The 81,965-nt window shown below is 59.2% G+C and carries 69 protein-coding genes and 1 tRNA gene; 17 read left to right on the top strand and 53 right to left on the bottom strand.

All coding sequences use genetic code 11. From position 1 onward, the window contains the following. Positions 1-81: 81 nt before the first annotated feature. The 8 genes from pdxJ to lptF all read right to left on the bottom strand — a co-directional run bounded on the left by pdxJ (position 82) and on the right by lptF (position 8,484). Positions 82-822, bottom strand: a complete 741-nt coding sequence (gene pdxJ, locus PMI31_RS20620; protein WP_008020293.1) for a pyridoxine 5'-phosphate synthase — start codon at positions 820-822, stop codon at positions 82-84. Positions 823-873: 51 nt separating this feature from the next. Beyond that, positions 874-1,557 carry a DNA repair protein RecO gene (gene recO, locus PMI31_RS20615; RefSeq protein ID WP_008020291.1) on the bottom strand — a complete coding sequence of 228 codons (684 nt, stop codon included), beginning with the start codon at positions 1,555-1,557 and terminating at the stop codon, positions 874-876. Positions 1,558-1,722: 165 nt separating this feature from the next. Beyond that, a complete protein-coding gene (gene era, locus PMI31_RS20610) occupies positions 1,723-2,625 on the bottom strand; it encodes a GTPase Era (protein WP_008020290.1) in 903 nt (300 codons plus the stop codon). Further along, positions 2,618-3,307 carry a ribonuclease III gene (rnc, locus tag PMI31_RS20605; RefSeq protein WP_007973960.1) on the bottom strand — a complete coding sequence of 230 codons (690 nt, stop codon included), beginning with the start codon at positions 3,305-3,307 and terminating at the stop codon, positions 2,618-2,620. The genes era and rnc overlap by 8 nt, the downstream gene beginning before the upstream one ends. Positions 3,308-3,480: 173 nt before the next feature. After that, positions 3,481-4,335 carry a signal peptidase I gene (lepB, locus tag PMI31_RS20600; protein WP_007973961.1) on the bottom strand — a complete coding sequence of 285 codons (855 nt, stop codon included), beginning with the start codon at positions 4,333-4,335 and terminating at the stop codon, positions 3,481-3,483. A gap of 5 nt (positions 4,336-4,340) precedes the next feature. Next, positions 4,341-6,140, bottom strand: a complete 1,800-nt coding sequence (gene lepA, locus PMI31_RS20595; protein WP_008020289.1) for a translation elongation factor 4 — start codon at positions 6,138-6,140, stop codon at positions 4,341-4,343. A 171-nt stretch (positions 6,141-6,311) separates the two neighbouring features. Continuing rightward, positions 6,312-7,373, bottom strand: a complete 1,062-nt coding sequence (lptG, locus tag PMI31_RS20590; RefSeq protein WP_008020288.1) for an LPS export ABC transporter permease LptG — start codon at positions 7,371-7,373, stop codon at positions 6,312-6,314. Continuing rightward, positions 7,366-8,484, bottom strand: coding sequence for an LPS export ABC transporter permease LptF (lptF, locus tag PMI31_RS20585; protein ID WP_008020286.1), 1,119 nt, complete (start codon positions 8,482-8,484; stop codon positions 7,366-7,368). The genes lptG and lptF overlap by 8 nt, the downstream gene beginning before the upstream one ends. Before the next feature lie 406 nt (positions 8,485-8,890). Between lptF and PMI31_RS20580 the strand changes: the two genes are divergently transcribed. The 3 genes from PMI31_RS20580 to PMI31_RS20570 are packed head-to-tail and all read left to right on the top strand — an operon-like array spanning position 8,891 to position 11,280. Beyond that, on the top strand, positions 8,891-10,381 hold the full coding sequence (locus PMI31_RS20580) for a leucyl aminopeptidase (protein ID WP_008020285.1): 1,491 nt from the start codon (positions 8,891-8,893) through the stop codon (positions 10,379-10,381). Positions 10,382-10,441: 60 nt separating this feature from the next. Then, complete coding sequence (locus tag PMI31_RS20575) at positions 10,442-10,870, top strand: DNA polymerase III subunit chi (RefSeq protein ID WP_008020283.1); 429 nt, start codon at positions 10,442-10,444, stop codon at positions 10,868-10,870. Between the two features lie 8 nt (positions 10,871-10,878). Beyond that, positions 10,879-11,280, top strand: a complete 402-nt coding sequence (locus PMI31_RS20570; protein ID WP_008020282.1) for a hypothetical protein — start codon at positions 10,879-10,881, stop codon at positions 11,278-11,280. 141 nt (positions 11,281-11,421) lie between these two features. Here the strand turns inward: PMI31_RS20570 and PMI31_RS20565 are convergent, their stop codons facing one another. Beyond that, positions 11,422-12,189, bottom strand: a complete 768-nt coding sequence (locus tag PMI31_RS20565; RefSeq protein WP_008020279.1) for a sulfite exporter TauE/SafE family protein — start codon at positions 12,187-12,189, stop codon at positions 11,422-11,424. Between the two features lie 147 nt (positions 12,190-12,336). Here PMI31_RS20565 and xseA point away from each other — a divergent pair, with 147 nt between their 5' ends. Beyond that, a complete protein-coding gene (gene xseA, locus PMI31_RS20560) occupies positions 12,337-13,716 on the top strand; it encodes an exodeoxyribonuclease VII large subunit (protein WP_043302526.1) in 1,380 nt (459 codons plus the stop codon). 3 nt (positions 13,717-13,719) lie between these two features. Next, complete coding sequence (locus PMI31_RS20555) at positions 13,720-14,541, top strand: M23 family metallopeptidase (protein ID WP_008020277.1); 822 nt, start codon at positions 13,720-13,722, stop codon at positions 14,539-14,541. Positions 14,542-14,633: 92 nt separating this feature from the next. Here PMI31_RS20555 and PMI31_RS20550 read toward each other — a convergent pair whose 3' ends face one another. Next, positions 14,634-14,894: a hypothetical protein gene (locus PMI31_RS20550; RefSeq protein WP_008020275.1), complete on the bottom strand. Its 261-nt coding sequence runs from the start codon at positions 14,892-14,894 to the stop codon at positions 14,634-14,636. 166 nt (positions 14,895-15,060) lie between these two features. Between PMI31_RS20550 and leuA the strand changes: the two genes are divergently transcribed. Next, positions 15,061-16,740, top strand: coding sequence for a 2-isopropylmalate synthase (gene leuA / locus PMI31_RS20545; RefSeq protein ID WP_008020273.1), 1,680 nt, complete (start codon positions 15,061-15,063; stop codon positions 16,738-16,740). Between the two features lie 201 nt (positions 16,741-16,941). On the opposite strand, the gene PMI31_RS20540 is transcribed toward leuA, so the two are convergent. The 21 genes from PMI31_RS20540 to trmJ all read right to left on the bottom strand — a co-directional run bounded on the left by PMI31_RS20540 (position 16,942) and on the right by trmJ (position 35,978). Next, a complete protein-coding gene (locus PMI31_RS20540; RefSeq protein WP_008020272.1) occupies positions 16,942-17,733 on the bottom strand; it encodes an amidohydrolase in 792 nt (263 codons plus the stop codon). After that, positions 17,721-18,869: a pyridoxal phosphate-dependent aminotransferase gene (locus PMI31_RS20535; RefSeq protein ID WP_008020271.1), complete on the bottom strand. Its 1,149-nt coding sequence runs from the start codon at positions 18,867-18,869 to the stop codon at positions 17,721-17,723. Before PMI31_RS20535 ends, PMI31_RS20540 begins: the two co-directional genes overlap by 13 nt. Positions 18,870-19,092: 223 nt before the next feature. Beyond that, a complete protein-coding gene (der, locus tag PMI31_RS20530; RefSeq protein ID WP_008020269.1) occupies positions 19,093-20,565 on the bottom strand; it encodes a ribosome biogenesis GTPase Der in 1,473 nt (490 codons plus the stop codon). A 229-nt stretch (positions 20,566-20,794) separates the two neighbouring features. After that, positions 20,795-21,946: an outer membrane protein assembly factor BamB gene (gene bamB / locus PMI31_RS20525; protein ID WP_043302525.1), complete on the bottom strand. Its 1,152-nt coding sequence runs from the start codon at positions 21,944-21,946 to the stop codon at positions 20,795-20,797. Beyond that, positions 21,939-22,580, bottom strand: coding sequence for a tetratricopeptide repeat protein (locus tag PMI31_RS20520; protein WP_008020266.1), 642 nt, complete (start codon positions 22,578-22,580; stop codon positions 21,939-21,941). Before PMI31_RS20520 ends, bamB begins: the two co-directional genes overlap by 8 nt. Positions 22,581-22,621: 41 nt before the next feature. Then, positions 22,622-23,911: a histidine--tRNA ligase gene (gene hisS / locus PMI31_RS20515; RefSeq protein WP_008020265.1), complete on the bottom strand. Its 1,290-nt coding sequence runs from the start codon at positions 23,909-23,911 to the stop codon at positions 22,622-22,624. Between the two features lie 22 nt (positions 23,912-23,933). Then, a complete protein-coding gene (gene ispG / locus PMI31_RS20510; protein ID WP_003185136.1) occupies positions 23,934-25,043 on the bottom strand; it encodes a flavodoxin-dependent (E)-4-hydroxy-3-methylbut-2-enyl-diphosphate synthase in 1,110 nt (369 codons plus the stop codon). 3 nt (positions 25,044-25,046) lie between these two features. Further along, positions 25,047-26,087 carry a RodZ domain-containing protein gene (locus tag PMI31_RS20505; protein WP_008020264.1) on the bottom strand — a complete coding sequence of 347 codons (1,041 nt, stop codon included), beginning with the start codon at positions 26,085-26,087 and terminating at the stop codon, positions 25,047-25,049. Beyond that, positions 26,087-26,845, bottom strand: coding sequence for a type IV pilus biogenesis/stability protein PilW (gene pilW, locus PMI31_RS20500; protein WP_008020262.1), 759 nt, complete (start codon positions 26,843-26,845; stop codon positions 26,087-26,089). The genes PMI31_RS20505 and pilW overlap by 1 nt, the downstream gene beginning before the upstream one ends. A gap of 12 nt (positions 26,846-26,857) precedes the next feature. After that, positions 26,858-28,006, bottom strand: a complete 1,149-nt coding sequence (gene rlmN / locus PMI31_RS20495) for a 23S rRNA (adenine(2503)-C(2))-methyltransferase RlmN (RefSeq protein WP_008020261.1) — start codon at positions 28,004-28,006, stop codon at positions 26,858-26,860. A 28-nt stretch (positions 28,007-28,034) separates the two neighbouring features. Next, on the bottom strand, positions 28,035-28,460 hold the full coding sequence (gene ndk / locus PMI31_RS20490; RefSeq protein WP_007903599.1) for a nucleoside-diphosphate kinase: 426 nt from the start codon (positions 28,458-28,460) through the stop codon (positions 28,035-28,037). Positions 28,461-28,552: 92 nt separating this feature from the next. Next, positions 28,553-28,753, bottom strand: coding sequence for a Fe-S cluster assembly protein IscX (gene iscX, locus PMI31_RS20485; RefSeq protein WP_008020259.1), 201 nt, complete (start codon positions 28,751-28,753; stop codon positions 28,553-28,555). A 14-nt stretch (positions 28,754-28,767) separates the two neighbouring features. Further along, complete coding sequence (gene fdx, locus PMI31_RS20480) at positions 28,768-29,109, bottom strand: ISC system 2Fe-2S type ferredoxin (RefSeq protein ID WP_008020258.1); 342 nt, start codon at positions 29,107-29,109, stop codon at positions 28,768-28,770. A gap of 2 nt (positions 29,110-29,111) precedes the next feature. Beyond that, the gene (gene hscA, locus PMI31_RS20475; protein WP_008020257.1) at positions 29,112-30,974 is read right to left on the bottom strand and encodes a Fe-S protein assembly chaperone HscA; all 1,863 of its coding nucleotides are present in this window, start codon (positions 30,972-30,974) and stop codon (positions 29,112-29,114) included. A 50-nt stretch (positions 30,975-31,024) separates the two neighbouring features. Beyond that, positions 31,025-31,546, bottom strand: a complete 522-nt coding sequence (gene hscB, locus PMI31_RS20470; RefSeq protein ID WP_008020255.1) for a co-chaperone HscB — start codon at positions 31,544-31,546, stop codon at positions 31,025-31,027. 8 nt (positions 31,547-31,554) lie between these two features. Next, entirely contained in the window at positions 31,555-31,878 is a 324-nt protein-coding gene (gene iscA / locus PMI31_RS20465) for an iron-sulfur cluster assembly protein IscA (protein ID WP_003227904.1), read from the bottom strand. Positions 31,879-31,912: 34 nt separating this feature from the next. Further along, positions 31,913-32,299 (bottom strand): Fe-S cluster assembly scaffold IscU, encoded by a 387-nt coding sequence (gene iscU / locus PMI31_RS20460; RefSeq protein WP_007982746.1) that lies wholly within the window; start codon positions 32,297-32,299, stop codon positions 31,913-31,915. A 101-nt stretch (positions 32,300-32,400) separates the two neighbouring features. Continuing rightward, positions 32,401-33,615, bottom strand: coding sequence for an IscS subfamily cysteine desulfurase (locus PMI31_RS20455; RefSeq protein WP_008020254.1), 1,215 nt, complete (start codon positions 33,613-33,615; stop codon positions 32,401-32,403). Positions 33,616-33,665: 50 nt separating this feature from the next. Next, positions 33,666-34,157 carry a Fe-S cluster assembly transcriptional regulator IscR gene (gene iscR, locus PMI31_RS20450; protein WP_007982741.1) on the bottom strand — a complete coding sequence of 164 codons (492 nt, stop codon included), beginning with the start codon at positions 34,155-34,157 and terminating at the stop codon, positions 33,666-33,668. 271 nt (positions 34,158-34,428) lie between these two features. Next, positions 34,429-35,205: a serine O-acetyltransferase gene (cysE, locus tag PMI31_RS20445; RefSeq protein ID WP_008020252.1), complete on the bottom strand. Its 777-nt coding sequence runs from the start codon at positions 35,203-35,205 to the stop codon at positions 34,429-34,431. Between the two features lie 2 nt (positions 35,206-35,207). Next, complete coding sequence (gene trmJ, locus PMI31_RS20440; protein WP_008020251.1) at positions 35,208-35,978, bottom strand: tRNA (cytosine(32)/uridine(32)-2'-O)-methyltransferase TrmJ; 771 nt, start codon at positions 35,976-35,978, stop codon at positions 35,208-35,210. Positions 35,979-36,124: 146 nt separating this feature from the next. Between trmJ and suhB the strand changes: the two genes are divergently transcribed. Beyond that, positions 36,125-36,943 (top strand): type III secretion system regulator SuhB, encoded by an 819-nt coding sequence (suhB, locus tag PMI31_RS20435; protein ID WP_007982736.1) that lies wholly within the window; start codon positions 36,125-36,127, stop codon positions 36,941-36,943. A gap of 260 nt (positions 36,944-37,203) precedes the next feature. Here suhB and PMI31_RS20430 read toward each other — a convergent pair whose 3' ends face one another. The 6 genes from PMI31_RS20430 to queA form a co-directional block, all read right to left on the bottom strand. After that, positions 37,204-37,752, bottom strand: a complete 549-nt coding sequence (locus PMI31_RS20430; protein WP_008020249.1) for a glycine zipper 2TM domain-containing protein — start codon at positions 37,750-37,752, stop codon at positions 37,204-37,206. Between the two features lie 134 nt (positions 37,753-37,886). Beyond that, a complete protein-coding gene (gene secF / locus PMI31_RS20425) occupies positions 37,887-38,801 on the bottom strand; it encodes a protein translocase subunit SecF (RefSeq protein WP_008020247.1) in 915 nt (304 codons plus the stop codon). 9 nt (positions 38,802-38,810) lie between these two features. Further along, on the bottom strand, positions 38,811-40,679 hold the full coding sequence (gene secD, locus PMI31_RS20420) for a protein translocase subunit SecD (protein ID WP_008020246.1): 1,869 nt from the start codon (positions 40,677-40,679) through the stop codon (positions 38,811-38,813). Between the two features lie 64 nt (positions 40,680-40,743). After that, positions 40,744-41,079: a preprotein translocase subunit YajC gene (gene yajC / locus PMI31_RS20415; protein WP_007956696.1), complete on the bottom strand. Its 336-nt coding sequence runs from the start codon at positions 41,077-41,079 to the stop codon at positions 40,744-40,746. Positions 41,080-41,122: 43 nt separating this feature from the next. Next, positions 41,123-42,238, bottom strand: a complete 1,116-nt coding sequence (gene tgt / locus PMI31_RS20410; protein WP_162130437.1) for a tRNA guanosine(34) transglycosylase Tgt — start codon at positions 42,236-42,238, stop codon at positions 41,123-41,125. Between the two features lie 14 nt (positions 42,239-42,252). Further along, positions 42,253-43,302 carry a tRNA preQ1(34) S-adenosylmethionine ribosyltransferase-isomerase QueA gene (gene queA / locus PMI31_RS20405; RefSeq protein ID WP_008020244.1) on the bottom strand — a complete coding sequence of 350 codons (1,050 nt, stop codon included), beginning with the start codon at positions 43,300-43,302 and terminating at the stop codon, positions 42,253-42,255. 107 nt (positions 43,303-43,409) lie between these two features. Here queA and PMI31_RS20400 point away from each other — a divergent pair. Further along, positions 43,410-43,494 (top strand) — tRNA-Leu (locus PMI31_RS20400). 153 nt (positions 43,495-43,647) lie between these two features. Next, complete coding sequence (locus PMI31_RS20395) at positions 43,648-43,977, top strand: hypothetical protein (protein WP_008020243.1); 330 nt, start codon at positions 43,648-43,650, stop codon at positions 43,975-43,977. Between the two features lie 475 nt (positions 43,978-44,452). Here the strand turns inward: PMI31_RS20395 and PMI31_RS30190 are convergent, their stop codons facing one another. Continuing rightward, complete coding sequence (locus PMI31_RS30190) at positions 44,453-51,979, bottom strand: CHC2 zinc finger domain-containing protein (RefSeq protein WP_008020242.1); 7,527 nt, start codon at positions 51,977-51,979, stop codon at positions 44,453-44,455. A gap of 1,176 nt (positions 51,980-53,155) precedes the next feature. On the opposite strand from PMI31_RS30190, the gene PMI31_RS20375 reads away from it, so the two are divergent. The 6 genes from PMI31_RS20375 to PMI31_RS20350 all read left to right on the top strand — a co-directional run bounded on the left by PMI31_RS20375 (position 53,156) and on the right by PMI31_RS20350 (position 59,598). Further along, a complete protein-coding gene (locus PMI31_RS20375; protein ID WP_043302520.1) occupies positions 53,156-53,533 on the top strand; it encodes a hypothetical protein in 378 nt (125 codons plus the stop codon). Then, positions 53,534-53,875, top strand: coding sequence for a hypothetical protein (locus PMI31_RS20370; protein ID WP_008020240.1), 342 nt, complete (start codon positions 53,534-53,536; stop codon positions 53,873-53,875). A 596-nt stretch (positions 53,876-54,471) separates the two neighbouring features. After that, on the top strand, positions 54,472-54,948 hold the full coding sequence (locus PMI31_RS20365) for a formate dehydrogenase subunit gamma (protein WP_008020238.1): 477 nt from the start codon (positions 54,472-54,474) through the stop codon (positions 54,946-54,948). Next, the gene (locus tag PMI31_RS20360; protein ID WP_008020236.1) at positions 54,948-56,507 is read left to right on the top strand and encodes a formate dehydrogenase beta subunit; all 1,560 of its coding nucleotides are present in this window, start codon (positions 54,948-54,950) and stop codon (positions 56,505-56,507) included. Before PMI31_RS20365 ends, PMI31_RS20360 begins: the two co-directional genes overlap by 1 nt. Continuing rightward, entirely contained in the window at positions 56,504-59,380 is a 2,877-nt protein-coding gene (gene fdhF / locus PMI31_RS20355) for a formate dehydrogenase subunit alpha (RefSeq protein ID WP_008020235.1), read from the top strand. The genes PMI31_RS20360 and fdhF overlap by 4 nt, the downstream gene beginning before the upstream one ends. Continuing rightward, complete coding sequence (locus PMI31_RS20350; protein WP_008020234.1) at positions 59,377-59,598, top strand: formate dehydrogenase subunit delta; 222 nt, start codon at positions 59,377-59,379, stop codon at positions 59,596-59,598. The genes fdhF and PMI31_RS20350 overlap by 4 nt, the downstream gene beginning before the upstream one ends. A 100-nt stretch (positions 59,599-59,698) precedes the next feature. On the opposite strand, the gene PMI31_RS20345 is transcribed toward PMI31_RS20350, so the two are convergent. From PMI31_RS20345 to PMI31_RS20310, 8 genes are all read right to left on the bottom strand, one after another. Then, on the bottom strand, positions 59,699-60,040 hold the full coding sequence (locus tag PMI31_RS20345) for a potassium channel family protein (RefSeq protein WP_008020233.1): 342 nt from the start codon (positions 60,038-60,040) through the stop codon (positions 59,699-59,701). Positions 60,041-60,362: 322 nt separating this feature from the next. Then, positions 60,363-62,006: a fatty acid--CoA ligase gene (locus PMI31_RS20340; protein ID WP_008020232.1), complete on the bottom strand. Its 1,644-nt coding sequence runs from the start codon at positions 62,004-62,006 to the stop codon at positions 60,363-60,365. Positions 62,007-62,030: 24 nt separating this feature from the next. Next, positions 62,031-63,809, bottom strand: a complete 1,779-nt coding sequence (locus tag PMI31_RS20335) for an acyl-CoA dehydrogenase C-terminal domain-containing protein (protein WP_008020231.1) — start codon at positions 63,807-63,809, stop codon at positions 62,031-62,033. Positions 63,810-63,815: 6 nt separating this feature from the next. Continuing rightward, on the bottom strand, positions 63,816-66,335 hold the full coding sequence (locus tag PMI31_RS20330; RefSeq protein ID WP_008020229.1) for an efflux RND transporter permease subunit: 2,520 nt from the start codon (positions 66,333-66,335) through the stop codon (positions 63,816-63,818). Between the two features lie 16 nt (positions 66,336-66,351). Further along, on the bottom strand, positions 66,352-67,443 hold the full coding sequence (locus tag PMI31_RS20325) for a WD40/YVTN/BNR-like repeat-containing protein (RefSeq protein ID WP_008020228.1): 1,092 nt from the start codon (positions 67,441-67,443) through the stop codon (positions 66,352-66,354). A 194-nt stretch (positions 67,444-67,637) separates the two neighbouring features. Further along, positions 67,638-68,996: a DUF1329 domain-containing protein gene (locus tag PMI31_RS20320; protein WP_008020226.1), complete on the bottom strand. Its 1,359-nt coding sequence runs from the start codon at positions 68,994-68,996 to the stop codon at positions 67,638-67,640. 41 nt (positions 68,997-69,037) lie between these two features. After that, a complete protein-coding gene (locus PMI31_RS20315; RefSeq protein ID WP_008020223.1) occupies positions 69,038-71,041 on the bottom strand; it encodes a DUF1302 domain-containing protein in 2,004 nt (667 codons plus the stop codon). A 124-nt stretch (positions 71,042-71,165) separates the two neighbouring features. Next, complete coding sequence (locus tag PMI31_RS20310) at positions 71,166-71,732, bottom strand: RBBP9/YdeN family alpha/beta hydrolase (RefSeq protein ID WP_008020220.1); 567 nt, start codon at positions 71,730-71,732, stop codon at positions 71,166-71,168. Positions 71,733-72,088: 356 nt separating this feature from the next. On the opposite strand from PMI31_RS20310, the gene PMI31_RS20305 reads away from it, so the two are divergent. Continuing rightward, positions 72,089-73,123 (top strand): AraC family transcriptional regulator, encoded by a 1,035-nt coding sequence (locus PMI31_RS20305; RefSeq protein WP_008020218.1) that lies wholly within the window; start codon positions 72,089-72,091, stop codon positions 73,121-73,123. Between the two features lie 139 nt (positions 73,124-73,262). On the opposite strand, the gene PMI31_RS20300 is transcribed toward PMI31_RS20305, so the two are convergent. The 7 genes from PMI31_RS20300 to PMI31_RS20270 form a co-directional block, all read right to left on the bottom strand. Then, complete coding sequence (locus tag PMI31_RS20300; RefSeq protein ID WP_008020215.1) at positions 73,263-74,273, bottom strand: YeiH family protein; 1,011 nt, start codon at positions 74,271-74,273, stop codon at positions 73,263-73,265. Next, on the bottom strand, positions 74,270-74,596 hold the full coding sequence (locus tag PMI31_RS20295) for a Rieske (2Fe-2S) protein (RefSeq protein ID WP_008020213.1): 327 nt from the start codon (positions 74,594-74,596) through the stop codon (positions 74,270-74,272). Before PMI31_RS20295 ends, PMI31_RS20300 begins: the two co-directional genes overlap by 4 nt. Continuing rightward, positions 74,593-75,255, bottom strand: coding sequence for a DsbA family oxidoreductase (locus PMI31_RS20290; protein WP_008020212.1), 663 nt, complete (start codon positions 75,253-75,255; stop codon positions 74,593-74,595). The genes PMI31_RS20295 and PMI31_RS20290 overlap by 4 nt, the downstream gene beginning before the upstream one ends. Continuing rightward, positions 75,252-76,583 carry an MFS transporter gene (locus tag PMI31_RS20285; RefSeq protein ID WP_008020211.1) on the bottom strand — a complete coding sequence of 444 codons (1,332 nt, stop codon included), beginning with the start codon at positions 76,581-76,583 and terminating at the stop codon, positions 75,252-75,254. The genes PMI31_RS20290 and PMI31_RS20285 overlap by 4 nt, the downstream gene beginning before the upstream one ends. Before the next feature lie 91 nt (positions 76,584-76,674). Further along, positions 76,675-77,727 carry a 3-keto-5-aminohexanoate cleavage protein gene (locus PMI31_RS20280; protein ID WP_008020210.1) on the bottom strand — a complete coding sequence of 351 codons (1,053 nt, stop codon included), beginning with the start codon at positions 77,725-77,727 and terminating at the stop codon, positions 76,675-76,677. Positions 77,728-77,814: 87 nt separating this feature from the next. Then, positions 77,815-78,663: a TauD/TfdA dioxygenase family protein gene (locus tag PMI31_RS20275; RefSeq protein WP_008020209.1), complete on the bottom strand. Its 849-nt coding sequence runs from the start codon at positions 78,661-78,663 to the stop codon at positions 77,815-77,817. 13 nt (positions 78,664-78,676) lie between these two features. Beyond that, positions 78,677-79,657, bottom strand: a complete 981-nt coding sequence (locus PMI31_RS20270; protein ID WP_008020208.1) for a quinone oxidoreductase family protein — start codon at positions 79,655-79,657, stop codon at positions 78,677-78,679. Positions 79,658-79,912: 255 nt separating this feature from the next. Here PMI31_RS20270 and PMI31_RS20265 point away from each other — a divergent pair, with 255 nt between their 5' ends. Then, on the top strand, positions 79,913-81,835 hold the full coding sequence (locus tag PMI31_RS20265) for an alkaline phosphatase D family protein (RefSeq protein ID WP_008020207.1): 1,923 nt from the start codon (positions 79,913-79,915) through the stop codon (positions 81,833-81,835). Positions 81,836-81,965: the final 130 nt, after the last annotated feature.

Here is an 81,965-nt window from a genome sequence, read left to right as displayed (position 1 = left end):
TGCTCGCGATGGTCGTCAACGATAACGCGAAAAACCTGATGCCCCGCGGCGCCCTCAGGTTTTTCGCGAGCAAGCTCGCTCCTACCGGGCAGCCGCCAGAATCAGCGCCTTCATCTCCGAAACAGCCGACTTGAAGCCAACGAACAACGCATGAGCCACCAGCGCATGCCCGATGTTCAGTTCGTTGATGCCCTTGATCGCCGCCACAGCTTCGACGTTGTGATAGTGCAGGCCATGGCCGGCATTGACGATCAGGCCCTGGGCCAGGCCGAAGGCCACGCCATCGGCGACACGCTTGAGCTCTTCAGCGACTTCGGCCGGCGTCTGGGCATCGGCATAACGCCCGGTGTGCAGTTCGATGGCTGGTGCGCCGACCCGGCGCGAGGCTTCGATCTGGCGCTCATCGGCATCGATGAACAGCGACACTTCGGAGCCGATCTTCGACAGGCGCTCGACCGCCGCCTTGATCCGCGCTTCCTGCCCCGCCACGTCCAGGCCGCCTTCGGTGGTCAGCTCCTGACGGGTTTCCGGCACCAGGCAAATGTGCGCCGGGCGGATGCGTTCGGCGAACTGCATCATTTCTTCGGTGACGCCCATTTCGAAGTTCATGCGGGTTTGCAGCACGTCCTTGAGCAGCAGAACATCGCGCTCCTGAATGTGCCGACGGTCTTCGCGCAGGTGCACGGTGATGCCATCAGCGCCCGCCTCTTCCGCGTCCAGTGCTGCCTTGACCGGGTCCGGGTAACGGGTGCCCCGGGCCTGACGCAGGGTGGCAACGTGGTCGATGTTCACGCCAAGAAGAATACGGGTGCTGGTGGTCACGGAAGCGCTCCAGAAGAAGAGAAAGTTCGGTGCACAGCATACATGGGGAATTTACGGTTTTCGAAACAACTCTCGGGAAACCAGCGGGCGACCGCCCAGATGAACGGCCAATGCCTGACGCATCAAACGCTTGGCAGCAGAAAGCGCGCCAGGTGCGGACCAGTCGGCTTCGGCCATTGCCAACAGTTCGGCGCCGTTGAACAGCCCCGGTTGCAGCAGGTAGACCCGCTCCAGCCCCGCATCCACTTGCAAGCGGTAGAGACCATCCGGGGCGATGGGTTGATCGTGAATATCGCTGGTCAGGGAAAAACCGTAACCCAGATCATCGAGCAGGCGCCATTCAAAGGAACGCAGCAACGGCTCCAGCGCACGGCCTTCGGCCAACGCGAGCAAGGTCGCGGCGTAGTGATCGAACACGGCGGGGTGCGGGTCTTCGGCGGGCAGCAGGCGAATCAGCAACTCATTGAGGTAAAGGCCACTGAACAGTGCCTCTCCGTTAAGCCAGGTGGAAACGCCAGCACTTTCCATGCGCCCGACATTCTTCAGCTCGCCACGCCCGCGAAACTCTACTTCCAGCGGCACGAACGGCCGCGCCAGCGTCCCGGCCTTGCCCCGTGCACTGCGCAACACCGCCCGCAGCCGACCTTGCGGCGTGAGGAAATCCACCAAGGCGCTGTTTTCGCGGTAGGCGCGGGAGTGCAGGACGTAGGCGGGTTGGGCGATGGGCTGGGACATGGAGCTCTCAATGACGGATCGCGACTTTACTAACAACCCAAAACCACTGTGGGAGCGGGCTTGCCCGCGATGACGGACTTACATTCAACCTCTCTGCTGAATGTTACATCCTCATCGCGGGCAAGCCCGCTCCCACAGTTTTCTACGGTGTAGCGTAGACCTGGTTTACAGGTCGCCATAACCCAACGAACGCAGAGCACGCTCGTCATCGGACCAGCCGCCCTTAACCTTGACCCAGAGGTTGAGCATGATCTTGGAGTCGAACAACAGCTCCATGTCCTTGCGCGCCTCGGTGCCGATGCGCTTGATGCGCTCGCCCTTGTCGCCAATGATGATTTTCTTCTGGCCATCGCGTTCGACGAGGATCAAGGCATGGATGTGCAGGGTCTTGCCCTGCTGCTTGAACTCTTCGATTTCAACGGTGATCTGGTACGGCAGCTCGGCGCCCATCTGACGCATGATTTTCTCGCGCACCAGCTCGGCGGCGAGGAAACGGCTGCTGCGATCGGTGATCTGGTCTTCCGGGAAGAAGTGATCGTTTTCCGGCAGGTGCTCGGCAATCACCCGCTCCAGCGCATCGAGGTTGTGCCCGTGCTGCGCGGAAATTGGCATGATCTGCGCATTCGGCAGCTGCTCCTGCAACCAGGACAGGTGCGGCATCAGCTCGGCCTTGTCTTCGATGCGGTCGGTCTTGTTCAGCGCGACGATCAGCGGGCCGGTCACGTACTGGACGCGCTCGAGCACCATCTGGTCTTCGTCGGTCCACTTGGTGCGGTCGACCACGAAGATCACCACGTCGACGTCTTTCAACGCCGCCGAAGCGGTCTTGTTCATGTAGCGGTTCAGGGCCTTTTCGCCACCCTTGTGCATACCGGGGGTGTCGACGTAGATGGCCTGCACATCGCCCTCGGTCTTGATACCGAGCATGTTATGGCGAGTGGTTTGCGGCTTACGCGAGGTGATCGCCAGCTTCTGACCCAGGATGTGGTTCAGCAGCGTGGACTTGCCCACGTTCGGACGGCCGACGATGGCAACATAGCCACAGCGCGTTGCGTTTGTATCAGTCATTGCCATTCTCCACACCCAGGGCAATCAGTGCTGCGGCGGCCGCTACCTGTTCGGCAATACGACGGCTCACACCCTGACCTCGGCTTTTTTCATTCAGTAAGATGATTTCGCATTCGACGAAGAACGTCCGGCAATGCGGTTCACCCTGGATATCCACCACTTCGTAACGCGGCAGCTCGCAACCCCGGGACTGCAGGAACTCCTGCAGGCGGGTCTTTGGATCCTTGTTGGTGTCGACCAGCGTCAGGCCTTCGAACTCTCCGGCCAGCCAGGCGAGCACACGCTCGCGGGCCACTTCCATGCCGGCATCGAGGTAGATCGCACCGATCAGCGCTTCCAGGGCATCGGCCAGAATCGATTCGCGACGAAAGCCGCCGCTTTTCAATTCGCCCGAGCCCAGGCGCAGGTATTCGCCAAGATCGAAACCACGGGCCAGTACGGCCAGGGTCTCACCTTTCACCAGACGCGCACGCAAACGCGACAACTGGCCTTCGCGGGCCAGCGGGAAACGCTCGAACAACGCCTCGCCGGCGACGAAGTTGAGGATGGCGTCACCGAGGAATTCCAGGCGTTCGTTGTTACGCCCGGCAAAACTGCGGTGAGTCAGGGCCAGGACCATCAGTTCCTGATCCTTGAAGGTGTAGCCGAGCTGACGCTCTAGACGGCTTAAGGAGACGCTCACGGTTTACCCACGCTGAGTTCGTGGCTCGATTGCACTGCCATCGCCGTGAGGCGGCGCAGGCTTGGGACAATTAACGCTGTGTTCAAAAATAACGTCCTGAATATCATTGGCTTCATGCTTTCTGTCGGTTCCAGAAATGCATTCGGCGCTGTGTTCAACAGCGCCGTGTTTGATTACTTGATCAGGCCAACCCGCGAGAAATTCGGCAGGTGACTGAGTTTGGGTTCCGGCCAGCTCATCCAGACCGCGAAGGCCTTGCCGACAATATTCTTGTCGGGAACCATGCCCAGCAGATCCTTGGGAATGCTCGGATCATCCCAGTAGCGACTGTCGTTCGAGTTGTCGCGGTTGTCGCCCATCATGAAGTAATGCCCGGCCGGCACGGTCCACGAATGGTCCGGCATTGCGCGGTAGCGACTCATTTCCTTGCGGATCATGTGCTCGGCCGCACCGAGTTTTTCCTTGTAGAGCTCAGCGCTGCCCAGCGTGCCCGGCTCGGAGCCGACCAGCTGTTCGGCAATCGATTGACCGTTGACGAACAGACGCTTGTCGGCGGTGTAACGAACCGTGTCGCCCGGCAAACCAACCACACGCTTGATGTAGTTGACGTTCGGATCGCTCGGGTAACGGAACACCATGACATCGCCGCGCTGCGGATCACCGACTTCGATGACCTTCTTGTCGATCACCGGCAAGCGGATCCCGTAAGAAAATTTGCTCACCAGAATGAAGTCGCCGACATCCAGGGTTGGTTTCATCGAACCGGAAGGAATCTGGAACGGCTCCACCAGGAACGAACGCAGCACCAGCACGATGAACAACACCGGGAAGAACGACTTGCCGTATTCAACCAGCAGCGGCTCTTTGTTCAGTTTCTCGACCACGACCATGTCAGGCTGGCTGACGCTGCCCTGATAGGAGGCGATGGCCGCACGCCGACGCGGGGCCAGGATCAACAGATCGAGCAACGCCAACAGGCCGCAGACAAACACGGCGATGACCAGCAACAGCGGGAAATTTAGTGACATAGGACCTAACTATCCAACCTGAGCACTGCAAGGAAGGCTTCCTGTGGAATTTCCACGTTGCCGACTTGCTTCATGCGTTTTTTACCGGCCTTTTGCTTTTCCAGCAGCTTTTTCTTACGGCTGACGTCACCGCCGTAGCATTTGGCCAATACGTTCTTTCTGAGCGCCTTGACGGTTGTCCGCGCCACAATCTGCCCGCCAATGGCGGCCTGGATTGCCACGTCGAACATCTGCCGCGGAATCAGATCCTTCATCTTCTCGGTCAACTGGCGACCTTTGTAGTGCGAATTGTCACGGTGCACGATCAGCGCCAGGGCGTCGACCTTGTCACCGTTGATCAGCACGTCCAGTTTCACCAGGCTGGCCGATTGGTAACGATCGAAATGGTAGTCCAGAGAAGCATAGCCGCGACTGGTGGATTTCAGGCGGTCGAAGAAGTCCAGAACCACTTCGTTCATCGGCAGGTCGTAGGTCACTTGTACCTGGGAGCCGAGGAACAGCATGTCGACCTGTACACCACGTTTTTCGATGCACAGGGTAATGACGTTACCCAGGTGCTCTTGCGGCACAAGAATATTGGCGCGCACAATCGGCTCGCGCATGTCTTCGATGGCAGACAGGTCTGGCAGCTTGGACGGGTTATCGACGTAGATCGTCTCGCCGGTCTTGAGCAGCAGCTCGAAGATTACCGTCGGCGCCGTGGTGATCAGGTCCAGGTTGTATTCGCGCTCGAGGCGCTCCTGGATGATTTCCATGTGCAGCATGCCGAGGAAGCCGCAACGGAAGCCGAAACCCAGTGCGTCGGAGCTTTCCGGTGTGTATTGCAGCGACGAATCGTTGAGGGTGAGCTTTTGCAGCGCCTCGCGGAAGTCTTCGAAGTCGTCGGAGCTGACCGGGAACAGGCCGGCGTAAACCTGCGGCTGGATGCGCTTGAACCCTGGCAGCACGTCGACGTCCGGCGTCGAGCTCAAGGTCAGGGTGTCGCCCACTGGCGCGCCGTGAATGTCCTTGATGCTGGCGATGATGAAGCCCACTTCACCGGCCTTCAGGTCAGCGGTAGGGGTATGTTTCGGGTTGAATACACCGACGCTGTCCACCAGGTGGATCTTGCCGGTGGACTTGACCAGGATCTTGTCACCCTTCTTCACGCGGCCGTGGCGAACGCGAACCAGGGAGACAACGCCCAGGTAGTTGTCGAACCAGGAGTCGATGATCAACGCTTGCAGCGGATCTTCGATGTTGCCGGTCGGCGCCGGAATGGTGGTCACCAGGCGCTCGAGCACTTCATCGACGCCCAGGCCGGTCTTGGCAGAGCAAGTGACCGCGTCGGTGGCATCGATGCCGATGATTTTTTCGATTTCTTCCTTGACGCGCTCCGGATCAGCCTGTGGCAGGTCGATCTTGTTCAGCACCGGCATCACTTCCAGGCCCTGTTCGATCGCCGTGTAGCAGTTGGCAACCGACTGCGCTTCAACACCTTGACCGGCATCGACCACCAGCAGCGCGCCTTCACAGGCAGCCAGCGAACGGCTCACCTCATAGGTGAAGTCAACGTGGCCGGGGGTATCAATGAAGTTCAGCTGGTAGTTGATACCATCTTTGGCTTTGTAATACAGGGTGACGCTGTGCGCCTTGATGGTGATCCCGCGTTCACGCTCAAGGTCCATGGAGTCCAGGACCTGGGCTTCCATTTCGCGCTCGGCCAGGCCGCCACACATCTGGATGAAGCGATCGGCCAGCGTCGACTTGCCATGGTCAATGTGGGCGATGATGGAGAAATTGCGGATATGACTCAAATCACTCACGGATCAACACTCAAAAAGGCTGCAGGCATAGCCCGCCGAAAAATAGCCGGGAATTGTACCTGATCCACGGCGCAAGCGTCACGTTCGCAGGTCAGACGGCACTTACAAAAACGCCCCGGTCTTGCGACAAGGGCGTTTTTTATCGTCAAAACGGTCGGAAAATGCCCGCCATCAGCCTGCTCGACGTAACAGCCAGAGCCCCGCCACCGCGCAAACACCCGCCGGCACCAGCACCGAAAGCAAAGGCGGGAAGCCAAACACCTGGCTCGAAGGCCCCAGCAGATCCTGAACGATGCGGAAGGTGAAGCCCACCAGCACGCCGGTGAACACGCGATGGCCCAGGGTCACCGAACGCAGCGGGCCGAAGATGAAGGAAATCGCCATCAACACCAGGGCGGCAGTCACCAGCGGCTGCAACACCTTGACCCAAAATGCCAGCCAATAGCGGCTGTTGTTCAACCCCTGGTCCGCCAGGTAGTGGATATAACCCCACAGACCGCTGATCGACAATGACTCTGGCACCATGACCACCGTGCTCAGCAATTGCGGACTCAAGGCCACGGCCCAACGCTCGACCGGGGTCGACACCACTTCAGTGCTGCGCTCGTGGAACAGCGTGGTCGTGACGTCCGTCAACTGCCAGTGATCCGTGTCGAACTCGGCACGCTTGGCGAAGCTCGCCGAGAGCATGTGCCGCTCGTTATCGAAACGATAGCGGGTCACACCGTACAGGATGCCGTTGGGCTGTACCGAGTTGACGTGAATGAACTCATCGCCCTGGCGGTGCCACAGGCCGTGCTTGGCGCTTTGCGCATCGCCACTGCCCTGGGCCAGCGACCGATTGGCTTGCGCGGCGGTCTCGGCAGGCGGAGCGATGTACTCCCCAACCAGCACCCCGGCGAGCATCAATACCAGCATCGGCTTCATGACCGCCCAGACGATCCGACCGGTCGACACACCGGCCGCGCGCATGATGGTCAGCTCACTGTTGCTGGCCAGGCTGCCCAGACCGATCAGGCAGCCGATCAGCGCAGCCATTGGCAGCATTTCGTACATCCGGCGTGGCGCAGTCAGCGTCACATAACTCAGAACGTCGACCAGGGTGTAGGTATCAGTGACCTCACTCATCTCATCGATGAAGGCAAACAGTGTCGCCAGACCGAGAATGATCCCGAGCACTGCCAGAATCGCTATCAACACACTGCTACCAATGTAGCGATCGAGCTTAACCACGGGCCACCTCCAGCGCGCTGCGGCGACTCGCCCGCTTCAAGCGCAAGGGTTCCCAATAGAGCAAGCCCAGGCCAATGGCGAGGAAAATCCCGTGCACCCACCACAAGCCCAGCGCCGCGGGGATCTTGCCCTTGTCGAGGGCGCCGCGGGCGGCGATCAGAATGGTCAGGTAAGCCATATAAAGAAGAATCGCCGGCAGTAATTTGAGGAATCGGCCCTGACGCGGATTGACCCGCGACAGCGGCACTGCCATCAGGGTCACGATGAACACCAGCAACGGCAGCGATATCCGCCATTGCAATTCGGCGCGCAGGCGAATGTCTTCACTGCCGATCAAACTACCGGTCGGCATCGCATCGCGGTCGGTAACTTCGTCACTGACGTCGGGTTTTGGCAGCAACACACCGTACTCGTCGTACTTGATCGCCCGGTAGTCGGCCTGACCCGGGCTACCGTCATAGCGATAACCGTTATCCAGGATCAGGTAGCGGTTGCCGTCCGGACGAATTTCCTGACGCCCCTTTTCCGCCACCAGCACAGAAATTCCGCGATCCTTGTTGTTGGAGCTGATGTTCTTTTGCGAGATGAACACACCGCCCAGATTGACGCGGTCATCCGACATGCGTTCGGTGTAGGTGACCCGGGTACCGTCACGCAGGGCCTGGAAGCGCCCTGGCTCCAGGGTATCGAATTCGGTCAGGGCATCCTGCTTGTTCAGCAGCAACTGAAACTGGTTGGCCCCTTGTGGCGCCAGGCTCAGGCTCAACCACGCCACGATCAGTGCGACCAGGGTGGCGGGAAACATTGTCATCCAGACCAGCCGTTGCTGGCTCATGCCGGTGGCCGAGAGTACGGTCATTTCGCTTTCGAGATACAGGCGTCCGTAGGACAACAGGATCCCGAGAAACAGCCCCAGCGGCAGGATCAGCTGGAGGAAGCCCGGCAGACGAAAGCCCATGATCAGGAACAGCGACCCTGGATCAAGCAGGCCAGAGGCCGCCTGGGCGAGGTATTTGATGAAGCGACCGCTCATGATGATGACCAGCAGCACGGCACTGACGGCGCTCAAGGTCAACAGGACTTCGCGGGATAGATAACGGAAGACGATCAAACCAGACACTCCAGGGTTGTCAGGCTAAGGCGGCCAAACAAGCAAACGTATCGGACAGCCCGCAAGACAGGGCCGCCGAAAAAAGATGGCGCATTATCCTGTGATTGGGTGCGCCTGTCACTGCGCAATGCATTGGGACAACTGTAGGAGCGAGCTTGCTCGCGATGGTCGTCAACGATAACGCGGGAAGCCTGAAACCCCGCGGCGGTCTCGAGTTCTTCGCGAGCATTCGAGCGTCGACCGGCTGCTCCTACAATCGTACGCCTGAGGGTTGTCAGGCGCCGCTGGCGAGGTTCAAACTGCGGCCTTCGTCGCCGATCGGTATTGGCGCCTTCTATTTTATAAGCAAGCGACGCAGACCACTGTCGGGCGCTTGCGTGCTAACCATCAATTCAGGGACCCGGACATGGAACTGGTTGTAAAAAGCGTCAACCCGGAAACGTTGAAGACCGCCACGCTGGTGGTTTCCGTTGGCGAAGGTCGCAAGCTCGGTGCGGTTGCCAGACAACTCGACGAATTGAGCGGCGGCGCGATCAGCGCAGTGCTCAAGCGCGGCGATCTGGCCGGCAAGGTTGGCCAGAGCCTGTTGCTGCACAGCCTGCCGAACCTCAAGGCCGAGCGCGTGCTGCTGGTGGGCGTTGGCAAGGATGAGGAACTGGGTGACCGCCCGTTCCGCAAAATCATCGCCGGCATCCTCAACACCCTGAAAGGCCTGGGCGGCAGCGATGCGGTGCTGGCCCTGGATGAACTGGTCGTCAAAGGCCGCGACAGCTATGGCAAGACCCGCCTGCTGGCCGAGACCCTGGTGGACGGCGAGTACACCTTCGATCAGTTCAAGAGCCAGAAAGCCGAACCCCGCGCCCTGAAGAAAATCACCCTGCTGACCATCAAGGCGGCTCAGGCTGAAGTGCAGCGCGCCGTGACCCACGCCACCGCCATCGCCAACGGCATGGCCTTTACCCGCAACCTGGGCAACCTGCCGCCAAACATCTGCCACCCGACCTTCCTCGGTGAGCAGGCGAAAGACCTGGGCAAAGCGTTCAAGGACCTGAAAGTCGAAGTCCTCGACGAGAAGAAGATCAAGGCGCTGGGCATGGGCTCGTTCTACGCCGTGGGCCAGGGCAGCGCCCAGCCACCGCGCCTGATCGTCATGCAATACAACGGCGGCAAGAAATCCGAGAAGCCGTATGCGCTTGTCGGCAAAGGCATCACCTTCGACACCGGCGGCATCAGCCTCAAGCCGGGCGCCGGCATGGATGAAATGAAGTACGACATGGGCGGCGCCGCCAGCGTGTTCGGCACCCTGCGTGCCGTGCTGGAACTGAAGCTGCCGATCAACCTGGTGTGCATCCTGGCCTGTGCCGAGAACATGCCGAGCGGCAACGCTTCGCGCCCAGGCGACATCGTCACCACCATGAGTGGCCAGACCGTGGAAATCCTCAACACCGACGCCGAAGGCCGTCTGGTGCTGTGCGACGCCCTGACCTACTCCGAGCGCTTCAAGCCGCAAGCGGTCATCGACATCGCCACCCTGACCGGCGCCTGCGTGGTCGCCCTGGGATCCCACACGTCGGGCCTGCTGGGCAACAACGATGAACTGATCGGCCAACTGCTGAGCGCCGGCAAGGCTGCCGACGACCGAGCCTGGCAACTGCCGTTGTTCGATGAGTACCAGGAACAGCTGGACAGCCCGTTCGCCGACATCGCCAACATTGGCGGCCCGAAAGCCGGCACCATCACCGCGGCCTGCTTCCTGTCGCGCTTCACCAAGAACCTGAACTGGGCGCACCTGGACATCGCCGGCACGGCCTGGACCAGCGGCGGCAAGGACAAGGGCGCCACTGGCCGTCCGGTTCCCCTGTTGACCCAATACCTGCTGGACCGCGCCAAAGCCTGAAACTGATGAGCCTGGACGGCGTCGCCTTGCGGTGGCGCCGTTCAAGGCTCAGGAACCGCAATGACCAAAGTCGACTTCTATATCCTGCCCAGCGCCGATCCTTCGGCACGCCTGGATTTCGCCTGCAAGCTCACCGAAAAAGCCTGGCGCATGGGTCACCGTGTCTACCTGCATTGCAGCGACGCTGCCCAGCGCGACGATCTCGACGCACGCCTCTGGACGTTCAAGGGTGAAAGCTTTGTGCCCCATGGCCCCGCCGAAAGCGAACCGGATGGCTTGATTGTCCTGGGCCTGGGTGACGATTGCGGTCAGCACCAGGATTTGCTGGTCAACCTCGACCTGAAAGTCCCGGCCTTCGCCCAGCGTTTCGCCCGCGTGGCGGAAGTGGTGGTGGAAGACCCGACGATTCGCCAGGCCGCGCGGGAGAGTTTCCGTTTCTACCGCGAACAGGGCTATCCTCTGCAAGATCACCGTTTACAGCGACTCTGAGCCTTCCAATGGACACTCCAAAACCGCTGCAACAGTCCGCGCACCTGCTGGACGACCTTGAGTCGATCCGCCAATTGCTCGGCGATGACAACCTGCAACCGCCCCTGCTGACCGACACGGTCGAGGATGGCGACCAGGAACAGATTCCCATGTTGTTCGACGCCGTGAGCGAGCCTTCGCCGCCCGTGGTACCGACACCCCCTGCCCCCATCGTTGAACCTGCCCGCGCGACAGCGCCTGTCGCCAGCAAGAACCCGGATGACTTGTTGCACCTGGACAGCGAACTGCGCGCCGCCGCGCAGTTGATCATGCAAGACGTGATCGACGATTTCGCCCCGCACATCGAGACCGAAATCAAACGCCGCCTCAGTGCACGGCTGGAGCGATTGTTGAGCCAGTACAACGACTGAGAAGCCGGTTTGCAGCTTCTTTTCTGTGTAGGAGCGAGCTCGCTCGCGATGGACTCGAAGACGCCGCGTTTAACCGGCAACCCGCGTTATCGTTAACGACCATCGCGAGCGAGCTCGCTCCTACAAAGAGCAACAGACAGTTCAAGTGCTCAAGTAGCGCCCGATCAATGCGATCCCGCTCGCCAGCACCAACCACGTCACCAGCCGCACAAAGGCCTCGCGGGACAAGCGCATGGTCAGCCGCCGACCGAACCACAGCCCCAGCACCATGGCCGGCAACAGACAAACCGCCAGCACCAGCAACGGCAGATCGGCATACACACCGGCGATTGCAAACAAGCTCAAACGCACCACCGTACTGCAACTGATCAACGCACTCTGGGTGGCCCGGGCCGCCTCCTTGGGCAAACGGCTGTTCAGGTAGATCGCATAGAGAAAGCCGCCGCTGCCAAACAAGGCGCCAAACATTCCGCCCACTGTCCCCATCGGCAACGCCCACACCGCGGACAACTGCGTCGGCCGGGTTTTGACCCACAGGCTGTAGATCGCATAGGCGCTGATAAACAGCCCCATCAACAGCAGCAACAGGTCGGACTTGAGGCTCAGCAGGAAAATCACCCCCAGCGTGCACCCCACCGCCATGCAGGGCAGTAACCGCAACAGCTCCGGCCTCGCCACATCGCGCCGTGACGGCAGCAGATTGCCGAAGGCCGCGACAAAATCGAGCAACACCAGCAACGGCACGATCTTCGACAGCGGCATGAACAGAATCAGAATCGGCCCCGCCACCAGCGCGGTGCCGAAGCCGGCGATGCCGAACACGATGTAGGCCAGGGCGATGCCCGCACCGATTACCAGCCAGTCCAGCGGACCCAAGGGCCATTGGTTCAACAGTTCAAACACGCTCATCCACCTTCCTTCCCTGAATACACCCTCCCCCCGTGGGAGTGAGCCTGCTCGCGAATGCTAAGCATCAGTCGATGCAGGTACTGAATGTTAAACCGTATTCGCGTGCAGGCTCGCTCCCACAATGGAATTACCTTTAAACTGCGCCCCATGATTAAAGATCCCTTTGCAAGACTCGGCCTGGACCGCGAAGTCCTGACCGTCAGCCAGCTCAACGGCCGTGCGCGGGTGTTGCTCGAAGACGTGTTCAGCAACATCTGGGTCGAAGGCGAAATCTCCAACCTCGCCCGCCCGGCTTCCGGCCATGTGTACTTCACCCTCAAGGACAGCGGCGCCCAGGTCCGTTGTGCGCTGTTTCGGCAGAACGCGGCACGGGTTCGCCAGGCATTGAAGGACGGGCTCGCGGTCAAGGTGCGCGGCAAAGTCTCGCTGTTCGAAGGGCGCGGCGATTATCAACTGATCCTCGACACCGTGGAGCCGGCCGGCGACGGCGCGCTGCGCCTGGCCTTCGATGCCTTGAAGGAAAAACTCAGCGCCGAAGGTCTGTTCAGTGCCGAGCGCAAGGTCCCGCTGCCGGCGCACCCGCAACGCATCGGTATCATCAGTTCGCCCACCGGGGCAGTGATCCGCGACATCATCAGCGTATTCCGCCGTCGCGCCCCCCAGGTGCAGTTGACGCTGATCCCCACTGCCGTACAAGGCCGCGAAGCCACCGCACAGATTGTCCGTGCCCTGAAACTGGCGGATGCCCGCGGCTTCGACGCGTTGATCCTGGCCCGCGGCGGCGGCTCACTGGAAGACCTCTGGTGCTTCAACGAAGAAGCCGTGGCCCGCGCCGTAGATGCTTGCGTGACGCCGATCGTCAGCGCCGTCGGCCATGAAACCGACGTGTCAATCAGCGACTTTGTGGCCGACGTTCGCGCGCCTACCCCTTCCGCTGCCGCCGAATTGCTGGCACCGGATTCCAGCGACCTGGTGCGCCGGGTCGAGAGCCTGCATCGCCGGTTGGTGATGCGCATGCGTGACCGCTTGATGCGCGATCGACTACGCCTGGAAGGCATTTCCCGGCGCCTGCGGCATCCCGGCGAGCGCCTGCGTCAGCAAGCGCAACGCCTGGATGACCTGGACATGCGCATGCGCCGCGCCTTCGAGCGCAGCCTCAACACCCGTCGCGAACGCTTGATCCGCCTGGAAACCCGTTTGGCCGCACAACATCCGGGCCGGCAACTGGCAATGCTGCGCCAGCGCCTCGACAGCCTGGCCGAACGCCTGCCCCGCGCCATCCGCGAAGGGCTGAAGAACCGTCGCCTGCAACTGCAAAGCCAGATGCAGACACTGCATGTGGTCAGCCCGCTGGCGACCCTCGGCCGTGGTTACAGCATTCTGTTGGACGAGCGCGGCAACGCGATCCGTAGTGCCGCACAAACCCATACTGGCCAGCGCCTGAAGGCCAAACTGGGCGAAGGCGAACTGCAAGTGCGGGTCGAAGACAATCACCTGACGCCTGTCACCCTATCTTTACTGGATTGATCCATGCCGCGCTTCCTCGCTCCATTGCTGTTGCTGTGCCTGACCGTCAACGCCCACGCCGACAGCTACATCACCCGCCTGCTGAACAAACCGGTGCCGGGCGGCGTTGCGGTGGTGGACCTGGGCACGTCTGCCCAGGCACCAAAAGCCACTTATCAAGGCAAACCGGTCCTGGTCGTAAAGGAACAGAACAACTGGCTGGCCATCGTCGGTGTGCCGCTGACGGTCAAGCCGGGGGCTCAATCGGTCAGCAGCGGCGGTCGTAATCTGGATTTCATGGTTGGCAACAAGAAATACCCGGAACAGCGCATCACGCTGAAGAACACCCAGCAGGTCAATCCAGACCCGGAAAATCTCAAGCGTATCGAGCGTGAACTGGCCGAGCAGATTGCCGCTTACCGCACGTTCAGCCCCAATACCCCGAGTAACCTGCTGCTGGACAAACCGGTGAACGGGCCACTGTCGAGCAAATTCGGCGTGCGTCGCTTTTTCAACGGCGAAGAACGCAACCCCCACGCTGGCCTGGACTTCGCCGTGCCGGCCGGCACACCGATCAAGACCCCGGCTGCCGGCAAGGTGATCCTGATCGGCAACTACTTCTTCAACGGCAACACAGTGTTCGTCGACCACGGCCAGGGCTTCATCAGCATGTTTTGCCACATGTCGAAAATCGACGTGAAGATGGGGCAGCCACTGGCTCGGGGTGCTGTGGTCGGGAAAGTCGGTGCAACCGGCCGCGCCACCGGACCGCATATGCACTGGAACATCAGTCTGAATGATGCGCGGGTGGATCCGGCCATCTTTATTGGTGCATTCCAGCCTTGAGTCTTTGGTGAGACTGAAGGCCTCATCGCGGGCAAGTCGAATCGTCGCACCGCCGCTCCCACAGTGTCCGGCGGTGTCCACAACATTTGTGTTCACAGCAAAAAACCTGTGGGAGCGGGCTTGCCCGCGAAGGCGGCATTGCAGTCACCAGAAAGCCTAAGGCTGCCCCCAACCTCGCACTCCCGAAATCCTGCTTTACTCAATTGCGCACCACTCAAACCTCGCGCAAAAAACAAGATCATCGCAACCATTTGAAGCAATAAAATCTCGATAAACACTCGCTCACGAGTATTTCTCTCAATTTTTTTCGACTGCTTGCCAACCTTCACCCCCGCGGTTAGGGTTGAAGGCATGAAAACCTCTCACACCCACATTCAGCTCCGCCAGCACTGCAGCCTGTGCCTCGTCAGCGCACGACTGCCGGGCTGAATCGTGGTGCCTCGTCCCAAGCGTTACTCCAAGAACTTTTGATCCACCGGCAGGCCGCCTTCTTTCGGCCCACACAATAAGGATTTCCTGATGAGCATGCTCAAAGACCCGTCTTCGAAATACCGCGCGTTCCCGACCATCGACATTCCGGATCGCACCTGGCCATCGAAAACCATCACCGCCGCGCCGATCTGGTGCAGTTCCGACCTGCGCGACGGCAACCAGTCGCTGATCGAACCGATGGACGCCGTCAAGAAGCTGCGCTTCTGGAAAACCCTCGTGCAGGTAGGCGTGAAGGAAATCGAAGCGTCGTTCCCGGCCGCCTCGCAAACCGACTTCGACTTCGTTCGCACCCTGATCGAAGGCAACCACATCCCGGACGACACCACCATTCAGGTGCTGACCCAGGGCCGTGAAGACCTGATCGCGCGCACCTTCGAATCCCTGCGCGGCGCGAAGAAAGCCATCGTTCACCTGTACAACGCGACTTCCCCTTCCTTCCGCCGCATTGTCTTCAACCAGGACAAAGACGGGGTCAAGGCCATCGCCGTGAGCGCGGCCAAGCTGTTCGTCAAATATGCCGCGATGCAGCCTGAAACCGAGTGGACCTTCGAGTACTCGCCGGAAACCTTCAGTGCCACCGAGCTTGAGTTCGCCAAGGAAGTCTGCGACGCGGTGATCGAAGTCTGGAACCCGACGCCCGAGCACAAGATGATCCTCAACCTGCCGGCCACGGTGGAATGCGCGACCCCGAACATCTATGCCGACCAGATCGAATGGTTTGGCCGTCACATCAACCGTCGTGACAGCGTGATCATCAGCCTGCACACCCACAACGACCGTGGCACCGGCGTTGCCGCCACCGAGCTGGGCCTGATGGCCGGCGCCGACCGCGTCGAAGGTTGCCTGTTCGGCAACGGCGAGCGTACCGGTAACGTCGATCTGGTGACCGTCGCCCTGAACATGTACACCCAAGGCCTTGACCCTCAGCTGGACTTCTCCGACATCGATGGCGTGCGCAAGGTCGTCGAAGAGTGCAACCAGATCCAGGTGCACCCGCGTCACCCGTACGTTGGCGATCTGGTACACACCGCATTCTCCGGCTCCCACCAGGACGCGATCCGCAAGGGCTTCGCCCAGCAGAAATCTGATGCCCTGTGGGAAGTACCGTACCTGCCAATCGACCCGGCCGACATCGGCCGCAGCTACGAGGCGGTCATCCGCGTCAACAGCCAGTCGGGCAAGGGTGGTATCGCCTACCTCCTGGAACAGGAATATGGCATCAGCCTGCCGCGTCGCATGCAGATCGAGTTCAGCCAGGTCGTACAGCGTGAAACCGACCGCCTGGGCCTGGAAATGACCGCCCAGCAAATCCACGCATTGCTGCACAGCGAGTACTTGCAGGCCAACACCCCGTACGCGCTGGTCAGCCATCGCCTGCAGGAAGAAAACGGCCACAGCTCCGTTGAAGTGGAAGTGGCCAGCAAAGGCCAGGGCGAGACCAACCTGCACTGGCGCGGCAAGGGCAACGGCGCCCTGGAAGCGCTCGTGGCCGGCCTGCCGGTACCGGTGGAAATCATGGACTACAACGAGCACGCCATCGGCGCGGGCACCAATGCCAAGGCCGCGGCCTACATTGAACTGCGCGTGAACGGCGAACGTGCGGTGCATGGCGTCGGCATCGACGAAAACATCACTACCGCCAGCTTCAAGGCCCTGTTCAGCGCACTGAACCGTTCGCTGAGCCAGCCGGAAGCGAAAGCGGCGTAAGCCACCGCTGAAATACAAAAGGCCCCGGGGTGTGAACCTCGGGGCCTTTTTTTGCCTGCTTGTTTTTTATTGTCTGAACCGGCCCCTTCGCGGGCAAGCCCGCTCCCACAGTTGACCGTTGCGAACACAAGTTTTGTGTACACCCACATACCCTGTGGGAGCGGGCTTGCCCGCGAAGAGGTCCTGTCAGGCGCCGAAAAACTAGGTGAACTCGAAGGTATCGGCATCCAGGTTCGCCGGAAACCGCTGCCGATACGCCGCCAGCTCCACCGCATCCAAAGTCACCTTGAACACCCCATCCGCCTCGCCAACACTGAGCAACGTTTCACCCTGGAAATCCAGCACCTGGCTGTCACCTGTATAGGCAAAACCTTTGCCATCGGTCCCGATACGGTTCACCGCCGCCACGTAGCACAGGTTCTCGATCGCTCGCGCAGGCAGCAAGCGATTCCAGTGCTGGCGCCGGGCGCCGGGCCAATTGGCGGTGTACAGCAGCAGGTCTGTGTCCTGAGCGTCACGACTCCACACCGGGAAGCGCAAGTCGTAGCAAATCAGCGGCCGCACGCGCCAGCCCTTGAGTTCGAACTGCACCTGGCGCTCGCCGGGGGTGTAGTGGTGATGCTCACCGGCCATGCGGAACAGGTGACGCTTGTCGTAATGCAACACCTCGCCATCCGGGCGCGCCCACAGCAGGCGATTGCGATGACTGCCGTCGGCTGCCTGGATGATCACGCTGCCGGTAATCACCGCATCAAGCTTTGCCGCCTGAGCACGCAGCCACTTGCTGGTCGGCCCGTTTTCCGCTTCCGCGAGGGTCTCGGACTCCATGGAAAAACCGGTAGTGAACATCTCCGGCAGAATGATCAGGTCAGCGCCGCGAGCCTGTTCCAGCAATGGCTCGAAATGCTCCAGGTTGGCTTGGCGGTCGTGCCAGGCCAGCGTGGTCTGAATCAGCGCAACGGTCAGTTTCGGCAATGCACTCAGATCACGCATAGCTTTTCCGCTGCTTCACGCAGGGTCTCCTCACGCTTGGCAAAGCACAGCCGCACCAGGCGCTGGCCCTCTGGCGGCGTCTGGTAGAACACCGAAATCGGGATGCTGGCCACGCCATGCTCGCGAGTCATCCACAGGGCCATCTCGACGTCATTGAGGTCCGGGCGGATCTGCGAGTAATCGACCAACTGGAAATAGGTGCCGGTCACCCGGGTGAAACTGAAACGCGACGGCGCAAGCAGATCGCAGAACAGATCACGCTTGGCCTGATAGAAACCCGGCAGCTCTTCGACGTGTTCCGGGTGTTCGGCCATGAAGTCAGCCAACGCATATTGCAGCGGCGTCACACCACAGAAATTGACGTACTGGTGCACCTTGCGCAATTCCGCCGTCAGGGCCGGTGGTGCGATCACGTAGCCGGTTTTCCAGCCGGTGACGTGGTAGGTCTTGCCGAACGAGCTGACCACAAATGCACGCTGGTACAGCTCTTCATGGGCCAGCACGCTGACGTGGGGCACGCCGTCATAAACCAGGTGCTCGTAGACTTCGTCGCTGATCAAATAGATATCGCGATCACGGATCAACGCCGCCAACTGGTCGAGTTCGGCACGGCTGATCAACGCACCACTAGGGTTGTGCGGGCTGTTGAGAATGATCATCCGCGTGCGTGGGCTCATTGCCTTGGCAAGCTTCTCGAAGTCGATACTGAAATCGTTCAGCCCCAGTTGCACGTGCACGCAACGACCGCCGGCCAGCTCTACCGAGGGCTCGTAGCTGTCATAGGCCGGGTCAAACACGATGACTTCGTCGCCGCTGTGGATAACCGCCTGAATGGCACAGAAAATCGCTTCGGTCGCGCCAGGGGTGACCGTCACTTCAGTATCCACATCCACTTGCGCGCCATAGCTGCGGGCGATCTTCAGCGCAATCTGCTGACGCAACACCGGCAGCCCGGTCATTGGCGAATATTGATTATGGCCGTTGGCGATATGCCGGCCGACCGCATCGCACAGGGCCTGCGGGGCCGCGAAATCGGGAAAGCCCTGGGACAGATTGAGCGCGCCGGTCTGTGCCGCGAGCTGAGACATCTGGGTGAAAATAGTGATGCCGACATTCGGCAGCTTGCTGGTGATCATCGGTGGTTCCCTGCTCTACACCCGGCTCTACGGCGGCGCGGGGGAGTCCGAGGATAGCCCAAACGGCAGGCATGAAAAAGGGCGCTAACAGCGCCCTTTGTTCAACTCCGCCCCTGTGGGAGCGTGGCTTGCCCGCGATGAACGATAACACGGTGCACCTGATACACCGCGGCGCTGCCATCGCGGGCAAGCCCGCTCCCACAGGAGCCGGGAAAGCCTTGAATCAGCGTTTGTCGCGACGCTTCTTGTCGGCCTTCTTGTGGTGCGACATCAAACGACGCTTCTTGTTGACCTGGCGGTCGGTGAGCGTGTTCTTGTTTCCTTCGTACGGGTTCTCACCGCCCTTGAACTCGATGCGGATCGGCGTACCGACCAGCTTCAGGACACGGCGATAGGTGTTTTCCAGGTAACGCACGTAGGACTTCGGCACCTTCTCGATCTGGTTGCCGTGGATCACGATGATCGGCGGGTTCGCGCCACCGAGGTGGGCATAACGCAGCTTGATCCGGCGGCTGTTGACCATCGGCGGCTGGTGCTCGCTGACCGCGTCTTCCAGGATCTGGGTCAGTCGGCTGGTCGGCCAACGGGTAACCGCAGACTTGAACGAGTTCTGTACCGACGCGTAGAGGTTGCCCACGCCAGTGCCGTGCAGGGCCGAGATGAAGTGGATGTCGGCGAAGTCGACGAAAAACAGACGACGCTGCAACTCGACCTTCACGAAGTCGCGCTCGCTCGGCGTCATGCCGTCCCACTTGTTGATCGCGATGACCAACGCACGACCGGCTTCAAGGGCAAAGCCCAGCAGGTTGAGATCGTGATCCACCACGCCTTCGCGGGCGTCCATCACGAAGATCACCACGTTGGCGTCTTTGATCGCTTGCAGGGTTTTGACCACGGAGAACTTTTCGACTTCTTCGTGGATCTTGCCGCGCTTGCGCACACCGGCGGTGTCGATCAGCGTGTACTTCTCGTCGTTGCGCTCGAACGGGATGTAGATACTGTCGCGGGTGGTGCCGGGTTGGTCGTAGACGATTACCCGGTCTTCACCAAGCATGCGGTTGACCAGCGTCGACTTGCCGACGTTCGGACGGCCGATGATCGCGATCTTGATCCCGTCTTTTTCGCTTGGGCCAGGAATGCGCTTGGCTTCCTCGCCTTCGGCGACGATCTCTTCCTCTTCGCCTTCCTGCGGCTCGTCATCGTCTCGCGGGAATTCACTCAGTGCCGCTTCCAGCAACTGGGTGATACCACGGCCGTGGGCGCCGGCGATCGGGATCGCATGGCCCATGCCCAACGGAGCGAATTCGGCGCGGGCCATTTCCGGGTCGATGTTGTCGACCTTGTTGGCCACCACGTGAGAGCGCTTGTTACGTTTGCGCAAATGCTCGGCGATCATCTGGTCGGCGGCGGTGAAACCGGCCTTGGCATCTACCAGGAACAGAACGACATCCGCTTCTTCGATGGCCAGCAGCGACTGCTCGGCCATCTTTTCGTCCATACCATGCTCGTCACCGGAGATACCGCCGGTGTCGATCAGAATGTAGGAACGCCCTTGCCACTTGGCCTCACCGTACTGGCGATCACGGGTCAGACCGGACAAGTCGCCAACGATGGCGTCACGAGTCCTGGTCAGGCGGTTGAACAAGGTGGACTTGCCGACGTTGGGTCGGCCCACCAGGGCGATTACGGGAACCATGCGGCTCTCCACTTCGTTATTTCAGAAAATACAAAAGCCGCTGCGAGGCAGCGGCTGGTGCTCGGGGCAACACTGTAGGAGCAGCCGGTCGACGCTCGATTGCTCGCGAAAAACGCAAAAACACCGCGTTTATTCAGACAGCAAACGTATTCGTTGACGTCCATCGCGAGCAAGCTCGCTCCTACAAGTGAAGCAGCCTGGGGGATTAACCCCAAGCATAGTCAAACCTTTACTTAATGGTCAGGGCTTCCAGTTTGCCGCTGTTGCCATACACATAAATCGTGTCACCCACCACCAGCGGACGGGCACGCAGGCCGTCGCTGTCGATGCGCTCGCGGCCGACGAAACGACCGTCCACCTGACTCAGCAGGTGCAGGTAACCTTCCAGGTCACCGACTGCAACGTAGCTGGAGAACACTTCCGGGGCCGACAGTTGACGACGGACCAGCGAATCGTTGCTCCACAAGGCTGTGGTGGAACGCTCGTCGACGCCTTCAACGGTACCCGAAGACAGGCTCACATAAACGGTGCCAAAACCCTGGGCGACACCGGCGTAGCTGGAGGCATCACGCTGCCAGAGCTGACGGCCGCTTTGCAGGTCCAGAGCGGCAACGCGCCCCTGATAGCTGGCGACGTACAGCGTCTCACCCGACAGCAGCAAGCCACCGTCGATATCGACCACGCGCTCCAGCTCCGAGCGACCTTGCGGGATCGCTACGCGCTGTTCCCACACCGGTACGCCGTTGGAGATATCCACGGCAACCACTTTACCGGTCGACAGGCCAGCCACCGCCAGGCGGTTGGTCACGATCGGCGCACTGGTGCCACGCAGGGTCAGGACCGCAGGGGTGCTGTCATAGATCCAGCGACGATTGCCGGTGGAAGCATCCAGGCCGATCAGGCGATCGTCCTGAGTCTGCACCACCACAACGTCACCGTTGTTGGCTGGCGGTGCCAGTACTTCGCTGGACACGCGAGCGCGCCACTTTTCTTCACCATTGATGGCGTCCAGGGCAACGATTTCACCCTTGAGCGTACCGATGGTGACCAGACCGTAAGCTACGCCAACGGCGCCGGAGACAGGCAGCTCAAGATCTTTCTTCCATTTGACGTCGCCTGTGTTGCGGTCCATCGCCATCAACACGCCAGTGACGTCGGCGGCATAGATGGTATCGCCATCGATGGCCGGAACCAGCATGTTGTAGGTTTCGCCCTGACCGTCACCGATCGAACGACTCCACTGCTTGTGCAGAACCACTTCTTCCTTGAAGTCGACCAGTTCGGCCGGCGGCAGTTCTTTTTTGCTGTTGCTGCTGCAACCCGCGGCCATCAAGGCCAGAGCCAGCAATGCTGCATGTTTCCAACGAATCACGTCACGCATCCCCTTTGGCCAGGTCGTCCAGCTTGATTTGCAGGCCACCGACCGCCGCTTCATCCGACAGCGCCGCCTTGGCTTTTTGATACGCCGCGCTCGCCTCATCAATACGACCCAACTGCACCAGCAGGTCGCCCTTGAGCTCTTCGCGAGTGGCCAGGAATGCCTTGTCGGCATCGCCTTCAAGCAGCTTCAGTGCTTCGTCGGCCTTGTTCTGCGCACCGAGTACCTGGGCCAGACGCTGACGGGCGATTTCGCCCAGCGCCGGGTTGGCCGGCTTGTCGACGATGGCTTTCAGCTCGCTGGCCGCGTCGTCCAGCTTGCCGCTGTCAACCGCCACTTTGGCGACGAACAGGCTGCCGTACTGCGCATAGGCGCTGCCGCCGAACTCGCTGTTGAGCTTGCCGGCCAGGTCCGAAACACGGGCCGCATCAGGTTTGCCGTCAGGCGTCAGCGTGGTTTCGAGCAATTGCTGATAGAGAATCGAGGCGCCTTGCGACTGATTGCTCTGATACTTGTGGAACGCCTGCCAGCCGAACACGATGACCAGCGCAAACAGGCCGCCAGTAACCAGGGGCTTACCGTTGCGTGACCACCATTCCTTCAATTCCGCCACATGTTCGTCTTCGGTACTCGACACCCCAATACTCCTTAATCGCTAATTCGGCTGCTTAGACAGCTTCAACCCTGCACGACGCAGGTGGCCAGGTGTGCTGCAAGCGCATCCCAGGCAATGCTTTGTTGTTCGCCCTGGCCACGCAGGGGTTTGAAACCTACCACTTGCTGGGCCATTTCGTCGTCACCGAGGATCAGCGCATACAGTGCCCCGCTCTTGTCGGCTTTCTTGAACTGGCTTTTGAAACTGCCGGCACCGGCATTCACTTGCAGGCGCAGGTTGGGCAACTGATCACGAACGCGCTCCGCCAGGGTCAGGCCGGCGAGTTCGGCGGCTTCACCGAAGGCACAGAGGTAAACGTCGACCTGACGGGAGATCTCTTCCGGGATCTGCTCCAGGGTTTCCAGCAACAGCACCAGGCGTTCGATGCCCATGGCAAAACCAACGCCGGCGGTCGGCTTGCCGCCCATCTGCTCCACCAGACCGTCATAACGGCCGCCAGCGCAGACGGTGCCCTGGGCGCCGAGTTTGTCGGTGACCCATTCGAAAACGGTCTTGCTGTAGTAATCCAGCCCGCGAACCAGCTTCGGGTTGATCACGTAAGGAATGCCGGCGGCGTCCAGGCGAGCCTTGAGGCCCTCGAAATGCACGCGGGATTCTTCGTCGAGGTAGTCGGCCATTTTCGGCGCATCGACAAGAATCGCTTGAGTGTCAGCGTTCTTGGTATCGAGAACGCGCAGCGGGTTGGTCTTCAGGCGACGCTGGCTGTCTTCGTCCAGCTTGTCCATGTGTCCCGACAGGAACTCGACCAGCGCTTCGCGATAACGGCCACGGGACTCGCTGGTGCCCAGGCTGTTGAGCTCGAGTTTTACCGCATCGCGAATGCCCAGTTCGCCCCACAGGCGCCAGGTCAATACGATCAGTTCGGCGTCGATGTCCGGACCGTCGAGGTTGAACACTTCGACACCGATCTGGTGGAACTGGCGATAACGGCCTTTCTGCGGACGCTCGTGGCGGAACATCGGGCCGATGTACCAGAGTTTCTGCACCTGGCCACCGCCGGTGATGCCGTGCTCCAGCACCGCGCGCACACAGGCCGCCGTGCCTTCGGGGCGCAGGGTCAGGGAGTCGCCGTTGCGATCGTCGAAGGTGTACATCTCTTTTTCGACGATGTCGGTCACTTCACCGATGGAGCGCTTGAACAGTTCGGTGAACTCGACGATCGGCATGCGAATCTGCTTGTAACCGTAGTTATCCAGCAGGCGCGAAACGGTGCTCTCGAAATGACGCCAAAGGGGAGTCTGTTCGGGCAGGATGTCGTTCATGCCACGAATGGCTTGCAGAGACTTGCTCACTTAAATTCCTTAATTCGTTCGATCAGCCACGCGCAATGACGGCAGCGTCAGCTTCGACCTTTTCGGCCGCTTTCTGGCGGATCAAGCGTTCAAGCTCATCCACCAGATTGTCATTCGTCAGTTTCTGCGACGGCTTGCCGTCGATGTAAATCAGGTTCGGCGTGCCACCGGTCAAGCCGATGTGGGCTTCCTTGGCTTCACCCGGGCCGTTGACCACGCAACCGATCACCGCGACATCCAGCGGCACCAGCAAATCTTCGAGGCGCCCTTCCAGCTCGTTCATGGTCTTGACCACATCGAAGTTCTGCCGCGAGCAGCTCGGGCAGGCGATGAAGTTGATGCCACGGGAACGCAGGTGCAGGGATTTGAGAATGTCGTAGCCGACTTTCACTTCCTCGACCGGGTCGGCCGCCAACGAGATGCGGATAGTATCGCCAATCCCTTCGGCGAGCAGCATACCGAGGCCCACGGCAGATTTCACCGTGCCGGAACGCAAACCACCGGCTTCAGTGATGCCCAGGTGCAGCGGCTGGACGATTTCCTTGGCCAGCAGGCGATACGCTTCGACGGCCATGAACACGTCGGACGCTTTCACGCTGACCTTGAAGTCCTGGAAGTTCAGGCGTTCGAGGTGCTCGACGTGACGCAAAGCCGACTCGACCAGCGCCGCCGGGGTCGGCTCGCCGTATTTCTTTTGCAGGTCTTTTTCCAGGGAACCGGCGTTCACGCCGATACGGATCGGGATCCCGCGGTCACGGGCGGCATCGACCACGGCGCGCACCCGGTCTTCGCGGCCGATGTTGCCCGGGTTGATCCGCAGGCAATCAACACCCAGTTCGGCTACGCGCAACGCGATCCGGTAGTCGAAGTGGATGTCGGCAACCAGGGGCACTTTGACCAGCTGCTTGATCTTGCCGAAGGCTTCGGCGGCGTCCATGTCCGGTACGGACACCCGCACGATATCGACGCCGGCCGCTTCAAGGCGGTTGATTTGCGCGACAGTGGCCGCGACATCGTTGGTGTCGCTGTTGGTCATGCTCTGCACAGCGATAGGCGCATCGCCGCCAACAGGCACGTTACCGACCCAGATCTTGCGAGATTCGCGACGTTTGATTGGAGATTCGCCGTGCATGACTTATTGACCCAACTTCAGGCGAGCAGTCTCGCCACTGGTGAACGGAGCGACATCAACCGGCTGGCCGTTGTAGCTGACCTGAGCGCCGCGGGCAAAGCCCAGACGCACGGCAAACGGTGGTTTGCCATTGACTGCCAGGCTGTCGCCTTTGCGTTTGAGACCGCTGAACAGCACCTTGCCGTTACCGTCGGTCACTTGTGTCCAGCAATCGGCGGTGAACTGCAGCTGAACCTGGCCTTGACCGGCTACCGGCGCGGTTACCGCTGGAGCAGGAGCCGGAGCGGCAGGAGCTACCGGTGCAGTCACCACCGGGGCCAGGATGGCAGGAGCAGCCGGGGCCGGAGTTGCCGGGGTCACTGGTGCTGCGACGACTGGTGCTGAATTGTGAGCGGGTGCGGCGGCTGTGGCTGGCGCTGCCGGGGTGGCTGGCGCAGTCGCCTGAGCCTCCACCGGTGCTTCAGCCGGAGCGTCGGCCTGTGGCAGCGCGAGGGCGGTTCCGCCTTCGGTCTGGCCTTCCGCGACGGCCTGGTCTTCCGGCTCGTCCAGCGGATGAATCTGTGTCGTACCGTCGGCGCCTTCGACTTCAACGTGCTCCGGTGCCAGACCAACCAGATCCTTGGTGCGCATCGAGGTCTGGTCCTGCCACCAGACAAAACCGCCACCGATCACCGCGATCAGCAACAGCAGGCTGACAATTCGCAAAATGGTGTGGGAAACCCGGACCGGTTCTTCGATACGACCCAGACTGTGAACACTGCTGCCCTGGGAATCGGTACCGGTGGATTGATCGAACTGCTGGACCAGAACCGCCTGGTCCATGCCGAGCAACTTGGCGTAGGCACGAATGTAACCACGGGCGAAGGTATGCCCAGGCAGCTTGTCGAAAGCGCCGGCTTCCAGATTGCTCAGGGAAGTGGTGGTGAGGTTGAGCTTGAGGGCCACTTCGGCCAGCGACCAGCCATTGCTTTCGCGAGCCTGGCGCAAAGTCTCACCGGGGTTAACGCGATTCGCTGCTACAACTTCGGGATGCGCCGCTTTCATCATTGCTCCGACAGGTATTGCTGATATTCCGGTGTACCGGGATAGAGTCGTTTTAGTTGCAGGCCTTTACTGGCGGCCTTGTCGCGATCTTCAAACACTTTTGCCAGCCGAACGCCGAGCAATAGACTACGTGCATTTTGCTCGGCAAGCAGGCTAAAACGATCGTAGTAGTCACGCGCGGGCACATAATGCCTGTCTTCGTAAGACAACTCAGCCATTTCCAGCAATGCGCGAGGTTGTTGGCGGTTCAGGCGCAGGGCTTTTTCCAGTTGCTGCCGCGCCAGCTCACGCTCTCCCAGCATTGAAGCGGTCATGCCGAGGTTTTCGAATACCCGTGAACGCTCAGGATACAGGGTATCGGCGGCGGCTTGTTCAAAGCGCTCGTAGGCTTCCTTGTAACGCTTCTGCTCGAACAGAAAACTGCCGTAATTATTGAGGAATCGTGCATCGGCGGGACGGGAAGACAGTGCCTTGCGAAAATGCTCGTCGGCCAGTTCCGGCTCCATTTCCGCCTGGAACACCAGCCCCAGCGCCGCGTTGGCATCAGGGTCGGCGCCATCCAGTTCCAGGGCCTTTTTCAGCGGGACCTTGGCGCGCTCGGTCATACCTTGTTGCAAATACCCGATACCAAGTTGCACATAGGCCTCACGCGCTTCATCACGGCCCTTGCTGGTCTTCATCGGGTTGTAGTCGCCCGAAAGCACACAGCCAGCACACAGGCTGGCCAACAGCAAAAGCAGCGCAAAGCGCAGGGACATAGAGATCCTCTCTTAGTTGTTGTTCGCAGCGCCCGAAGCAACATCGCTGTCGGCGCTCAACTCACGCACGGCGATATAACGTTCGCTGCGACGGGTGCGATCCAGCACCTGCCCTACCAATTGACCACAGGCCGCGTCGATGTCTTCACCACGGGTGGTGCGGACGGTGACGTTGAAACCGGCATGATGGAGCTGATCCTGGAAACGACGAATGGCGTTGTTGCTCGGACGCTCGTACCCGGAATGCGGGAACGGGTTGAACGGGATCAGGTTGATCTTGCACGGGATGTTCTTGAGCAACTCGATCATTTCCACGGCGTGCTCAACCTTGTCATTGACGTCCTTGAGCAAGGTGTACTCGATGGTCAGCACACGCTTTTCGCCCAGGGACGACATGTAGCGCTGGCACGACTCAAGCAGCATCTTAAGCGGATACTTCTTGTTGATCGGCACCAATTGGTTACGCAATGCGTCATTCGGTGCGTGCAGGGACAACGCCAGGGAGACGTCGATGTGCTTGGAGAGCTCATCGATCATCGGCACCACGCCGGAGGTCGACAGGGTCACACGGCGCTTGGAAATGCCGTAGCCCAGGTCGTCCATCATCAGATGCATGGCCGCGACGACGTTGTCGAAGTTCAGCAGCGGCTCACCCATGCCCATCATCACCACGTTGGTGATGGCACGGTCGACGGTTGCCGGGACGCTGCCAAAGGATTTGTTGGCAATCCACACCTGACCGATGACTTCGGCGGCGGTGAGGTTGCTGTTGAAGCCTTGCTTGCCGGTGGAGCAGAAACTGCAATCCAGGGCACAGCCTGCCTGGGACGAAACGCACAAGGTGCCGCGCTTGCCCTGGGGAATGTACACGGTCTCGACGCAGCTGCCGGACGCCACGCGCACCACCCACTTGCGGGTGCCGTCGCTGGAGATGTCCTCGCTGACCACTTCCGGACCACGGACTTCAGCAACAGCCTTGAGCTTTTCGCGCAAGGCCTTGCTGACGTTCGTCATGGCATCGAAATCATCGACACCAAAGTGGTGAATCCATTTCATTACCTGACCGGCACGGAAACGCTTCTCCCCGATTGAGTCGAAGAATTTTTCCATTTCCAGCTGAGTCAGACCCAGCAGGTTAGTTTTTACAGTCGATGTAGTCATGGATTCACCTTCACTCTTAAGCCAATGCTTAGCGAGTGGTTACTTCAGTAGCTGCGAAGAAGTACGAGATTTCGCGAGCGGCAGCGGCTTCGGAGTCCGAACCGTGTACGGCGTTGGCATCGATGGAGTCAGCGAAGTCAGCGCGGATGGTGCCGGCAGCAGCTTCTTTAGGGTTGGTAGCGCCCATCAGCTCACGGTTCAGAGCGATAGCGTTTTCGCCTTCCAGAACCTGAACGACAACCGGACCGGAGATCATGAAAGCAACCAGGTCGTTGAAGAAACCACGAGCGCTGTGCTCAGCGTAGAAGCCTTCGGCTTCGGCTTTGGACAGTTGCTTCAGTTTCGAAGCTACAACGCGCAGGCCTGCTTTTTCGAAACGGGTGGTGATCTCGCCGATCACGTTTTTAGCAACGGCGTCAGGCTTGATGATGGAGAAAGTACGTTGAACAGCCATGGTGTAACTCCAGAAACGGTAATTTACGAAAAATTAAACCCGCGAATTATACGCGGGTTCTTTGGTATTGCCTAACTGCGTACGGTGCAGACTCAGTCTGCTTCTTCGATCCAGGCGGCCTGAATGGCTTCAAGCACCTTCTCGCCACCGCGGTTCGGATCATCACTGAACTCCGGCAATGCCAGCACCCACTGGTGCAGATCGACGAAGTTCACGTAACGCGGGTCCACATCCGGCTTTGACTCAGCCAACTGGATCGCGATTTCCAGCACATCAACCCATTTCAGGCTCATGAAAGCTCCTTGAATCAGTGCGGCGCTTCGGCTGCATGGTTGAGCGAGTATTTCGGAATTTCAACGGTCAGGTCTTCAGTCCCGACCTTGGCCTGACAGCCCAGGCGCGACTGGGCTTCCAGCCCCCAGGCCTTGTCAAGATAGTCTTCTTCCAGCTCATCGGCCTCCTCCAGCGAGTCGAAACCCTCGCGGATGATGCAGTGACAAGTGGTGCACGCACAGACGCCACCACAGGCACTTTCCATCTCGATATGGTGCTCATGAGCCAGCTCGAGGATGGACACACCCGTCTCAGCCTCCACAACCATGCCTTCGGGGCAGAACTTCTCGTGTGGCAGAAAAATGACCTGCGGCATCGTTATTCCTCAATCTCATTCAGGTTGCGCCCCGCCAGCGCGGCTTTCACCGTCGAGTCCAGGCGGCGGGCAGCAAAGGCGTCGGTCACTTGCGACAGACGCTTGGTCTGCTGCTCGATGGCGTAACCATCGGTACCTTTCATCAGTTCGGTCAATTCCTGCACCTGCAGCTCGATGACCATGCGCTCATCGGCGTCGAGCAGACGCTCGCCATCAGCCACCAGAGCAGCCTGCACTGCTTCGATCAGGCGCTGGGCGTCGACCTGCTGTTCGCGCAACACTCGGGCAACCTTGTCGTCATTGGCGTGCTGGAACGAGTCCTTGAGCATTTTGGCGATTTCGCCGTCGGTCAGGCCGTAGGATGGCTTTACCTGAATGCTGGCTTCGACGCCCGAACCCAGTTCGCGGGCCGAAACACTCAGCAGACCGTCGGCATCGACCTGGAAGGTCACGCGAATCTTCGCCGCGCCGGCCACCATCGCCGGAATACCGCGCAATTCGAAGCGCGCCAGGGAGCGGCAGTCGCTGATCAGCTCACGCTCGCCCTGCAATACGTGGATGGCCATGGCCGACTGGCCATCTTTATAAGTGGTGAAGTCCTGGGCGCGGGCAACGGGGATGGTGGTATTGCGCGGAATCACCTTCTCCATCAGGCCGCCCATGGTCTCCAGACCCAGGGACAGCGGAATCACGTCCAGCAACAGCAGTTCGCTGCCGTCACGCTTGTTGCCGGCCAGGGTATCGGCCTGGATCGCAGCACCAATGGCCACCACTTGATCCGGGTCGATTTCAGTCAGCGGCTGGCGACCGAAGGCTTCGGCGACGGCTTCGCGAACGCGAGGAACGCGAGTCGAACCTCCGACCATGACCACGGCGTGCACGTCTTCCAGCTCGATAGCGGAATCACGCACCGCACGACGGCAGGCTTTCAGGCTGCGGGCGACCATCGGCTCGATCAGCGCATTGAAGGCTTCACGGGTCAGCTCGGCTTTCCAGGTGCCATAAGCGACTTCAACCGACGCGGCATTGGTCAGGGCTTCCTTGGCGGCACAGGCGGTTTGCAGCAAGTTGCGCTGCACGCCTGGATCGAGGTCGGCGGACAAGCCGGCGCCCTCGATAATCCAGCCAGCGATCGCGTGATCGAAGTCATCGCCGCCCAGGGCGCTGTCGCCGCCGGTGGCCAGGACTTCGAACACACCGCCGGTCAGTCGCAGAATCGAAATATCGAAGGTGCCGCCGCCCAGGTCATAAATGGCGACCAGGCCTTCGGCGTGCTGGTCCAGACCATAAGCCACCGCCGCCGCAGTCGGCTCGTTGAGCAAACGCAGCACATTCAGGCCGGCCAGTTTGGCCGCATCCTTGGTGGCTTGACGCTGAGCGTCGTCGAAATAGGCCGGAACGGTGATTACCGCGCCTACCAGCTCACCACCGAGGGTGGCTTCGGCACGCTGACGCAGAACCTTGAGAATATCGGCAGAGACTTCGACCGGGCTTTTCGGGCCCTGGATCGTGTCGATGAACGGCATGTGCGACTCGCCATCGACAAAGCGGTATGGCAACTGATCACCAAGCTGCTTGACGTCGGACAGACCACGCCCCATCAAGCGCTTGACCGACAGCACTGTGTTCAAGGGATCGGTGGCGGCAGCCAGCTTGGCGGATTCGCCCACCTCGACGCGATCGGCGTGGTAGCGCACGGCAGACGGCAGGATGACCCGCCCTTCTGCGTCAGCCAGAGGTTCGGAAAGACCACTGCGCAACGCAGCGACCAGCGAATTGGTAGTGCCCAAGTCGATCCCCACAGCCAGGCGACGCTGGTGCGGTTGAGGACTTTGGCCGGGTTCGGCGATCTGCAGTAGGGCCATCGTTTCAGGACTTATCTGTATATCAGGCGTGCGACCGGAGCGGCACTGGGTTAATCGTCGAGGCGCTCTTCTAACTGGCGCACTTCGTGGGTGAGCTTGTCGAGAAACTGCATGCGTCGCATCAGGCGTTCGGCCTGCTCACGTTGCGCTGCATCATTCCAACAGGCTGCGAAACTGTCGTTCAGTTTTTCCTGGGCAACTTTCAGGCGGCGCTTGAACACGGCAACACCTGCCAGATCGGCACTGTCTTGCAGGTCTTCGAGCTCTTCGCGCAACTCCATCTGCTGCAGAAGAAACTCCGGATCATGCACCGTGACCTCCAGCGGCAGCTCGCCACCATTCAAGGCGAGCAGGTAGCGCGCGCGCTTGGGCGGACTCTTGAGCGTCTGGTAGGCCTCGTTGAGGCTCGCCGATTGCTCCAGGGCCAACCGTTGTTCGCGTTCGGAAGCGTCGGCAAAGCGGTCCGGATGAACGCCGCGCGCCAGCTCGCGATAGCGCGTAGCCAGCTGATCGAGGTCCAGGTTAAAACTCGGTTGCAGCTCGAATAAAGCGAAATGACAAGGAGTACCCACGACAAGCCTCAGATGTTGAAGCTTTCGCCGCAGCCACATTCACCGCGTACGTTGGGGTTGTTGAACTTGAAGCCTTCGTTCAACCCTTCCTTGACGAAATCGAGCTCGGTGCCGTCCAGGTAGGCCAGGCTTTTCGGGTCGATGATCACTTTTTCGCCGTGACTTTCGAACACCTGGTCCTCTGCAACCACCTCGTCGACAAACTCCAGCACGTAGGCAAGGCCGGAACAGCCTGTGGTGCGAACACCCAGACGAATCCCTTCACCTTTGCCGCGCCCGTCGAGGGAGCGCCGCACGTGTCGAGCAGCCGCTTCTGTCATGCTGATAGCCATCGGTGACTCCTTACTCGTCGCCAAATCTTGAAAGTCAGATCAAGCCTTTCTTCTGCTTGTAGTCGCGAACAGCCGCCTTGATGGCGTCTTCAGCGAGTACCGAGCAGTGAATTTTCACTGGCGGCAAGGCCAGTTCTTCAGCCAGCTGGGTGTTCTTGATGGTTTCTGCTTCGTCCAGGGTCTTGCCCTTCATCCACTCGGTGGCGAGGGAGCTGGAAGCGATAGCCGAACCGCAGCCGTAGGTCTTGAACTTGGCATCTTCGATGATGCCGGCGTCGTTGACCTTGATCTGCAGGCGCATCACGTCGCCGCACGCCGGAGCGCCGACCATGCCGGTGCCGACATCAGGGTCTTCCGCGTCCATCTTGCCGACGTTGCGCGGGTTTTCGTAGTGGTCGATGACCTTTTCGCTGTAAGACATGATTCTCAATCCTCACTCATCAGGGCCGCTCTTGAGGCCCTGCAGTTACGCTGCGTCTATCGCCGCGTTGCTACAGGACCTGTATCCGGCGGCTTCTATAGTTAGTGTGCCGCCCACTCGATCTTCGAGATATCGACACCGTCTTTGTACATGTCCCACAGCGGCGACAGAGCTCGCAGTTTGATAACGGCCTCACAGACTTTCTGTGCGGCGTAGTCGATTTCTTCTTCGGTGGTGAAGCGGCCGAAGGTGAAACGGATCGAACTGTGGGCCAGTTCGTCGTTGCGGCCCAGGGCGCGCAATACGTACGAAGGCTCAAGCGATGCCGAGGTGCAGGCCGAACCGGACGATACCGCCAGATCCTTGAGCGCCATGATCAGCGACTCGCCTTCAACGTAGTTGAAGCTCAGGTTCAGGTTGTGCGGAACGCGGGCAGTCATGCTGCCGTTGACGTACAGCTCTTCCAGGTGCTCGACCTGCTTGAAGAAACGCTCGCTCAATGCCTTGATGCGCGCGTTCTCGGCAGCCATGTCTTCCTTGGCTACGCGGAAGGCTTCACCCATGCCGACGATCTGGTGGGTCGCCAGGGTGCCGGAACGCATGCCGCGCTCGTGACCGCCGCCGTGCATGGTCGCTTCGATGCGCACGCGTGGCTTGCGGCTCACGTACAGCGCGCCAATGCCTTTAGGGCCGTAAGTCTTGTGAGCCGAGAACGACATCAGGTCAACTTTCAGCTTCTGCAGGTCGATGTCCACCTTGCCGGTGGACTGAGCGGCGTCAACGTGGAACAGGATGCCCCTGGCGCGGGTCAGCTCGCCGATGGCCGCGATGTCGTTGACGGTGCCGATTTCGTTGTTCACGTGCATGACCGAAACCAGGATGGTGTCGTCACGCAGTTCAGCTTCGACCATCTCTGGAGTGACCAGACCATCGGTGCGAGGCTCGATGTAGGTCACTTCGAAACCTTCACGCTCCAGTTGGCGCATGGTGTCGAGGACAGCCTTGTGCTCAATCTTGGTGGTGATCAGGTGCTTGCCCTTGGTGGCATAGAAATGCGCCGCACCCTTGATTGCCAGGTTGTCGGATTCGGTGGCACCGGAGGTCCAGACGATTTCACGCGGGTCGGCGTTGACCAGGTCGGCGACCTGACGACGGGCGTTTTCGACGGACTCTTCGGCTTTCCAGCCGAACACGTGGGAACGGGACGCCGGGTTACCGAAGTTTCCGTCGACCAGCAGGCATTCACTCATTTTTTGCGCAACACGCGGATCAACCGGGGTGGTCGCAGAGTAATCAAGGTAAATCGGCAATTTCATGGACTATCTCCTAAATCAGGCTGGCTGGCGTGCCGCTAGCTCTTTGGCTGTCATTCGACGGCGGACGCTTCAATCTTGTCCAGGCGTGGCACCTTGCTGTTGCAACGGCGCTGGTCCTGACGCTGGGCTACTTCTTGCACCTCACGGCGAGTCACAAGGTCAGCCAAGCTGATACCGCTCAGAAATTCGTGAATCTGCAGGCTCAGGTCGCACCACAAGTGGTGAGTCAGGCAAGTGTCGCCGGAATGGCAATCACCCTGCCCCTGGCATTTGGTGGCATCGACCGATTCGTTCACCGCATCGATCACCTGGGCGACCTGGATGCCCTGCATGTCGCGGGACAATTGGTAACCACCGCCCGGACCACGCACGCTGGACACCAGGTTGCTGCGGCGCAGCTTGGCGAAAAGCTGTTCGAGGTAGGACAGGGAGATGCCTTGGCGCTCGGAGATATCGGCCAGGGACACGGGCCCGTGCTGCGCGTGCAACGCCAGGTCAAGCATGGCGGTCACGGCGTATCGGCCTTTTGTAGTCAGTCGCATGGACAATTACCACGGAGTTCGGAATGAGGCGAGTATGCAATTCCCGAGTATTTAAGTCAACTATAAGACCTAGTACTTTAGTCAGGTTTACCCGCAAAACAGCGGCGGCATCATAGCAAAGGCTGGACAGTTACAGCCAGCAGTACTGTAGGAGCGAGCATGCTCGCGATGGTCGTCAACGATAACGCTGGGCACCTGGCACCCCGCGGTGTTCTCAGGTCCATCGCGAGCAGGCTCGCTCCTACAGAGAGGGGAGCATGCTCGTAAAACGTCAGCTCGCCTGACTCTGATCCTTGTCCTTCACACAGGCAAAATCTTCTTCGCGCAGTTCAGGCAGATCTTTCGCACAGTAATTACTGCCCAGATCCTTCAACGCCCCGCACATCCCCTCCAGGCGACCATCGACCGCCTGCAGATGATCGAGCAATTGATTGATGGCACGCGCCACCGGGTCAGGCATGTCTTCGCTGACACCATAGGCATCAAAACCGATCTTCTCTGCCATGGCCTTGCGCTTGGCGTCCTGCTCTTCGTCGGATTTGACGATGATTCGCCCTGGAATCCCGACCACCGTGGCTCCCGGCGGTACCGCCTTGGTCACCACGGCATTGGAACCGACCTTGGCCCCAGCGCCAACGGTGAACGGGCCGAGCACCTTGGCACCCGCGCCAACCACCACACCATCTTCCAGGGTCGGGTGACGCTTGCCCTTGTTCCAGCTCGTGCCGCCCAGAGTCACACCCTGATAGATGGTAACGTCGTCGCCAATCTCGGCGGTTTCACCAATGACGATGCCCATGCCATGGTCGATGAAGAAACGACGACCGACCTTGGCGCCCGGATGAATTTCGATCCCGGTCAACCAGCGACCGAAGTTCGACACCAGCCGCGCCAGCCATTTCAGCTCCGCGCGCCACAGGGCCGCCGACAAACGGTGAATCCAGATGGCGTGCATGCCCGGGTAGCACGTCAGGACTTCAAAAGCGTTACGCGCCGCCGGGTCTCGATGGAATACGCTCTGGATATCTTCACGCAAACGCTCAAACATCATTAATCCTTCCGCTTTAGAAGTTCACCACGGGCCGCTTTCTGGGTTTCCGTGAGGATGCCACGCAAAATGTTCATTTCCGCCCTGCTGACCGAGCTGCGTCCGTACAACCGGCGCAGGCGCGCCATCAAGTGCCGTGGCTTTTCCGGATCGAGGAATTCGATGGCCACCAGGGTCTGCTCCAGGTGCTCATAGAATCGCTCCAGCTCATCCATGGTCGCCAGCTCGGCGCTTTTGACCGAGGCCACTTCTTCCTTTTCGACCTTGCTTGGCTGACCTTGCGCGGCCAGCCAGGACATGCGCACTTCATAGCTCAACACCTGCACCGCCGCCCCCAGGTTCAGCGAGCTGAACTCAGGGTCGGATGGGATGTGCACGTGATAGTGACATCGCTGCAGCTCTTCGTTGGTCAGGCCGGAATCTTCACGACCGAACACCAGGGCGATTTCCGCCCCCTGCCCGGCTTCCTCGACCACTTTCGCGCCGCATTCGCGGGGGTCGAGCAGCGGCCAGGGAATACGCCGGTCGCGGGCGCTGGTGCCGAGCACCAGGTTGCAGCCGACCAGGGCATCTTCCAAAGTGGCGACGACTTGCGCGTTTTCAAGGATGTCACCGGCACCTGAAGCACGGGCATCGGCCTCGTGGTGCGGGAACAGACGAGGTTCGACCAGCACCAGCCGCGACAGCCCCATGTTCTTCATGGCGCGCGCAGTCCCGCCGATATTGCCCGGATGGCTGGTATTGACCAGGACGACACGAATGTTTTGCAGCAAGGGAGGCGCTCTCGAACACGATAATCGGGAGCGGAATCTTACAGCCGAACCTACCGTTAAGCCACGAAAGCGAACGTCGTCCTTCTCCTGTAGAAACTTTCTGATAGAATGCCCGGCTTTCTTTAACAACCTTAGGTGACACATCCATGCAGCCCATGCTGAATATCGCGCTGCGCGCCGCCCGCAGCGCCAGTGAATTGATCTTCCGCTCCATCGAGCGCCTGGATACCATCAAGGTCGACGAAAAAGACGCCAAGGATTACGTATCCGAGGTGGATCGCGCCGCTGAACAGAAAATCATCGACGCCCTGCGCAAGGCTTACCCGAACCACTCGATCATGGGTGAAGAAACCGGCATGCACGCCGGCACCGGCATCGAAGGCGAAGAGTACCTGTGGATCATCGATCCGCTGGACGGCACCACCAACTTCCTGCGCGGCATTCCTCACTTCGCTGTCAGCATCGCCTGCAAATACCGTGGCCGCCTGGAACACGCCGTTGTTCTGGACCCGGTTCGCCAGGAAGAATTCACCGCCAGCCGTGGTCGCGGCGCTCAACTGAACGGTCGTCGCCTGCGCGTCAGCGGTCGCACCAGCCTCGACGGCGCCCTGCTGGGTACCGGCTTCCCGTTCCGTGACGACCAGATGGACAACCTCGACAACTACCTGGGCATGTTCCGCGCCCTGGTTGGCCAGACTGCCGGCATCCGCCGCGCAGGTTCCGCGAGCCTGGACCTGGCCTACGTGGCCGCCGGCCGTTTCGACGCGTTCTGGGAGTCGGGCCTGTCCGAGTGGGACATGGCCGCAGGCGCCCTGCTGATCCAGGAAGCAGGCGGCCTGGTGAGCGACTTCACCGGCGGTCACGACTTCCTCGAGAAAGGCCACGTGGTTGCTGGCAACACCAAATGCTTCAAGGCAGTGCTAACGGCGATCCAGCCGCACCTGCCGGCCTCGCTGAAGCGCTAAGCTTCCAGTGACAGAAAAGCACCCTTCGGGGTGCTTTTTTTATGAGTGAAATTTGTCCCCAGAAAGCACCGAAAAACCCTGTAGGAGCGAGCTTGCTCGCGATGGTCGCTAACGATAACGCGTGCCTTCTGGGTTAACGCGGTGCCCTGGCGTTTTTCGCGAGCAAGCTCGCTCCTACAGTGGGTTTGCGGAGACTCATAAATCCCGGGCACAAAAAAGCACCCCGAAGGGTGCTTCTTTTGAATCTCAAACCTGCGTACTTAGCGATTCCGCTCGTTCTCCGACAGGATCAGCTTGCCCTCTTTATCCACAGGGATCTGGTTACCCGGATCACGATCCATGCGCACATTGCCTTCCTTGCCGTCCAGCGAATACCGCACGTCGTAACCGACGACCTTGTCACTAATGTCATTCACCGTATTACAACGGGTCTGGGTCGTGGTGTAGGTATCACGCTCTTGCATGCCTTCCTGCACCTTGTTGCCGGCGTAGCCACCGCCAACAGCACCCGCGACCGTGGCGATCTTCTTGCCGGTACCGCCACCGATCTGGTTACCCAGTAATCCACCCGCCAATGCACCGACCACCGTACCGGCGATCTGATGTTGATCTTTCACCGGCGCCTGCCGGGTGACCGTTACATCCTTGCACACTTCACGTGGAGTCTTGATTTGCGTCTTGACCGGCTCAACGGCGAGTACTTGCGCGTACTCTGGGCCGCTTTTAACCAGGCTGTAGGTGGCCACAGCACCCCCGGCAGTCACACCGACAGCACCCAGTACAGCACCAACCAGCATCGACTTGTTCACATGAACCTCCTGACCATCACATACGGGATAAACCCGCGCTTCTCCCAGCCTTGGAGCATAAAAAAAGGCGCGAGTTCAACTCGCGCCTTTTTCGGACTACATCGCTGGAAGACTGCTCCGGACTAGAGAGCCCTTCAAGGACGGTCGTCGACTTCCTTCTCGGTATTGGCAGGAGGAATCAGATCCTCGGTGCTCAGGTTCAGCCAGATCAACACCACGTTAGCGATGTAGATCGACGAGTAAGTACCCGCCATGACACCGACGAACAGGGCAATCGAGAAGCCGAACAGGTTGTCGCCGCCAAAGAACAGCAGGGCCGCGATCGCCAGCAAGGTGGAGATCGAGGTCGCCATGGTCCGCAGCAGGGTTTGCGTGGTCGAGATGTTGATGTTCTCGATCAGGCTGGCCTTGCGCAGCACACGGAAATTCTCGCGAACCCGGTCGAATACCACGATGGTGTCGTTGAGCGAGTAACCGATGATCGCCAGCACCGCCGCCAGAACCGTCAGGTCGAAGGTGATCTGGAAGAACGACAGGATACCGATGGTCACGATCACGTCGTGGATCAGGGACACGATCGCACCGACCGCAAACTTCCACTGAAAGCGGAAAGCCAGATAGATCAGGATGCCGCCCAGCGCCATCAGCATGCCGAGGCCGCCCTGGTCGCGCAGCTCTTCACCCACCTGCGGGCCGACGAACTCGACTCGCTTGACCGTCGCCGGGTTCTCGCCGCCGACCTTTTGCAGGGCTTCGGCCACCTGGTGACCCAGCTGCGGGTCTTCGCCAGGCATGCGCACCAGCAGATCAGTGGTCGCACCGAAGTTCTGCACGATGGCTTCGTGATAGCCCGCGGTCACCAGCTGCTCACGCACCTTGGTGACATCGGCCGGACGCTCGTAGGTCAGCTCGATGAGCGTACCGCCGGTGAAGTCCAGGCCCCAGTTCATGCCCTTGTGGAAGACACTGAATATTGCCAGTGCGGTAAGGAACAATGTGACGCCGAACGCAAAGTTGCGGACGCCCATGAAGTTGATTGTACGTAACATGGCAGCCCCTTAAATCCACAACTTCTTGAAGTCACGACCGCCGAAGATCAGGTTGACCATCGCGCGGGTCACCATGATGGCCGTGAACATCGAGGTAAAGATCCCGAGGGACATGGTCACTGCGAAGCCCTTGACCGGACCTGTGCCCATGGCAAACAGGATGCCGCCCACCAGCAAGGTGGTCAGGTTGGCGTCGAGAATCGCAGTGAACGCCCGGCCGAAGCCTTCGTTGATTGCACGCTGCACGGTCATGCCGGCGGCGATCTCTTCACGGATCCGCGAGAAAATCAGCACGTTGGCGTCGACCGCCATACCCATGGTCAACACGATACCGGCGATACCCGGCAGGGTCAGCGTTGCACCCAGCAGCGACATCAGGGCCAGCAGCATCACCATGTTCACCGCCAGTGCGACGGTGGCGATGAGGCCGAAGAAGCGGTAGATGGCCATGATGAACAGCGAGACGAACAGCATGCCCCACAACGATGCATCGATACCTTTGGTGATGTTGTCGGCACCCAGGCTCGGGCCGATGGTGCGCTCTTCAGCGAAGTACATCGGCGCCGCCAGACCACCGGCACGCAGCAGCAGCGCCAGCTCGGACGATTCGCCCTGGCCGTTCAGGCCGGTGATACGGAACTGAGCACCCAGCGGCGACTGGATGGTCGCCAGGCTGATGATCTTCTTCTCTTCCTTGAACGACTGCACCGCCACGTCTTTCTCGACGCCGTCGACCACTTGCTTGGTGTAAGTGGTGACCGGACGCTGCTCGATGAAGATCACCGCCATGCTGCGACCGACGTTCGAACGGGTCGCACGGCTCATCAGCTCGCCGCCGTGACCGTCCAGACGGATGTTCACTTCCGGTGTACCGTGCTCGCCGAAACCAGCCTTGGCGTCAGTTACCTGGTCACCCGTGATGATCAGGCCACGCTCGATCAGCGCAGGAGGACGCTTGCCTTCACGGAACTCGAACTCCTCGGAAGTGGCCTTCGAAGCGCCAGGCTCAGCAGCCAGACGGAACTCCAGGTTGGCCGTCTTGCCGAGGATACGCTTGGCTTCGGCGGTGTCTTGCACGCCCGGCAGCTCAACCACGATGCGGTTGGCGCCCTGACGCTGAACGATCGGTTCGGCAACACCCAGCTCGTTGACGCGGTTACGTACCGTGGTCAAGTTCTGCTTGATGGAGTATTCGCGGATTTCCGCCAGCTTGGCCGGGGTCATCGCCAGACGCAGCACCGCCTGACCATTCAGGTCGGCCGGAACAATGTCGAAATCGTTGAAGTTCTTGCGGATGATGCTACGAGCCTGTTCGCGGGTCGCTTCATCGGAGAAGCCCAGCTGGATGGCACCGTTGAGCTGCGGCAGGCTGCGATAGCGCAGCTTCTCTTTACGCAGCAGGCTCTTGACGTCGCCTTCGTAGACTTTCAGGCGTGCATCGAGGGCTTTTTCCATGTCCACTTCCAGCAGGAAGTGCACACCACCGGACAAGTCCAGACCCAGTTTCATCGGGTGCGCAGCGAGGTTGCGCAGCCATTGCGGGGTGGTTTGTGCCAGGTTCAGTGCGACGACGTAGTCATCACCCAACGCCTTGCGTACAACATCCTTGGCCGGCAGCTGATCTTCAGCCTTAGTCAGGCGAATCAGGCCGCCCTTGCCGTTGGCGGCCAGGGTGGCAGCCTTGACGTTGATTCCGGATTCCTTGAGCGCAGTGCTTACACGATCCAGATCAGCCTGATTGACCAGCAGCGCAGTGCTTGCACCGCTGACCTGAATGGCCGGGTCATCAGGGTAAAGATTGGGAGCGGAATAAATCAGACCGACCGCCAGCACCGCCAGGATCAGAATGTATTTCCACAGAGGATATTTGTTCAGCATCACGCCGCCCGTTTATGACGCGGGGCGCCTTGCGCGCCCCGTCGATTGAATATGAAGTTGAAACTTAGATCGCTTTGAGCGTGCCTTTTGGCAGCGTGGCGGCGATGGCGCCTTTCTGGAATTTCATTTCGACAGTGTCGGAAACTTCCAGAACGACGAAATCGTCGGCCACTTTAGTGATCTTGCCGGCGATGCCGCCGGTGGTCACAACTTCGTCGCCCTTTTGCAGGCTGCTCAGCAGGTTTTTCTGCTCTTTGGCGCGCTTGGCCTGTGGACGCCAGATCATCAGGTAGAAGATGACCAGGAAGCCGACCAGGAAAATCCACTCAAAGCCGCCGCCCATAGGGGCTGCAGCAGGTGCTGCAGCGTCTGCCATGGCATTAGAGATAAAAAAGCTCATTTAGCACTCCAGTTGCAAATGTTGAATCTTGGGGTCAGAAAACTCAGTCCAAAGGCGGCACGGGAAGCCCGCGTTTGGCGTAGAAGGCATCGACAAAGGCGGCCAATGTACCCTGTTGAATAGCCTCGCGCAAACCAGCCATAAGCACTTGATAATGGCGCAAGTTATGGATGGTATTGAGCATGCTTCCCAGCATTTCGCCGCACTTGTCCAGGTGATGCAGGTAAGCGCGGGAGAAGTTCTGGCAGGTATAGCAATCGCAGGTCGGATCGAGCGGCGAATCATCATGGCGATGGAACGCGTTTCGGATCTTGATCACGCCTGTGTCAATGAACAGATGCCCGTTGCGGGCATTACGGGTTGGCATCACGCAATCGAACATGTCCACACCGCGGCGCACACCCTCAACCAGATCTTCCGGTTTGCCAACGCCCATAAGGTAACGAGGTTTGTCAGCCGGCATCTGGCCCGGCAGGTAATCCAGCACCTTGATCATTTCATGCTTGGGCTCGCCCACCGACAGACCGCCGATGGCCAGGCCGTCAAAACCGATCTTGTCCAGGCCTTCCAGGGAGCGCATGCGCAAGTCCTGGTGCATACCGCCCTGAACGATACCGAACAGCGCCGCCGTGTTGTCGGCATGGGCGTTTTTCGAGCGCTGAGCCCAACGCAGGGACAACTCCATGGACACGCGGGCAACGTCTTCGTCGGCCGGGTACGGCGTGCATTCGTCGAAAATCATCACGATGTCGGAACCCAGGTCACGCTGGACCTGCATCGATTCTTCCGGCCCCATGAACACCTTGGCGCCGTCGACCGGGGAGGCGAAGGTCACGCCCTCCTCCTTGATCTTGCGCATGGCGCCCAGGCTGAACACCTGGAAACCACCGGAGTCGGTCAGGATCGGGCCTTTCCACTTCATGAAATCGTGCAGGTCGCCGTGCTTCTTGATCACTTCCGTGCCCGGACGCAGCCACAAGTGGAAGGTGTTACCCAGAATGATTTCAGCGCCAGTGGCCTCGATATCCCGTGGCAGCATGCCCTTGACCGTGCCGTAGGTGCCCACCGGCATGAAGGCCGGGGTCTCGACGGTACCGCGCGGGAAGGTCAGGCGACCACGACGAGCCTTGCCATCGGTGGCAAGCAGCTCAAACGACATACGACATTGGCGACTCATTCTTTGTCCTCAGGGCCACGTGGTGCGGGGTTACGGGTGATAAACATCGCATCACCGTAGCTGAAAAAGCGGTATTCGTTGTCGACGGCGGCCTTATAGGCGGCCATGGTCTCGGGATAACCGGCGAACGCCGAGACCAGCATCAACAACGTGGATTCAGGCAAATGGAAATTGGTGACCAGGGCATCGACCACATGAAACGGCCGGCCCGGGTAGATAAAGATGTCGGTATCGCCGCTGAACGGCTTGAGCACGCCATCGCGGGCAGCGCTTTCCAGGGAACGCACGCTGGTGGTCCCCACGGCCACCACCCGACCGCCGCGCGCGCGACAGGCGGCAACCGCATCCACCACGTCCTGGCCGACTTCCAGCCATTCGCTGTGCATATGGTGGTCTTCAATCTTCTCCACGCGCACCGGCTGGAAAGTGCCGGCGCCAACGTGCAGGGTCACGAACGCCGTCTCGACGCCCTTGGCGGCAATCGCCTCCATCAGCACCTGATCGAAATGCAGCCCCGCCGTCGGCGCCGCCACCGCACCCAAACGCTCGGCGTAGACAGTCTGGTAACGCTCGCGGTCCGCGCCTTCATCCGGGCGGTCTATATAAGGAGGCAACGGCATGTGCCCGACGCGGTCGAGCAGCGGCAACACCTCTTCGGCAAACCCAAGCTCGAACAACGCATCATGACGCGCCAGCATCTCGGCCTCGCCACCGCCGTCGATCAGGATCTTCGACCCCGGTTTCGGCGACTTGCTGGAACGCACATGGGCCAGCACGCGATGACTGTCCAGCACCCGCTCCACCAGGATTTCCAGCTTGCCGCCGGAAGCCTTCTGGCCAAACAGCCGCGCCGGAATCACCCGGGTATTGTTGAACACCATCAAGTCGCCCGGGCGCAAATGCTCAAGCAAATCAGTGAATTGACGGTGTGCCAGGGCGCCGCTGACCCCATCCAGGGTCAACAGGCGACTACCGCGACGCTCGGCCAAAGGATGGCGGGCGATCAGCGAATCAGGAAGCTCGAAGGTAAAGTCAGCAACGCGCATGATGGGGTTCGTCTAGCAGGGCCGGGAAGTCTAGCCGAAATATCAAAAATTCTCTATGTACCTGATTGACCGACGGTTATCTCATCTCTATACTTCGCGGCCATTGAGCCCTGATGGCGGAATTGGTAGACGCGGCGGATTCAAAATCCGTTTTCGAAAGGAGTGGGAGTTCGAGTCTCCCTCGGGGCACCAAAATTAAGAAAGGTCTTGCTTTGCAAGGCCTTTTTTTTCGCCTGCGAAAAAGTGGCAGACACCCCACCGACCTGTGGGAGCCAGCCTGCTGGCGACGCTTTTTTTCATTTTTTACACCCTCGGTCAGTCAGACACTCATCAAGGACTCCCCCCATGGAACAGCACCTGGAAACCGTCGCCCTCTTCTCCCTGAAACTGGCTTATGAGTCGGAAGGTTCGAGTCCGATTTTGCGGGATGATTTGGTGATGGGGGATTATCAGCGGGATGTGTTTGAGTTGTTGGTGCGCAAGGAGGATGTCGCGGCTATCAAGGGCAAAGTGGCTGAATGCGTAGGGTTGGCGCTTGAGGCGATCGGTGGGACAGGTAAGCCACTGGGTCGAGAGCTGGATAGGTTGTCAGTTGATTTCAGCGCTGCGCTGACGTTGGAGCAGCTTGATACTCCGCTCGTTGCGCTCAAGGATTATTTGAAAGATATTCAATGAATGACGGCGCTGACCTAAAAAGCGGGAACGCCCGTAGGCGGACTAAAGTTGGTCGCCATGATCATCAATAGTAAATCCGCCCCTTTCCGAGCGAGTCGCAGCCAGACTCTACCCCCGCAACCTCGCGAGGGGCAACAGCGAAGGTGAAAAAACCGCGAACAACGAAATGCTGAAAGCAGCCAAGCAACTGACTGCACGGATGAGCATGTGAGAAGGCAAGTATTCACTCTCACCGCCCTAAAATCGGAACTTGATACCTTCGAAACTCAAGTCTCAAACGTTCGACAGGAGGGGGGATGCTCTATCCAGACTCGACGTACCACGGTTCGATCCGTTTCATTCAAACCTCGCTCATTCCGATCTAGCATCTGCCGCACGTGAAATTTCATTAGCGGATCTGCTCGCGGCCCAACCCAAAACAGCCCGCGCTCGCGGGCTGTTTATATATTCGATTGCAAGGTCTCCCTACATGCACTTAATCTTCGGGGGTCTTCCATGGGTGGACAGCGATTGATGGAAGTTCCTGATGCTCCGTCAACGTTAAACTCACATCAATCCAGTCATAAAAAGCAGGCGCGGCGAATAGCCCAAGAGAGCCTTTTGGTGCGTTCGGTTGCATATCACCATTGTTATGATGGGCCTTTGCGCGAGACAAAAGCGGATTAGCATCGGGAAACTTCCGCCACAGGTCACCAAGATTTGTCTCATCAAGCGTGTCTTTGGATCGCCCAACCGTCTTCCAGAATTCACCCTCGTCTTGCGGACGTTTTTTGCTTTTTTCTTTTGAAGTAAGAACGTTTTCGGGTAGAGAGATGGAAAGTGCTTTAAGTAAATTCGATTGCGTACGTTCCCAGTCAATGGACTCGACCAAAGGCAAATAAGCTACAAGCTGAAGTGGAGACGGCATCGTCTGAGCACGAGGTTTACCTTCAAGCATATTATGCGGATCCACGTCTGCAATCACCAATGCTTGATCATTTTTACTTAAAGCATCATCTCTATTGTTGTAATAAATCCCCTTAGACCATCCGTGATAAGGAGTTATCTTGGCAAGATAGCCCATTGTAGTCTCTTCAGACTTCCAACTTCCCTGCCCGATAAAACAGCTCCCCCCTACCAGCGTTTTACCATCTATACTATTGCAGAATACCGTTGTTGTACCCGCAGCCAAAAATCCGGACTGTCCAGCGAACCAATAGTCGGCAGAACGCGATGTGGCTGCAGGTACCGCGAGAATTGATCTTCGTGCCTCAGCCCCATTACCAGTGATAGAGAGCTTCTCGGACAATGCCTTAAGATCGCTAAAAACCTCATCAATTTCCGCTGGCCGGCCAAATCTACGCCACATTGCCTTAAGATCCTCCCCCATTTGAATGTAATTAGCCGGACTAGAGACCAAGAAAGCCTCAGAGCATATTAATTCCAAAAGATATTTGAGAGGGAGCTTTGCCTCTGTGAAAAGATGAGTAATAACATCGGCCGATGGTTCGAATCCGATAACACTTTCTAGTTTACTTGCGAGTTCCCCAGGATTAAACAAGGGCTTCAAAGGTAATGCAGAGGGTCGAAAAAACTCTTCTAATGCGATAGAACGATATTTTTTATTTCTCGAGAATTCCAGAACATGCCCCCGCTGTAACGCATCATAATCTTTACCGGAACCCAATTTTTTCTTCTGCAGGGAAGCAAGAAATACTTTCGACGCTGACTTAGGCAACGGCCAAAGCAAAGTCAGTGGAGCAGACAAGTGATTTTCATCAGCCCTATCACATATATTCATGTACGTCCCAGCCAAAACCGAAACACCTTTATTTATGATATACGTTTTCAACCACTCAACTGTTTCACGTCTTACGGAGTATTCAGGAAGAACAAGTAAGTCCACCCCGAAATTTTGACATGTATCCACGACACGCTTCAGAATCGAGCGACGGCGGTGTTCTGACCAACTAGGCAGAAATTCTAATTTTGTCCACATATGTGCGGTATCGTGCCTTTCTGCGGCATTTAGCAATCGCCCATATTTCGAGTCAGCATTAACCTTTAGATTCAAGGAAATACCCTCATTGACCTTTGAACCAAAAGGCCAATGTGTCGGGCAAGCCTCAACGAAAGGGTGCTGATACGTCAAATCAAAGTCAGCCTGAAGCAATGCAATACGAACCAGCCCTCTGGGTTTGCAAGCTTCACCGCGCCGAGTCCACTGCTCTGCCTGCTGTTTTCTGAATGCATTAGCGTCGCGGCCCAAATCGTGCTCAACCACGGTTCCCACTGGAATATCAGCATTGCTGGAAGGTGAATGTTGAAACTCTGATAAGGCATCTTCAACCAAACCACCTACTGCACCTTCCTCATCACCATGAACACTACTAGTTGACATGGAAGCTCGTGGCAAGGAAAAAGCAGACGGCGAATTGATCCCGACAGACCCAATTATGGAATCTGCATGAAACTCATAATTCTCCTCCCTTATCGCTGGTACCGAGCCACTTCCATTTTCTTCCTCTACCACTTCAACCTGGAGAGAAGTATCAATACCTGGCTTAATAATAGCGATCGAAGCAAATGGCTCACCAAGCGCGGAGACAGATAAAAGCTTGCCACTCTCGCGATCAAAAATTTCTGACCAAACTCGCAAAAATCGCCCATCGTGAGTTATTTCTTCAATATGCTTAGAGAACCGGGGAAACTGGGAAATCATCCACGGAGTGACATCCCTGACTCCGTTTCTTGAATCGGTGAAGCGCTTTGTCTGAGGGTTGTAACCATAAGACTTCTCAATTACTGTTATTGACTCAAAACCAAGCTCTTCATCTATCCTTCTAACCAGCAACACAACAGACTCTAATAGCTCCAGACTGAGCAACCCCAAACAATGATCACTCAACATTTCAAATGGCCACTCGAGAAAGGAGTCGGTCTCACTATCATGATAGTCAATTGAAGCTAGTGCCTTAGCAATTACCCCTAATTGCTCATATAGGGAGTCAGATAGTCGTTCTAAATTATCTTGAACCAATCGATGCCCAAGGTGTTGTACTAACCTACGACATTGTTCAATCAATAAGACCCTGCTGTTTGATTGGATAGCATTGTCAGAGGCTGCTTTTTCCTCCAAGGAATGAGGCGGAGCTGAAGGAATACCCCAAGCCTCTGGAAAATCAAAATTCTCATATCGTTCAAATGCCCCATGGCTTCGTAGAGAAGCGATCAGCCCTTCAAAAGCTACGTTAATACCTGTGCTGATAACACCTGCACGCAGTGCCTTCCATGATGGAATTTCAGAGACCGAGGATTCGGTTGAAACAGAAAACAGCCGTTTAGAAAAACACAGTAAACCAAAGAGATCACGCCTTACACCGGCACTCCCTTCATCACTTATTGCAAGCACTTGACTAACTGATAGAGGTAAGCGCCCTAGAACCTTATTTGCTAACAACACCAGAAATGACGCGGCATCACTGCATTTCCAACTCTCGCGGAATGCCAGGTACATGCCTGCCGACTCAGCTTCCGAGGCGAGGACATAAAGAATGGGATCTAGAGAATCCTCTACTTGCTCTGGAAATGTTTCTAACAAGCGAAGAGAGCGATTGACAGTGGCAGGCAATAAACCATCATCACTTCTTCTTTTGCTTATTTGGGAGTCAGCATACGCTCCTCGAAGTTTACGAAGTTGCGCCCGGAGAACGTATCGAGCAGGATTTGTTAGTGCTACAGCGTCGAGTGTAACATCCGATTCAGCATCGCCAAATTTGGAGACATCGTCATAAAGTCCCAAATAATCTGAAATCGCAACGCCGACCCTCCAAAGACTTGCTTCATAGATAGGCACTTCAGCCGTCCGCAAAGCTCTTCCACCATCACGTACAAAAGCTCTGTTACCGAGCTCATCTCGTGATACTCCCTCTGCGATTAGGTAATACATCTGCTTATTTAGATCAGTTGCAATGTAGGGCCACGCAGGAACAAGTTCTTTGCCCTCATTATTCTCAGAATAGGAAACGACCACTTTTGCAACTGATCTGAACAATTTCGCAGCAAGCTTCAAAGTCTCGGTGGACACGTTGATGTTTACTGGTAAGACCCGCTCTCGCAGATTAATATAATCGTCCGCTGGCAAATCGCTCCGAAGCCGAATCAGAGAGCCTGTTAGTGGTACAGACGTCCACTCAGCATTCAGTAACCGGACAATGCTACCATTATCTGCACCGATAAAGGCCGGAGTGGCATCCATAGCAGAAAAATCGAGAGCTTCGATTGCATCTACTAATACCGTTCCATCTTCGCTTACAATGCTTCCTAGACATGACAAAAGACGGTTCGTTTTAATACCTGGCAGCGGTGGAAGTATTAGCCGATTCACAACATTAGTTGATGTGGTGTTCCATATGAGGTGATTACGTCGACTTAAGCACACTGGCAGTTGCTCTTTCGGAACAATGCTAACAATGGTTTGCAAGGCAATATTTATCGCCGCCGCTTGATTTCCATCATTTAAAAACGTTGAGCGAATATCGTCTCCCGGTAGTAATGCAATAAACACATCGGCGGCAAAACCTGAAATTGTGCCCTTCCGCACATGATCTTCAGTTGGGGCGACAAAAGGAGTTAGTGGATCTTCTGTGGATTGGTCTGCATCTGAAAGCAATGCTACTGCTTCATGCATCCACTCAAATGGTTGCCAGACTTGTACCAGCTTAGAACGTTCTACGTGTAGATGTGCTTCTGAGCTTTTATGCATTCCCAGAAGCCGCGCTGCTTTCCAGCGTACAAGCTCCAAACGCACATCCAGTTGATGCTGAGGGCCTGGTGTTGAATTAAACACATAAGCTTCGAATGCTGTGCTTAAAACTAGATCAGCAAGCCATGCTATACGACGTCGTCTTAGTGCGTTCTCTTCAGCGGAAAGTTCAGCAATATCGCGAGTCTGCTTGTCAATTAAATGCTCGAGGCCTTCGAGCGCAAACAAAACAGGTGATTCCCACTCATTTTCCTCAGGTCGAAGGCTCCAAGCTGCGTCGTGCACGCAGTTATCCCAAGTTTCTAGATATTGTGACAAAACCTCAGCAGCCTCAATACTCCCAAGATGCTCTACAGCAATTGAGTACCAAATTAATCTCGCAGCCTTGGGAAGCTCTGATGCACGAAGGTCTGGCGCCTGAAACGCAGTTTTAACAGTTTGCAAAAGTGTTGATTTAGATGCCTTGTATAGTTCTACGTTATGCAGTAACTGCAAAGCTGACTGACGATCAGTTGCTGGTGCCGCAGACCAAAAATCCCAACCTGACTCACCATCACCGACTAATGGCGGCTCCCATGCTGGCCCATAGGCAGCTAGAGCTCTTCCTTGATTAATATATGAAGCAAAGTCCTCGGCGCTCATCGCCGGAATTTCGTCAGCCTTCGCGAGGAGCGTCAGTTCAAGCTTACGGGCACATCGATCGACAGCCTCCCTCAAGTTAGCCAAAGTCTCCGGATCATCTGCGAGTAGCACGATATCATCCACATATCGAGCATAACCAACACGCTTGGAATCAACATTCAGCGCGGACATGAAGCGATAAGCTTCTTCATCGACTGGAAACAAAGCTACTGAACCAATCCAGGCAGATAATACGGGACCCTGTGGAATCCCCATTAAAGGATTAGTCTCTTCACTAAGCCCCGTATCAGGCCTTGCGTAATTTACACCAAATAGATGCTCGTCAAGCCGATCAAGAACAAAAGCTGCTTTCGCAGCGGCATTTGGGTTTTGCGTATCAAATTGAAGTAGCCCTGCGAACTCTGGAGTATTATCAGAGACCGATGATATTGCAGATTGAAGCGGTGCTAGCAATCGATCGCGAACGACATATCGCCGAAGCCGATCATAATACCGTTTTACATCTAACCTTATTGAGTAAACATATCCAATATCCGTGGCCTGCTTGGTTAAGGAGGCCATAAAATCACGCCAACACTCAGCGTACGGCCGATACATTCCCTGATCTGTAGCAGGCTGACGCCCTTCAAGTACATCCATGTCGATCTGATAGGCGAAACTGAGAGTCTGCGAAGTTATTGCCTCGCCATTTCCGTCACCTTTGATATCGAAGCCCGTAGTAACTGTTCTGCGACTCTCTCGATAGTAGCGTACCGCAGGTATTCTTCTGCTAAACGGGAAATCAGTAAAACCTTCATGATCCCATCGCTCAGTAAGAATCTCGTTCAGTAAATATTGTTGAACAATCAAGTCCTCAGGGAGAGGCATAATCTTCAACCTGAACTCTGAACCACCAAAAGAGCGAGGCACCCAGACCGCGTTGTAGGGACCGATCGGCCCACTGGCTCGTATGCTTTTCAAGCGATCCGTCAACAATGTATTGAACGCTGTCGCGGCAATATCTAAGCGTTCCCATCGCGGTTCGTCACACGGAAGTTCACCTCGTCTCGACCCCATGTATGCAAGTATGCGAGAGTGGTTAAGACGTGCGCCTGCATTGTTTAGAAAATCTTCAGAATACGACTTATGAATTTCAGAGGCAGACTCACTAATGAAGCTGAGCCACTCCGCGAAGGCAGAGATACTATTTGATGAGTCAGTGTCTGAAAGCGACCGCTGAAGATACTCTTTGGAATCAGATCCTATCGATTTTTCGATCTGACTAAACGCTTGACTGAAGGCCCTAAATCTACGAGTTCGCGGCGCCGCACCCCATACATTTTCATCTAAAATATCCTCAGCAGTAGCACTAAAGGAATATGCAAGAATGGAAAGCTGGGGCGGATAAATTGCGCTCTGTAATAAATTTTTCGCCGACTCAACGGAGCAAAGTTCAAGATAGTCGTTTGGATCTTTTCTGCTTTCACTACTGACGCCAATATCTTTAAGCTGGAGATCCGTCGGCCATAGGAAGGCACACTCAACTGGAGCATTCATAAGCTTCAAGCACGCATCTGCTGCGCCCCGCAAGCCGGCCTCATCCCTATCGAAACTAACAACAACTGTTAAACTCGTAGCCTTTGGCAGGGACTCACTTAAAGATTGAAGAAGCCTGACCTGAGGCTCGCTAATTGAGCTTCCCATGATTGCGACAGCAGGAAACCCGAGACTTTCAAACCGAAGTGCATCAAGAAATCCCTCACACAAATAAACTACAACGTTCTTATTACCTTTCTTCGCCTCACTTCTCACAAGCTTGAATGCGAAGTCTGCTCGATATAGCACGGTTGACTTAGGAAATTCACGCGTGAATTGGTACTTCGGCACTGTTGATCCAGCAGCAACTCTCGAAGCCCGGCCCGCCAATCCTAGCAACTGACCTTTTTCATCATGAATTGGAAATATTACTCGATCTGCTATAAAAAAGTCACTATACCTATTTATTGACTCACTACCGGAATTCAACGGCAGGTGCATCTCTGCAGTTACTCCTGGAATCAACTTCCGGATGAGAAACGCATCCTCTAAGTCGCCAGTGTATTCGCGCCTGACAGATCGGTTGGTTTCTGCCTCAAGCGCTCGGGATAAAAAATTACGTGGTGCGTACACAAAACCGGCGCGCTTTATAACAGTAGCATCGAGTCGACGCTCATTGATCCAAGCATCTAGTGCAGCTTGATCTGTTCCCTTTTTGTATAAATTGTATCCAAACTGAAGCGCTGGAAGATCAACAGTAGGGGCAGTGCTATTTTTTTCAATTAATTTATTTCGCCCCCCACTACGGACAATCGACGTACTAGGGGAAAGCCATTCGACTGCATCTTTGAAACCAAGATTCAGCTTTTCCTTAACTAGATCAATGGCATCCCCATGCGCTCCGCAAGAAAAGCAATAGAAATGCTGCCTACCGCTATCTCGTCTAGCATCTATTAACAGAGAGGGGGTTTTATCATCATGAAAAGGGCATAGAGCTTTGAATTGATTCACAGCCGTTTTCTTAAGCGTCATGCCTAGACGATTGGCTATATCTTCAATAGCGACATTCTGAAGCAGTTTTTCGTAGTCAATCCTAGGCAATTTCTCTTCCCTTCTTAAAATTATCCACAGCAAAGTATGTAATGAAGCTATCGAACTTTGATATACCTACACAGGAGAATCCTCCCGCTTCCAGCGTAGTGCTCTTGACGTCTTATCTCATCGTTCTTCACCACGTCGTTTTCGGCGTGTGTAGGAATAAATCGGAAGAAGATACCGCCTGCTCTCGGCGCCGCACCACAACGTAGCTCCCGAGCTTCTCCTTTGCAATCAAACACACATTAGCAGCATGGCTCATCTTGAAATCACCTGAATCATCTCAACCCGGTCGCTTCCACACTCGAAAAAGAGGGTATGAAGTCGAAACCTGTGGTTCATCTAACCCTCAATCGACCCTAACGAGAAATCCGCCAGGGCTTTGCTTGAGGTAATTCAGTGTTACACAATTGAGCTTTGTTACGCGGGTAGTGAGCACACTCACAAAACCGTGTTACGAATATTTTTCTCAATAAATTCAGGTAGTTAAGACTATACGTCACACCAATTACACCTGTTACACCGTTTTCTTAGAGAATGCAGAACACCCCCACTCCCCCTTCTATAGAGCACCTTCAGCGAACGATGCTTCTCCGTCGGCTCTAAAACGACATGGTATGTTCGAGCCCTAAAAAAAGCTGGGGCCCCTGACTCATGCATACGGACACGGGGTCGGAAACCCGCGGGATTTTGTTAGCGGACAAGTGCCCAGCTTAGTGAACAGGTGAACCGGGTGAACACACAGTTCACCAGTGCAATTGCACAAGATGTTGAGAGGTCGCCGGGGACCCTGAGCATTTCTGAAGGACACGGGGCATAAAACCCGCGTGATCTTGGGAGCAGCTGACTTTTTCGCATTGGTTGACAGGTTGACGACTGAAGGCGTGCGGAATCATCAACACAAAAGGCCATCGTTACCAATGCGGTAACGATGGCCTTTTTTCAACGATATCCTTTCGATTTCAATGACTGAAATTCAATAAGCTTGGGGTCCTGCCGCTAACAAGATCCCGCGGGTTTCCGACCCCGTACATTTGGAGGAGCGCCAGGGTCCCCCGGAGCTTGCGATGCATTTCGTATGCACTGAGGCCGCCAGCGAAGCGAAAATAGACAAACTCATTGTAGAATCCCTCAATCCTCGGTTGATCTCCGAGCCTTTGCCTCCTCTTAAAAGAATCTGAAATGGTCGATATTTCCGAGCAAGAATTGATACGGCGTCTTGAGCTGATGGACGAGGAAACGCTGATTTTTATATCCAAATACTCCCAAGATCGACGAAAGCTTGCTAAGACATCCACCCTGATAAGCACGGCGATAGCCACGATTGCCGGTTTTACACTATCTGTCAGTTCTGTTTTCCCAGGCTCAAACACAATATTAGTCGGCGTCATCTCCACCGTGTTAGGAGCCGTCGTTGCAGGTCTAGGTCTGTGGGAAAGACAACGAGAGGAGATGCGCCTGATCAGCCGAGCGCTGAAGGAGTCAGAAGGAGCAAAGAACCCGAATGCAGAGAGAAAAAGGGAGCTCATCGAGAAGTTCCTTAAGGCGGAGGGTCTTTGAATGATTGGCCCAAACACCTTCATTTACATCGCTCTGATTGCAGGCGTGCTGTTTACGATTTATAGCTTGTGTCTGATGAGATCACTTCCGCTGCTGGCAGAGCTTTTCTCGCTGATGCTCTCAGCCGCGGCGGCTTATTCGGGCGTTGAGCTTTGCTATGCCGTGTTAGAAGGAAGCAAAAAGCTTGGAGATTTCCAAGACCAAAAATTGACTATCGTACTTGGCTCTGTCGCCGTCTTCTGGGTTGCTCTATTGACTGCGATAAATTTGGTCAAAGGAGTGGCAGGACGTGCTGAAATTCAGAAAAAAATGTCCGTCGTACCTCAGCAAGAAAATGCATGACGTTCGGAGTCAGAGGACACCTAGCATCCACAAGCCTGTATCCCTACACGTATCCCTATAAGTATAATCCGGCTACAAGACACGGTTTATATGGCGCACACGAGTCTCCCTCGGCACCAAAATTAGGAAAGGTCTTGCTTAGCAAGGCCTTTTTTTCGCCTATAGAAAAACCACTCCGCCCCTGTGTAGGAGTTGCCGAAGGCTGCGATCTTTTGATCTTGCCCTTCCGCGCCGCCCAAACCGGCGGGAAATTTCACAAGGATTGCCAACGGCAGTCCGTCTCAGGCGAAAGTCCACAACGGCCCTGAAGCAACACCACCTCCCGCCTCGCTCATCTAGACTTAATGGATAGTCGTAGACAGAACCAAACACGTCGCTCTGGTGCAGAGAAATCAAAGGCGGCGTGGCAATCTGGCTTTTATGCCCTTACCGATGTGCGGCGAAGACCGCGCCGGGCACAACAAGATGCCCGCCCAGGGTGCCCTGGCCAACGGCCTGAAAATGCCACGATTCCGTGACGTGGTGTGAGTGCCGCAGCCGACACTTTCGGACAACCGACGACCTTCTGGTGTGTCCGTGACCGTGAGGAATGCTGTATGCCTGATGTTGAGTTGCACCTGCCTGTGGTCAACAGCCTGCTGGAGCGCCATAAGGGCTCTGCGGGTGCGCTGTTGCCCATTCTTCATGATATTCAGGAGCGCATCGGTTACATCCCCGATGTCGCCGTCCCCGAGATTGCTCATGCCCTCAATCTGAGTCAGGCGGAGGTTCGCGGGGTGATCAGTTTTTACCATGACTTCCGTACCGCGCCACCGGCCAGGCATATCCTGCGGCTGTGTCGGGCTGAGTCCTGTCAGAGTCGAGGCGCCGAGCAGTTGGCGGCGCAGTTGCGCGATCGTCTGCAACTGGACGACCACGGCAGCAGCGCCGATGGCAGCATCAGTTTGCGTCCGGTGTATTGCCTCGGTGCTTGCGCCTGTTCGCCCGCTCTGGAGCTGGATGGCCGGGTGCATGCGCGGCTCAGTGCCGAGCGTCTGGATGCCTTGCTCGACGCTTGCCGGGAGGACGCGTGATGCCGACTCTCTATCTGCCCTGTGATTCTATTGCCCGTGCCGTGGGTGCCGATGAGGTATCCGTGGCCCTGATCACTCAGGCCCAGGCACTTAATCTGCCGCTGGAGCTACAGCGCACCAGTTCGCGCGGCCTGTACTGGCTGGAACCGCTGCTGGAAGTGGACAGCCCGCAAGGCCGTATCGGCTTCGGCCCGCTGACCGCTGCCGATGTGCCGTCCGTGCTCGATGCGTTGCAAGCCGAGCCGTCCAGCCATCCACTGGCCTTGGGCCTGGTGGAAGAATTGCCTTATCTGAAGACTCAACAACGCCTGCTGTTTGCCCGCGCCGGCATTACCCGGCCGCTGTCGCTGGAGGATTACCGGGCCCATGGCGGTTTCGAAGGTTTGACCCGCGCCATCGCGGTGGGCGGCGAGCAGACCGCGACAGAAGTGTTCGATTCGGGCCTGCGTGGCCGTGGCGGCGCGGCCTTCCCGGCCGGGATCAAGTGGCGCACGGTGCGCGGCACTCAGGCTGCGCAGAAGTACATTGTGTGCAACGCCGACGAAGGCGACTCTGGCACCTTCGCCGACCGCATGTTGATGGAAGGCGACCCTTTCCTGCTGATCGAAGGCATGGCCATTGCCGGTCTCTGCTGCGGCGCCACCTACGGCTACATCTATGTGCGCTCGGAATACCCGGATGCCGTGGCCACCCTGCGTCAGGCGTTGAACATCGCCCGTGATGCTGGTTATCTGGGCGCCAATGTCAGTGGTAGCGGTCAGGCTTTCGATATGGAAGTGCGAGTCGGTGCCGGCGCGTACATCTGCGGCGAAGAAACCGCACTGCTGGACTCTCTGGAAGGCAAACGCGGGATCGTCCGCGCCAAGCCGCCGATCCCTGCTCTACAAGGCCTTTTCGGCCTTCCGACGCTGGTGCACAACGTGCTGACCCTGGCCTCGGTGCCGCTGATTCTGGCCAAGGGCGCACAGTTCTATCGCGACTACGGCATGGGCCGCTCCCTGGGCACCATGCCCTTCCAATTGGCGGGCAATATCCGTCACGGCGGGCTTGTGGAACGGGCCTTTGGCCTGACCCTGCGGGAACTGGTGGAAGGCTACGGCGGCGGTACCGCCAGTGGTCGGCCGCTGAAGGCCGCACAAGTCGGCGGCCCGCTCGGCGCCTGGGTGCCACCTTCGCAATTCGATACGCCGCTGGATTACGAGGCCTTCGCCGCCATCGGCGCGATGCTCGGTCACGGTGGTGTGGTAGTGGCTGACGACAGCCTGGACATGGCCCGCATGGCGCGCTTCGCCATGCAGTTCTGCGCCGAGGAATCCTGTGGCAAATGCACCCCCTGCCGCATCGGCTCGACCCGGGGCGTGGAGGTGATCGACCGGCTGCTCGCTGCGCCCGACCAGAATGGTCGCGATGAGCAGGTGATCATCCTCAAGGACCTGTGCGACACCCTGCAATACGGTTCGCTGTGCGCGCTGGGCGGCATGGTCTCTTTCCCGGTAGCCAGCGCCCTCAAGCACTTCCCCGCCGACTTCGGTCTGCAAGCCTCGGAGGCCGAGCAATGATCACTGTATTCGATCCGAAAACCGATATCGATCTGGGTACCCCGGCCCGCGAAAGCCAGGTGCAAGTCACCCTGAACATCGACGGCCGCAGCATCAGCGTGCCCGAAGGCACTTCGGTGATGCGCGCTGCCGCGCTGCTGGGCACCACCATTCCCAAACTCTGTGCCACCGACAGCCTGGAAGCCTTCGGCTCCTGCCGCATGTGCCTGGTGGAGATCGACGGCATGCGCGGTTATCCCGCGTCCTGCACCACGCCGGTCACTGAAGGCATGACCGTGCACACACAGACGCCGAAGCTCGCGACCCTACGGCGCAACGTCATGGAGCTGTACATCTCCGATCACCCGCTGGACTGCCTGACCTGCTCGGCCAACGGCAACTGCGAGCTGCAAACCGTCGCCGGTCAGGTTGGCCTGCGGGAAGTGCGTTATGGCTATGAAGGCGAGAACCATCTGGAGGACGTGAAAGACACCTCCAACCCCTACTTCGATTACGACCCGAGCAAGTGCATCGTCTGCAACCGCTGCGTGCGCGCCTGCGAAGAAACCCAGGGCACCTTTGCCCTGACCATTACCGGGCGCGGTTTCGAATCCCGGGTCGCGGCCGCCGGTGGCGAGAACTTCCTCGACTCGGAATGCGTGTCCTGCGGTGCCTGTGTGCAAGCCTGCCCCACCGCGACGCTGATGGAAAAAAACGTGGTCGAAATGGGTCAGCCCGAACGCAGCGTGATCACCACCTGCGCCTATTGCGGCGTGGGCTGCTCGTTCCGCGCCGAGATGAAAGGCAACCAGTTGGTGCGCATGGTTCCGGACAAGAACGGCCAGGCCAACCACGGCCACTCCTGCGTCAAGGGGCGCTTTGCCTGGGGCTACGCCACCCACCCGGATCGCATCACCAAGCCGATGATCCGCAAAAACATCAGCGACCCTTGGCAGGAAGTCAGCTGGGATGAAGCGGTGACCTACGCCGCCAGTGAATTCCGCCGGCTGCAGCAAAAATATGGCCGCGACTCCATCGGTGGCATCACCTCCAGCCGCTGCACCAACGAAGAAACCTATCTGGTGCAGAAACTGGTGCGTGCGGCCTTCGGCAACAACAACGTCGACACCTGTGCGCGGGTCTGCCACTCGCCCACCGGTTATGGCCTGAAGCAAACCCTGGGCGAGTCCGCCGGCACCCAGAGTTTCGACTCAGTGATGCAGGCCGACGTGGTCCTGGTGATGGGCGCCAACCCCAGCGATGCCCACCCGGTGTTCGCCTCGCAACTCAAGCGCCGCCTGCGTGAAGGCGCGCGGCTGATCGTCATCGACCCACGGCGTATCGATCTGGTGGACACGGTGCACGCCCGCGCCGAATATCACTTGGCTCTGCGCCCTGGTACTAACGTCGCCATGCTCAATGCCTTGGCCCACGTGATCATCACTGAAGGCCTGCAAAACCAGGCCTTTATCGACGCCCGTTGCGAGGGCGGCGATTTCGCCCGCTGGAGCGAGTTCGTCAGCCGTGCGGAAAACTCGCCGGAAGCGATTGGCCCGATCTGCGGTGTGCCCGCTGCCGACATCCGTGCCGCCGCTCGCCTGTACGCCACCGGTGGCAATGCGGCGATCTACTACGGCCTGGGCGTCACCGAACACAGCCAGGGCAGCACTTCGGTCATGGGCATCGCCAACCTGGCCATGGCCACCGGCAACATCGGCCGCGAAGGCGTGGGCGTGAACCCGCTGCGGGGGCAGAACAACGTGCAGGGCTCTTGCGACATGGGCTCCTTCCCCCACGAGTTGCCCGGCTACCGGCACATTTCCAACGAAGTGGTACGGACGCAGTTCGAACAGGCGTGGAACGTCACCCTGCAACCCGACCCGGGCCTGCGCATTCCCAACATGTTCGAGTCTGCGCTGGCCGGCAGCTTCAAGGGCCTGTACTGCCAGGGCGAAGACATCGCCCAGAGCGACCCGAATACCCAGCACGTCACCGCGGCCCTGTCGGCCATGGAATGCGTGGTGGTGCAGGACATTTTCCTCAACGAAACCGCCAAGTTTGCCCACGTGTTCCTGCCGGGCGCTTCGTTCCTGGAAAAGGACGGCACCTTCACCAACGCCGAGCGGCGCATCTCGCGGGTGCGCAAGGTCATGGAACCGCTGGGCGGCAAGGCCGACTGGGAAGGCACGGTGGCCCTGGCCAACGCCCTGGGCTACCCGATGAACTACAAACATCCGTCGGAAATCATGGATGAAATCGCCAGCCTGACGCCGACCTTCACCAACGTCAGCTACGCCGCACTGGATAGCCACGGCAGCCTGCAATGGCCGTGCAACGCCGAGGCACCGGACGGCACGCCGACCATGCACATCGAGGAATTCGTGCGCGGCAAGGGGCGCTTCATGCTCACCGGCTACGTGCCCACCGAGGAGAAGGTCAACAGTCGCTATCCGCTGCTGCTGACCACCGGGCGCATCCTCAGCCAGTACAACGTCGGCGCCCAGACCCGGCGTACCGACAACGTTGCCTGGCATGACGAAGACCGGCTGGAAATCCACCCGACCGACGCCGAGAGCCGTGGCATCAACGAAGGTGACTGGGTCGGCATCGGCAGCCGCGCCGGGCAGACCGTACTGCGTGCGCGGATTACCGAACGGGTCGCCCCGGGCGTGGTGTACACCACCTTCCACTTCCCTGAGTCGGGCGCCAACGTGATCACCACCGACAACTCCGACTGGGCCACCAACTGTCCGGAGTACAAGGTCACGGCCGTGGAAGTCAGCCGCGTCTACCACCCTTCGGAATGGCAAAAACGCTTCCAGGAATTCACCGAGGAACAACACCGCCTGCTCAAGGATCGCGCCCGTGGCGCTAAAGCGGAGGTACGCCGATGAGTACTGCCAACCTGATCAAGATGGCCAACCAGATCGCCCAGTACTTTACCAGCGAACCGGACCAGCAACAGGCCGTGCTCGGGGTGCGCAATCACATGCAAATGTACTGGACGCCCGGTATGCGCAAGGAGCTGCTGGCCTGGCAGACAGAGCACCAGGGGGCGGACTTGCACCCCTTGGCGCAGGCGGCAGTGACTGGGGCGGGTTGGGAGGCTTAAAAAACTGTAGGAGCGAGCTTGCTCGCGATGGACTCAAGAACACCGCGCTTATCCTGGATTTGCGCGTTATCGTTGACGACCATCGCGAGCAAGCTCGCTCCTACACGTCTTTGCGTGACGCGGTAACGGTCACTTCAATCGCCCGGACACTGATCGCCGCGAATGTCGCGGTCAGCAGTACGCCGTTGAAGCCCAGCAGCACTGCCAGCACTCGCGAGGCGCCGAGTTTGGGCACGAGTTCGCCGTAGCCGATGGTCAGGCCCGTCACGAAGGCGAAGTAGACACCGTCATCCGGGCTCCACCCTTCCAGATGGGCGATGATCAGGCCGAACACTACGATCACCAGCAGCAGTATCGAGAAGATCGGCCACACCACTTTGAAATAGAACCAGACCGCTTTGTAGAACTCTTTGCGGACGTTTGCTGCTCGGGTGAAGTTCATGTCGTGGGCTTCCTGGGGTTTGCCTGACCGGCAATTGGATGCACGGCGATTCAATACCCCGTTCAGCTTGGCACAAGCGCTGAAAACTGCGACCAACGGGGCGATAGCGCTGGCGGTGCAGGACTATGACAAAGACGACACCACCCGGACTATCCACAAACCGCCAACACCGATGCAATGCTGTTGGACTCCCTGTAGGAGCGAGCTCGCTCGCGATGGCCGTCAACGATAACGCGTGTTAACTGGTTAAACGCGGTGCCCTTGAGTCCATCGCGAGCGAGCTCGCTCCTACAGTGTTCGTGTCAGTTCAGGTCAGTTCGTGTCAGTTCGCTTCAGTTTCCCGAATCAGTTTCTTGTTGATCTTGCCGACGCTGGTCTTGGGGATTTCGGCGACGAACTTGAACTGCTTGGGGATCGCCCATTTGTTGATGCGGCCACCGTCGACGTAGGCTTGCAGGTGCGCCTCCAGGATCTTGCGATCCAGGTATTGCCCCGGCTCGCTGACGACCATGGCCATGGGCCGTTCGCCCCATTGTTCATCGACAATACCCACCACCGCGACGGACATGACGCCCGGGTGTTCGCTGATCAGGCTTTCCAGTTCCAGGGAGCTGATCCACTCGCCACCGGTCTTGATCACGTCCTTGATCCGATCCTTGATTTCCACGCCGCCCTGCTTGTCGATCGAGGCCATGTCGCCGGTGTGCAGCCAGCCGTTGTGCCACAGCTCCGCACCTTTGTCCGGGGCTTTCAGGTAGCCCTGGGTCAGCCACGGCGCGCGCACAACGATCTCACCCAGGGACTCGCCGTCGTGGGCCACGTCATTGCCGTCGGCGTCGATGATTTTCAGGTCGACCATCGGCACCGGCGTGCCGGTCTTGATGCGGATTGGCAGTTGGGCTTCGGCGGATAGCTGCAGGTCTTCGTCGCGCAGGTAAGTCAGGCACAGCAACGGGCAGGTTTCGGACATCCCGTAGCCGGCGTGCACCACCATGCCTTTGGCGCTGGCTTCGCTGGCGATGCCGAGGGTCAGCGCGCTGCCGCCGAGGAGCATTTTCCAGCCGTCGAAACGGGTCCCCTTGCCTTCCTCACAGTTGAGGATCATCTGCAGGATGGTCGGCACGCAGTGGGAGAACGTCACCTTCTCTTCGCGGTAGAGCCGCACCAGGCTGTTGGGTTCGTAGCGGCCCGGATACACCTGCTTGATGCCCATCAGGGTCGCGACATACGGCACGCCCCACGCATGCACGTGGAACATCGGCGTGATGGGCATGTACACATCGTCGGAACGCAGCAGAGGCTGGCCCTGATAGACGCCCAGGGTGCCGACGGCGTTCAGGGTGTGCAGGACCAGTTGCCGATGGCTGAAGTACACGCCTTTCGGGTCGCCAGTGGTGCCGGTGGTGTAGAACAGCGTGGCGACCGAGTTCTCGTCGAAGTCGGGGAAGTCATACTGGTCCGGCGCCAGGGACAGCAGGTGCTCGTATTCGCCCAGCACCGGCAGCGTGGTGCTCGGCGCCGTGTCGTCCGTGAGCTGGAGGAAGCCCTTGACGGTGGTGAGCCGGTCCTGAATCTGCTCGACCAGGGGCAGGAAGTCATCGTGCACCAGCACCAGGTCATCCTCGGCGTGGTTCATGGTGAACAGCACCTGCTCTGGCGACAGGCGAATGTTCACCGTGTGCAGCACCGCGCCGATCATCGGCACCGCGAAGAAGCATTCCAGGTAACGGTGGCTGTCCCAGTCGAGCAGGGCCACCGTGTCACCGGCCTTGACCCCGGCCGCCGTCAGCGCATTGGCCAGTCGGCGGATGCGCTGGTTGAGTGTCTGGTAGCTGTAGCGCAGCTTGTCGGCGTAGACGATTTCCCGGCCCGGCTCGTAGCGCACGCCGGACAGCAGCAATTGCTTGATCAGCAACGGATAGGCATAGGCGCCGTCGGCGGGTGGGATTATTTTTGTCGCCATCATGATTAAGGTTCCTTGTCCTTACGATCAGAACTGATCGGCCTGCAACTCATAGAGGCAGTCGCTGCCGGCCTTGGCCGATGCGCTCAATGAGTGGATACGCGGCAGCAACCGGGCAAAGTAGAAGCGCGCGGTGGCCAGTTTGCTGGTATGGAAATCATCCTCGACGTCCGAACTCATGACGGCCTTGGCCATGCGCGCCCACATGTAGGCATACGCGGTGTAGCCAAACACGTGCAGGTACTCGACCGAGGCCGCGCCGATTTCATTCGGGTTGTTCTGGGCCCGGTCCAGCAGCCACGCGGTCAGCTCGTCGAGGGTATCCACGGCGGCATTCAACGGTTTGGTGAACTCGGCGAGGTCAGCGCAGGCATTGGCGGTAAAGTTGCGGATCTCCGAAGCGAACAGGCGATAGAGCGCCCCGCCGCTGCCGACAATCTTGCGCCCGGCCAGGTCCAGGGACTGGATGCCGTTGGTGCCTTCGTAGATCTGGGTGATGCGCACGTCGCGCACCAGTTGCTCCTGGCCCCATTCGCGGATGTAACCGTGACCGCCGAAGATCTGCTGGCCGTGGATGGTGGTTTCCAGGCCCATGTCGGTGAGGAAGGCCTTCGCCACCGGGGTCAGCAGCGATACCAGATCCTGCGCGCGCTGGCGTGTCGGTGCGTCTTCGCTGTACTTGGCGATGTCCAGTTGCAGGGCCACGTAGCTGGAGAACGCACGGCCACCTTCGTTCAAGGCTTTCATGGTCAACAGCATGCGGCGCACGTCCGGATGCACGATGATCGGGTCGGCGGCCTTGTCCTTGCATTGCGCACCGGTCGGCGCACGGCTTTGCAGACGGTCGCGGGCGTAGGCGACGGCGTTCTGGTACGAACGCTCACCCTGCGCCAGACCCTGGATGCTCACGCCCAGTCGCTCGTAGTTCATCATGGTGAACATCGCCGCCAGGCCTTTGTTCGGTGCGTCGACGATCCAGCCCGTGGCGCCATCGAAGTTCATCACGCAGGTGGCCGAGGCCTTGATGCCCATCTTGTGTTCGATGGAACCGCAGGACAGCGCATTGTTTTCACCCAGCGAACCGTCGGCATTGACCAGCACCTTGGGCACCAGGAACAGCGAGATGCCTTTGGGTCCCGCCGGTGCATCCGGCAGGCGCGCCAGTACCAGATGGATGATGTTCTCGGTCAGGTCGTGGTCGCCACCGGTGATGAAAATCTTGCTGCCGGTGACCTTGTAGCTACCGTCGGCCTGTGGCTCGGCGCGGGTGCGAATCAGGCCCAGGTCGGTGCCGGCATGGGCTTCGGTCAGGCACATCGAACCGGTCCAGGTGCCAGCGTACATGTTCGGCAGATAGCGTTGCTTGAGTTCTTCGCTGGCGTGAGCCTTGATCGACAGGCACGCGCCGGCGGTCAGCATCGGGTACAGGCCGAACGACAGGCTGGCCGAGTTGACCATCTCTTCGACCTGCGCGGAAATGGCCTTGGGCATGCCCATGCCACCGTACTGCGGATCACCGCCAACCCCGACCCAGCCGCCCTCGGCGAAGGCTTGATAGGCCTGGGCAAAACCGTCCGGGGCAGTGACCGAGCCATTGCTCCAGGTGCAGCCCTGCTCGTCGGTGGCGCGGTTCAAGGGCGCGATCACTTCGCCGCTGATCTTGCCGGCCTCTTCGAGGATGGCGGCGGCGGTTTCTTCATCGATCACATCGGCCAGGCCAGGCAAACTGGCCCAGAGCCGGGACACCTGGAAAACCTCGTTGAGTACGAAGCGCATGTCGCGCAGGGGAGCTTTGTAATCAGACATCTTGGTTTACTCGGAAGTGGTCACGGCAAGAGGCATGCCGGGACGTTCAGTGGATTCAGGGTTTTCGACGGCCGCCACGGAACCGGGCTGGGGTGCCCGTTCGCGCAACAGAAACCAGGACAGGGCCGGAATCAGGATCAGCGCGCCGAGCATGTTCCACAGGAACATGAAGGTCAGCAGGATGCCCATGTCGGCCTGGAACTTGATCGGCGACCAGACCCAGCACACCACGCCGGCCGCGAGGGTGATGCCCACCAGCCCGACCACCCGGCCGGTGAAGGACACGGCGTTGCGGTAGGCCTGGGACAGCGGCAGGCCCTGGCGCTGGAAGTGCAGTTGCACGCTGAGCAGATACAAGGCGTAGTCCACGCCGATGCCCACGCCAAGGGCGATCACCGGCAGGGTCGCGACTTTCACGCCAATGCCCATGGCCACCATCAAGGCTTCGCAGAGGATCGAGGTCAGCACCAGCGGCAACAGCGCCACCAGCGTGGCACGCCAGCTGCGGAAGGTGATCAGGCAGAACAGCGTCACCGCCGCGTACACGTACAGCAGCATGGTGTGGTTGGCTTCGCGCACGACGATGTTGGTCGCCGCCTCGATCCCGGCACTGCCGGCGGCGAGCAGGAACTGGCGATCGTCGCTGCTGTTTTCCCTGGCGAACTTGTCGGCAATCGCCACCACTGCATCGAGGGTTTCGGCCTTGTGATCCTTGAGGAACGCGATCACCGGCATTAGCGAGCACTCGGTGTTGAACAGTTCCGGCGAGTTCACCGAGGCTTGCTGCGCGGCGTAGTTCAGCACATCCTGGTTACGCTGGATGCTGTTGAGCTTGGGGTTGCCTTCGTAGGTGCCGGCGGTGATCTGCCGCACCGCGTTGACCAGCGAAGCCGTGGCCTGCACGCCTGGGTACTGTTGCAGCTCCCACGCCAGGCGGTCGGCGAGCACCAGGGTCTTGTAGTTCAGGCAGCCTTCCGGCGCCGTCTTGATCATCACCGCGAACAGGTCGCTGGACAGCGCGTAATGCTGGGTGATGTAGGCGTTGTCGCGGTTGTAGCGCGAGTCGGCGCGCAGCTCCGGCGCACCGCTTTCCAGGTCGCCGATCTTCAGGTTCAGGCTGACCATGTAACCGCCGACGCCCATCAACACCGCGACCAGAACCGCACCCGTGGCCCACTTGGCGGTGGTGAAGCGGTCGAGCAGATCCCAGAGTTTGCCGAAGCCCTTGTGGTGCTCGGCGCGAGTGTCGATTTTCAGCGCACGCTCGGCGGCCTTGGCGCCGACGCCGACATAGGACAGCGCCACCGGCATCAGCAACAGCGAGGTGAAGATCAGCACCGCGACGCCGATGCTGGCGGTGATCGCCAGATCCTGGATCACCGGGATATCGATCAGCATCAGCACCGCAAAGCCCACGGCATCGGCCAGCAACGCGGTGACGCCGGCAATGAACAGACGGCGGAAGGTGTAGCGTGCGGCGATCAGCTTGTGGGTGCCACGAGCGATGTCCTGCATGATGCCGTTCATCTTTTGCGCCGCGTGGGATACGCCGATGGCGAAGATCAGGAACGGCACCAGCACCGAGTACGGATCGATGGCGTAACCGAGCCAGGCGACGATGCCCAGTTGCCAGATCACCGCGATCAGCGAGCAGCCGACCACCAGCAGGGTACTGCGCACGCAACGGGTGTAGGCGTAAATGATCACCAGCGAAGTGATGACCGCCAGACCGAAGAACATCATCACCTGAATCAGGCCGTCGATCAGGTCGCCCATCAATTTGGCGAAGCCGATCACCCGCACCTTGTACTGACCGCTGCCTTCTACCCCGGATTTACGCGCAGCGCTGTCGCCCGCATATTCGATCTTGTCGCGCAATTGCTCTTCGAGCATCTGCGAGAACGCGTGGTAATTGATGCGCTGTCCGCCGGCGGCAGCTTTGTCCAGCAGCGGCACGATCAGCATGGTCGACTTGAAATCGCTGGCCACCAGGCTGCCGACAATGCCGGCGCGGGAGATGTTCTGACGCAATTGTTCGATTTGTTCAGGTTGCCCGGAATAGGTATCGGGCATCACCGGGCCACCCTGGAATCCGTCCTCGGTGACTTCGGTCCAGCGCACCGCCGGGCTCCACAGCGACTTCATCCAGGCGCGGTCGACACCTTCGGTGAGGAATAGCTGATCGTTGACCTGCTTGAGCACGTCGAGGTATTCGGGATCGAAAATATCGCCCTTCGTGTTCTCGACCACCACCCTCACCGAGTTACCCAAGCCGCGCAGGGAGGCGCGGTTTTCCAGGAAGTTCTGGATGTACGGCTGGCTCTGCGGAATCATTTTTTCGAAGCTGGGGCGCAGCTCCAGGCGAGTCACGGCCATAAAGCCCAGCACCACGGTGACCAGCGCCATCAGTAGCATGAACAGCGGGCGATAGTTGAACACCAGCCGTTCCAGCAGGTTGCCGGAGCGACGATCGAAATCACGCACATCGCGGATCACCGGCATGGCGTCTTGTTTGATATTGCCCATGTCTGGGTTCTCGCTCTTAGGGTTCGAGGGCTGGGTCGGCGGACAGCGTCCGGGTACCACGGCTGCCGGCCAGCACCAAGGCGCCATCGGCGGACTGGGTGGCGCCGGCGACCGGTGTCGGTGCCGGCCGCTGCACCAGATGCAACTGCGCGCCCGTCCCCTGGCTGACCAGCATCTGCCCGCCCTGGGTGAACAAGCGATAATTGCCACGGGCATCGATCAGGCCCGCGGTGATGCTGACGTGCAGGCCAGTGTCCAGTGCGGTCCAGCTCTGGCCGCCGTCGGTGCTGCGCAGCACGTTGCCGCGCAGGCCGTAGACCAGCACTTCGCCAGGCTTGCCGAGCACGCCGAAGAAGCTGCCTTGATAAGGCGTCGGCACGGCGACGAAGCGTTGGTTGTTGTCATCCCATTTGAGCAACAGGCCTTGCTCGCCGGCGATGTACAAACCGTCACCGGTGGAGGCGATGGCGTTGAGGTGAAAGCCCTGCGGGTTGTCGGTGCGATCCTGGAACGGGGTCCAGGTCTGGCCGCCGTCTTCGGTGCGCAAGATCAGGTTGAACACACCGACCACATATCCCAGCTTTTCGTTGGCGAACCAGACGTCGAGCAACGGTTTGTCCGCGCCCTGCTCGGCCAGCCTCTGGCCTTCGGCGACCAGCAGCGGCCATTGCTCATTGCCCGGTTCGGCGCTGGCCAGCGCCGTGTAATGCTTGACCAGCAAGGAACCAATCTGGCGACCGTCGAGCTGCTTTTGCCAGGTCGCACCGGCGTCGCTGCTGTGCAGCACCACACCGTCATTACCCACCGCCCAGCCCTGGGTGGTGGTCGGAAAATTCACCGCGGTCAGATCGGCGCTGACCGGTACGGCGGCCTGCTGCCAATGGTTTCCCGAATCATCGGAAAACAGAATATGGCCACGCTGGCCGACGGCGATCACGCGCCCACCGGCGCGGGCCATGCCGGACAACGGGCTGTTGATCGCCAAGGCGCTGACCCTGGCGGGCAGGTCCAGCACGTCGACGTATTCGGCTGCGTGGGTGACGCTCTGCGACAGGCAAAGCACAACGCCGAACGCCAGCTGCAACATATTATTTTTATACGAACACATACTGCGTCCTCTTCGGAAAACCACGCCGGGACACACATCGGTGTACCTGACGTTCAAACCTTGCGCCGAGCCGGTCATGCCGTTGTAGGAGCGAGCCTGCTCGCGATGGACGTTAACGATTACGCGTACTTTCTGGATGCCCGCGTCGCCCTCTGGTCCATCGCGAGCTAGCTCGCTCCTACAGCGCGGTTGGCTTAGCGAATGCCGCTGCCGGCCAGGGATTCCGACGACCACTGCGCCTTGGAGAGCGGCTCGATGTACTTGATGCCGCCATACGGGCCGACTACGCCGTTGATGTTGTACGAACCACCGACCAGGTCGTAGATCATGAAGGGCGTCGAATCCGGCACCTGCTTGTCGTAGCTCTGGCTCAGGAAGGCGAAGGAGCCGCGATAGAGCTCGCCACGGGCGTCATATTGATCCGAGGCCAGAGCGGTCCAGCTGTCTTCATCAAGGTAGAAGCGGCGCTTGGCGTAGATGTGACGGGCACCGGCCTTGAGGTTGCCTTCGACGACCCAGACGCGGTGTTTTTCCCAACGCACGAAGTCCGGTGCCAGGTGGTTAGCGGTGGTCAGCGACTTCGGATCCTGAACATAGGTCAGCTTGTAGGTGTTGTAGGGCACGATCATTTCCTGCTTGCCCACCAGCTTCCAGTCGTAGCGGTCCAGCGCACCGTTGAACACGAACACGTCATCGTAGGTGCCCGCGCCCGCGGTGCCAGGGTTAGGCGTGTCGTACGCCAGGTTCGGCGCCAGTTTCACCCGACGCTGGCCCGGCAGGTATTGCCAGGCGCGACGTGGCTGCTGCAACGGGTTGGCGGCGTCCTTGAGCATCACCGCTTCGCCGGCCCGGCGCGCAGGGCCGGTGTACGCCAGCTTCATCTGGTAGTACACGTCGGCGCTGCTGATCGGCTGCGCGAGGTTTTCGTAGATCGGATAGGAAATGAACGCCTGCCCGGTGGTGGCCAGGCTCGGCACACCGGCAGAGTCGACGTTCCACGAGTCGTACTTGGAGTTGATGCTCACGCCCTGGTAACGCAGCAGGAAGTTCCACATCGCTTCGTTGCCCGATTGTGGAATCGGGAACGGCACGCCCGGCAGGACGTTGTCGATGGCCAGGCCACCTTCCAGGGACTTGGCGCCGCTGGCGTTCTTCACGCCGTTATCCAGAATGGCCTGGGGCAGCGAAACGGTACGGTGGGTCGGGTACACGTCGACATGGAAGGTCGGGAAGCGCTTGGCCAGTTCAACGGTGGTGGCAGTGAGCTGGCTCTTGTACTGATCGACGTTCTTGCCGTCGATCACCAGCAACGGTTTCTCGCTGGCAAACGGATCCGGGCGCATGCTGTCACCGGATTTGAAACTGGCCGGCGGTGTGGTCAGGCCACCGTTGTAGGCAGGGATGGAACCATCAGCGTTGCCGGCTTTTTCAGCGCCCACCAGGGTCAGGCTGGTGCCCAGTTTGGCAGCTTCCTGGGTTGAAACAGCGGCCTGTGCCTGGGCGGCAAGGACCATGGCCAGCGAAACGGCCAACACGGTTTGTGCGAATTTCATCTTGTTATTCTCCTGCTTGCGTTGAGCAAATCAGTGGTGCATCAAAAGGTTGTTTTCATCGTCAGGTACACGGCGCCACGGTCCTCGGTCGTGGCACCACCTCCGGAGAAGGACGAGTAGCCTCCGGCGAAACAGGCATAGTTTTCGTTGCCGCTGAAGGCGTTCGGAGTAGAGCCGTCACCGCCGTTCGGGCCGGTACTCACACCGCTGACGTTGCACTTTTCGGTTTTGCCGAAGGAGTCCACGTACTTCAGGTCGACAAAGTATTTGTTGTACACAACGGCACCGACGCCCACGGCATAGTTGCCGGTGTCCTTGGCGCCGCCACCGGAGACCGGCGACACACCGGCGATACCCACGTTGACCGACATCGGCGCGTTGAGGTCGACACCGGGGAACACCTGGTACCAGGTCGGTGTGAAGTTGACCGCGATGCCCCAGTTGTCCCGGGTCGGCGCGTCGACGCCGCGATAGCTGTCCTTGCCTTTGTAGAGCGCCTCGTTCTTGCTATCGAGCTTGAGCAGGTTGCTGTAGTACAGCTCGGCAAGCACAGTTGCCTGATCGAACACCGGGGTTTTCGGCAGGGTCATCAGGCCGTTGAGCGTCCAGTGCAAGGTGTCGCCGGTGGCGCTCATGCTGTCGCCACGGTGCGGGGTGTCGTAGATCACGCCCGTGGCATCCGTACGCGCCGGCAACAGGCCGAGGCCCTTGCCCAGGCCCAGAGGGCTGGTGCTGCTGACGATCGCCGGAATGCTGGCCAGCGGCATGTTGTGACGGATGTTCAGGTCCGAACCGACGCTGATCCCGCCCACGTCCTTGGACAGGCTCAGGCCAAAGATCTTGATGTTGTCGGCATAGGCCAGTTGATAGGTGGCGGTGTCCAGCGAGTTGAGGGTGTTGACCACCGCCGGCACTTGCCCTGCCGGCCGGGTGCCGTTGGGGTTGGCCGAGGTAATGCCCCTGGCATCCAGCCAGGCTTGCGGCAGGATTTCCGAAGTCTCGCGGTAGTAGACGCCGAGGGTGCCATCCAGCCAGGCCGGCGACCACTTGGCCATGATGCCCCAGTCGCCGCTGCTGCCCGGTGTCAGGTCATGCCCGCGACGTACGTTGGTCAGCGCGTTGCACGGCGCCAGGCCACAACCCAGCGGGCTGCCAGGCACCACGGCGTTGGTGTTGCCGAGCAGGAACGACTGCGCACCGTAGCCGATCAGATCGGAACCACCGTAGTAAGTACCGGCTTCGGGCAGACGCGCGGCGTCCCAATCGAGGAAGTACTGGGCACCCACGGTCAATTCCGGATTGACCGTGAACGTCATCGACAACTGGTTGCGCGGGACGAACAGCTCCTTGGCTTCGGTGCCCGGCGACGCGGCAAGCTTGGCCAGGTCGAGGCCGGACTGGCCGTAGCTGACCGAGTGCACCGGGTTGAGAATGGTCTCGCCCCAGAACACGTTGTGCTGGCCGGCCTTGGCGCTGAACATCGACTCCTCGCCCACTTCGGTGCTGTAGAACACGAAGGCATCGAGGATTTCGCCCGACGGACCGCTGTAGTAGCGCTGGGCATAGTTGCTCAGGTGCGGGCTGCCATTGCCGACGTTGTCATGGGTGACCGCCGCCAGGCGCGGGTCGTTGGCGATCAGGCCCGATGTCGACCCATTGCCGTTGACGAACGGGTTGGAGTTGGAGCCGGTGTTGTCATAGGCCTTGTCGTACCAGCTGGCGGCGCTGACGCGAAAGCCCATGGCGTTCTTGTAGACCACATCCATTTCGGTCAACAGGTCGATACGGTTGGTGATGTTGGTACCGGCCTTGCGGAAGTTGTAGTCGCCGTCGTTGTTGTTCGGCGTTCCCAACATGCGTTTGTCGGCGCTTTCGGTGCGCACGCCGTAGTTGTACTTGACGGTGTTATCCAGGCGCGCAGTCCAGTCCGGGTTGCCCAGATCGATCTCGACCCCATGGGCAGCAGGCGCAATGACGGCCAGAATGGCCGAAGCCAGCAAGGTGTAGCGTGCAGCGGTGAAGCCGTGACTCTTATTGTTGTGCATTGCGTTGTCTCCGCCTTTTTGTATTTGTTTTAAGCGCAGCCGCCCTCGCGCAATCCTCTATGGGTTTGCGTTTAAGGAATGAGGGCAAATGCCGGTTGGCGTACTGCCAGTCCAGCTCCTTGTACTAGCGGTCCAGCTCCAGAATGAGTGCCTCGGCTTGCTGCCAATGGCCAAATCCTGCGGCCGGATTGAGATGGCCGACATCGCCCAGATTGAGCAATTCGGCGCCCCAGCCTTCTGCCATGCGGGTGACCGCAGCAAGGCTGGCGAGGTGATCGTTGGTGCTGCCGGCCACGATGCTGCGAAATGGCAGCGGGCCTTGGGGCAGAGGGTTCCAGCCCTGGCTACTCAGGGTTTCGGAAGAGGGATAGTTTGCCGGCCAGACCGCATCGAGGTCCGGTGGCGCGGCCAGCAAGGCGCCCTTGATCGGACGGCTGAAATGCTCTGCCCAGTGCGCGACCATCAGCACGCCGGCGCTGTGGGCCACTAGAATCACCGGCCCGTCGATCTGTTCGAGTTCGTGTTGAATCGCCCGGACACGGGCCATGCAGTCGAGCTTGTCGGTCTCCAGCGGCGGGACACTGCGCACCTTGCTCAATCTGGCTTGCAGCAACGTTTGCCAATGTTCGGCCACGTGCTCGCGCAGACCCGGAACGATCAGAACGGTGGCGGCAGTTTGCAGTTTGTCCACGGTTAACACCTTCGCTTTCTCGATAACTCGACTGGCTGTTTTCGCCAGGGGCTTTTTGTAGGGTCGACATTAAAGAGCGACCACCCGAAGCGCTTTACATTGGACGTCAGGCACTTTTCTTTTGATGACAGATTGTCGGACAGCAGGACAGTGCGACCGCTGGTCGAAAAGTGCCGCAGGTTGGCGCAGGGTCACTGTAATCAACGGGTGAGGGACGATTGCGTCAGCCAACGCAGAGAGTGCGTGACCGGCCGGCATGAAAATCACCAACGACATGACAACTGTTCAACTGTTGATACGCTGGATATAGTCGCCACGCTCACGCCAATTGCCATCGGCCCAGGGAAGACCTTCGCATGCCCAAGCTTGTCCGCGCCGCCGTCATGACCAACTACCTGGAGGTCACCCAGTACCTGGGTTTCAACCCGCGAGATGTCATGGCAGGCGTCGGCCTGAGCAGGGCCCAATTGCAAGCGCCTGAAACCCGCATCCCCATCGATGCCGCGGTGCGCCTGCTGGAAGATTCCGCCGCCGCCAGCGGTTGCCAGACCTTCGGCCTGAGCATGGCCGAGTCGCGCCAGCTCTCGGACTTCGGCGTGGTCAGCCTGCTGCTCAGCCACCAGCGCACCCTGCGCGATGCCTTGCAGGTGGTGGTCAATTACCGGCACCTGATGAACGATTCGCTGGCCATCTTCATTGAAGAGGCCGGCAAGATGGTGATCATTCGCGAAGAGGTGGTCACCGAAACGCCGATGCCCAGCCGTCAGGCCACGGAGCTGGCCATCGGCGTGATGTTCCGCCTCTGCTCGGCCCTGCTCGGTTCACACTGGCACCCCTACAGCGTCAACTTCATGCACCAGCCACCGGAGAACCTGCACCTGCATCGCCGGCTGTTCGGCTGCAACCTGGAGTTCGGCAGCGAGTTCAACGGCATCGTCTGCCCCGACATCAGCCTCGACATGACCAACCCCAACGCCGACCCGGCCATGGCCCGTTACGCCCAGAGCTACCTCGATTCGTTGCAGAACCACGAAGGCGCCTCGATGCTGTTCGAGGTGCGCAAGGCCATCTACCTGCTACTGCCCATGGGCCGCGCCACTATCGAACAGGTCGCCCAGAGCCAGGGCATGAACGTGCGCACCCTGCAACGCCGCCTCAAGGACGACGGCTGCGCCTTCAACGACGTGATCAACGACGTGCGCCGCGACCTGGTGCTGCGTTACCTGGACAACCCGAACTACTCGCTAAGCCGCATCGCGGACATGCTCGGCTACTCGATGGCGAGCTCGTTTACCCGCTGGTTCATCAGCCAGTTCGGCATGCCGCCGGCGACGTGGCGGGCGCAAAGGCAATCCAGCGCAAAACCTGTCGCAGGCCCGAAAGAGCCCTGAGTCGACCTGGCAAAAAAAAACGGCGACTGCTGGTACAGTCGCCGCGAAGAACCGGTGTTTGTGACACCGGTCGAGAGCCTCACGGCATGAGGAGTCAATGCCGTGCAGCCCTGCCATAAAACCATGGGTGGTGACGCGCTCAGAGCCCCCAGCGCAGTAACAACAGCACCAGCACGACGAGGAACACCGTCTCCCCCACCATCAACAGAATCGGCTTGATCCCGACCGCCGCCAGCTCCTTGAGCCGGGTCTTCATACCCAGGGCACTGATGGAAATCACCAGGCACCAGCGCGACAGTTCGTTGACCGATCCTTGCACCGCAGGCGCCACCCATCCGGTGCTGTTGATGCAGGCCAGGATCAGAAAGCCGACGGCGAACCACGGCAACAGCGGCGGGCGCTTGCCGGTCGTGTCGGCGCCTTGCATGCGGGTGATCATCGCCGCGGTGACGATCACCGGCAGCAGCATGGCAACGCGCATCAGCTTGACCACCGTGGCCGTGTCGCCGGTCTCGGTCGACATGCTGTAGCCAGCGCCGACCACCTGGGCCACGTCATGGATCGTGGCGCCGAGGAACACACCCGCCACCTGCGGCGACAACTGCAGCCAGTTGGCGATCATCGGGTAGACGATCATCGCCAGCGTGGACAGCGCCGAGACGCCGATCACCGTGAACAATGTGGCGCGTTCTTTCTGCGGATGGTTCGGCAGCGCCGCCGCCAGGGCCAGTGCCGCCGAGGCGCCGCAGATGGCCGTCGCGCCACCGGTCAGCATGCCGAACAGACGCTGGAAACCCAGGGCCTTAGCCGCGACCACCGAGACACTGATGGTCACCACCACCAGGATCACCACAAGCGCTATCGGCTTCCAGCCCAGCGCCGCCATTTGCTCCAGGGTGATGCGCATGCCCAGCAGTGCCACGCCAATGCGCAGTACCGTGCGGGCGGTGAACTCGATACCGGCCTTGCACGGGCCGTCATCGGCGAGAAAGTTCAGGGCCATGCCCAGCAGCAAGGCGAACAGCATGACCGGCGCACCGTAGTGCTCGGACAAAAACGATGCGGCAGCGGCCACGATCAGGCTGACGATAAAACCCGGTGCCAGTTCGCGCGTGCGACTGTGGATACGGGTGAGAGCAATGGCGCTCATGGCGCGGCCTCCTCGGGAACGATGACGATGAACGCCTGGTCGTCGATGATCTCGACCGGGTAGCTCGTGACTTTTACGGCTTTGGAATTGAGCAGGTAGCCGCTGTGCAAATCGAAACGCAGGCCATGGGCGCAGCATTGAATCACCCGCCCCTCAAGACGCCCGCCACACAGCGACGCGCCCTGGTGCGGGCAACTGTCGTCGATGGCAAACAAATGCCCGTCGACGTTGAACAACGCCAGGCTTTTGTCTTCGAATTCGAACAGCGCCCGGCCACCGGCCTGCGGGTGTTTGCCGGCAGGTACGGGAATGCGCCGGGTCATGCCGGTTGCCGCTCGCGATCACTGTCCTTGAGGGCTTCGTTCATCGCCGCGAGCAGCGCCTGAGCAGGTTGCGCACCGATCACCGTCACGCGGCGGTCGAACTGAAAGCTCGGCACACCACTGGTTGCGTCGGGGGAACCTTCAAATGGCGTGGCGTCGCCCTTCAGGCAATCGAGCAACCCGTCCGTATCGACGCCACAGGAGCGGGCAATGGCGAGCAAGGTCTCGCGGCAACCGAGGTTTTCGCGTCTCAGGAAATACGCGGCGAACAGTCGTTCGAGCAACATTTCACGTTGAGCCGCATTGCCCAGCTCACTGGCACGCTCGAACAGACGATGAGCGTCAGCGGTGTTGGGCATGGTCTCGATGCAGCTGAGGTCGATGGTCAGTCCGACTGCCCTGGCAGCCTGCTGTACCTGGCTCTGGCGCATGGTCACGGCGTCAGCGTTGCCCAGACGCTTGCGATAGAAATCGGCGAAGGGCTCACCTTGTACCGGCAACTGCGGCAACAACTGCACGCCATGCCACACCGTGGTGATCTGCACATCCGGGTGGCGACTGCGAAACTGGACCTGCGCATGCTCCAGTTGGCGTTTGCCGATCAGGCACCAGGGGCAGATAAAATCGAAAAACACATCAATACGTAAACGACGACTCACAACTTCACCTCTAGCCCGGCTTCACTGACAGGGTCAGGCACGCGCTGACCCTGAAGGCGGGCAATATCTCTGTGGTAATGACACTTGGCATAAAAGAACACCGCTGCTGCCGCGAGGCTGACCAGTGGCACCAATTGAAACGCGGCATGCAGACCGATCAGGTCGGACACGCGGCCGGTGATGAACGGCCCCGGTGCCAGCCCCAGCATGTTGTTGGCCAGGGTCAGCGTGGCGAACGCCGTACCGTGCACCGAGTAATGGGTCAGGTTGGCAACCATCGCGCCGCACGGGCCGGTGGTGCCGGTGGCAATCAGCATGCCCAGGCAGATCAGCAGCAGTTGCACCGGCCCCGCCTGCAAGGCGAACGCCGCCGACAACAGCAGGCAACTGCCCAGGCAAAACCCGATGGCCAGGCTGACCTTGCGCTCCGGCGAGTGGCGACACAGGCGATCGCTGAGCATGCCGCACAGAATCATTCCCGTACCGCTGCACAACACGATGATCGCCGCCATGCCGCCAGCCTTGTCGGTGGGCATGTCGTAGTAGCGGTTGAGGTAGCTGGGAATCCACACCATCACCGTACCGCCAACGAACAACTGCAAGCCGCTGGCAACGTAGGTCGCTACCACCGAACGGCTGGACCACAGCGTGCGCAACGGCTGCTTGACCGCTGTCGTGGCCTTGTTCGCCACTTGAGCGGCACGCTGCGGAGCGATGCGTGCCTCCTTGACGATGAGCGGATAGAGCAGCGCCAGCACCAGGCCAAACAGCGACATGCCGGCGAACGACCAGCGCCAGCCCAGCTTGGCCGCGATGGCGCCGCCCAGGGCCATGCCCAACACCGAGCCGAACATCCCGCCGGCCATGAAGGCACTGGCCAGGGTGGCGCGCATGTGTTTGGGGAACACCGAAATCACCACGGCGATGCCCACACTGCCGTAGGCCGCTTCGCCGACGCCAACCATGAATCGTGCGATGAACATCTGCTGATAGTCCTGGGCCAGCGCGCAGCCCAGAGTCGCCAGACTCCAGAGCATTGCCATCAGCGCCAGGCTCTTGACCCGGCCGAAGCGGTCGGCCATCAACGACAGGGGGAATGTCAGCAGGCCCACCATCAGTGCGACGATGCCGCTGAGCAGTCCGAGCTGACCGTCGCTCAGTGCCCACTCGCTCTTGAGCAACGGGAACACCGCGTTCAGTACCTGACGCGACATGTAATCGGAAATCAACAGGCCGAACGTCAGTGCAAAGACGATCCAGGCGTATTGGCGCGCAACGCCGACACTACTCGTGTCGTCATCGCCGGCGGCGATTGGGTGAAAGGCCATGCAGCCTCCTCAAAGCTTCGTTTTATTTTTTTTATCAAGCGTGTTGCAGTTCGGTGCGCGGGAGGTCACGACCTCTCGCGCACCTGATCGGTCAGCCGCGTTGCGGCACGCCTTTCTGCCCGGCCTTGCGGTTGGGGGCCATGCCGTTGGCCAGCAGCGTTTCCTCAATGGTTTCGTACTGCACGCCGATGCGGTAGATCTCGCGAGCTTCCTTGCCGGTAGCGATTTCGCGCCCCAGTTCGTGGGCAATGCGCACGGTTTGCTGGATCTGCGCCACCGAGCCGAAGCGATCGCCCTTGTGATCAATGATAGTGTCTTCATTGCCCACCCGCGGGTGCATGCCCATGGCCATCGACATGGTGTTGAACGGCATCACGTTCTTGAGCAGCGATTCGGAGGTCAGGGTGCAACCGTCCGGCGCACGGTGGATGAAGTTGAAGAAGTTGAACGGGTTCGGGCCATCGAAACCGCCGCCGATGCCGATCCAGGTCAGGTTCAGCGGGCCCTTGTAGATGCCCTTGCGCACCAGGCGCTCGAGGGTTTCCATGGCATGCATGCCGGTCAGCTGGAAGTGTGGCTGGATGCCGTTGTCCATCAGGCGCTTGAGGTGCTCGGCGACCCAGGCGGGACCTGCTGGTACGGTCATTTCGCTGTAGGCAGCCTGGACCAGCGGGTTGGCCAGGGAGGTGCCTTCCAGGTATTCCGGATACAGCAGCTCCATGATGTTCATCTGGGTGGTGTTGATCGCCACGGTGACCTGATCCGGTTTCGGCGTCAGTTCGGCCAGCATGTGGCGGGTATCGTCAGACAGCCACTTGGCGGCTTCACCATCGCTTTCCGGGGCGAAGGAAATCGAACCACCGACCTGGATGATCATGTCCGGCACCGCTTCACGCACACCGGCGATCAGCTCATTGAACTTCGACAGACGCTTGGAACCCTTGCCGTCCAGTTCACGTACATGCAGGTGCAGTACGGTGGCGCCGGCTTCATAGCAATCGACCGCTTTCTGGACTTGCTCGTCCATGGTCAGCGGGATGTCTTCCGGGAAGTCTTCAGGCATCCATTCCGGGCCGTACGGGGCCACGGTGATGACTACCTTTTCCATGTTTTCCGGGTGCAGGGAATCGTCGAAGAATTGCATGGTCTACTCCAGTTCTTATGATTGTCCCGTCCACCCGGGGTCGTGCCGGGCAGACGTGTTAACGAGTGCTAATGCAGAAGGGGTGGATCAGTAGGTCTTGTCGCCGATGATCCCGGCACGCTCCATCTTGCGATGGCACGGCGGGTAATCCATGACGGCGTAATGCTGGGTACTGCGGTTGTCCCAGATGGCGATGCTGTTGGGCTTCCAGCGCCAGCGCACCTGATACTCGGGGATGTACGCCTGGCTGATCAGATAACGCAGCAATTCGCTGGCGCCGGGGTTGGCGTCCTGGCCGAAGCGCACCCGCTCAGGGGTGTGGTAGTTGCTGAGGTGGGTGGTGAAGGCGTTGACGAACAGCACCTTCTCGCCGGTTTCCGGGTGGGTGCGCACCACCGGGTGTTCGGCGTCCGGGTACATCGCCTTGAGCGCCAGGCGCTTTTCGATCGGCATCGCCGCACCGAAACTCGCTTCGATGCTGTGGCGGGCACGCAGGTCGGCGATCTTCACCTTCACGTCTTCCGGCAAACGCGCGTAAGCCTCGACCATGTTGGCCCACATGGTGTCGCCGCCGACCGGCGGGCATTCCACGCAGCGCAACACGCAACCCATTGGCGGCGCCTCGCGCCAGGTGGCGTCGGTGTGCCAGGCGTTTTCATAGCGGTCCATCGGCTGGTCCGGATTCTTGTAGATCCGCACCAGCCCCGGATGATCCGGATCGCTCCCGGCCACCGGGTGATCCTCCAGCTCACCGAAGCGCCGGGCGAAGGCCACGTGTTCGGCGCGGGTGATGTCCTGATCACGCAGGAACACCACGCGGTGCTTGAGCAACTGGGCACGAATCTCGGCAAACAGACCGTCGTCATGGACGGCGTCGGCCAGATTGACGCCGATCAGTTCGGCGCCGATGCTGCAGGTCAACTGTTCGACTTTCATGGCTGGCCGCTCCTTAAATGACGAAAATCGACGAGCCCGTGGTCTTGCGTGATTCAAGGTCGCGATGGGCCTGCACGGCGTCCTGCAAGGCGTAGTGCTGGTTGATCTCGATCTTGATCCGGCCGCTGCCGACGTGGTCGAACAGTTCGCCGGCCAGGGCGGCTTTCTCTGCCGGGTCGGCGATGTAGTCGGCCAGGGCCGGACGGGTCAGGAACAGCGAGCCTTTCATCGCCAGCATCACCGGATCGAAAGCCGGGATCGGCCCGGACGCGGTGCCAACGCAAACCATCAGGCCGCGGCGCTTGAGCGAGTTCAGGGAACCTTCGAAGGTGTTTTTGCCAACGCTGTCGAACACCACGTTGACGCCCACGCCATCGGTCAACTCGCGAACCCGCGCAGCGACGTCTTCATGGCTGTAGTTGATCACGTGGTCGCAGCCGTGAGCCTTGGCGATTTCACCCTTGAGGTCGGTCGACACGGTGCCGATGACGTTCAGGCCCAGCAATTTGGCCCACTGCGAAACGATCAGGCCGACACCACCGGCAGCGGCGTGCAGCAGGATGCTGTCGCCAGCCTTGAAGTCGTAGATGCGACGCATCAGGTAGGAGGACGTCAAACCGCGCATGGTCATCGCTGCAGCCGTCTCGAAGCTGATGGTTTCCGGCAGCTTGATCAGCGGCGCGGCCGGGATCAGGCGCTCGGTGCTGTAGGCGCCGAGAGTATTGAGAAAACCGGTGTAGGTGACGCGATCACCGACCTCGACGTTGGTGACCCCTTCACCAACGGCCTGGACGACGCCAGAGGCCTCGACGCCCATGCCGTTGGGCAGAGGAATCGCATAGGTACCGTTACGGAAATAGGTGTCGGCATAGTTCAGGCCGACTGCCACATGACGAAGCCGAACCTGGCCGGGACCGGGTTCGCCGACTTCGACGTCCTCATAACGTAGAACTTCGGGACCACCGGTTTCGTAAAAGCGTACGGCTTTGGCCATTTTTCTTATTCTCCAATCTGCAATATGGGCGTGTTGCATCGAATTGCGCTGATTGGACTGTAGGACGCGGCCTGTTGAGACGCTTCTCATCAGACGACAATGGCTTTTCATTTGATGACAGGCGCGGCAGCTCCCTCCTTGCTATCCGGAGGGCTTGTCCGTTTTGTTTTCGGTGGCGCCCAGTGTCGGTGGGTTGTCCGGTCGTCACCTGCGCTATCATCGCCCGCTTCGATGCCCCAAGAGCCTTGACCCCGGATGTTCGAAACACTGCCACTGCCCGACGATCACCAAGCCCTGCCGCCAGTCCTGGCCGGCCCGCTGTTGCGGCGTCTTGAGCCCACGCGGCTGGTGCTGTGGCTGGTGGGTTCCCGGGCGCTGGCGCTGACCTTGCGCTTGCAGGGCGTGGGCGATATCCGTCTCGATGCCGAGCAATGCACGGTGATTGCAGTGGGGGCTCATGCCTTCGTGCATTTGATCGATGTGCACCTGGATTGCGCCCTGCCCTGCGACGAAACGATCGACTATGACCTGCTGATCGATGGCGCGGAAAAAGGCATCGCCGACTGGGCGCCACACCTGCTGTATGGCGATGCCCGTTGCCCGAACTTCGTGCTGCGCGCACGGGTCGATCAGTTGCTGCACGGCTCTTGCCGCAAGCCTCATCACCCGGCGGCGGACGGCATGCTCTGCGTCGACCGGTTACTGGCGCAGCAACACGCCGCCAAGGACCGCCCGGCACTGCTGATGATGACGGGCGATCAGGTCTACGCCGACGATGTCGCGGGGCCGATGTTGCGGGCGATTCACGCCTTGATCGAGCGCCTGGGCCTGTACGGGGAACACCTCGAAGGCGCCGTGGTCAGCGACAGCGCCAGGCTCTACGAGCATCCGGCCAGTTACTACCACCGTGCGGACCTGCTGCCGGCACTGCAAGCCAATGAAACCCTGCGCGAACGATTTTTCGGTGGCGCACGCAAGCCGATTTTCACCAGCAGCAATGCCGACAACCATCTGGTGACCTTCGCCGAAGTCATGGCCATGTACCTGCTCGTCTGGTCGCCAACGCCCTGGACCCTGATCACACCCCAGCCGCCGACGCTGACGCCGGAACGACTCAAGCGCTATGCCCTTGAACAGACGCGCATCGATGCCTTCAAGGCAGGCCTGGGCAACGTCGCGCGGGCACTGGCGCATCTGCCGACGCTGATGATCTTCGACGACCACGACATCACCGACGACTGGAACCTTTCCGCGCAATGGGAAGAAACGGCCTACGGCCATCCGTTCTCCCGACGCATCATCGGCAACGCACTGCTGGCGTACATGTTGTGCCAGGGCTGGGGCAACCATCCGGATGCGTTCGGTGCCGTGCTGGAAAAGGCCGCTGCCTTGAGCGCCGGCACACACGAACGTCACCTCGACAGCAGGGTCCAGGATGATCTGATCGATGATCTGCTGAAGTTTCAGCACTGGCATTACGTGCTGCCGACCACTCCGGCCATGGTGGTGATCGACACCCGCACCCGGCGCTGGCGCAGCGAGATGAACCTCAAGCAGCCTTCCGGTCTGCTCGACTGGGAAGCCCTCAGCGAACTGCAACAGGACCTGCTGGACCACCCGAGCGCCATCATCGTTTCGCCGGCACCGATCTTCGGCGTGAAACTGATTGAAACCGTGCAGCGGGTATTCAGCTGGTGCGGTTATCCACTGCTGGTGGACGCGGAAAACTGGATGGCCCATCGCGGCGCAGCCCAGGTGATCCTGAACATTTTCCGCCACTCGCGCACGCCGGGTAACTACGTAGTGCTGTCGGGCGACGTGCACTACTCCTTCGTCTACGAAGTGCTGATCCGCCACCGCAAGGCCGGGCCGCGTATCTGGCAGATCACCAGCAGCGGCATCAAGAATGAATTCCCGGCCACCCTGCTCGAGTGGTTCGACCGCCTCAACCGCTGGCTGTACTCGCCCCGCTCACCGCTGAACTGGCTGACCAAACGTCGACGCATGCGCATCGTCCCGCATGTCCCGGAACACGCCGAAGCCGGTGAACGACTATGGAACTCGGCGGGGATCGGCCAGGTGTTTTTCAACGACCTGGGGCAGCCGCAGACGATCTACCAGCACAACTCGAACGGCTCACCGAAAACCCGGATGATTGCGCCGCAAGGCGACAATTGAGGTAGAGAAGACTCCGCGAAAAACTGTAGGAGCGAGCTTGCTCGCGAAAAACGCCAGGACACCGCGGGCATTCAGGCAGCCCGCGTTATCGTTGACGTCCATCGCGAGCAAGCTCGCTCCTACAGAAGAG

Source organism: Pseudomonas sp. GM55 (assembly GCF_000282395.1).
GTDB lineage: Bacteria > Pseudomonadota > Gammaproteobacteria > Pseudomonadales > Pseudomonadaceae > Aquipseudomonas > Aquipseudomonas fluorescens_CC.
Note: the sequence above shows the minus strand (reverse complement) of the source record. Positions and strands in the feature narration are given on the sequence as shown.

Excerpts from the sequence above, each read along its gene's own strand:
- recO (WP_008020291.1), bottom strand. The coding sequence starts at position 1,557 with ATGTCCCAGCCCATCGCCCAACCCGCCTACGTCCTGCACTCCCGCGCC.
- PMI31_RS20350 (WP_008020234.1), top strand. The coding sequence starts at position 59,377 with ATGAGTACTGCCAACCTGATCAAGATGGCCAACCAGATCGCCCAGTAC.
- secF (WP_008020247.1), bottom strand. The coding sequence starts at position 38,801 with ATGTTACGTACAATCAACTTCATGGGCGTCCGCAACTTTGCGTTCGGC.
- PMI31_RS20360 (WP_008020236.1), top strand. The coding sequence starts at position 54,948 with ATGCCGACTCTCTATCTGCCCTGTGATTCTATTGCCCGTGCCGTGGGT.
- hscA (WP_008020257.1), bottom strand. The coding sequence starts at position 30,974 with ATGGCCCTACTGCAGATCGCCGAACCCGGCCAAAGTCCTCAACCGCAC.
- leuA (WP_008020273.1), top strand. The coding sequence starts at position 15,061 with ATGAGCATGCTCAAAGACCCGTCTTCGAAATACCGCGCGTTCCCGACC.
- rlmN (WP_008020261.1), bottom strand. The coding sequence starts at position 28,006 with ATGACTACATCGACTGTAAAAACTAACCTGCTGGGTCTGACTCAGCTG.
- PMI31_RS20340 (WP_008020232.1), bottom strand. The coding sequence starts at position 62,006 with ATGATGGCGACAAAAATAATCCCACCCGCCGACGGCGCCTATGCCTAT.
- iscR (WP_007982741.1), bottom strand. The coding sequence starts at position 34,157 with ATGCGACTGACTACAAAAGGCCGATACGCCGTGACCGCCATGCTTGAC.
- PMI31_RS20315 (WP_008020223.1), bottom strand. The coding sequence starts at position 71,041 with ATGCACAACAATAAGAGTCACGGCTTCACCGCTGCACGCTACACCTTG.
- PMI31_RS20540 (WP_008020272.1), bottom strand. The coding sequence starts at position 17,733 with ATGCGTGATCTGAGTGCATTGCCGAAACTGACCGTTGCGCTGATTCAG.
- PMI31_RS20280 (WP_008020210.1), bottom strand. The coding sequence starts at position 77,727 with ATGCAATTCTTCGACGATTCCCTGCACCCGGAAAACATGGAAAAGGTA.
- PMI31_RS20275 (WP_008020209.1), bottom strand. The coding sequence starts at position 78,663 with ATGAAAGTCGAACAGTTGACCTGCAGCATCGGCGCCGAACTGATCGGC.
- PMI31_RS20555 (WP_008020277.1), top strand. The coding sequence starts at position 13,720 with ATGCCGCGCTTCCTCGCTCCATTGCTGTTGCTGTGCCTGACCGTCAAC.
- yajC (WP_007956696.1), bottom strand. The coding sequence starts at position 41,079 with ATGAGCTTTTTTATCTCTAATGCCATGGCAGACGCTGCAGCACCTGCT.
- ispG (WP_003185136.1), bottom strand. The coding sequence starts at position 25,043 with ATGCACGGCGAATCTCCAATCAAACGTCGCGAATCTCGCAAGATCTGG.
- iscA (WP_003227904.1), bottom strand. The coding sequence starts at position 31,878 with ATGGCTATCAGCATGACAGAAGCGGCTGCTCGACACGTGCGGCGCTCC.
- iscX (WP_008020259.1), bottom strand. The coding sequence starts at position 28,753 with ATGAGCCTGAAATGGGTTGATGTGCTGGAAATCGCGATCCAGTTGGCT.
- PMI31_RS20265 (WP_008020207.1), top strand. The coding sequence starts at position 79,913 with ATGTTCGAAACACTGCCACTGCCCGACGATCACCAAGCCCTGCCGCCA.
- PMI31_RS20455 (WP_008020254.1), bottom strand. The coding sequence starts at position 33,615 with ATGAAATTGCCGATTTACCTTGATTACTCTGCGACCACCCCGGTTGAT.
- cysE (WP_008020252.1), bottom strand. The coding sequence starts at position 35,205 with ATGTTTGAGCGTTTGCGTGAAGATATCCAGAGCGTATTCCATCGAGAC.
- PMI31_RS20550 (WP_008020275.1), bottom strand. The coding sequence starts at position 14,894 with ATGCCTTCAACCCTAACCGCGGGGGTGAAGGTTGGCAAGCAGTCGAAA.
- pilW (WP_008020262.1), bottom strand. The coding sequence starts at position 26,845 with ATGTCCCTGCGCTTTGCGCTGCTTTTGCTGTTGGCCAGCCTGTGTGCT.
- suhB (WP_007982736.1), top strand. The coding sequence starts at position 36,125 with ATGCAGCCCATGCTGAATATCGCGCTGCGCGCCGCCCGCAGCGCCAGT.
- PMI31_RS20375 (WP_043302520.1), top strand. The coding sequence starts at position 53,156 with ATGGTCGATATTTCCGAGCAAGAATTGATACGGCGTCTTGAGCTGATG.
- PMI31_RS20370 (WP_008020240.1), top strand. The coding sequence starts at position 53,534 with ATGATTGGCCCAAACACCTTCATTTACATCGCTCTGATTGCAGGCGTG.
- fdhF (WP_008020235.1), top strand. The coding sequence starts at position 56,504 with ATGATCACTGTATTCGATCCGAAAACCGATATCGATCTGGGTACCCCG.
- PMI31_RS20285 (WP_008020211.1), bottom strand. The coding sequence starts at position 76,583 with ATGGCCTTTCACCCAATCGCCGCCGGCGATGACGACACGAGTAGTGTC.
- PMI31_RS20565 (WP_008020279.1), bottom strand. The coding sequence starts at position 12,189 with ATGAGCGTGTTTGAACTGTTGAACCAATGGCCCTTGGGTCCGCTGGAC.
- secD (WP_008020246.1), bottom strand. The coding sequence starts at position 40,679 with ATGCTGAACAAATATCCTCTGTGGAAATACATTCTGATCCTGGCGGTG.
- queA (WP_008020244.1), bottom strand. The coding sequence starts at position 43,302 with ATGCGCGTTGCTGACTTTACCTTCGAGCTTCCTGATTCGCTGATCGCC.
- PMI31_RS20305 (WP_008020218.1), top strand. The coding sequence starts at position 72,089 with ATGCCCAAGCTTGTCCGCGCCGCCGTCATGACCAACTACCTGGAGGTC.
- PMI31_RS20535 (WP_008020271.1), bottom strand. The coding sequence starts at position 18,869 with ATGATCACCAGCAAGCTGCCGAATGTCGGCATCACTATTTTCACCCAG.
- tgt (WP_162130437.1), bottom strand. The coding sequence starts at position 42,238 with ATGTCGTTTGAGCTGCTTGCCACCGATGGCAAGGCTCGTCGTGGTCGC.
- PMI31_RS20365 (WP_008020238.1), top strand. The coding sequence starts at position 54,472 with ATGCCTGATGTTGAGTTGCACCTGCCTGTGGTCAACAGCCTGCTGGAG.
- fdx (WP_008020258.1), bottom strand. The coding sequence starts at position 29,109 with ATGCCGCAGGTCATTTTTCTGCCACACGAGAAGTTCTGCCCCGAAGGC.
- PMI31_RS20335 (WP_008020231.1), bottom strand. The coding sequence starts at position 63,809 with ATGTCTGATTACAAAGCTCCCCTGCGCGACATGCGCTTCGTACTCAAC.
- PMI31_RS20320 (WP_008020226.1), bottom strand. The coding sequence starts at position 68,996 with ATGAAATTCGCACAAACCGTGTTGGCCGTTTCGCTGGCCATGGTCCTT.
- xseA (WP_043302526.1), top strand. The coding sequence starts at position 12,337 with ATGATTAAAGATCCCTTTGCAAGACTCGGCCTGGACCGCGAAGTCCTG.
- PMI31_RS20575 (WP_008020283.1), top strand. The coding sequence starts at position 10,442 with ATGACCAAAGTCGACTTCTATATCCTGCCCAGCGCCGATCCTTCGGCA.
- PMI31_RS20270 (WP_008020208.1), bottom strand. The coding sequence starts at position 79,657 with ATGGCCAAAGCCGTACGCTTTTACGAAACCGGTGGTCCCGAAGTTCTA.
- PMI31_RS20300 (WP_008020215.1), bottom strand. The coding sequence starts at position 74,273 with ATGAGCGCCATTGCTCTCACCCGTATCCACAGTCGCACGCGCGAACTG.
- lepB (WP_007973961.1), bottom strand. The coding sequence starts at position 4,335 with ATGTCACTAAATTTCCCGCTGTTGCTGGTCATCGCCGTGTTTGTCTGC.
- der (WP_008020269.1), bottom strand. The coding sequence starts at position 20,565 with ATGGTTCCCGTAATCGCCCTGGTGGGCCGACCCAACGTCGGCAAGTCC.
- iscU (WP_007982746.1), bottom strand. The coding sequence starts at position 32,299 with ATGTCTTACAGCGAAAAGGTCATCGACCACTACGAAAACCCGCGCAAC.
- PMI31_RS20580 (WP_008020285.1), top strand. The coding sequence starts at position 8,891 with ATGGAACTGGTTGTAAAAAGCGTCAACCCGGAAACGTTGAAGACCGCC.
- PMI31_RS20395 (WP_008020243.1), top strand. The coding sequence starts at position 43,648 with ATGGAACAGCACCTGGAAACCGTCGCCCTCTTCTCCCTGAAACTGGCT.
- PMI31_RS20570 (WP_008020282.1), top strand. The coding sequence starts at position 10,879 with ATGGACACTCCAAAACCGCTGCAACAGTCCGCGCACCTGCTGGACGAC.
- PMI31_RS20325 (WP_008020228.1), bottom strand. The coding sequence starts at position 67,443 with ATGTGTTCGTATAAAAATAATATGTTGCAGCTGGCGTTCGGCGTTGTG.
- PMI31_RS20330 (WP_008020229.1), bottom strand. The coding sequence starts at position 66,335 with ATGGGCAATATCAAACAAGACGCCATGCCGGTGATCCGCGATGTGCGT.
- PMI31_RS20505 (WP_008020264.1), bottom strand. The coding sequence starts at position 26,087 with ATGAAAGCGGCGCATCCCGAAGTTGTAGCAGCGAATCGCGTTAACCCC.
- era (WP_008020290.1), bottom strand. The coding sequence starts at position 2,625 with ATGACTGATACAAACGCAACGCGCTGTGGCTATGTTGCCATCGTCGGC.
- bamB (WP_043302525.1), bottom strand. The coding sequence starts at position 21,946 with ATGCGTGACGTGATTCGTTGGAAACATGCAGCATTGCTGGCTCTGGCC.
- ndk (WP_007903599.1), bottom strand. The coding sequence starts at position 28,460 with ATGGCTGTTCAACGTACTTTCTCCATCATCAAGCCTGACGCCGTTGCT.
- PMI31_RS20345 (WP_008020233.1), bottom strand. The coding sequence starts at position 60,040 with ATGAACTTCACCCGAGCAGCAAACGTCCGCAAAGAGTTCTACAAAGCG.
- PMI31_RS20295 (WP_008020213.1), bottom strand. The coding sequence starts at position 74,596 with ATGACCCGGCGCATTCCCGTACCTGCCGGCAAACACCCGCAGGCCGGT.